This is a genomic window from Nonomuraea zeae, assembly GCF_005889725.1.
GTDB lineage: Bacteria > Actinomycetota > Actinomycetes > Streptosporangiales > Streptosporangiaceae > Nonomuraea > Nonomuraea zeae.
Map to the genome: position 1 here is coordinate 1 of NZ_VCKX01000016.1, position 88,860 is coordinate 88,860.

Consider the following 88,860-nt stretch of genomic DNA (forward strand, 5'->3'; position numbering starts at 1 on the left):
GGGTGGGCGTGGTCGCCGCCTACGTCTTCTGGAACCTGCACGAGGAGCAGCGCGGCACCTTCGACTGGAGCGGCGACCGCGACCTGCGGCGTTTCGTGGCGACCTGTGCCGAGCTGGGGCTCGACGTGGTGGTGCGGATCGGGCCGTGGGGGCACGGGGAGTCGCGCAACGGCGGTTTCCCCGACTGGGTGCTCGCCGCGGACTGCGTGCCGCGTACCGACGATCCGCGCTACATCGAGCTGGTCTGGCCGCTGTTCGAGCAGATCGGCGCCCAGCTCGCGGGCCTGACCCGCGAGCACGGCGGTCCCGTGGTGGCGGTGCAGGTGGAGAACGAGCTGTACGACCAGCCGGAGCATCTCGTCACGCTGAAGCGCATCGCCAAGGCGGCCGGCATCGACGCGCCGTTGTGGACGGCCACCGGGTGGGGGCACGCGCGGTTGCCGGCCGACGAGCTGATCCCGCTGTTCGGCGGCTACTCCGAGGCCGCCTGGGACACCGCCCATGACGGCTGGCCGCAGCAGAGCCGGGCCCACTACTTCTTCGGCCCCGGCCGGGACGACGACTCGATCGGCGCCGACCTGCGGACCACCGAGGTCGCCGCCTCCGACGAGAGCCACTTGGCGCGCTACCCGTTCGCCACCTGTGAGCTGGGCGGCGGGATGTACACCTCCTACCATCGCCGCCCCGTCGTGGCGGCCCCCGACGTCGCCGCGCTGGCGCTGGTCAAGCTCGGCAGCGGGTCGGTGTGGCAGGGCTACTACATGTACCACGGCGCCTCGCAGAAGATCGGCGAGCTGTCCACGTTGCAGGAGTCGCACGCCACCGGCTACCCGAACGACTGCCCGGTGATCAACTACGACTTCCAGGCCCCGCTCGGCGAGTACGGCCAGTTCCGCGACTCCTATCGCCACCTGCGGCTGCAGCACCTCTGGCTGGCCTGCGACGGGCCCGACCTGGCCACCATGACGCTGACCATGCCGCAGGGCGCGCCGGCGGACACGGCCGACCGCGAGACGCTGCGGTGGTGCGTGCGTTCGGACGGGCGCTCGGGATTCCTGTTCGTCAACAACCACCAGCCCGTCGAGACGCTGCCCGCCCATGACGGCGTCCAGTTCGCCGTGGAGCTGGACGGGCGCGAGCTCGTCGTGCCGAGCGAGCCGGTGACGGTGCCGTCGGGGGCGTATTTCGTCTGGCCGCTCGCCCGGAAGGTCGGGGCCGGTGTGCTGCTGACGGCGACCGCCCAGCCGATGGGCGTGGTCGAGGCCGGGGAGCCGGTGCATGTGTTCGCGCAGACCGCCGGCATCGCGGTGGAGCTGGTCTTCGACGGTGCGACGGTGACGGAGGTCGAAGGCCCCGCGACCGTCCGGCGCGTGGGAGACCGCGTCGTGGTCACGGAGCTGACGCCGGGTCCTGGGTGCCTGCTGCGGGTGACGGACGCCGGGGGCGGGCGGGCGGCCGTCCTCGTGCTGGACGGTGACAGCGCCCTGACCGCGACCCGCGGCCGGCTCTGGGACGCCGACCGGCTCGTGCTGAGCGACCGGCCCGCCGTCATCGACGACGGCCGACTGACGGTGTACGGCTCCGGCGACGCCGTCCGGGTCTTCCCGCCCCCGCCTTTCGCGGCCCCGTCCTTCAGGGCCTCGAAGGACGCGGCCCCGTCCTTCGCGGCCCCGCCCTTCGAGGCCCCGCCCTTCGAAACTCTGACTGATGGCGTGTTCGGCCTGATCCCGCTGCCAGCCCACGGGGACGCGGCGCCCCCGGCCGGGGTCGAGGCGCTCAAGCCGGCGGGCCCGGCACGGCAGCCGGTGATCGACGCCGTCTCCGGGCGGGCCTCCGCGCCGACGGACGCGGACTTCGACCAGGCCGCCGTCTACCGGATCACCGTCCCCGCCGAGGCCTTCGCCGGGGACGGCGAGGTGCTGCTGCGGCTGGACTGGACCGGCGACGTGGGCCGGGCCTACATCGGGGACCGGTTGGTGGCCGACCAGTTCTGGTACGGCCCGGCCTGGGAGATCGGGCTGCGCAGGTTCCGCGAGGACGTCCTGGAGCACGGGCTGGAGCTGAGGCTGCTGCCGCTGCGCGCGGACGCCCCCGTGTTCGTCTCCCCCGAGGTACGCCCCGCCTACCGCGACGGCAGCGCGCTGGAACTGCGGTCGGTCACCCTGATCCCGGTGCCCCGCGTCGTGGTCACGGGCGGCGGGTGACGAGACCCCTTCAAGGCCCGCTCTGCTTGCCGTGCATCTTCTTGGCCAGCTCGACGTCCGCGATCGAGCGCTCGATGAGCGCCCGCATCGCGGTCTCGGCCGCCTTCGGCCGCTGCTTGCGCACGGCGAGCAGCACCTCGGCGTGCTTGTCGGTGGACTCGCTGGTGACCGCCGCGTGCACGAACTGATCGCGTAGCCGCAGCCCCGCCTCGATCGCGGTGGCCATCTGCGCCATCAGCTCGTTGTGCGCGGCCCGCAGCAGCGCATGGTGGAAGACCAGATCGGCCTCCACGTGATCGCCGGTCGACCTGCCCACCGCCGCCCGCATCGCCGCCAGCGCATCCTCCAGATCGGCCAGGTCACGATCAGTGCGACGCAACGCCGCCATGCGCGCCACCGCCGGCTCCACCGTCAGCCGGACCTCGCCCAGCTCGTCCAGGAAGCGCTCGTCCACCCGATCGGCGAAACGCCAGCGCAGCACATCAGCGTCGAGCAGCGCCCACTGCTCGCGCGGCGCGACGAACGTGCCCCGCCGGGGCCGGGCCCCCACCAGGCCCTTGGCGGCCAGCACGCGCAGCGCCTCCCGCACGGCCGTCCTGCTCACCGCGAAGCGCTCCTGCAGCGCCACCACATCGAGATCCTCATCAGGCCCGATGTCCCCGCCGACGATGGCCGCGCCCAGGCTGCGGACCACCCGGTCGTGCGCACCGGATTTCCCGATCTCCGTCATGGCGGAATCATGCCATGTCCGCACCCCGGCCACCGTCCCCGTAGACAGCTCACGTTTCCTTGAGAACATACTATTGTAAAAAGTAATCATATTTATTGTTGACATCGGTCGAGCGTAACGGCATTCTGCTCGTCAAGTCCCGTATCCGGGCAGATCACACCCCCAACGAAGGAGTCGACGATGAGCGACGTGACGCGGCGGACCTTCCTGCGCCGGACCGGTCTGATCGGCGGTGGCCTGCTCGCCGCGCCGATCCTCGGCGCCTGCGGCGGCGGGGCGGGCGGCGGCGCGGCGGTCAGGTCGGACGCCGTGACGATCAACTTCTGGACGCACGACCCGGGCTACGTGAAGACCTTCACCGAGTCGGCCAAGCGCCTCACCGACGCCGCGAGATGCGCGGCATCCCGGGCAACATCGACGTCGCCGTCTTCCACCCCTACGTCTACGGCGTGCTGGACGAGCTCATCGGCACCTTCGCGTTGCGCGACACCTCGCTGCCGTTCCCGCAGGAGCGCGCCCGGCGGGAGCTGCTGCGCCCGGAGGCCCCCGACCTGGAGGACTGGTATCCCGAGCAGGCGTGGCGCAGCGCGGCCACGGTGGTCCCGCCCCGCGAGGTCTATCTGCACGACTGGTGCGACCCCGCCCGCTTCAACCGCTGGCTGTACGACCGCTACGCCGTCTACCGGCACGGCATGGCCGAGAAGCTGCGCCTGTGGATCGAGGTGGCCGCCGACTGGGCCGCCGCCCGCGATCTCCCCGTCGTCTTCGGCGAGGGCTGGGTCGGGTACACCCCTTTGCACGGCACGTTCGAGGAGGGCGCGGTGGGTGCCGAGATCTGTCTCCAGGCCGTCGGGCACGCCCGGCGGGTCGGCGCGTGGGGCACCGTCGTGTGCTCCAACGCCGCCCCCCAGCACCCGATGTGGGCCGACGTCGAGCTGCAGCGGCGCGCCAACGCCCTGTTCACCGAGGCCGGCTGATGGGGCGTTTCGACGGCAGGACCGCGCTGGTCACCGGGACCGCGTCCGGCATCGGCGCCGCCACCGCCCGCCGGCTGGCGGCCGAGGGCGCGCACGTGCTGCTCGCCGACATAGCCGACGAGCCCGGCAGGCACCTGGCCGGCTCCGTCAGCGGCACCTACCTGCACCTCGATGTCGCCTCGGCCGCCGGCTGGGCCGCCGCGCACTAGGCTGTGACGAGCCGTTTCGGCCGCCTGGACGTCCTGCACTGCTACGGTCCCGGCCGCGTCGTGCCCGCCCGCCCCGTCCACGAGATGCCCGAGGAAGACTGGGACCTGCAGATCGACGTGGTGCTGAAGGCGGCCTACCTGGCGGCGCGCGCCTTCTGCCCGCTGCTGGCCGAGACGTCGGGGGCCCTGGTGATCACTTCGTCGGTGCACGCCAGGACGGGGATCCCGGGCTGCGGCCCGTACGCCGCCCAGCAAGGGCGGGCTGGAGGCCCTGACCCGGCAACTGGCCGTCGAGTACGCCCCCCGTGTCCGGGTCAACGCGGTCGTCCCCGGCCCGATCATGGGCCCGGCCTGGGACGGCATTGACGAGGAGGGGCGCGCCGCGACCGTGGCCGAGACTCCCGCCGGTCGCTTCGGCACCCCCGATGAGGTGGCCGCCGCCGTGGCCTTCCTCGCCGCGCCGGAAGCCTCGTTCATCACCGGAGCCTGCCTGGCCGTCGACGGCGGCTGGAGCGTCTCCACCACTTCTTCCTAGAACGGAACCTCATGAAGATCGTGTCCATGGACACCTTCCTCGTCCCGCCGCGCTGGCTGTTCCTACGCATCCGCACCGACGAAGGCATCACCGGCTGGGGCGAGCCGGTCGTCGAAGGCCGGGCCGAAACCGTCCGCGCCGCCGTCGCCGAGCTCAGCGACCACCTGATCGGCGAGGACCCGCTGCGCATCGAGGACCACTGGCAGGTCCTCACCAAGGGCGGCTTCTACCGGGGCGGCCCGGTGCTGTCCAGCGCGGTCGCCGGCATCGACCAGGCGTTGTGGGACATCGCCGGCAAGTCCGCCGGGCTGCCGGTGCACCAGCTGCTGGGCGGGCCGGTGCGCGAGAAGGTCCGCATGTACGCCTGGATCGGCGGCGACCGGCCCGCCGAGGTCGCCGAGCTCGCGGCGGCCCAGATCGAAGCCGGGTTCACCGCCATCAAGATGAACGGCTCCGGCGAGCTCACCGCCGTCGACACCCCCGCCCGCACCATGGAGGTCGTCCAGCGCGTCGCCGCCGTCCGCGAAGCCATCGGCCCCGACCATGACCTCGTGGTGGACCTGCACGGCCGGGCCTCCACCGCCATGGCCCGCGGGCTGCTGCCCTTGCTGGAGCCGTACCTCCCGCTCTTCGTGGAGGAGGCGGTGCTGCCCGAGCACTCGCGCAACCTCGCGGCACTCGCCGCGAGCACCTCCATCCCGCTCGCCACCGGCGAGCGCCTCTACTCCCGGTGGGACTTCCGCGACGTCATCGGGCACGGCATCGCCGTAGCGCAACCGGACGTGAGCCACGCCTGCGGGATCTCGGAGGTCCGCCGGATCGCCTCCATGGCCGAGACCTACGACGTCACCATGGCCCCGCACTGTCCCCTCGGCCCCATCTCCCTGGCCGCCAGCCTGCAGCTCGCCTTCGCCATCCCCAACTTCCTCATCCAGGAGCAGAGCGTCGGCATCCACTACAACCAGGGCAACGACCTCCTGGACTACCTCGTCGACCCGGACCCCCTGACCTTCACCGCCGGGTACGCCACCCGCACCACCCGCCCCGGGCTCGGCATCGACGTCGACGAGGCCGAGGTGGAGCGGATGGCGCGGGAAGGCCATCGCTGGCGCAGCCCCCTGTGGCGGCACCCGGACGGCTCCTTCGCCGAATGGTGAGCGCCACCAGGCCCTGACCGGGGGCGCTCTGGTCACATTCCGCCCGGGACCGGCACCGCGGATCCGGTGCTGTCGCCGTTGGCGGCGGAGGCGAGGACGGCCACGATGCCGGCCGCGTCGGACGGGGCCGGGAAGCGCGCCGCGGGGTTGCCTTGACACCGGTGTCAGGGGTGTAGCGTCGCCGCGAACCGTGACCTTGAGGATGACGATGAAATTCGCGATCAGCTACTCGACAGCCGACGGCATCGACCCTGACCACCTCGTAGCCTATGCCCGGCATGCCGAGCACTGCGGTTTCGAGGGGCTGTACCTGCCCGAGCACATCGTGCTGTACCCCGGCGCCAGGGTCGGTCTCTTCGAGTTCCCGCCGGCCCTGCCCTACCCCGATCCGCTCGACTGCCTGGCCTTCGTCGCGGCGGCCACCGAGCGCATCCTGCTCGGCACCGCCGTGCTCTTGCTGCCGTACCACCACCCTGTGGTCCTGGCCAAGCGCCTGGCGACCATCGACGTCCTGTCCAAGGGGCGGATGCGGCTGCTCACCGTGGGATTGGGCACCCTGCCCGGCGAGGCCAGGGCGACGGGGGTCGACTTCGGCACCCGGGGACGCCGTACCGACGAGGCCATCGAGGTGTTGCGGCTGCTGTGGGAAGGCGACGAGAAGGGCGTCAGCTTCGACGGCGAGTTCTTCGGCTTCGACGACCTGACCAGCTATCCGAAGCCCCACGGTGCCACGCACCTGCCCATCCACGTCGGAGGATCGAGCCGGGCGGCCGCGCGCCGCGCCGGGCGGCACGGCGACGGCTACTTCCCCGGCGGCGCGCTCCCCTTGGAGGAACGCGCGAGCCAGTGGGAGCTGGCCAGGACCACCGCGGCGGACGCGGGCCGTGACCCCGGCGCCCTGGAGTACACGCGATGGGGGTCGATCGACATGTCCGCCGAGCAGGTCGAGGACTTCGCCGCGCAGGGCGTGACCCGCATCGTGGTCAGTCCCACCACGACGGAACCAGAGCAGCAACGCGATGAGATGTCCGCCTTCGCCCAGCGGTTCTCCCTCCCCCGCGCCCGCTGACCCGCCGGCCGGCTCAGCGGCCGCCCGATGGGGCCGTTCGCCGGTTACGGCCGAGTAGGCGTCCGCGCAGTGTCGGCGGCGACAGCACGGTGGCCGCGAGGATGAAGGCGGCGACCAGGAGGCCGGCCGGCCGGGTGATGGCCGCTCCGGCTTCAGGAGAGATCGTCTTCGGTGAACGCGGCGACCAGGCTGTGGGGTGCGTGGTCCCCGAAGAGGAATTCGTGGAGCTGGGTGCCTTCGGCCGCGGCTTCGGCGCCGCGGAGGAACATGGTCTGCTCGTACTCGGCGAGGGCGGCTTCGACGGCGTCAGGATGGGCGGCGATGGCCTTGCCGAGCTCGGCGCCGTCGTACATGGCCAGGTTGGCGCCTTCGCCGTTCGGGGCCGAGAGGTGGGCGGCGTCGCCGAGCAGGGTCACCCCCGGCACCCGATCCCACCGGTGCCCGATCGGCAGAGCGTGGAGGGGCCGCAGGACCGGCGCGGTGTCACCAGCGGTGATCAGCGCGGTCAGCTCCGGCGCCCAGCCGTCGAACTCCCGCGCGATCCGCGCGGCGGCTGCGGCGGGGTCGGTGAAATCGATGGCGGCGAACCAGTCCTGCGGCTCGGTGAGCGCCACGTAGGTGTGCAGGGTGCCGCCGCTCTCCCGGTGGGCCTGGATCCCCTTGCCCGGCTCGGGCACGAACAGGGACCCGCCGCCGACCGCCTTCGCGCTGGCCGGGTGCCGGGTGTCGGCGTCGAGCAGGAAGGTCTCGACGAACGACCTGCCGATGTACTGGGGTGTGGCGTCGGACAGCAGCGGCCGTACCCGCGACCACGCGCCGTCCGCGCCGACCAGCAGGCTCGTGACGACAGAGGTGCCGTCGGCGAAGGTCACCTCGTGGCGGCCCTCCCCGAGGGCACGCACGCCGCTGACCTTGTGACCCCACCGGACGGTGCCGGCCGGGAGCGAGTCGAGCAGGATGCGTCGCAGCTCGCCGCGCAGCACCTCGGGGCGGCCGTCCGTGCCGTCGTCGGCCCGTTCGAACAGGACGGCCCCGTCCCGGTCGAGGACCCGGATCGCCTGGCGGCCTTCCAGGATGAGGCTGCGGAACTCCTCGATCAGGCCGGCCGCCCGCAGAGCCGGCTGGCCGTTGTAGTCGTGGATGTCGAGCATCCCGCCCTGGGCGCGCGCCGTCGGCGAGGTCTCCGCCTCGTAGACCGTGGATGGGATGCCGTGGACGTGCAGGACGCGGGCCAGCGTGAGTCCGCCGAGTCCGGCGCCGATGATCGTGACGGGAGTGTGCATGGTGGCTCCTTTTCGGGCATGTTCGAGCGCGCGCCGGCGGACGCCGGCACGGCGAGGATGTTCCGGATGCGCGGCCGGGCCGCGCGCAGTCGTGGTTACGTCCGCGTCGGTTGCGGCAGCTCCGCGGTGATCTTCGCGAGCAGGGCGTGCAGGGTGGCCCGCTCGGCCTGGTCCAGCGGGGCCAGGATCGTCTCGTCGGCGGCGGCCATCGCGGTGTCGAGCCCGGCGATGAGCTCGACGCCGGCCGGCGTCGCGTAGACGCGTTTGCTGCGCTCGTCACCGGCCTCCACCCGGCGCTCGACGAGACCGCGGCGCTCGAGCCCCTGCAGCAAGCTCGAGACGCTCGCCGCGCTCGTACGGGTCACCTGCGCGATGTCGCGCTGGATCGCGCCGGGCTCCCGGACCAGGTAGCCGAGCACGAAACTCTGCTCGAAGCTGAGCTCGCGGGCTCGGACCCAGTCCTCGGCGGCCTTGCGCTGAGCCCACGTGATCCAGCGGACCAGCTCAAGAGGGCTGGTGAGCTTCGGTGCATCCATAGTCAGAACTCTAACTGTTAGACCTCTAACTGTCAAAGTTCTAACTGGTCAGCGTCATGGGCCGAGACCTCTATGACTTGTCCAGCTTGCGAGTGTCGCGTGGTTCGACGTACGGCTCTTCCTCCGGTGGCCGGCCCATCTCGATGGCACGCTCGCGAGCCAGCTCGGCATCGAGCTCGACTCCCAGCAGGACCGCGATGTTGGTGATCCACAGCCAGACGAGGAAGATGATGACCCCGGCCAGGGCGGCGTAGGTCTTGCTGTATGAAGCGAAATTACCCACGTAGAGCCCGAACGCGGCCGAGGCCAGCACCCACAGCACCACGGCGAGGACGCTGCCGGGCGTGACCCAGCGCAGGCCCGGCTGCTTCACGTTGGGGGACGCCCAGTACAGCAGCGCCAGGATCAGCCCGACGATGAACACCAGGGCCGGCCACTTGACGACGCCCCAGACGGCCACCACGGCGCTGCCGATACCCAGCACCCGGCCGGCCTGATCGGCGAGCTGCCCGGTGAACACCACCGCGACCGCGCCGAAGGCCATCAGGATCACCAGCACGGTCGTGATGGCGATGCGCAGCGGCAGGGTCTTCCAGATCGGCCGCCCCTCTTCCATCTCGTAGACGATGTTGCTGGCCCGGATGAAGGCGCCAACATAGCCGGAGGCCGACCAGATGGCGACCGACAGGCCGATGACGGTCGCGACCCCGGCGGCGGGCCGGTTGCCCTGCAGACCCTGCAGCACCTGGCCGAGGATGCTGCGAGCGGGTCCGGGGGCCAGGGCGCTGATGTTGTCCAGGAGCGGCTGGGTGGCGGAGCTGCCCAGCACGCCGAGCAGGGAGATCGCCGCCAGCAGCGCGGGGAACAGGGACAACACGCCGTAGTAGGTCAGCGCCGCGGCCCAGTCGGTCAGCTTGTCGTCCTGGAACTCCTTGGCGGTGCGCTTCAGCACGCGCAGCCAGGAGCGCTTCTCCAGCTCCGCCGGCCCTTCCGGCGCGGGGCCTGAGTCCTGCCGCATCGTTGCGTCGCCGCCGGAACGGTCGCCGGTCATGAATGCCCGCCTGCTTTCGGGCGAGCTGCCTCCTGGCGGATCACGGCCACTTCCATCTCCTGGCGCAACGGCGTGGGCATCTCGAACGCCCCGAGCTACCCGGTGCCAGGCCGGGAAACGTCACTCGGCAGCACACTGACGTGTTCGGTGTCGAGCCGATCCGCCGGCCAGTGCTCATGCTGCGTCAGAAGCGGTGACATCGAACCCCCTTCGGAAGGAAGAGAGAGTGCGGGCCACCGTGTTCCCGCCTCCGGCCGCCGAACTCCCGTATGCGACGTCCCCGCGCATGGGCGGGCGCTGACCGGGTAGATCGCGCATCATGTCCGCTTCGGAGCGATATCACGGTTGGTTGCTGGGTGGCCGCTACCGGCTGCAGGCCGAGCTTGGCCGGGGCGGCATGGGCAGAGTCTGGCGTGGCCACGACGAGCTGCTCGATCGCCCGGTCGCCATCAAGGAGGTCACCCTCGACCAGGGGCCGCAGTGCGAACGCGAAGTGCTGCTGGGCCGCACGATGAGCGAGGCCCGCCTGGCCGCCCGGCTGTCCCATCCGCACATCGCCACCGTCTACGACGTGGTGGAGGCCGACGAGCGGCCGTGGATCGTGCTGCAGCTGGTTCGCGCTCCCACCCTGGCCAACGTGCTGGCCGAGCGGGGCTCGCTGCCGCCCGCCGAGGTGGCCGGGATCGGCCTTCAGGTGCTGGCGGCGTTGCAGGCGGCGCACGCCGCGGGCATCGTGCACCGCGACGTCAAGCCGGCCAACATCCTCCTGGACGACGGCGGCCGGCACGCGGTGCTGACCGACTTCGGCCTGGCCGTCAGCCTGGAGCGGCCGGCCCGGGAACCTCTCACCCAGGCAGGCACCGTGGTGGGCACCCCCGCCTACATCGCCCCCGAACGCGCCCGTGGCGCGGCCCCGACCGCCGAAAGCGATCTGTGGTCGCTGGGCGTCACGCTGTATACGGCGGTCGAGGGCCGCTGCCCGTTCGAGCGGGGCGTCGCCGTGGCCACGATCAGCGCCGTCCTCACCGCGGACCCGGCCCCCTTCGAACGCGCCGGTCCGCTGGCGCCCCTCATCACCGGTCTGCTGGCGAAGGACCCGGACTGCCGCACCGGCATCGACGCCGCCCGGCGGCACCTGCACCGCATCGCCTTCTCGCCCGTCGAGCAGCTGCCGGTCACCGGCGCCGTGGCGTCGCCTGCGGCCAGGCCCGCTCCGGCACCGCCGCCGGCCGATCCCGCCGACTCCCTGCTCCCGGCAGGCTCCGCCTTCCCGACCTCCGAAGCGGCCCGGCCCGCTGCCGCTCCGGCCGGGCGCCGGCTCAATACCAGGTACAGGCGGCCGGCAGCGGCGGTGACCGTGCTGATCGCCGGCGTGCTGGCGGTCACCAGCTGGCCCGGCCGGCCGACCGGCGCGCCCGCCGCCGAGCGGCCCGCCGACACGCCCGCCACGTCGATCCCGGCCTCGTCCCCCGCGATCCTGCAAGGGCAGCCCGTGGTGATCAGGCGCGGCACTCCGGCCGCCCGGCACCAGGCCGATCGGCCCGCCCGCGTCCCCGCGGTGGCGGCGTCCGTGCCGCCGGGCCAGGCGAAGAAGACCATCGGCAAGAACGACAAGGTCAAGCACGGGCACAAGCTCGGCACACCCGGCAAGGGCGGCGGCAAGGGGCACAAGTGATCGCCTTGCCAGGCGTGGGCCTTACCGCCGCCGTCGCACCCTCCTGTCGCAAGACGACCGTTTCGTAACTCTCACCGGGGTATGGGACGACGAGTCGGCCATCGCAGGTATTCGCAAGAGGAGGAGAGAGCATGCCTCGCGGATCGAGCCCGAAGCGGGAACGCCAGTACGAACACATCAAGGACAGCGCCCAGAAGCGGGGGGCGAGCAAGAAGCGCGCGACCGAGATCGCGGCCCGCACGGTCAACAAGGAGCGCGCCAGGGCGGGCGAGTCGAAGACCGCGAGCCGTACGTCGACGCAGGACATATCCTCGGGCCGGCGCGGCGGGCTGCGCTCGCACTCCGGGAGCGGCGGCCGTACGCGCGACCAGCTGTACGCCGAAGCGCAGCGCCGCAACATCAAGGGTCGCTCGCAGATGACCAAGGCCGAGTTGGAGAAGGCCCTCGGCTAGGGCCGATGTGAGACGAACGAGCCGGGCGCAGTTTGTGCGGCGCCCGGCTCTTCCGCACCCACGCTGGGGTGATCAGGAGCGCGCTCCGCGCCGGTTCTGGACGGTTTACGGCGATGACCACGGGTGGTCCACCCCGCCGGGCCTCACATGTTCTCGGCGCCGGCCCTGATGGCTTCGCGGATGCGGAAGTAGGTGCCGCAGCGGCAGATGTTGCGCAGGCCGTCGAGGTCGGCGTCGGTGATCCCGCGGCCCTCGGCGGCGGCGCGGCGGACCAGCGCCACGGCGGCCATGATCTGGCCGGGCTGGCAGTAGCCGCACTGGGCGACGTCGTGGTCGAGCCAGGCCCGCTGCATGGGGTGCAGGTCCTCGCCGACCGTGGCCGCGAGCCCCTCGATGGTCGTGACCTCGTCGGCCGGCCGCAGGTCCTCGACGGGGATCGCGCAGGGGTTGACCGCCTTGCCGTTGAGGTGGCTGGTGCACGCCTTGCAGACGTTGATGCCGCAGCCGTACTTCGGGCCGGTGATGCCGAGGATGTCGCGCAGCACCCACAGCAGGCGCACGTCGCCGGCGACGTCGACGGTGACCTGCTCGCCGTTGACGCGGAAGGTGTACTCGGGCACGCGGCTCTCCTCGGGTCAGCGGGCGTGGTCCAGGCCGTCGGCCGGGGATGGAGGTATGGGAGGGATGGTCGGTTTGGGGGTGAAGGAGAGCGTGCCGTGGTTGATGGGGAAGCTGGTGGGCATCGTTCCGGTCGCGCGGCCGTAGGCGCAGGCCACCGCGGCCATCGATGCGGCGACGCCCAGCTCGCCGGCGCCGCCGGGCGTCTCGGAGGTGCTGGGCATGACGATGATCTGGAGCTCGGGCGGGGTGTTCCACTGCCGGGTGTAGAAGTAGTTGTCCCAGCTCGCCTCGAGGAAATATCCGTCGCGCAGGTGCAGGCTGGAGGTCAGGGCCAGCGCGATGCCGTCCATGATGCCGCCCATCATCTGCGCTTCCAGGCCGCGCGGGTTGACGGCGAGGCCGACGTCCACGGCGAAGACGACCTTGGTGACGCGCGGGCCGCTCACGCCGTCGCGGATGGGGCGGTTGGCGGTTTCCGGCCGGCAGTCGATCTCCACCAGGGCGGCGCTGACCGACTTGTACTCGGCGTGGAACGCGATGCCCTGCGCGGTGCCGGCCGCCATCGGCCGGCCCCAGCCGCCGGCCTCGGCCACCTTCGCCAGCACCGCCCGCGAGCGGCCGTCCCGGAGGAAGTCGGTCCGGATCCGGTACGGGTCCTTGCCCATCCGCGCGCCGAGCTCATCGACGATGAGCTCGCGGGCGCAGGTGACGTCGGGCGAGTAGACGTTGCGCATGCTGCCGGTGTTGAAGCCCTTGTCCGTCTCGCTGAGCAGCTGGCTGGTGGCGCCGAAGTCGTAGGACACCGCCTGGCTGAGGTGGAAGAACGTCTGGGAGAAACCGGCGTCGCCCACCGGGAGCCGGGCGGCCAGGGCGGTGATGATCTCGCCCAGCCCGTGGCCGAGGTCGGTGGCGACGCTGGTGTGCCGCTGCTTGTAGCTGAGCACGGTGTCGCCGAGGTAGGCGACGCGTACCCGGGAGGTGGCCATCGGGTGGGTGCGGCCCTGGCGGGAGTCGTCGGCGCGGTGCCACATGAGCTTGACGGGCTTGCCGATCTTCTGGGACACCTCGGCGGCTTCCAGCGCGGCGTCGAAGAACAGCTTGCGGCCGAAGGAGCCCCCGCCTTCGGCGACATGCACGGTGACCCGGCCCGGCGGTAACCCGAGCTTGGCGGCGATGGCCTGCTGGGCGACGATGGGCGATTTGAGTGCCGACCAGATCTCGGCACGGTCGGTGCGCACGTCGGCGATCGCGCAGTTGGGCTCCAGCGCGCTGTTGCTGCGGAAGGCGAAGGTGAACCTGCCTTCGACGATCGGCGTCGGCGGTCTGAGCCCGATCGGCAGCTCCGCGGCCGCCAGCTCCCGCAGCACGCTCTCGTCGGACTTGCCCTCCGCGGTGCCGGGTTTCCAGGAGACCCGCAGGGCGCGTACGGCGTCGATGCACTGGCCGAAGGTCTCGGCGCGCACCGCCACCCCGGTGGAGATCACCACGGCGTCGGTGACGCCCGGCATGGCACGGACCTCGGCGAGGTTGGCCACCGAGCCGACTTTGCCGTTGATGGTCGGCGGGCGGCACACCATGGCCGGCTTCGCGTCCGGGACGTCGAGGTCCATCGTGAACTTCTTACGCCCGGTCACCGCGTCGAGCGCGTCGATCCGGTTGTGCGGTTTGCCGATGACGGTGAAGCCCGCGCGCGGCGAGAGTGTCACGGACACCTGCTGGGTCCGGGTGCCGGCGGCCTTCTCGGCGAGGGCGCCGATGCCGATGCCGCGGCCGGAGGGATCGGTGATCGTGCCGGCCCGCAGCGTCAGGTCGGTGACCGGCGAGCCGAGCTCGGCCGCCGCCGCGGAGAGCAGCCGGAGCCGGGCGACGGCGGCGGCGACCCGGATCGGGGTGTAGGTCGCGAAGGTCGTGTTCGATCCGCCGGTGAGCTGGTTGAACACCAGCTCCGGCCGGGCGTCGGCCAGGGTGACCCGTACCCGTTCCAGCGGCACGGCCATCTCCTCGGCGATCAGCATGGCCGTGGAGGTGGTGATGCCCTGTCCCACCTCGGCCCGCGGCAACGCGAACGACACCGTGCCGTCCCGGTTCACCTCGACCGAGATCAGGCCCGAGGTCGGCAGCGCCGCCGCGGTCATCAGGTCGTTGAGATCGAGCAGGTCCGTGAGCTCCGGCGACGGCAGCCGGGCGGCGGCGGCCGCCGCCGTCGTTCCCGGCATCGGAGCGAGTTCGGCGGCGGTCACCAAGGTCGGTGCCGCCAGCACGTAACCGAGGAAGCGGCGGCGTCCGATGGCCTCGTCCACATTCGATCCCGTCATCGTGCGGCTCACTCGGGCCGGTTGGCCGTGGGAATCTCTATCTTGGTCTCCTTGCCCTTGGTGAGGAAGAACAGGATGTACTGCCGTGCGGCCTCGTCGATGACCCAGGCGACCTCGGGCACGAGCGGCAGCGGAACGAGACCCTCTCTGAACTTAACCAGTTTCGGCCAGGCGGTGGCGATCAGCGGGTCCCACACCGGCTCGCGCCTGATGCCGTCCCAATCGGCCACCTGGTTGCCGACCAGGTATCGGGCGAGCGCGTTGCACAGGGGCCGGCTGATGCTGCCGGGGCTGGTCTGCTCGGCGAGCTGGCCCAGCAGGACGTCGGTCAGGATCACGCCCTCGGGCGTCGGCCCCATGTTCCTGGGGAGGATCTGGTCCGACTGAGCGTTGGCCGCGTCCCAGGTGGCGGGGATGTATTCGTCCCTGATGCCGAGCAGGTGCGCGGTCACCTGCCACACATGCAGGTACGCCTCGGCGTCGGCGGCGCTGATCGGGACCTTCCATTCGCGCATCTTCCGCATGGCGAAGGTCGGCAAGGTGTGCCAGGTGACCAGCATGTCCTCCTGGCTGATCGGGATCTCGCCGTTCCAGTGCGGAGATTGCTGCAGCAGGTGCCGCACCGCCGCGTGCACCAGCCGGGTCTTCACGGCCTGGACCACGCAGGTGCCGTCGGGCCGGTAGGCGTTGAGTGAGCCGACGGCGAATCCCAGGATGCTCGTCTTGGCGACCCGATCCTCCATGTCCGCGCCACCCTTGGAGTAGTAGACCGCGCGGGCCTCCTTGGGGATGGCGGTGCTCAGCATGCCGCCGCCGACGCCGTTGAGCAGGTTGAGGTAGAGCCCTCTGGACTTGTTGAACTCGGCCGCGGTGCTCAGCTTGGCCGGGTCCGCCCACGTCGGCAGCTCGCGGGCCTTGTCCATGAACGAGCGCAGATCCTCCGGCAGCCCGCCGGGTAACGGCTGGTCGTTGCGGTTCCAGTCCCACAGCAGGCGGTTGACCTCGGGCACGGCACCGCGATCGATCAGCGAGGCGACCAGCGGGTCGGCCTCCTCGTCCCAGACCCACCGAGGATCGGCACCGGCGCCGGACCCGGCGATCGAGCCGGTCGGCGCCCAGGTCCAGGGCGTCGTGGGGCGCGCCTGGGCCGGGGACGCCATCCCCAGCGCCCCGAGGGCGCCCAGAGCCCCGCCCGAGATCAGCATCTTGCGTCTGCTCAGCTCCGCCATGCTCTTGAACTCCTTTCGAGTCCCCCTGGACATGTGGCTCGTCGCCCGTGTCTCAGGACGGGCGGTTCGTCTCCGGAATCTCGATCTTGATCGGCCGCGCTTCGGACAGGAAGAGCAGAGCGGCCTTGCGCAGGAACTCGTCGAAGAGCCAGTAGGCCTCCGGTGCCAGCGGGAAGGGGAGCAGACCTTCGCGGACGGCGATGAAGGGCCCCCAGGCCACCTTGAGCAGCGGGTCCCAGATCGGCTCCCTGGGGATCTTGAGCCAACCGGCGATCTGGTCGCCGAGCATGAAGCGGGTGAACGCGCCGAGTATCGGTTTGGACAGGATGCCGGCATCGACCGGGGAGCCGAGGTTGAGGAGGATGTCGGCCAGCTTGTTGCCTTCGGCCGTCGGTGCCAGCACCGGGTCCAGGACCTGCTTGGCCTGGGCGTTGGCCTCGGCCCACGACGCGGGGATGTACTCGTCCTTGATGCCGAGCATGTGCGCGGCCAGCTGCCACGAGTGCAGGAACGCCTCGGACTCCCCGGCGGGGATGGGCACCTTCCAGGCGGTCAGCTTCTGCATGACGGTCGTGGGCAGGCTGTGCCAGGTGACCATCATGTCTCGCTGGCTGATCGGGATCTCTTCCTCGGCGACCTCCGGCCAGTGCGGGGACTGCGGCAGCAGGTGCCGCACCGCCGCGTGCACCAGCCGGGTCTTGACGCAGGTCACGATCATCTCGCCGTCGGGCTGGTAGGCGTTGCGGGTCCCGACGTCGTATCCGAGTTTGGCGGTCTTGGAGATGCGGTCCTTCATGTCCGCGCCGCCCTGCGAGTAGTAGACCGCGCGCGCCTCCTTCGGGATGACCGTGCTCATCATGCCGCTGGCCAGCCCGTACAGGACGCCGAGGTAGAGGCCGCGCTTCTCGTTGAACCTGAACGCGGTCGCGAGCTTGCCCTGGTCGGCCCACGTGGGCAGCTGCCGGGCCCGCTCCATGAAGTCCCGCAGGTCCGCCGGCAGCCCGGCGGGCAGCGGCTGGCCGTTCTTCGTCCAGGTCCGTAACAGCTGATTGACCATGGGCACGTCACCCCGGTCGAGCAGCGAGGCGACCAGCGGGTCGGCCTCCTCGTCCCACACCCATCGCGGGTCGGTGCCTGCCCCCGTGCCCGCCACCGAGCCTTTGGCCGACCACGTCCACGGCACCTGCGCGTACGCGGGCGCCGCGACGCTCAGCGCGCCGAGCGCGCCCAGGGCCCCGCCCGCCTTCAGGATGTTGCGCCTGCTGGGTCTGTCCATGCCTTCGTTCCTCCTCCTTGCCGGAGCCTCCTGGTCGGAGCGAAGCACTGGTTGATACGATGAAACACGTAGTGCTTCCGTGTATCATCATCATGACAGCACACTGTGAGGGGGATCACAAGACCGCATCGGCGGCTGTTGGGGAATGAGGCACAATCAACTCCAGGAGGTGATCGTGGAATCTGCGCTGTCCGGGCTCATGACGCCGTCGGACTCGGAGTCGTTGCTGGAGCGCGCATACCTTGATGCCGTCGAAAGGGTCGACGACACCGACGAGCTCCGCGCCCGCATACTCGACGCCGCCTACGAGCAGTTCTGCCGGATGGGGATCAGGCGGTCCACCATGGAGGACGTCGCCCGGCGGGCCAAGGTCTCGCGGATCACGGTCTACCGGCGCTTCGCCACGAAGGACGCGCTGGTCGAACACGTCGTACGCCGAGAGTTCCGCCGATACTTCGACCGGTTCCTCATCGACATCGAGCAGGCCGGCACCGCCGCCGACCGCGTGGTGCTGGGCTTCGTCAGCTCGTTACGCGCCATCCGGAACAACCCGCTGATCGGCGGCCTGATCGCCGCGGAGCCGGACCTGCTCGTGCCCTCCATGATCGCCGACGGGGGCCAGACCCTCGCCACGGTCCGCCAGTTCGTCGCCGGCCAGCTCCGCCACGAGCAGCGCGCGGGCCACGTCTCCGGCGACCTGAACACCGAGCTCGTGGCCGAGATGATGGTCCGGGTCTCCGCCTCCTTCCTGGCGACCCCCAGTCAGGTCATCGACCTCGACGACGACGACCAGCTGGCCGCGGTGGCCCGCCAGTTCCTGGTGCCCATGCTGCGACCGCCCAGCTGACCGTTGACCACCTGCGTGGCATTGACGTCAAGCGCGGTTGGGGTTGCAGGCTGGTGTTGTGATCTTTACTGATGCCGAGCTCGGCTACCTGTCGGAGCACCCGCTGGGGCGCCTGGCCACGATCGGGCCCGGCGGAGCACCGCACGTCCAGCCCGTGGTCGTCTGGGTGAACGCCGGCACCGGGACCATCGACGTCGGCGGCCCGGAACTGGCCAGGAGCCAGAAGTTCCGCAACGCCCGAGCCGACCCCCGGGTCTCCCTGGTGGTGGACGATCAGGCCGAAACGCCCAATTCGATCGGCCAGACCGGCCGGGGCATCGAGATCCGCGGCTCGGTCGAGATCGTGTCTCTCGACCCGCCACTCCACCCCGCGTTCGACTCGGAGACCCTGCGCATCCATCCGCACCGGATCGTCGCCTGGAACATCGACGCACCCATCCCGGACGCGTCCGGCCGTCCAGCGCACCTGCACGGCTACAACTCCCGCGACATATCCCGCCAGCCCCTTCTTGACGGGGACCCCGCCTGATCACATGGCAGCGGGCCAGGCACCGTGCCGGTGACTGAGCTCTCGGCGGGTGAGCTCGCAGTCCGGATCAGACGCGTGCTGGCATGAGCGTTTCGGCGATCTCGGTTCCGTCAGCCGTCTTCCCTGCTCGAAGGCTCCGCGTCGGGGGTGATCTCCTCGACGATGGCGACTTCGGCGAGCCCCGAGATCGTCAGGACGGGTTCGAGCAGGGGGTTGGCGACGAGCCGGATGCGCGAGGCGTGGGTGAACAGGACGGTCAGGCCGGCGCTGTCGAGATATTCCACCGCGCTCAGGTCGACGAGCACCGGGCCGGCATTGGTGGACCTGGTCAGCGCCTCCTCCAGAGCATGAGCATTGCTCATGTCGATCTCGCCGGTGACGGCCAGGACCGGGGTGCCGTCAGGCCCCGTCGAGGCGGCCAGGGTCAGAGGGGTGGTCATGACGTGATCCTCGCATGCATGTCGACGGTGGTCCCGGCCGTACCGGGATGGATGGTGACCTCGTGCATCAGTGCGCGCATGAGCGCGACGCCCCGGCCCCGATGCTGGTTCGCGTCGGGCTCCGGGACCTTCCAGCGGCCGCTGTCGGCGACGGTCAGATGCAGGTCGCTGCCGGTGGCGACCGCTCGCAGCCGGATCGTCCGGCCGGGAGCGTTGCGGTGCCCGTGCTCGATCGCGTTGGCGCAGGCCTCTCCCGCCGCGACGAGCACGTTCTGCACCAGCAAAGGGGTGAGCTGGCAGCGGGCCAGCCAGTCCCGCAGGACCGAGCGTACGGGGGCGAGCTGGCGTGACTCGGCGGGGAAGGCCACCTCCAGCGGGGCGGGCTGGCGGTAGAGCAGCAGCGCGACGTCGTCGCTGAAGCCCTCGTCCGGGGCGAGGCGGGTCATGACGTCGCTCGCCAGTTCCTCGATCGGGGTGGCCCGGCCGGCCTGGACGGCGGTGCTGGCCTGGTCGATGCCGGCGGTCAGCGGCCGCCGCCGCCGCTCGACCAGCCCGTCGGTGTACAGCAGCAGGGTGGAGCGGGCCGGCATGGTGCAGTGGGTCTCCGACCGCGGGCGGCCGGACCGTACGGCGAGCGGGGTCGAGCGCCCGCCCTCCAGCAGGACGGTGGTGCCATCGGGGTGGGCGAGGATGCCGGGAGGATGGCCGGCGCTGGAGTAGACGAGGTCGCCGGTGGCGGTGTCCAGGACGCCGCAGAAGGCGGTGGCGCACTTGGCGCCCGGGATGAGGGCGGCGAACCGGTCAAGGGCCGCGAACACCTGGGCGGGCCCGGCATCCTGCAGCAGCAGGGCCCGGCAGGCGCTGCGCAGCTGCCCCATGACGGCCGCGGCCTTCAGCCCCCGCCCGACGCAGTCGCCGACCACGATCCCGATGCGTTCGCCGGACAGCGGCACGATGTCGTACCAGTCGCCGCCGACCTCCAAGGGGCGGCTGGCCGGCCCGTAGCGCACGGCGAAGCCGTCGGGCAGCCGGGACGGGCCCAGGATCGCGCGCTGGAGCGCCACGGCGGCCTCGCGCTGCTGGTCGAGCTGGTGGACCCGGTGCAGGCCCTGGCCGAGGTGCCCGGCCAGCAGCGCCAGCAGGGTCTGGTCCTCCCCGGTGAAGGGCCGGTTCTGGCCCAGGTCGAGCCAGATCGCGAGCAGGCCCTCGGGATGTTCCAGGGTGATGCCGGCTCCGTTGCCCGTGGAGGTGACCGCTCGCAGGGGCGGCTGCGCGCGCAGCGCCGCGAGCTCCGTACGCACCTGTTCCGGCAGGTCCGGCCAGTCGTCGACGCCGGAGGGCGCGCAGACGAGGCTGAGCGGGGTCTCACCGGCCCAGACGACGGCCAGGACCTGCCGGCCGTCCCAGACCTCCTGCAGCGCCTCCAGGCCGCCGGCCAGGGCGTCGGTCAGGTTGTCCGCCTGGGAGACGCGCATGCTGAGGGCGGCCAGGGCGCTCTCGCGCTGCACGAGGTAGTGCTCGGCGGTGACGTCGCGCAGGGTGCCCACGACGCGGCGCCGGCGGGTGTCGGGGTCGATGACCGCGTTGAAGGTGACCGCGATCCAGATCTGGTGCCCGTCCCGGTGGGTGAGGGGGATCACGCTGCTGCCCCGGCCCTGTTCGACGATCTGGCTGAACGCCCGGGCGACCAGGGCATGGGCCTGCGGGTCGGTGTCCTCGTCCGGCCACCAGGGGTGCATGGGGGTGTACGGCAGGCCCTCGGGGCCGTAGCCGAGGATGTCGGTGAACGCGGCGTTGATCTCGATCACGGCGCCGTGCTCGTCCGTGACGAAGAACGCCTCCTGCAAGGAGTTGATCATGGCGGTGCGCCAGCGGGTGTGGTGATTGCGCATCCGCGCCAGCTCCACGTTGGCCCGGGCGCGGGCCAGCAGCTCGGCGGCGGAGAACGGCTTGACCAGGTAGTCGTCCGCTCCCGCCTCCAGTCCCTCGATCGAGGCCTCCTGCCCGGCGCGGGCCGACAACAGCAGCACCGGCACCCCGGCCGTACCCGGATCGGCCCGCAGCGCCGCGACCAGGGCCAGGCCGTCCAGGTGCGGCATCATGACGTCGCTGACCACGAGGTCCGGCGCCTCCGCGCGCACGGCGTCCAGGGCCTGGAGCCCGTCGCTGACCGCGGTGACCTGGTATCCGGCGCCCTTGAGCAGCCGGAGGAGGTAGTCGCGCATGTCCCTGTTGTCGTCGGCGATCAGCACCCGGCCCGGCGCGCCGTCACCCGGCTCGGAGGAGCCGGTGCCGGCGGACGTCTCGGCGGCGGACGTCTCGGCGGCGGACGTCTCGGCGGCGGCCGTCGCCTCGGCAGCGGTTTCACCCCCGGGGAGCCAGCGCAGGGCCTCCTGGACGAAGGGGTCGGCGCTGGCCGAGGCCGTCTGCGACGGCCTGGCCGGGACCAGGCTGTCGGCCGGCAGATGACCGGTGCCGAAGGGCAGCCGGATGGTGAAGGTGGTGCCCTCGCCCTCGACGCTGTCGGCCGTGATGGTGCCGCCGTGCAGGCCGACCAGCTCCTGGACGAGGGCCAGCCCGATGCCGCTGCCCTCGTTGGAGCGCGAGCGGGCGCTCTCGATCCGGTGGAAGCGCTCGAACAGGCGCGGCAGCTCCTGCGCCGGGATGCCGATGCCCGTGTCGGTGACGGTCACCACGGCGTGCCCGTCCTGCTCGCGTACCCTGACACCGACCGAGCCCTCGAAGGTGAACTTCAGCGCGTTGCTCAGCAGGTTGAGCACGACCTTCTCCCACATGGTCCGGTCCAGGTGGACCGGCTCGGCCAGCGAAGGGCAGTCCACCTCGAAGGCCAGACCGGCCTTGTCGATCGCCGAGCGGAAGACGCTGGCCAGATCCGCGGTCACGGCCGCCAGGTCGACCGCCTCGTAACGGGCCTGCATGCGGCCGGCCTCGATGCGGGAGAAGTCGAGCAGCGTGTTGACGAGCTTGCCCAGGCGCAGGCCGTTGCGGTGGACGACCTCCAGGTCCTGGCGTACGTGCGGGTCGGCCTCGGCCAGCGTGTTCCGCAGCTCCTGCACCGGCCCCATGATCAGGGTGAGCGGGGTACGGAACTCGTGGCTGATGTTGGAGAAGAACACGGTCTTCGCGCGGTCCAGCTCCGCCAGCTCCTCGGCCCGCCGTTGCTGGGCCTGGTAGCTGCGGGCGGAGGAGATGCCTGCCGCGACGTGCCCCGCGGCCAGTTCGACGAACCCGCGGTAGCCGTCGTCCAACGGCCGGTACCGGTTGAGCGCGACCACCAGGAACCCGTACGGCGCGCCGCCCTGCTGCAGCAGCGGCACCACCAGCGCCTGCGTGGGCGGCTCCGCCCAGTCACCCGGCGGGAGGCCGGCGAACGCGGCCTCGTCGAGCGCCACGAGCACGGATTCGCCCCGCACCAGCGCCGCGGCCGGCCATACGGCGTCCGGGTCGCCGGGAGAAACCGCGGCGGGGGCGGCCGGATGCCCGGCGGGGATCCCCGTCGCCTCGGCCAGCCGCGCGTGGCCGTCGCCGTCGAACAGGTAGGTCAAGGTGAACGGGAGATCCCGCAGGTTCTGGCCGAGCTGCTGGCAGGCGAAGGCCAGCATCTCCTGCTCGGTGCGGACCACGCTGGGATCGGAGCCGAGATCGCGCAGGGTGGCCATGCGCCGCTCGCCGATGACCCGCTCGGTCTCCTCGCTGACCACGCAGAGCATGCCGACCACCGAGCCGTCGTCGTCGCGCAGGGGGCTGTAGGAGAAGGTGTGATAGGTCTCCTCCGGGTAACCGGCCCGCTCCAGGAACAGCAGCAGCGCCTCGTCCCAGGTCGCCTTCCCCGTGGCCAGCACGGCGTCGATCCGCGGGCCGATGTCCTGCCAGATCTCCGCCCACACCTGGCTGGCGGGCCGGCCCAGCGCCCACGGGTACTTCTGGCCCAGGGTGTCGCGGCGGTAGGCGGCGTTGCAGAAGAACGTGAGCTCCGGCCCCCACGCCATCCACATGGAGAAGCGGGACGACAGCAGGATGCTCACCGCCGTCTGCAAGCTCTGCGGCCAGTGCTCGGGTGGACCGAGCGGGGTCGCCCGCCAGTCCACCGCGGCCAGGTCGCGGCCGATCTCGTCGTCCACGGTGAAGATCTCAGCCCCGGCCGCTGCCGCCGGCCCACGCTCGCCGTCGTCGTCGTGTGCCATCTGAGACCCTTTCGTCCGCTCCGAGCGCGGCCACTGGCGCCAGGCTCACATGGTGCCGTCGCGGCTGTGGCCTGGTAAATCAGGCATCAGCTCGACCGTAGGTAGAATAGGGCAAATCATTCCGGAGGCTGGGTCCTCCCGCTCCTGCGCCGCGTGTGTGCCGGAGGCGTGAGGAGGAAGGAGCCGGACGTCAGCACCGCCGATGACGTGCGCCGCCTGGCGGCCGTGCACCGTTACGAGCCTCTGGATGCGCTCGGCCAGGGCGCGCTGGACCGGGTCGCCTCGCTGGCCGCGCGGATCTTCCACGCGCCTCTCGGCACCGTCACGTTCGCCGACGAGGACGGCGTCCGCTGCTGGGCCGCGCACGGCATCGCGGCGCAGTCGGTCCACGGCAGGTGTGCGCCGAGCCTGTACGCCACGGCCCTCGCGCAGGGCGAGGTCTGTGTGATCCCGGACACGTCGGCCGATCCGCGGGTCACCGGTGATCCGCTGGTCGGCGGCGAGCTCGGCGTGCGTTTCTACGCGGCGGCCCCGATCATCACCACCGACGGCCACTGCGTGGGCAGCGTCAACGTCATGGACCTCCGCCCCCGGCAGGCCGACGCCGAGGAGCTCAGCGCCCTGCGGGATCTGGCCGCCCTGGTGATGGACGAGCTGGAGCTGCGGCTGGCCGCCACGCGCACGGTCGCCACCGAGCGCGCGCTGCGCGCCGACGCCGAGCGCCTGGCGCGGACCTTGCAGCGCACGCTCCTCCCCCCGGCCCTGCCCCAGGTGCCGGGCCTGTGCGCGGCCGCGGCCTACCACCCGGTCTCCGCGGACGAGGTGGGAGGGGACTTCTACGACCTGTTCCCGCTCGACGGCAACCGCTGGGGGTTCTTCCTCGGAGACGTCTGCGGCAAAGGTTCCGACGCCGCCGTCCTGACCTCCCTCGTCCGCTACACCCTGCGCGCCGCCGCCGTCTACGACCCCGACCCGTGCGTGGTGCTGGCCAACCTGGACGCGGTCCTGCAGCAGGAGCACGCCGACCACACCACGCCGCCTCCCTACTGCACCGCCATCTTCGGAGTCCTCGACCCCGGCCCCGGAGGCTTCACCGTCACCCTGGCCGGCGGCGGGCACCCGCCCGCCCTGGTGGTGCGGGCCGGCGGCGGCGTGGAGGCCGTCCGCCCCGAAGGCGGACAGCTCATCGGGATCCTGCGCGACCCCTGCTTCGCGCAGGTCAGCACCCGCCTGGAGCCCGGCGACGCGCTGCTCCTGTACACCGACGGCCTGACCGAGGCGCGCACCGAGACCGCGGCCAGGCTCGATGAGGACGGCCTGGCCGCCTACCTGGCCTCCTCCCCCGCCACCGCCGACGGTCTCGTCGCCACGGTGCACAAACTGATCGCAACCCTCGGCGAGGGCGTGTCCGACGACACCGCGGTACTCGCCCTGTCCGTCCCCGCCCGCTCGACGAGCGTCACCTCTGAGGAGCCTTGGTGCAGCACGACCACGGCCTGACCGTCACTTCCAAGCCGCATTCGGCACGCATCCACGTCCTGGTCCTGACCGGCGACCTCGACCACCACACGTCCCCCCGCCTGCAGGCGGCTCTGGACGGGCTCGCCCTCGCTCCAGGCGACGGGCTGGTGATCGACCTGTCGGCGCTCCTGTTCTGCGACTCCACCGGCATCTCCATCCTGGTGAGCGCGCACCAGCGGGCCCAGAACGCCGGTGCCGAGCTGGTGCTGGCCGGTCTCGACCCCAGCATCGCCCACGCGTTCAAGATCATGGGATTGACCCGGGTGCTCTCCTTCCAGGACACCGCCGACAAGGCCATCACCGCGCTCCAGTGATCCCGTCGCGGATCGCCCCGCACGGAGGGCCAGGGCCTGCCGGCGCTCGGCACGATGCCGGCCTGCCCGCTTCTGACGAGGGAGTTTCGGCCCCGGCCGAAGGTCGTGGACGGCCGGGGCCGCCCAGGTGACGCTTGCGTCAATCAGCAGCCGTCGGACAGGAAGGTGTCCACGAACATGCGCCGGCCCTGGTCAGCAGTCCTGAGCGTGCTCATCGCCGCAACCCCGTTCCTCGTCAGCACGCCGGCACGGGCGGCCGCGCTGGCATGGGAATGCGACCCCGGATACTCGTGCTACTACACCGGTTCCAGCGGAACCGGCTCCAGGTGGGTGGCGCCGTATGCCGGCTGCTACTACCCCCTGGAGTCCTGGCTTCGGGACAACATCAGCTCCGTCACCAACCGCGGCCACAGCAGGGCCACCGTCCACCTGTACAACTGGGTCGGCTACTGGGAAGAGATCGCCACCATCGCACCGGGCACCTCGGTGAGCTACGGGTCCGGCGCGTACGCGAACAACAAGACCGACTTCATCTGCATCGATTCGTAGCCTCGATGCCGGTTGGGCCGGCTGGTCGATGTCGTCACAACCGGGCGATCGCCGCCCGGAGGAAGTGGTCACGCCGGAACGTGGCGTAGGGACTGTATTCCTCGGTGGGTGTGTTGAGAACGGCTACGGCGTCCCAGTAGGCGATGTCGCCGGCCAGCGTGCCGCCGGCTCGTTCCCAGCCCTCCAGCACGTGTCCGGGTGCGTCGTCGTCGTAGCGGATCGCGACCTGTTTGCGCAGCTCACCGAGATCCACACCCGGATTGCCGACGCCGGCGGTCTTCCAGTCGATCAAGCCCCGGACCGCGCCGCCGCCGATCACCGTGTTGCCGGGCCACACATCCCCGTGTACGAAGACGACCGGCAGGTCCGGAGCCTTGATCGCCTGAACGCGTTCGTCGGCCAGCTGGAGCAGCGCGGTGGTCGGCATCTTTCCAGCCCGGCGATCCCGGGCGAAGTCGTCAACCGCGATCGGGCGGGGCCGGAACGGGAGCTGCGGCTGCGGGTCGAGGGTGACGGCGTGGACCCGGGCGATCGCGGCGCCTGCCGCCAGGAGCAGCTCGGTGGAAGGCGCGTCGGGCCAGGTGCTCGTCCCGGGCACGACGGTCTCCAAGCTCGCTGCCGTCCCGGCCTCGCGACCGTCGAGATCGGCCGCGAGCAGGCGGGGAGCCGGCAAGCCGTGCTGCTCGGCGACAGCGAGCGCCGCGGCGTTCGTCGCGATCTGATCGGGCCCGATCCGGCTGCTCGGAGACCGGAGGACCGCTGAGTACGCCGACCCGCCGGGTGCCGTCAGATCGACCCACCACGGGCTCTCCCCGCCATGCAGGGAACGAACGGCGCTGACCGCCGTCCGACCGCCCAGCCGGCCTTCAAGCCAGGCGCGCAGCGGCTCATCAAGACCTGGGCCGCGCTGTCTACCCATCCCGCACTGGACGACTGTCATCCAAATGGGGCTTGCCGTCAAGAGCCATCCCTTCGTCGAGCGCGTGCAAGCCGCCGTCAAGGCGGCCGGCGCACCATGAAGACCTGCCGCCCGCACGCGGCCGTCTCCTCCGCTTCGTGTTTCCCACCTGGCCGGACGAAAGGGCCTCGAATCATGCCGAACTGGATCAAGCGCATCCCTTGGTTGGTCTGGGCACTTGCGGGAGTCGCCTGGACGGGCCTGGCGATCTGGGAGCTGTCCCAGCCCGCGAGCGTGGACGACCACCTCGACGAGGCCATCCGGTTACTCGTAGGCGTCGCGATCACCGCAGCGGCCATCGGCCTCGTCCGCCCATTCCAGAACAAGCACCGCGACAGCGCAACCGGCCCGGCCCAGGAACGCGGACACGGTACAGCTGACCTCGACTAGAGGCTGTCAGATGCGGCCCTGGCGGGTCGGAGACCTACGACGCCTGCGGGAACACGCAGCCGCTCGCCGACGCGGCGGCGTCCAGCGCTCGTGCTCCCGCCGCGCGGTCCGCTGCGGATCCCGGCCGGACGCGGCGCTCATCGAAACAGCGCGTCGTCGAGGGCGAAGCGGATGAACTCGCCCTCCGCCCGCCTGGCCGTACCCGGCCACCACCCGCCCACGACGCGGGCGGGAATGGTGAACCCGTCGAAGGTACCCTCTTCGAGGCACTCGACGCCGAACAGGTGCTCGCGGTAGGCGGTGCCGTCCGGGTTGCCCCAGCGGCTCATGACGACGCGTTCCAGCCGCCCGTCCAGCGCGATGGCCAGCGTCACCTCGTGATCCTCGCCGCCGATCGGTACGGTGGCGACCGCGTGATGCTCGTCGAGCGCCTTCCACCTGACGCGCGGATCGAGCGCGGCGGCGGGTGCCAGGACGAGCTCGCAGGCGAGCCTTCCGGCGGCACTTCTCGTGATGTCCGGCCCGCCACCTGTCATTACCGGGAAGGTGTCGAACACCCGCCAGCGCATCTCTCCGGTTCCGGCGCGATAGCGGTCGAAGCCGTGCACCGGCGCCAGTCCCAGCCAGGTGCTCGCCGACCAGACATAGCCTTCCAGCGGCAGCAGGACCTGATTGGCGTGGAACCGGCGCCACTCGCCGAGCTTGATCGTGCCTCGCATGGTGAGGACTGCCGCCCGCAGCAGGGGCGTGCCCGGTGCGACGGCACGCAGGAGCCAGCGGCGCGCGGGCTCGGGCAGCAGGCCGGCCTGCTCGGGGTCGAACGCGGGCGGCTGCCGCGTCTGACGTTGCAGCAGGTCCCAGTCCTGCCTGGCCTGCTCGGTCAGGTGCGGCGGCGGGAGGACGACGGTCATGACCGCCTCCTGCGCACGCGGAACACGGCTCTGGTCGTCATCGGCGTTCCTCCCTGGTACGGATCGTGGCGGCCGGCGTGCGGCGGGCGGGTGCGAGCAGGCCGACGATCGCGGCCCCGGTCAGCGCCGCCACCGTCGCCGCCATGACCGCCCCGCCGAGGAGACCGATGAGCCGGCCTCCAGATTGCGCCACCATCGCCGTGACGGCCTGCTGACCACGGTCAGGGTGTCCCCGGGTTGCTCGTACCGGACAGGGAGGCGGATGGTCGCCCCGCTGCGACGGCCGGTGAGAACCAGCAGTGCGACGTGCTGCGACAGCAGGTCGTGCAACTGCGTACGGAGCAGCCAGGCGACGACCGGGTTCACCAGGCGCGTCTGGATCCGTTCCAGCGCTCTCCACAGGCGCACCGGCATGGCAGGCACCCTTTCCGCTGATGGGGCCCGGGCCTCGCGTTCACCCTTCAAGCACACCGTCCGCAGCCGTCGCGGGGCAGAGTCGTACGACCTCCCACACCGGGACCTTCGACCCCTGACCGGCCGGGCCCGGCCGGCAGGACTCTGCCGGTCACATGCCTCAGTCCTGGCAGTGATGACCTTCCCGCATCGGCCCGTCACACCCATCGGCACTCCTAGCGGGACCAAAGGAACGGGCAGCAGGGCACATTGCCTCCTGCCATCGCGTCCTTCCGCCCCGATCCTGAACTCATGAAGCCATCTGTGCGTCTGGGGCGCTTGTTCGGAATCCCGATCGCCGCGGACTGGTCAGCGCTGCTCGTCCTGGCCCTGATCACGTTGATCATCGCCGATGGCGTGCTGCCCGCCGCCGCTCCCGGCTATGCCGCGTCGGTCTACTGGGCGACCGGCGTCGCCGCCGCGCTGGTGTTCCTGGCCTGCCTGGTGGCTCACGAACTGGCTCACAGCGTGCTCGCCAAGCGGCACGGCGTGCCCGTCAAGTCGATCACATTGTGGATGCTCGGCGGGTTCTCCGAACTTACGGAGGAGCCGCCGGATCCCAAGGCCGACCTTGTCATCGCCGCCGCCGGGCCCGCCGCCAGCTTGGCCGCCGGCCTGCTGCTGGGCGGCGGGTACCTCATCGGCGAGGCCCTGAACGCCTCCCCCCTGCTGACCCAGGCACTGCTCTGGCTGGCCACGATGAACGGCGTGCTGGCCGTGTTCAACCTGCTGCCCGGCGCCCCTTTGGACGGCGGCCGCGTGCTGCGCGCCCTGTTGTGGCGCCGCTACCACGATCGGAACCGGGCCGAGATGGCCTCCGTCCGCACCGGGCGTACGCTCGGTATGGCGTTCATGGGCGTGGGCTTCATCGAGATCCTCTTCATCAGCCTGAGCAACGGCATCTGGACCCTGCTGATCGGCTGGTTCCTCACCTCGGCCGCCAGGGCCGAAGGAACCGCCCACCTGGTGCGCGGCGCCCTGAGCAGCGCGACGGCCGCCGAAGTCATGCATCCGTCGCCCGCGTGCGCCCAGGCGTGGCAGAGCCTGCAGACCTGTGCCGAGCAAACCGTCGCCGACTCCGATCAGGACGTCTTCCCCGTAGTGGAGCTCGCGGGCGAGCCCGTCGGCGTCATCACCGCCGACCAGATCATCGCCGTGCCCGCGCACCGTCGCGATGAGCTGCAGGTCCGCTCGGTCATGACCCCGCTGCCCGGGGGCAACGTGCTCGCGCCCGATGCCCCCGCCACCGAGCTGACAGGGCTGCGGCCCATCGGCCGGCTCGTGGCGGTCGTCGTCGAGGGCGGTCACGTCACCGGCATGATCACCATCGACGACCTCCAGCACATCCTGCGCCGTGCGATGCTGCTGCGCCGGGATTCGTCCGACCCGCAGCCCTGATGAGCGACGGACCCTACCGGGCAAACCAGCAGGGCGAGCGGGATGTCCTCGGTGTGCGGCAGGTGGCGTCGCGTCTCGTCTTCGACCGCGTTCACCAGTGTGTTGCCGCCGGTGAACACCTTGGGCACGTCAGAGCGCCGAGGAAGTCAGAGACGGCTCGGGCCCAGCCGCCAGCCGGAAACGCCCATCCCCATGCCGACGTCCTCGAATGTCACTAACGCTTGCGTGAACAGGCCGAGGACCGCATCCGGACGATGGACCGCGCGGTCAGCAGGCGACGACGGCCACTGTCTGCCCGCCGACGATGATCTTGTTGAGGTCGATGGCCGGCCGCCAGCGCGCGTCTCCGTTCCTGATCACGAACACGCCCGCGGGCGCGGCGCCGAGGCCGAAGCCTCCGCCGCGGGTGACCGGGTGATCGCCGTGGCCACCCGCGACGCCCCCGGCCAGGACACGCTCACCCCTGCGGACGAGCACGACCTGGCCTTCCGCGGCCTGCTGGTGTTCCTCGACCCGCCCAAGGCCGGCGCCCGCGACGCGCTGGGCCGCCTGGCCGAGCTCGGCATCACCGTCAAAGTCCTCACCGGCGACAATCCGGCCGTGGCCGCCAAACTCTGCGCCGATCTCGGCCTGCCCGCCGCACGGGTGCTCACCGGAGCCGATGTCGAGGCCGCCGATGACGCCCGGCTCGCCGAGCTGATCGACCAGACCACGATCTTCGCCAGGATCAGCCCCCAGCACAAGGCCCGCATCGTGCGCGTGCAGCGGCGGAGCGGTCTGGACGTGGCCTTCCTCGGCGACGGCGTCAACGACGCCATCGCCCTGCACGCCGCCGACGTCGGCATCTCGGTCGACTCCGCCACCGACGTCGCCAAGGACGCCGCCGATGTGCTCCTGCTGGAGCAGAACCTCGCCATCCCCCAGACCCTGGTGATCTTCGCCATCCGCACCCGCCGCGTCCCGTTCTTCCGCAGCCACCCCAGCCTGCCCCTGCTGCCGGCCGCTCTCGGCGTGGTCAGTGTCGGCGCGCTGCTGCCGGCCACCCCCATCCCCGCCGCGCGCCTCGTCACCCTTCGTTCACCGGGGTGAGTGCTGAAGGTCCCGGGTTCTGCGGGCCGGTCGGCGTGCCGGTGAGGCGGCGGCGGAAGACCCAGTAGGTCCAGGCCTGGTAGGCCAGTACGACCGGGGTGAAGATGGCCGCGACCCAGGTCATCACCGTCAGGGTGTACGGGGTGGAGGCGGCGTTGGTCACGGTGAGGCTGTTGGCCGGGTCGAGGGCGGGCAGCACGTTCGGCCACAGACCGGTGAACAGGGCGGCGGTGAACGCGACGACGGCCAGCGCGCTGGAGGCGAACGCCCACCCGTCCCTGCCGCGCAGCGTCGCGGCCAGCGCACCGGCCAGCCCGGCCGCGGCCACCACGACCGCCGCCCACCAGACGGGCTTGCCGCCGTCGGAGGCGATGAGGAAGGCCACCACCACGAGCAGGACGATCGGCGCCAGCGTTCTGGCGATCCGGGTGGCGCCTCGGCGCAGCTCCCCGGTGGTGCGCAGGGCCAGGAAGATCGCGCCGTGCAGGGTGAACAGCAGGAGCGTGGCCACGCCGCCGAGCAGGGCGAAGGGGTTGAGCAGGGTGAGCAGGGTGCCGGTGAACTCGTGCGCCGCGTCCAGCGGGACGCCGCGCACGATGTTGGCGAAGGCCACGCCCCAGAGGAGCGCGGGCCCGAGGGAGCCCCAGAAGAACGCCCGGTCCCAGCCTCGCGTGCTGTCGCTCTTGCTGCGATATTCCAGCGCCACCCCGCGTACGATCAGCGCGAGCAGGATCAGGAACAGCGGCAGGTAGAAGCCGCTGAACAGGGTGGCGTACCACTCGGGGAAGGCGGCGAACGTCGCCCCGCCGGCCACGAGCAGCCACACTTCGTTGCCGTCCCACACCGGGCCGATCGTCCGCACGATGGTGCGCCGATCGGCTTCGGTACGGCCCAGGAAGGGCAGCAGGATGCCGACCCCGAAGTCGAAGCCCTCCAGCACGAAGTAGCCGGTCCACAGCACGGCGATCAGTACGAACCAGACAGTGGTCAGTTCCATGGCGCAGACGTCCTTCAGTAGCTCAGGGCGGGGATGGGAGCTTCCGGCTCGGCCTGCTCGTGCGGCCCGATCCGGATGAACTTGAGCAGCAGCCGCACCTCGATGACCGCGAGCACCGCGTAGACGAGGGTGAACCCGACGAGCGTGATGGCCACCGACGTGACGTCCGCGCTGGGCGAGACGGCCGCGGCGGTGCGCATCAGCCCGAAGACGGTCCACGGCTGGCGTCCCATCTCGGTGAAGATCCAGCCCAGGCTGTTGGCCAGGAAGGGCAGGCCGATCCCGGCGATGGCCAGGCGGTAGGCCCAGCGGCCCGCGGGCAGCCGGCCGCGCCTGGTCAGCCAGAGCCCGGCCGCCGCGAGCAGCGCCGACAGCGCGCCGAAGCCGATCATCAGCCGGAACGACCAGTACGCCAGGCCGACGACCGGCCGGTAGTCGCCGGGGCCGTAGAGCCGCTGGTAGCGGGCCTGGATGTCGTTGATGCCCTCGACCTCGCCGTCCAGCGTGTTCGTGGACAGCAGGCTCAGGCCGTACGGGATCTGCAGGTTGATGTGGTTGCGGCCGTTCTCGACGTCGCCGACGGCGAACAGCGAGAAGCCCGCCGACTTCTCGTCCTCCCACAGCGCCTCGGCCGCGGCCATCTTCATCGGCTGCTGCTCGGTCATGATCTGCGCCTGCCAGTGACCGGAGAACGACACTCCCACCGCGGAGACGAGCCCCACGACCAGGGCCAGCCGCGCCGAGGTCCGGAACAGCGACGTGTCACGCTTTTTCAGCAGATACCAGGCGCTGACGCCGAGCACGAAGGCCGCGGCGGTCAGGAACGCCCCGAAGAGCACGTGGGGGAAGGTCACCAGGGTGGTCGAGTTGGTCAGCACGGCCCAGATGTCGGTCAGCTCCGCCCGGCCGTTGTTGATCCGGTAGCCGACCGGGTGCTGCATCCACGAGTTGGCCGCGAGGATGAAGTAGGCCGAGATGTTCGTGCCGATGGCCGCCAGCCAGATCGTGGCCAGGTGCAGCTTGGGAGACAGCTTGTCCCACCCGAAGATCCACAGACCGAGGAAGGTGGACTCCAGGAAGAACGCGAGCAGCCCTTCCATCGCCAGCGGAGCCCCGAACACGTCCCCGACGAAGCGCGAGTACGCACTCCAGTTCATCCCGAACTGGAACTCCTGCACGATCCCGGTCACCACGCCCATCGCGAAGTTGATGAGGAACAGCCGGCCCCAGAACCGGGTCAGCCGCAGGTACTCCGGCTTCTTCGTCCGGTACCAGGCGGTCTGCAGCCCGGCCACGATGATCGACAGACCGATCGTGAGCGGCACGAACAGAAAGTGGTAAACGGTCGTGATGCCGAATTGCCAGCGGGAAAGGTCCAGGACGTCCATGGTGGACAAGGTTTCCCCGGCACCGGCACCGCGCCAAAGGGTCGTGCGGCCCTACCTCGAAGGACCTTGGTCCCATCGAGGCCCGGCCCCAGGAACGCGGCGCCGGCCTTCATCCAGGTCCTCCGCCGGAGCACGTCCGCAACCCGGCGCTCGATCAGCGCTCCGCCGCTGCCGCCAGTGCGTAGCCCCAGAGCCGATCCGCGGCGGCCGGATCCACCGACCAGGCCGCGACGCCCGCGTCGGCATCCGGGCCGCCCGGCACCACCTCGGCTTCCTGGTTGTCGGAGAAGTACCGGCCGGTCACGCCGTCCAGCAGCGGGGGACGCGGCGAGCAGCACCGAGGTGGCGGCGCCCTGCCCCGGATTCTTGAAGTAGTCCGGAGTCAGGAGGTGCCTCTCGTCGTCCATCGCCCGCATGGTGCCCTGATCGACGTGCCGCTGCAGGTTGGTGTGGATGTAGCCGGGCGAGGCCGACCGCGAGCAGCGCGCCGGCCGTCTTCGACTGCGCGTACGCGACCCAGGGATCGTACGTGCGGCGTTCGAATTGCGGATCGTCGAAGCCGAACGGCGCGAGCCGTTGAGCGCCCGAGCTCACCACGACCACCTGCGCGTCGCCGGCCTGGCACAGGTTGTCGCGCAGGCCGGTGACGAGCGCGCGCACCGAGCCCAGTTCGCTCAGGTCCAAAGCCCGCTGGTCACCGGCAGGGTTGCGGGTGGCGACGGTGACCTCGGCCACCGCCGCCTGGAGAGCCCGGGTGGTCTCCAGGCCGATCCCGGAGGCGCCGCCGGTGACGATGATCCGCCTGCGAAAGCCTCGCGCCCGGCAGGCCGCCTGCGAATGCCTCGCACGCGGTGGCGTGTCAGTGGACGCCTTTGACGGTGCCGCCGTCCACCCGGAGCGTGGTGCCGGTGACGTAGTCGGCGAACGGCCCGGCGAGATACAGGACGGCGGCGGCGATCTCCTCCGCCCGGCCGAACCGGCCGATGTCGTTCGGCGCCAGGGTCTCGATCGCGTGGGGTTCGATCTCCTCCCACGTCTCGCCCCACCCCCGTGCGGGAGCGATATCGCTGACGAACTGCTGGACGGCGTCGACCAGGATCGCGCCGGGGGCGACGGTGTTGGCGGTGACGCCGCTGCCTTGCAGCTCGCGGGCGAGGGAGACCGTGAGGTTGTGGCGGGCGGCCAGGGTCGCCGAATAGTGCGGGATGTCCGCGATCGGCTGCAGGGCGAGCCCGCCGCCGATCTGGATGACCCGGCCCCAGCCGCGTTCGCGCATTCCGGGGACCATCCGCTGGATCATGCGGACCCCGGAGATGACGTTGACCTCGTAGGTCTGGCGCCAGTCCGCGGCGGAGGCGTTCTCCCACGAGAGGTGCGGATAGGCGCCGGCGTTGTTGACCAGGATGTCGATCGGCCCGCCGCTCAGCGCGGCCTCGGCCACGGCGTCAGCGCCCGCATCGGCGGCCAGGTCGCCGATGGCGGCCTCGGCGTCACCACCGCTCGTCCGAATGGCGGCGGCGACGGCCTCGGCGCGGATGCGGTCGCGGCCGTGGACGACGACGCCGGCCCCTTCGGCGGCCAGCGCCTTGGCGATGGCCTCACCGAGACCCGAGCTGGAGCCGGTGACCAGCACTCGTTTTCCCGTCAGTTGCAGATCCATGGATCCCCCCGCATTCAGTTGTCTACAGTCGTAGACTTAGCCGAAAGTATACACTTGTAGAATGAGTGACGATTCTGCACCCGACCGGCGCCGGCGCGACGCCGCCGCCACCCGGCAGGCCATCCTCGACGCCGCGATCGCCGCCTTCACCCGGCATGGTTACGACGGGGTGGGAGTACGCGACATCGCCCGGGGCGCGGGCGTGACCGCGATGCTCATCAACCGCTACTTCGGATCGAAGGAACAGCTGTTCGCCGAAGCGGTCGACGTCGCCTTCGCCCCGCGCACCGTCATCACCGGCACGGGGGCGGAGCTGGCCGGGCGGACCGCGCGGACGCTCGTGGCGCGGACGGCGCCCGAGGCCGAGGAGCTCGGGCCGTTCCTGCTCATGCTCAGATCGGCCGCCAGCCCGAGGGCAGCGGAGATCATGCGCGAAGCGATCACACGGCATGCCGGACGACATCTCAACGAGGAGCTCTCCGGCGCCGGGGCGGGCATGCGGGCCGAGCTGATGCTCGGCGTACAGGCGGGAGTGTGGCTGATGCGCCGCGTCCTGGGCACGACGGCCCTCGTCGAGGCGCCCCCGGAGGATCTTGCCCGATGCGTCACGGCGCTCTTCCAGGTGCTGGACACGCCGGCGGCCGACGCTGCCCCCCACGCCTAGGATCCGCCGGCCACCTCCGCACGAAGCGCTGCCCGCGCTCCGCCGCCGCCGCGGGCTGTCGCCGGCATCCTGGACTCCAGGACCGCCTTCGGCGCCCGATGACCCGGAGAGGCGGGCGCGGTCGGCCGGGCTTGACGTGCGGCGGATGCACGGCCGCTCGGCGGCGACCCTTCCGAGGGCGGGGGTGACCGCACGTAGCGGGAGCTCGCTAGGAGAGGTCGTCCGTCACGTCGGGCACCGCCGTCTCCAGGCGCGGCGGGCGCCGGTAGCCCGTCGGGGCGGGCCGGGGCGGGATCTCCAGCGGCGTGCGCTGCACCTCCCGGTAGGGAACCGTGGACAGCAGGTGGGAGATCATGTTGATCCTGGCCCGCCGCTTGTCCTCGCTCTCCACCTCGTACCACGGCGCCTCCGGGATATGGGTATGGATCATCATCTCGTCCTTGGCGCGGGAGTACTCCTCCCACCGCGTGATCGACTCCAGATCCATCTCCGACAGCTTCCAGCGCCGCATCGGGTCCTCCAGCCGGGCCCGGAACCGCCGCTCCTGCTCGGCGTCACTGACCGAGAACCAGTATTTGCGCAGCAGGATCCCGTCCTCCACCAGCAGCCGCTCGAAGATCGGGCACTGGTGCAGGAACCGGGTGTACTCCTCCTGCGTGCAGAAGCCCATCACCCGCTCGACACCGGCCCGGTTGTACCAGCTGCGGTCGAACAGCACGATCTCCCCCGCGGCGGGCAGATGCTCGACGTACCGCTGGAAATACCACTGCGTCCGCTCCCGCTCGGTGGGCGCGGGCAACGCGGCGATCCTGGCCACGCGCGGGTTGAGGTATTCGGCCACCCGCTTGATCGTGCTGCCCTTCCCGGCGGCGTCCCGTCCCTCGAAGACCACCACCAGGCGGCGGCCCTCCATCTTCACCCACTCCTGCAGTTTCACCAGCTCCGACTGGAACTGGAACAACCGCTTCTCGTACGGCTTGCGCCGCAGCCTGTCAGCGCTCACGCGCACCACCTCCCCTTCGCCCAGTGTGGCGCTGCCGCCCATCAGCCGGAGCGTTCAGAGGCGGAAAGCGGTGTGTCGGATCAGACGGGACGATCCTGGACGATCACCCAGAGAACGGCGCCGGCGGCGCTACGCTGCTGTGCCATGCAGGAGACGCGCCTCGACACCGCTCGGATCCAAGCAGCTCGCCAGATGATCGACCCGATTTTTCGCAACACTCCGCTGTATCGCTGCGAGGCGCTGAAGCCCGATCTCGGGTGCGCGGTGAGCATCAAGCTCGAAACGGCGAACCCGGTACGCAGCTTCAAGGCCCGCGGCACCGAGCTGGTCGCGAGCCTGCTCGACGGCAACGGCTCGCGAGCCGTGGTGTGCGCCAGCGCGGGCAACCTGGGCCAAGCCCTCGCCTGGTCCGGTCGCGGCCGGGGGCTCGACGTCACCGTCGTGGCATCCCGCTTCGCGCCGGCGGCCAAGCTCGATCGCATCCGCGCGCTGGACGCCAAATTGGAGCTGGTGGACGGCGACTTCGACATGGCTCGCGAGCGGGCGGCGGCGATCGCGCGGGCCGACGGCATCCGGCTGGTGGAAGACAGCCTGGACATCGAGACCTGCGAGGGCGCGGCGACCATCGGCCTGGAGCTGGTGGAGACCGCGCCGCCGTTCGACGCCGTCCTGATCGCTCTCGGCGGCGGGGCGCTGGCCACCGGCGTGGGTCACGTGATGAAGGCCCTGGCGCCCGACGTCGAGGTGATCTGCGTCCAGCCGCTGGGCGCACCGGCGATGACACGCTCCTGGCGCCAACGGCGCGTCGTCACCACCGACTCGACCGACACCATCGCCGACGGCGTCGCCGGCCGGTGTCCCATCCCGGCCGTCCTGGACGACCTCCTCCTGGTCGCTGACGACGCCGTCCTGGTCCAGGAGTCGTCGATCATCGCCGGTATGCGAATGCTCCTCGACCACGCCGGCCTCGTCGTCGAACCGTCGGCCGCGCTCGGCATCGCGGCGATCCTCGAAGACCGTGACCGCTTCGCCGGCCGGCACGTGGTCACCATCGTGTGCGGCAGCAACGTGGACGTGGACGCCTACCACCGCTGGGTCGGCGCGGCTCCCACCCGCACGCCGTAGACCCGCGACCCCAGGAGGGTGCTTGATCGTGCCAAGCCGGGCCGCTCCGGTGCCTGCGCCGCCTTCCAGGGAGGCGGCCGGGATCGTGCGTGAGGCCGGCTTCGAGGATAAGCGCTTCGACGCGCCCGAGGCGCCCGGTCTCGGTGTCGCCCTGCGCGGCCTGCCGGTGATCTGCGGCGACGACCGGGTGCCGGCTCTGGCCGGCCCGCCGTACGAGCTCCTCCGCCGCGGGCCGCTGCTCGGCGGGGAGACCGCGTGAGCGCCGCACGGTTGATCTTCGCAGCGCAGGCCTTACGCGGTCTGGCGTACGGCCTGGCCGCCGTCCAGCTCGCCACGCTGCTGCGGGCCGAGGGGCTGCAGGCCGCAGGGGTCGGTCTCGTGCTGGCCGCCGTGATGGCCGGGGGCGCGCTGGCCAGCATCGCCCTGGGCCGCTGGGGTGACCGGTTCGGCCGTCGCCGCTCCTATGCCGTGCTCTACCTGGCTCTGGCCCTGTGCGGGTCGCTGATCGCGGCCGGAGCTCCGGTGTGGCTGCTCAGCCTGGCCGCCCTGTCCGGCGCGCTGTCGGTCGAGGTGGTCGAGTCGGGGCCGTTCACCACCGTGGAGCAGGTCCTGCTGGACGGCAGCGGCGTGGCCGTGCGCGGCTTCGGTCTCTACAACGCCGTCGCCGCCATCGCCGGGACCGCCGGCGCGCTGCTGGGCGCGCTCCCGCCCGCGCGGTCGCTGCTCGGCGGGGTGCTGCTGGCCGTGGGCGTGGCCGGTGCGTTGCTGGCCCTACGGCTGCCCGCCGCGCTCGAGGTGGCCTCGGTCCAGGTCTCCGCACCGGTCCGGCCCCGCCCGGTCGTGGTCCGGCTGGCGGCGCTGTTCGCCGTGGACAGCCTGGCCGGGGGCTTCGTCGTGCAGGCCTACCTGGCCTACTGGCTGGGTGTCCACTACCAGGCCGACACGGCGAGCATCGGGCTGCTGTTCGCGGGCTGTGCCGCCCTGCAGACCGCCTCCTTCCTGCTCGCGCCGGTCATCGCGGCCAGGATCGGGCTGCTGAACACGATGGTCTTCACCCACCTGCCGAGCAACCTGCTGCTCGTCGGCGTCGCCTTCGCCCCGGGGTTCCCGGTGGCCGCGGGGCTGCTGCTGGCCCGCGCCTGCCTGTCCTCGATGGACGTGCCCACCCGCCAGGCCTACGTCATGGCCATGGTCCCGCCCACCGAGCGCACCACCACGGCCGCCGTCACCAACACCGCCCGCTCCCTGACCCGCCCCGCCGGTCCCGTGCTGGCCGGGCTGCTGCAACCCCTGGGCCTGGCCTGGCCGTTCCTCATCGCCGGGACCGCCAAGACCCTCTACGACCTGGCCCTGTGGCGGATCTTCCGCCGCCTCGAACTCCCCACCGAAGACCCATCGTGATCCAGGCCCTGTGATCATTGTCGGTGACCGGTGGGAGTGGGAGCGGCCGACGGCACGTTCTCAGCGGCTTACGGCGGTCTGCTGTTCGATACGCGACAGCTTCTCGGGATTGCGCACGTGGTAGGCGCCGGTGACGTAGCCGTTCTCCACCCGCACCGCCACCACGCCGTCGATCTCGCCGTTGACCCGGACGAGCAGCCCCGGGCCGCCGTTGATCTGCACCAGCTCAGTCGACCTTTCCGCGTCGCGCTTCCACCAGCCGACGGCGAGCAAGCGGGCAACGTGGTCAGCCCCCACGACGGGCCGCAGCAGGGCATGCTTGACACCGCCCCCGTCGCTCAGGGCGACGACGTCCGGCGCGAGCACGTCGAGCAGGCTCTGCAGCTCGCCGGTCTCGACCGCGCGCTGGAAAGCCTGGAGCGCGGCCCGGTGCTCAGCCGGGGAGCCGGTGCCGCGTGGCCGGCGCGCGGCGACGTGCGCCCGGGCCCGATAGGCGATCTGCCGGACCGCGGCCGGGCTCTTGCCGACGGCCTCGGCGATCTCGTCGTAATCCAGCTCGAAGACCTCGCGCAGCACGAACACCGCCCGCTCGACCGGCTGGAGCGTCTCCAGCACCAGCAGCATCGCCATCGAGACGCTGTCGGCCAGCTCCACGTCCTCGGCCACATCAGGGGCGGTCAGCAACGGCTCGGGCAGCGACGGTCCGACGTAGGACTCCTTACGCCGGCCGAGCGCCCGCAGCCGGTCCAGCGCCTGCCGGGTGACGATCCGCACCAGGTAGGCCCGCTCCTCCCGCACAACGTCAAGGTCAACGTCCACCCATCGCAGCCAGGTCTCCTGCAGGATGTCTTCGGCGTCGGCGGCCGAGCCGAGCATCTCGTAGGCGACGGTGAACAGCAGGTTGCGGTGGGCGACGAACGCCTCGGTGGCGGAGTCCACGCGGTCGGCACGGCCGGGCGGCCCCGGTGTGTCCGTCGTTCGCTCGCTCATGCCTGGCCCCTGCCTGTCCGCACTCAGCTCTACCACATGCACAAGACGCCGCTTCCGACCGTTTTGTAACACCCGCGATCGGTGGTCCACGTCACACCACGGCGCTGTTACGGGGGGCGGATGGCCGGCGTCTGGTGTTCGTCAGAACGCCGCACGAACGATCCGTGCGGCCCGCGACACCACGAGCCGAGTGTGAAGAAGGGAAGCCCTCGCCATGTCCGCACCCACCCCGACCGGCCTCCGGTCGCGCATGCCCAACCCCCTCCCGTTCGTCCCAGAGCTGGCGGTGGTCGCCGAAGGACTGCACCAGGTCATGAAGAACGGCTCGATCCCGCAGGCCACCATCCACCTGCTGCAGCTGCGCGCCGGGCAACTGCTCGGCAGCACGTACTTCACCATCAGGGAAACCGGCAACCTCCGCCGGGCAGGCGAATCGGAGGAGCGCATCACCGCCGTGGCGACCTGGCGGGACGCCACCTACTTCACCGACGCCGAACGGGTCGCGCTGGAGCTGGTGGAGGCCGTTTTGTCGCCGAATCCGTCCGGAGAGCGCGTCCCGGACGAGCTGCACGCCAGGGCGTCCGCGCACTACGACGACAAGGCGCTCTGGACGCTCATCATGGCGATCGCCCACATCGGCTTCTTCACCCCCGCCGCTCTCATCGCCAAGCCGATCCCCGGCATGCCCCCCGGCCAGAACTACAGCGAGTAAGAAAGGCATCAAGCATGAACATCAACAAGATCGCAGTGGCCGGAGCGACCGGGCGGCTGGGACGCCACGTCGCCGGCGTCCTCACCGAACGGGGGCACCACGTCGTGCCGATGTCACGAGCCACCGGCGTGGACATCATCACCGGTGAGGGCCTGGCCGAGGCGCTCACCGGGGTGGACGTCATCATCGACGTCGCCTCGTGGCACGCCTCCGAGCAGGAGGCGGCGACGGAGTTCTTCCGCACGTCGGCCCGCAATCTGCACGACCACGGCCAGAGGGCGGGGGTCGCCCGGATCACCGTGGCGTCCATCATCGGCGTCGACAAGGCCACCGCCGGTTTCCTCGCCGCCAAGCAGGCGCACGAGGAGCTCCTCCTGGCCGGCCCGCTCCCTGTCCGCATTCTGCGGGCCGCGCAGTTCCACGAGTTCGTCGGCCGGCTGCTGGACTGGCAGCAGGGTGATGTCGCCTTCGTCCCGGCTCTGCCCACCCAGCTCGTGGCCTGCCGCGCCGTGGCCGAGGAACTGGTCGACCTGGCCCTCGACCCCGGCGCGCCCGCTCCGGGGACGCCGATCCCCGAGGTCGCCGGCCCACGGAAGGAGACCCTGGCGGAGGCGGCCGCACTCCTCGGCGCCCGCCGAGGCATCAAGGTCGTCGGCACGGACGGCTCTGGCATGCCCGATGCCGAGATTGCCGCCGAGGGCGCTTTCCTGCCCAGCCCGCACGCCAAACTCGCCGGACCCGCCTTCCGGGAGTGGCTCGACACGCAGCCCTGAGCCGGCCCGATGACCTCGTTCGTCGTGGACGACCTGGCCTCGGTGGACCCATGGGTGGTGCGCGGCATCGAGATCCGCGGCTCGGCGGTGGCCCTGACCGACCACGAGCCGCCGGTGCCGAGCCGCAAGATGTGACGGCCCGGCGGTGCGGCGGCTTCGATCACCGTCGCGGGCCACCAGGCCGTCACCGCTGCCCCCGTCCCCGGCTCCGCGCTACCGGGTACTCAGGTGCGGGTCCAGCGCTGGTTGGCGCCGCCGTTGCAGGACCAGATGACCAGCTTGGTGCCGTTGGCGGTGGCGTTGTTCGGCACGTCCAGGCACCGGCCCGACTGCACTCCGGCGATCGTGCCGTCGGCGTTGAGGCGCCACTGCTGGTTGGTCTGCCCGTTGCAGTCCCAGATGATCACCTGGGTGCCGTTCGCGGTGCCTTGGTCGTAGGCGTCCAGGCACTTGTTCCCATAGACCCGCAGCTCACCGCTAGCGGTGGGTGTCCACTGCTGGTTGGGCTGGCCGTTGCAGTCCCAGATCTGCCCCTGCGCGCCGTTGGCCTGCGAGGCGCCGGTGACGTCCAGGCACCGGCCCGAGCCCACTCCCTTGATCGCGACCGTGGGAGTGGGGACGATGCCCCCTCCGGTGACGATGTACATGGCCGCCCCGTGCCCGGGCACCGACGCGCTGATCGTCCCGGACGAGGAGGACGTCGTGTGCGCCCAGAGATCACGCACCGAGTAGGCGGACGCCGAGCCCAAGCCCAGGGCCGAAGCGGTGGTGGAGACCGTCGAGGTCGAGGTGCCCCGGTTGAGCAGGACGACCGCGACCGAGCCGTTGGCCATCGGCTTGCGCCAGACCTCCAGGTTCCCGCTGTCGCTGATCTTGTGGCCCTGCCTGCCGCCCCAGTCCTGGTTGACCGCGATGACCTCGGTGTTCGTCAGGATGGAGCGGGTCTCGGCGCTCATCGACCGGATGTCGTTGCCGGCGATGAGCGGAGCGTTCAGCAGCGACCACAGGCTGAAGTGCGCCCGTCCCTCGGTCGCCGTGAGCGCGCCGACGCCCACCTCCAGCATGTCGGGGTCGTTCCAGCCTCCCGGCCCCGAGTACGCCTCGAGCCCGACCTGCTGGTCCAGGATGCCCATGACGGAGTTCCAGTTCGCGGCGATGTCGCCCGTCGTGCGCCAGGAGTTGCCCACCGGCATCCCCCAGGTCCACACGCTCTCCTGGCCCCAGTTGCACAGGCTGTACACGATCGGGCGGCCCGTGGCGGCCAGCGCGTCACGCATGGCGGTGTAGCGCTGCTGCCCGCTCCTGCCCTGATGGTCGCCGCAGTTGTCGTACTTGAGATAGTCGATCCCCCACGACGCCCACAGGGCGGCGTCGCGCCGCTCGTAACCCAGGCTGGCCGGGTACCCCGCGCACGTGGTCGTCCCCGCCGAGGAGTAGATGCCGAGCTTCAGCCCCTTGCCGTGGACGTAGTCCGCCAGGGCCTTCATGCCGCTGGGGAACTTCTGCGGGTCCGCCACCAGGTCGCCGTTGGCGTCGCGGCTCATGGTGGACCAGCAGTCGTCGATGTTGACGTACTTGTAGCCCGCCGCCGCCATGCCGCTGGAGACCATGACATCCGCGGTCTGCCGGATGAGGCTCTCATTGATGTTGCAGAAGAAGGTGTTCCAGTCGTTCCACCCCATCTGCGGCGTACGGGCGAGCCCGTTGTCCAGCGCGACGGCCGGTGACGACGTACCGCCGATCGCGACCAGGGAACCGGCGGCCAGTAAGGCCGCCAGCGTCGATCGGATGATCTTACGCATCTGATTCCTCCTCGTACGACGAGCTGGTGAGGGTGCTCGGGATCATTGGAAGGAGGCGTCGTCGATGAAGAAGCCGTCGGTGCCCGCCGCCGTCTCGACGTAGAAGGTGGCGCCGGTCAGCGTTCCGCTCCACGACGCGGTCGCCGTGCCGGTGAGCTGGGTCCAGCCGCCGGAGCTCACCGTCGCCGCCGGCGTGAGCTGGAGGTAGCTCGTCGTGCCGTTGGCGGTGATCGCCAAGGTCGCCTTCGCGCTGGGCGTGCCGCTCTGCGATCGGACCCAGACGCTCGTGGTGTAGCTCGTGCCGTTGGTGAGCTTGGCGGTCACGTCCTGGGTGGTGCCGTTCCATGACGCCGTGCGTCCGGCGATGGACAGCGCCCGCCCGCCGCCGTGCACCGGGCTGGTGACCGACGACAGGGTTCCGCCGGACGCGGCCCAACCCGTGGTGCCGCTCTCCAGGTCGCCGTTGGTCAGCAGGTTCCCGCCGGTGCCGCCAGTGCCGCCGGTGAACTGCCACCAGTTCACGTTGAACAGGTTGCCGCTGCCGCCGGTGTACTTGAAGTACAGGTCGTGGGTGCCCGTCGCGCCGTTCACCGGGCAGGTGACCGTCGTCCACGTCTGCCAGCCACCGGTTCCCGGCACGGTGCACGTCCCCACCAGCGTGCCGTTGACACCGTCCAGGCGGAGCTCGATCCGGCCGCCGCTGGTCGCCGAGGCCACCCGCGCGCTGAAGGACGTCGCGCCGGAGCCGAAGGCGACGCCCTTGACCTTGATGTGGTCCCCGTTCTCGATCCACCCGACGTTCATGCCGCCCTCGCCGGAGGGCTCGGTCTCCACGCCGGACGCCCAGGCGATCGTCTCGGCCTCCTGGCGGACGTAGGGGTTCAAGGTGCCCGCCTGCGGAGCTCCGGTCGTCGTCATGCTGATCGTGGGGATGGTTCCGTCGGCGTTGTAGGTGAACTTCTCCACCGCCACCGAGCGGGTGAAACCGCCGCCGCCCGGCAGGGCGCCGTTGTGGTAGAAGAAGTAGGACCCGCCGTTGAAGTCGATGACGCCAGGGTGGTTCGTGAAGCTGCTGCCCTGCGTGGGCATGACCGTCCCGCGGTACGTCCACGGCCCGGTGGGGCCCGGGGCCGTCGAATAGCCGATGAACTCCGAGCAGCATTTCGCCGCGAAGACGTTGTAGTAGAGGCCGTTGCGCTTGTAGACCCAGGGCCCCTCTTCGTACAGGGTCGGACGGCTCGTGTTGCCGGTGCGGGTGCCGAACCCCGCGGTGGTGAGCGGGATCTGAGCGGGACTGCCCGAGTACGAGATCATGTCGGCGTTGAGCCTGACGTACCACAGATTGGGGTTGCCCCAGTACAGGTAGGCCTGCCCGTCGTCGTCGATGAGGACCGTGGGGTCGATCTCGCCGTTCCTGACGAGGGGGCGCCCGATGGCGTCGGTGAAAGGCCCGGTGGGGCTGTTCGAGACCCCGACCCCGATGGCCATCTGGCCGCTCGCCCGGTCTTTCACCGGGACGTACCAGTAGAACCTGCCGTTTCGGTAGACGGTCTGGCCCGCCCACGCGTCCGCGCTCGCCCAGCTGAAGGTGGCCACGCTCATCGGCGAGCCGTGGTCGGTCCAGTTCACCATGTCCGCGGAGGACCAGACCCGCCAATCCTTCATGGTGAAGTACGTCGAGCCGTCCTCGTCGTGTCCGGTGTAGAGATACACCCGGCCGTTGTGCACCAGTGGAGCGGGGTCGGCGGTGTAGATCGTCTGGACGATCGGATTGTCCGCCCTGGCCGTGCCCGGGAGCATCGCCACCGCGCAGAGCAGCGCCACGATCACCAGCACAGCGCGTCGCGACGTGAGGCCGAGCCGGCGGGAGGACGCGACGTTCATGAGCGCCGTCGCCGGGAGCGGCGGCCGTGCCGCCGCCTCGTCCGGGACCTTGATGTGCGTCATCTCGTCCAGGTCCACTTCTGGTTGGTGCCGCCGTGGCAGGAATAGAGCTGGAGCGGGGTGCCGTTGGCGGTGCCCTGGCCGGTGGCGTCCAGGCACAGCCCGGATTGCACCCCGGTGATGGTGCCGTCGGAGTTGATGCGCCACTTCTGGTTGTCGCCGCCCCAGCAGGCGTAGATCTGGATTCTGGCGCCGTTGCCGGTCCCGGCCGCGTCGAGGCACTTACTGTCATAGACCCTGATCTCGCCGGCCGAGGTGGCGGCCCACCGCTGGTTGCTCCGCCCGTTGCAGTCCCACAGCTGCACCGGAGTCCCGTCAGCGGTGGCGGCGTTGGGTACGTCCAGGCACCGCCCGGAGCCCACGCCCCTGATCTGCCCGGCGCCGTCGCCGGACGTGGGAGTCGGCGTCGCGGTGGGTGAGCCGCCGTCCAAACCGAAGAAGCGGATGGCGGGAGCGGCCATCCCGGCTCGCGGCAGATCGTGGCCGGCGCCGGTGATGGTGTACGCCTCGACCTGCCCGGAGCCGAAGACTCGCCGGGTCCATCCGGACTGCGGGCTGTCAGTGGACGTGGGGGTCTGGCTCAGTCCGTGCACGTTGGTCCACTGGTCGACCTCTTCCTGCAGCATCGTGTACGGCAGTACGGAGTCGGCGGTGCCGTGCCAGGCCATCACGCGCGGCCGGGGGCCGGTGTAGCCGGGGTAGGCGTTCCTGACCAGGTCACCCCACTGCTGGGGCGTCTTGTCCCCGCACCCGGCGGGCCCGAGGCACCCGTAGGGAACCCCCGCGAACGGCGCGCCGGCCTTGAACACGTCCGGGTACGTGGCGAGCAGGTTGTTGGTCTCCATCGCTCCGGAGGAGAAGCCGGTGGCGAACACCCGCTGCGGGTCACCGTTGTAGCGTTGCAGCACGTGGTTCGTCATGGAGACGATCGACACCGGGTCACTGCCGCCGCCGTGGCGCAGGGCCTCGTTGGACCACACGTCGAAGCAGTTCGACAGGCCGTTGGCGCTCTTGTTCGCCTGCGGATAGATGACGATGAAACCGTAGCGGTCGGCCAGCGAGGCGAACTCGGTCCCTCGGTGGAAGTCCGGAGCCCAGCCGTTGCAGCCGTGCATCGCCACCAGGACGCCCGGCCTGGACGCCACCCCGTCGGGGACGTAGAGGTACATCCGCAGGCCGCCGGGGTTGGCGCCGAAACTGGTCACTTCGGTCAGGGCCGCCGCCGACGCTCGTGGCGTGGCCGTGAGGAACATGGACAGGGCGGTGGCCACGACCGCGACCAGAGCTGTCAGGCCGGCTCCGAGGCCGGCGTACCTGCTAGTACGCGTTCTCATCGGCTGCGCCTCTTCTCATGGTTCCGCCTCTCTCGGGCCGGGGCCGTGGTCGTCAGCGCGGGTCCAGGAAACGCCTGTTGTTAGCGCTAACAAACGGTTGACTGGTCGGGCTCCTCCTCCTCGGGCGGGATGGGAGGTGGTGGCGGGACGGAGCAAATACGAGGCGGAAAGGTACTGTCAAGGAGTCCCGGACCGGCGGCGGATCGGAGCAGGCCGCCGCCGAGCGCGCTCACCTCGGGTTATCGGGTGCGGCGGCAGCCGATGAGCGCGAACGCAGCCATGAAACTTTCATCTGGGACTCCCACCCGACCTGTCAAGCCGAAACTTTCAAGGGCAGTGAGCCGAGCTAAGGCCCAGTACAACCCGGATAGGAACGGGCGAGAGCGGCCGAAAGTTTTTATTGATTCCTTGACAACTTTCGGCGGGCTTCCCACACTGAGTCCCCGAGGCGATCTCCCCCGCCAGATCGGTGGCGCGCGGCGGGGCCGCCGCCACGACGCCCGTGCGCGCGGCGTCGATCCCGCGGGGGGTGTCCCCGCACGCTCCCTTCCCATGATTCGCTGATGGAGGCTCAGGCATGAGCATCAACGCCATGTCCCCACCTACCGCCCGCCGGCCGCTCGGCGGGCATCGCCGGGCGCTGATCGCCGGCATGCTCGGCGCACTCGGCCTGATCACCGCGCTGGCGGCGCCGCTTCCTGCGGATGCCGCGGAGAGCACGCTGGGCGCGGCGGCCGCGCAGAGCGGCCGCTACTTCGGCACCGCCATCGCCGCGGGCAAGCTCGGCGACTCGGCCTACACCACGATCGCCAACCGTGAGTTCAACATGGTGACGGCCGAGAACGAGATGAAGATCGACGCCACCGAGCCGAACCGGGGCCAGTTCAGCTTCACCCAGGGCGACCGGGTCTACAACTGGGCCGTGCAGAACGGCAAGCGGGTACGCGGGCACACCCTGGCCTGGCACTCCCAGCAGCCCGGCTGGATGCAGTCCCTGTCCGGCAGCACGCTGCGCCAGGCGATGAACGACCACATCAACGGCGTCATGGCCCACTACAAGGGCAAGATCTACGCCTGGGACGTGGTCAACGAAGCCTTCGCCGACGGCAACTCCGGCGGCCGGCGCGACTCCAACCTCCAGCGCACGGGCAACGACTGGATCGAGGTGGCCTTCCGCACCGCCCGCACCGCCGACCCGGCCGCCAAGCTCTGCTACAACGACTACAACATCGAGAACTGGACGTGGGCCAAGACGCAGGGCGTCTACAACATGGTCCGCGACTTCAAGTCCCGCGGCGTGCCGATCGACTGCGTCGGCTTCCAGGCCCACTTCAACAGCGGCAGCCCGTACAACAGCAACTTCCGCACCACGCTGCAGAGCTTCGCCGCCCTCGGTGTCGACGTGGCCATCACCGAGCTGGACATCCAGGGCGCCTCGGCCACTACTTACGCCAACGTGACCAACGACTGCCTGGCCGTGCCGCGCTGTGTCGGCATCACGGTGTGGGGCGTGCGCGACAGCGACTCCTGGCGCTCAGGCGACACCCCGCTGCTGTTCGACGGCAACGGCAACAAGAAGGCCGCCTACACCTCGGTGCTCAACGCGCTCAACGGCGGCACCACGACGCCGCCGCCCGGCGGGGGCGGCACGGGGCAGATCAGGAGCGTGGCCGCCGGCCGCTGCGTGGACGTGCCCAGCGCCGGCACCGCCGACGGCACCGCGGTGCAGCTGTGGGACTGCAACGGTCAGACCAACCAGCAGTGGACGCAGACCAGCGCCGGAGAGCTGAAGGTGTACGGCAGCAAGTGCCTGGACGCCGGGGGCACGGGCAACGGCGCCCGGATCCAGATCTACTCCTGCTGGGGCGGCGACAACCAGAAGTGGCGCATCAACTCCGACGGCTCCATCGTGGGCGTGCAGTCGGGGCTGTGCCTCGACGCGGTCGGCGGCGGCACCGGCAACGGCACGGGGCTGCAGCTCTACAGCTGCTGGGGCGGCAGCAACCAGAAGTGGACCTACAACGCGGGCGCCGCATCCGCCACCGCCGGGGGAACAGCAGATCGCCGGTGACGTAGTAGCGGCCCGAGGGCGGCCGGCCAGGCCGCCACACCGCGCCGCCGACGACCGACATCCCCCGGCCACGCGCCGGGGCCTGTCGGCGGCGCGCTGACAACCGCTCACCGGGCAGAAACTTAATCATGATCAAGTACGAGGCCGGCTCCGCCTGAGACGCAGCCGGCCCGACGGACCGCCAGCCCATCGCGTGCAGGGGCTGGTGAGGGATGGTGAGCCACCATCCGACGACGGCAACTTAACCATGAATGCCCCGCAAGTTACTCGACCAGACCTTCGTGAAACTTTCACCTGCGTGAGCCTCACCGCGCGATCCCCTTTCGAGGCGAAACTCCAGGCGGGACGGCGTTCAGAGGACAACACCCAGGCCCGGCACGGGTCTGTCCGCGTTGACGCCGGCCGGACCGTCGGGTGTACTCCGCGACAACGCACTCGACCGAATAGACCACGCAGCTCTGCAAGATCAAATGTTAACGCTAACACGACCACCGCCTACGTGCGCGCCACGACGCGCACAACAACCTCTGGAGGTTCCTGTGCGGCGCGTGCTCGCGGTTCTCTCGTCCCTGCTGCTCGTGGGCGTGTTACTCACGCCCCAGGCGTCGGCCGCGACGGTCGACACCAGCGCGTGGTACGTGCTGGTCAACCGCAACAGCGGCAAGGCCCTGGACGTGTACAACCTGTCCACCGCCGACGGCGGCCGGATCACCCAATGGAGCCGTAACAACGGCAACCAGCAGCAGTGGCAGTTCGTCGACTCCGGCGGCGGCTACTACCGCATCAAGTCCCGCCACTCCGGCAAGGTCCTGGATGTCTACAACTTCTCCACCGCCAACGGCGGCTCCATCGTCCAATGGGCCGACGGCAACGGCACCAACCAGCAGTGGCGCCTGGCCGACTCCGCGGGCGGCTACGTGAGATTCATCAGCCGCCACAGCAACAAGGCCCTCGAAGTGCAGGGAGCCTCCACCGCCGACGGCGCCAACATCGTCCAGTACGACGACTGGGACGGCGCCAACCAGCAATGGCAGCTCGTCCCGGTGGGCGGCGACCCGAATCCGGGCGGCACCTACACCAACCCGGTGGTCTGGCAGGACTTCGCCGACGGCGACATCATCCGCGTCGGCGACGCCTACTACTACTCGGCCTCGACGATGCACTACTCGCCGGGCGCACCGATCCTGCGCTCCTACAACCTGGTCGACTGGGAGTACGCCGGGCATTCGGTCCCGAGGCTCGACTTCGGCTCCGGCGCCTACGATCTCACCGGCGGCCGGGCGTACGTGAAGGGCATCTGGGCCTCGACCCTGAACTACCGGCCCAGCAACAGCACCTACTACTGGATCGGCTGCGTCGAGTTCAACCGGACCTACGTCTACACCGCCTCCGCCGTCGACGGCACGTGGACCAAGCGCTCGCAGATCAACAACTGCTACTACGACGCCGGCCTGCTGATCGACAGCAACGACACCATGTACGTCGCCTACGGCAACAGCACGATCAGCGTGGCCCAGCTCTCGGCGGACGGGCTCAGCCAGGTGCGCGCCCAGCAGGTGTTCCAGACGCCGAGCAGCGTCGGAACCCTGGAGGGCGCCCGCTTCTACAAGCGCAACGGCTACTACTACATCTGGCTGACCCGCCCCGCCAACGGCCAGTACGTGCTGCGCTCCACGTCGCCGTGGGGCCCGTACGAGATGCGCCAGGTCCTGCTCAACATGCCCGGACCCATCTCCGGCGGCGGTGTCCCCCACCAGGGCGGGCTCGTCCAGACGCAGAACGGCGACTGGTACTACATGTCGTTCGTCGACGCCTACCCCGGCGGCCGGGTGCCGGCGCTCGCGCCGATCACCTGGAGCGACGACTGGCCGGCCGTGCAGACCGTGAACGGCGGCTGGGGCGTCAACTACCCGAAGCCGAACATCCAGACCAGCCGGACCGTGGCGTCCATGATCGGCCCCGACACCTTCACCTCGGGCACTCTCGGCCACCGCTGGGAATGGAACCACAACCCCGACACCAGCCGCTTCTCCACCGGCAGCGGCCTGCGCCTGCAGACCGCGACCGTCACCGGCGACCTGTACAACGCCCGCAACACGCTGACCCACCGCATCCAGGGCCCGTCGTCCACGGCGACGATCGAGCTCGACTACTCGCAGATGGCCAACGGCGACCGCGCCGGGCTGGCGATGCTGCGCGACCAGTCGGCCTGGATCGGCGTCAGACGCGACAACGGCGTCAACCGGGTCGTGATGACCAACGGCCTGACCATGAACAGCTCGTGGCAGACCACCGGCACCGGCACGGAGGCGGCGAGCGCGAACATCTCGGGCGGCCGGCTCTGGTTGCGGGTCAACGCCGACATCCGGCCGGGTTCGGGCAGGCAGGCCCGCTTCTCCTACAGCACCGACGGCAGCACCTTCGTGAGCCTCGGCCCGGCCTTCACCTTGAACAACGCCTGGCAGTTCTTCATGGGCTACCGCTTCGGGATCTTCAACTACGCCACCCAGTCCCTCGGCGGCGCGGTGACCGTGCGCCGCTTCGATCTCACCACCCCTTGACCGGCCGGGTCGTGGCAGGACGACCCGACCGCACCACCGGCACGACACGTCGCCCCAGAAAGGCACGCACCCTACCCGAGTCGGATGAATCGGAGCACATCATGAAATTCAGATACCTGTCCGTCCTGGCGGCAGTGGCCGCCTTACTGGCGAGCCTGTTCGTCGCCGGCCAGCCCGCCAGCGCGGCCACCGTGGACACCAACGCCTGGTATGTGCTGGTCAACCGCAACAGCGGCAAGGCGCTGGACGTCTACAACCTGTCCACCGCCGACGGCGGCCGCATCACCCAGTGGAGCAGGAACAACCAGAACCAGCAGCAGTGGCAGTTCGTCGACTCCGGCGGCGGCTACTACCGGATCAAGTCCCGCCACTCCGGCAAGGTGCTGGACGTCTACAACTTCTCCACCGCCAACGGCGGCGCGATCGTGCAGTGGGCCGACGGCAACGGCACCAACCAGCAGTGGCGGCTGGCCGACAGCTCCGACGGCTACGTGCGGTTCATCTCCCGTCACAGCAACAAGGCCCTCGAAGTGCAGGGAGCCTCCACCGCCGACGGCGCCAACATCGTCCAGTACGACGACTGGGGCGGCGCCAACCAGCAGTGGCAGCTGGTCCAGGTCGACGGTGGCACCGGCAACCCGGGTGCGTGCGACCTGCCCTCGACCTACCGCTGGTCCTCGACGGGCTCGCTGGCGACCCCGAAGTCAGGCTGGGTCTCGCTCAAGGACTTCACCGTCGCCCCCTACAACGGCAGGCACCTCGTCTACGCCACCACGCACAACACGGGAACGAGCTGGGGCTCGATGAACTTCGGCCTCTTCACCAACTGGTCCGAGATGGCCTCGGCCAGCCAGAACACGATGTCCTCCTCGACGGTCGCGCCCACGCTGCTCTACTTCGCCCCGAGGAACATCTGGGTGCTCGCCTACCAGTGGGGCGGGACCGCCTTCTCCTACCGGACCTCCAGCGATCCTGCCAACGCCAACGGCTGGTCATCGCAGCAGACGCTCTTCTCCGGCAGCATCTCCGGCTCCGGCACGGGCCCCATCGACCAGACGCTCATCGGTGACAGCACGAACATGTACCTGTTCTTCGCCGGGGACAACGGCAAGATCTACCGGGCCAGCATGCCGATCGGCAACTTCCCGGGCAGTTTCGGCGCCACCTCGACGGTGGTCATGAGCGACACGACGAACAACCTGTTCGAGGCCGTTCAGGTCTACAAGCTCCAGGGCCAGAACAAGTACCTCATGATCGTCGAGGCGATCGGGGCGCAGGGCCGCTACTTCCGCTCGTTCACCGCCACCAGCCTGAACGGCTCGTGGACACCGCAGGCCGCCACCGAGGGCAACCCCTTCGCCGGCAAGGCCAACAGCGGCGCCACCTGGACCAACGACATCAGCCACGGCGAGCTGATCCGCACCAGCGCCGACCAGACCATGACCGTCGACCCCTGCAACCTGCAGCTCCTCTACCAGGGCCGCAGCCCCAGCTCCGGCGGCGACTACGGCCTCCTGCCCTACCGGCCGGGCCTGCTGACGCTGCAGCGCTGACGAAGTGACCCGGATCCTGACGGCCGGGTCGAAGAAGCCCCTGCCGATCACCTTCTGAGCCGGTTCTGGGCACGGCGTCTGGGAGCATTCGCCGTGCCCGGGGCCTCGCGCGGCACCCGTCCCGGTCAGCCATGGACGCAGCCGCAGCTCTCAATGCTCTCTCGGAGAGTCGTGCGCCGGCGTCGCAGCCTCGGCCGTTGGCGGGAGTGCCGCGGCGATGCAGTCGAGGACGCGCCGGAGCCCGTGCCGGAACTGGTCGTCGCGGCTCAGGTGCGGCTGGCGCGCCTCCATCACGATCTTGGTGAAGATCGGGTACTCGCCGCTCTTCACCAGCTGGTCGACGTACGAGTGGCTCCGCGCCATCCACTCCGACTCGCTCAGCCCGCTGCGGCGGAACTCCATGGCCGAGCTGATCTCCTCGCGGACGGTGCCCTCGATGTAGCCGTTCAGCAGGGCTATGAGGCCGAGGTTCTCGTCGATGGAGACGTGGACGTCGAGCACGCCCATCAGCCGCTCGATCAGGAGCAGCTGGTTGGGGCCGAAGCTGGGGAGCGAGCGCTGCACGGATCCGATCCACGGGTGCCTCAGCCACATGGCCCGCAGCCCGTCGGCGTAGCGGGTCAGGTCGGCCCGCCAGTCGCCGGAGGGCAGGCCCGTGACGTCGATCTCGCCCTGCAACCGGTCGGCCATGAGCTCGACCAGGTTGTCGCGGCTCGGGACGTAGCGGTAGAGGGACATCGCGCCGGCGCCGATCTCGGCGGCGATGCGCCGCATGGTGGCGGCCTCCAGCCCCTCGGCGTCGGCGATCCGGATCGCCGCCTCGGTGATCTGCGCGCGACTGTAGATCGGCTTCGGCCCGTAGGCCGGGCGCTCGGGTCGCATCCAGATGTTCACGTACTCGGCGTCGGGCACCGCTCCCCCTCCTGGTTGCGTACATCGTACCCGGTCCCTTAGCCTGGCCGCCAAGACCGCGTACAAGGTACCCAGTGGAGGGATCATGACGGATCCGATCGTGGTCGCCGAGGGGCTGCACAAGTCCTTCGGCGGCACCCATGCGCTACGAGGCCTGGACCTGAGCGTTCCGAGGGGAACGGTCTGCGGCGTGCTCGGGCCGAACGGCGCCGGGAAGACGACCGCGGTGCGCATCCTGGCGACCCTGTCCGATCCCGATGCCGGGCACGCCCGCGTCGCCGGATACGACGTCGTCCGCCAGGCCGGCAAGGTGCGCGAGCGGATCGGGCTCGCGGGCCAGTACGCCGCCGTGGACGAGAAGCTCACCGGCCGTGGCAACCTGCGCATGTTCGGGCGCCTCTACCACCTGCCGCGCCGCGAGGCGCACCGGCGGGCCGACGAGCTGCTGGAGCGCTTCGGCCTGATGGACGCCGCCGACCGCCCGGTGGCCGGCTACTCCGGCGGCATGCGCCGCCGGCTCGACCTGATCACCTGCCTCATCCTGCGCCCCGACGTGCTCTTCCTGGACGAGCCCACCACCGGCCTAGACCCGCGCAGCCGCGGCGAGATCTGGGACAGCATCCGCGAGCTGGTGGCCGACGGCACCACGGTGCTGCTCACCACGCAGTATCTGGACGAAGCCGACCACCTGGCCGACGACATCGCCGTCATCGACCACGGGCAGGTGGTCGCCATGGGCACGCCCGACGAGCTGAAGGCCACGATCGGGGACCGCCTCGACGTCACCCTCGAAGACCCCGCCGCGCTGCCTGAGGCGGCGACCGTCCTGGGCACCCTGGCCGGCACCGAACCCGCGGCGACCGACGCCGACCGGCTCAGCGTCGCCCTGCCCGCCGCCGGCCTCCGCCTCGCCGACATCGTGCGCGAGCTCGACCACGCCGGAGTCGCCGCCGCCGACGTGAGCCTGCGCCGCCCCACCCTCGACGAGGTGTTCCTGCGCCTCACCGACCGCAAGGAGACCGTCCGATGACCGCCCTCACCTCCCCGCTGGGCCGCCTGCGCTGGACGCTCGCCGACGGGCTGACCCTGGTCGGCCGCGAGCTGGGACGGCTGCGGCAGGAGCCCGGGCAGGTCATCGCCGCGCTGATCTTCCCCGCCGTCATGGTCGTGCTGTTCGGGTACGTCTTCGGCAGCGCGATCCGGGTGCCGGACGGCGGCGACTACCGCGAGTACCTCATGCCCGGCCTGTTCGCGATGGTGACCTTCTCCGCGTGGCTGGGGGTCATGACGCGGGTGGCCACCGACGCCTCCCGCGGGGTGATGGACCGGTTCCGCTCCATGCCGATGGCACGCCTGGCGGTGCCGTTCGGGCAGACCGGCGCCGACCTGCTGACCGGCCTGCTGATGCTGGCCATCATGGTGGGCGCGGGCCTGCTGGTGGGCTGGCAGCCGCACCGCGGCCTGCTCCCCACCGCCCAGGCGTTCCTGCTGATGATCGTGCTGCGGTACGCGCTGAGCTGGGTGGGCGTCTACGTGGGCCTGGCGGTGAAGAACGACCAGGTCGCCGACGCGATGGTGCCGCTGGGCCTGCCGTTCACGATGCTGTCGAACGCGTTCGTCCCGACCGGCGGCATGCCGGGCTGGCTGCGCTTCCTGGCCGACTGGAACCCGGTCAGCGCGCTCACCGCCGCCTCACGGGAGCTGTTCGGCAACCCGGGGGCGCCGTCCGGAAGCGTGGCCTGGCCACTCGCGCATCCGGTGACCACTGTCCTGCTCTGGTCGGCGGCGCTGCTGGTGATCTTCGTCCCGCTGTCGCTCCGCGCGTACATGCGCAGAGGACGCTGAACGCTCCGGGCCGCCGCGGCGGCGCGCCTGCCGATGCCGGTGGTTACGTGGACGAGTGAGCCGCGGTCAGAACGTGGCGATCGGGTTGACCGGGCTGCCGGACGTGCCTGCGAAGCGGACCGGCGCGACTGCGAGGTGGAAGTCCCACTGGCCGAGCTCGGCGGCCGTCGTCGCGCACGCCTCCAGGTCGCAGTTGTCGAGCATCCACAGACCCATCGCGACGAGGCTCACGGCGTGAACCGGCATCAGCACGTCTTCGTACCCCGACGGCTGGACGTCCTGGGGGGTGTCGGCGCCGATCAGGGCGACCTCCCGTTCGTGCAGCCACGGCAGGCAGGACGCGTGCCAGCCGGCCTGCGTGAAGCCGCCGGGCTCGCCGGACTCGTGCCGGAAGCGGCCGTAGCCGGTCCGCAGGAGCACCGCGTCGCCGGGTCGCACCCGCACACCCTGGCGGCGCTCGGCCTCTTCGAGGTCGTCGGGGAACACGCCCTGCCCCGGTTCGAGCCATGGCACATCGCGGACCTTCGCGATGTCCAGCAGGACACCGCGCGTGATGATCCCGTTCGCCGCCGCCGTGACGGCCCCCCACGCCGATCCCGTTGCGGCGTCGACCAGCGAGTGCGACCGCCCGTTGTACATCGTGCCGTCCCAGAAGATGTGGCACGGCGAGTCGATGTGGGTGAGGGTGTTGCCGTGGAACGTGATGCCGAGCCGCTCGGACGAGAAGCCCCAGCGCCGGTCGTTGCGGAATCCGGGCGCCGGCATGTTCTCGGCGCCCGGCATGTCGGCGGCGCACGGGCAGGCCGTCGTCGACCGCTCCATGTCCTTCGGTACGGCAACCTCCCACGCGCACGACACGCTCCTGCCGTGGCGCACGGCCCGCGCCGCCGCCAGCCGGACGTCGTCGGTGATGTGGTTGAGCGTGCCGAGCTCGTCGTCGTCGCCCCACCGTCCCCAGTTGGACAGCGTGTTGAAGTATCCGAGCACGTCGTCCTGTGTGGGCATCGATCGCTCTGCCGTCATCCCAGCATCGGCTCCTCCGGTCACGCGGTTCGCGGCACCGAAGGCAGGGTATCCCGCCTTCTTCCTGTGACATGCCAGGGCCCGCTGAGCCGGCAGGATACAAGATCAGCGGGCGGAGTGGCGTCCGGCAAAGACGGCACCGCCCGCCTCCTCCCTCCCTGACTAGACTGCCGCCATGACCGCGGAGTCGTCCCCTTTGACCATCGCCCAGCTCGCCGAGCTGGCCGGAGTCTCCACCGCGACGGTCTCCAAGGTCGTGAACGGCCGTTCCGAAGTGTCCTCCGAAACCCGCGCCGCCGTGGAGGAGCTCATCCGCCGGCACGGCTACCGGCGCCAGCGCCGCCGCTCCATGCCGACGGCCCTGGTGGAGCTGGTCTTCCACGCGCTGGAGGGTGACTATCCCGTCGAGATCACCAAGGGGGTGGCGGCGGTCGCGCGTGAGCACGAGCTCACGGTGGCGATCTCGGACCTGCGCCGCGACCACACCGCCGCGGGCGCCTGGCTGGAAGGTGTGCTGCGGCGCCGTCCGAGCGGCGTGATCGCGGTGTTCTCCGGGCTGACCGAACTCCAGCACGAGCAGCTCGCCCGCCGCGAGATCCCGCTGGTCCTGCTGGATCCGGCCGACGCTCCCGCCAGGAACATCCCTTCGGTCGGCGCCGGCAACTGGAACGGCGGGCTCACGGCGACTCGCCATCTTCTGGAGCTCGGGCATCGTCGCATCGCCGTCATCACCGGGCCGGACTCCGCGCTGTCCAGCCGGGCCCGTCTCGACGGCTACCGAACCGCCCTGGACATGGCCGGCGTGCCCGCCGATCCGGAGCTGATCGGCCGGGGCGACTTCTTCATCGAGGGTGGCCTGGCCGAGGCGTACCGCATGCTGTGCCTTCCCGACCGGCCGACCGCGATCTTCGCCACGAACGACGGTCAGGCCATCGGCGTCTACCATGCGGCCCACCGGCTCGGCCTGCGCATTCCGGCCGATCTCAGCGTGATCGGGTTCGACGACATGCCTTCGGTGCGGTGGGCCATCCCGCCGCTGACCACCATCCGCCAGCCTCTCGCCGAGATGGCCGCGGCGGCCACCTCGATGCTGCTGAAGCTGGCCAACGGCGAGCAGCTGTCGCAGAGCCGGGTCGAGCTGGCCACCGACCTCGTCGTACGCGAGAGCACCGCGCCGCCCAGGCACCTGTCCTCCTGACCGGCGCCCCCGGCAGGCCGAGCGCCTCGGGCCGCGGCGTCACCTCCGTGTCTCCGGCGTAGGCGCGCCGAGCCGGCCGGTCCAGCCGCGACCGCCCGGCGGGTCAGCACGCTTCTCCCCTTGTGCGCGGCTCGGTCGCGGCTCGGTCGCGGCTCGGTCGTGGCTCGGTCGTGGCTCGGTCGCGGCCGTCACACGACCATGACACGGCGCGGACGAGGCGGGGACACGGCTGGCCGACAGTGGGTGGGGGCCTTGAGGCTCCGGCGAAGGTGATCACGAAAAAGGAGAACGTGTTGGTGCATGACGGAGAATGGGACCGGCGTTCGGTGTTGCGGGGCGCGGCGGTGCTGGCCGGTGCGGCTGCGACGGTGCCGCTGTCAGGCGGGGCGGCCACGGCGCTGGCCGGCGGCGGTGACGCGGACGCGCTGTTCAAGGCCGGGAAGTTCGAGCAGGCCGGCCGCGCCTACGAGGAGATCCTGAAGAAGGACCCCACGAACCTGCACGCGGCCCGCCGCCGCGGCCATGTGGCGCTCCTGTCCAACAGGTTCCCCGACGCCGAAAAGTACCTCAAGATGGCCATCGAGCTGGCCCCCGACGACAAGGACGCCAACTACTTCCTGGCCGACTGCTACATCCGGCAGGACAAGTTCTCCCTCTCCGCGCCACACTGGCGGGCGGCCGGCGAGGACAGCTACGCCAAGTGGTTCGCGGCGGTCCGCGGCGCGGCGTACCAGATCCACGGCGACGTCGCGCGGCTGCCATGGCTGCAGATGGACCCGATGCCGCTGGTGGAGGCCTCGGTCAACGGCGGGCCGCCGAAGCGCTTCACGTTCTACACCGGCGCCCCGAATCTGGGCCTGACCGCGTCGGTGGCCAAGGAGGCCGGGCTGAGCCCCGTCGCCAGCCAGAAGATCGACTACGAGAACGGCGTCATCTGGGCGTACTACGGGATACTGGACTCCTTCAAGCTGGGCGGCATCGAGCTGCGCAACGTCCCCGTGGGCTGGTCGTCGACGGAGTCGGGCGAAGACGTCGACACCGAAAGCGACGGCATGATCGGCACGTGGGTCTTCTACCACCTGCTGACCACCTTCGACTACGCGGGCCGGTCGCTGATCCTGCGCCGCCGCACCCCCGAAACGGCCAGGACGGCACGCGCCGCGGCCGTACAGGCGGGTGCCAGGCCCCTGCCGCTGTGGCTGGCCCGCGAGCAATATCTGCACAGCAGGGGCAGCCTCGCCAGATCCGGCTCACGGGTGGTGGGGGTGAACTTCGGCGGAAGGAGCGAGACCGCCGCGGTCGTGTTCGGGGACACGGCGCAGCAATTGGGGATCCGTACCGACTACGACCGCCCGATCGGGACTTTTGCCCATAGCCACCCGGCCGTCACCTACCCCTGCTACCCGAAGGAGATCCGCCTCGGCACCGCCACCGCCAAGGAGATCTACTGCGAGACGCATCCGGGGGCCGCGCTCGCCCCCTTGGGGTTCGACGTGCCGGCCGCCTTCTTCCACTGCTTCTTCAAGCCCTACAACATCACCCTCGACTTCACCGACATGAGCCTCTACATCGCCCCCGGCAAGGCCACCTGACCACCGCGACACTGCCCCGGCGCCCATCCTTGTGGCCGGGAGCCGCTCGTTCCGCTGTATCCGCCGGTACGGCGGTGCCGCGCTAAGATCGCGTCCCGTGCCTTCTGATGGTTTATGGCGAATTATCAGGGTCGGATTAGTCGGCCTGCTTCTCGCGGGGACGGTCGCCGGCCTGGCGCTCGGCGACGCCTGGCTCTGGGTGGCCGTCGAATGGTCGCCGCCGGCCCATGCGGACTACGACGCGAGCGACGGGTTCGCCACCTCGACGGTTGTGGCGCTGTTCGGGGCCGCTCTGGTGAAGGCCGCGCTCCTGTGGCTGATCCTGCGTGCCCCCGCGCCGGGGCCGCTGGACCGCCGGGCGAAGGCGCTGCGCCGGCTGCTGTATCTGGCGGTGGCGTACAGCCTCGTGCTGTGGTACCCGATCGCGCTGCTCCCCGACGCGGTGGACGCGGCGTTCTACCTCGTGCTGTGGACCGCGATCGACGTCCTCTACCTGCTCGTCATCCGCTGGCGGTCCCGCGTGCTGCGCGCGGTGGCCGGAGCGATGTTCGCGGTCGAGCTGGCCGGGATGTCCAACGAGCTGCTCGACGAACTCGACCTCCCCGAGCTTGGCGCGAGCTACATCGTCAGCCTGGGCTTGATGCTGGGCGGAGTGGCGGCGACCGTCATCACGGTCGTCGGGCAGCGGCGCGACGGCCGGTGGAGCCGCGGCACGCAGGCCGCCGGGTGGTTGTCGGTGGGCGTCTACGCGCTGGTGATCCCGCTCAACGTTCTCGCCGGAAGGATCCCCGGCACGAGTACGGCGATGCTGGTCGTGCTGGACGCGGTGGGGCTCGTCAGCACCGTGTGGATCGCGGCGACCGCCCGCGAACTGCCCATCGCGGACCGCCCGGCGGACCTTCCACCCGCGCGGCGGCGCGGGATCCGCGTCGCGGTGGCGGCTGTGGCCGTCCTGCCGATCATCGCGATGATCCACCCGGAGCAGGCCGCGCACCTCACCTACACCCGCGCGTCGATGGACTGCTATGACCGGCCCAGCTTCGGCGACCTGAAACCCGCCGAGCGCGACGCCGCGTTCCTGTGCCGGGCGCGGAGCGCGGAGGGCGGGGTCACGCCCATGTTCCCGGACAGTCTGTCGGACCAGGCGATCCTCGCGTACGGGCGGGCGCTGTGCCGGGCAAAGGACCGCGACGAGCAGAAGGCGATTCTGGCGCAGGCCGGCAGCGAGCAGCCCGCCTCGGGCGCGGACCCGTGGGACCTCGTCTACGTGTGCCCGGAGATCGTCGGCAAGACCCATCCCGAGCTGCTGCGGTCGACCGCGGAGACGGAGGCGGCGAACACCGGCTACATCGCCGAGGAGAACGCGAAGTGCCGCGACCCGTGGCCCCGGACGAAGGGTGTCGTCCAGGCCACGGCCAAATACTTCCTGTTCGTAGACGGCGATCCGGGCTATCTGGTCCACGACCCCAAGGACGAGACGGCCGAACAGGCGGCGGAGCAGGCCATGGACAAGGTCTACGACGACGACGCCCTCATCGGGGTGGCCGGGAGCGCGGCGCTCATCGGGCACATCGAGGACGTCGTCGATCTGTGCCTCACGGTGAAGGCCTTCCGCACCGCGCCACCACGGCGGACGGCCGGGTGGGAGCAGGTCAACGAGGTGCCGATCGTCAGCCGCAGCGGCCGGCTCACCGTGCCGTACATGGGCGAGGGCGGAGAGGTGGGCGCGGGCGCCCCGATGCCGAACCTGGCGATCGCGGGGAAGGGCCGTTACCGGCTCCGTGTCTACGTGCGGGTCGGCAATGAGGAGCAGCACCTGGTCGTGGTGTTCCCGGGTGCGTCGAGGAAGAGGCTTCAGCTGAAGCCGTGAGCGGGTGGTGCGACGACCGCTGCGCGCGACTTCAGACAGCCGCAGCCGGCCGCGGCCTGCGCCCGTGGCGACCAGGCCGCCCTTAAGGTCCACTTGCGTATCTTATCGCGGTGATCTACCGTGGCGCGTTAATTAGATACAGCCGCGTACTTTATGGCGGCGGACCCCTCCCCTCCAGAAACAGGACGTGCCCGATGACCGACAGCAGCGTGACCGAGAAGTCCGCGAGCGTGAGCACCGCGACGATGCGGCGGATCCTGCCCGAGGAGATGGTGGAGCGGGGCCGCAACCCGTTCGATCCGCCGCCGGGCCTGCGGGGACAGGGCGCGGTCCGGCCGCTGGATCTGCTCAATGGCGCTCGGGCGTGGCTGGTGACGGGGTTCGAAGAGGCCCGTACGGTGCTGTCGGACGCACGCTTCAGCGCCGACAAGATGCGCCATCGGGACGCGACGTCGCCGCAGCCGCAAAAGGCGGCGGAGCCGCCGAGGGCGGAGCGGGAGGACGGGATCTTCGTCTTCATGGACCCGCCGGAGCACACCCGGCTGCGGCGGTCGCTGACAGGCCAGTTCACGGTGCGGCGGATGCGGGAGCTGGAGTCGCGGGTGACGGAGATCGCGGTCGAGCACATCGAGGCCATGAAGGCGGCGGGCACGGAGGCCGATCTGGTGCCGGCGTTCGCGTTGCCGCTGCCGTCGCTGGTCATCTGCGAGCTGCTGGGCGTGGACTACGCCGACCGTGCGGAGTTCCAGGAGCGTACGGCCGTCGGGCTGAACGCGAGCTCGACCCCGCGGGAGCAGGCCATGGCGCGCGCCGAGCTGCACGCGTTCATGCGGGGGCTGGTGGCCGCCAAGCGCTCGAACCCCGCCGACGACCTGCTGTCCGGCCTCATCCACGACACCGACCCGCCCCTGACGGACGCGCAGCTGGTCGATGTCGCCCTCCTGCTGCTCACCGCGGGCCATGAGACCACGGCGAACATGCTGGGCCTGGGCACGTTCGCGCTGCTGGAGCACCCGGACCAGCTCGCGGCGCTGCGCGCCGACCCGGGCCTGATCGACAACGCGGTGGAGGAGCTGCTGCGGTTCCTGTCGATCCTCCAGCTCGGGGTCAGCCGGGTCGCCACCGAGCCGGTGACGCTGGGCGGTGTGGACCTCCCCGCCGGCGCGACCGTCGTGATCGCCACTCCCGAGGTCAACCGGGACCCGCGGCACTGGGACGACCCCGACACGCTCGACGTGCGCCGTCCGCGGACTCCGCACCTGGCCTTCGGGCACGGGGTTCACCAGTGCCTGGGGCAGCAGCTGGCCCGGATCGAGCTGCGGATCGGGCTGGGCGAGCTGATCTCCCGCCTGCCGGGTCTGCGCCTGGCGGTGCCGGCCGAGCAGGTCCCGGTACGCAACGAGATGCTCATCTTCGGCGTGCGCTCGCTGCCGGTCACCTGGTCATGAGGCGGCCGGTGCCGCCGATGACCAGGCTCAGCGGTCGCACATCGCGGCGACGAAGGCGTCGATCAGGTGCTGCCGGTTGGCCGGCACCCCGGTGACGTAGACGGTGGCGGCGCGCCCGGCCCGGTTCCGGCCGCTCAACACCGCCGCCCCTGGCATGTCGCCGGCGGCGAAGTAGGCGTGGCCGCAGCTCGACGTCATCCGGACGACGCCGTAGCCGTAACGGGCGCCCGCGGGCCAGCCTTCCTGCTCGACCTTCACCGTCCGGGTCGTCATCGTGCCCAGCGGGGCGTGACTCCAGAACCGGTTGAGGTCTTCGGGAGTGGAGACCAGGCCGCCGCTGGGCCCGAAATCGTAGGTGGGCAGCCGGTCGGTCAGATCCACCTCGCCACCCTGCGGGTGACGGGGGTCCACCCCGTAGGTGTGGGCGTGCGGCCCGCGGATGCCCTCGTCCCCCTTGGCCGGCCAGTACGAGTCCCGCATCCCGTACGGCTTGAGTATCAGGTCCCGGCTCGCCTGCCGGAAGTCCTGGCCGGTCACCTTGGTCACGATCAGCCCGAGGACCAGGTAGTTGGTGTTGGCGTAGGCGAAGGTGCCGCGAGGTGTGGGCTTGAGCGTCAGCGCCACCCGCAGGAAGTCGGGGAGAGGTTGCTTCCAGTCGATCGCGTCAAGATATTCGGGCAGGCCGCTCGTCTGCTGCAGCAGCATCCGAACGGTGATCTTCCGGCCGTCGATCCCGGCGCCGTCGCCGCTGCCGCGCAGCACCCCGGGCAGGTAACGCTCCACCCTGGCCTCCAGGTCGATCTTCTCCTGATCGGCCAGCCGCAGCACGGTGGCGGCAATGACCGGCTTGCTCATGCTGGCGATCCTGAACCGGCCCTGGGGGCCGATCATCGGCTTCCCGGTGCCCCGCTGCGCGGTGCCGGAGCGCCGGGTCACGGTCGCCCCGCCCGGGCTCCGCACCTGGCTCAACGCGCCCGCCATGCCGTCCTCGGTGGTGAGCAGGTCAAGGCTGGACTGGGGCGAGGACGTAGCGGTGGCGGCGAACGCGGGGACGACAGGGGCAAGCACCAGACAACCGGCGACAGCGGCAGCGAGCAGTTTCGTCATGACTCCAATGTCGCGGGAAGATCACCCAAGATCAGTCACGCCTGCCAGCCTGTCGGGGTGGGGCCTGCCCTACCGCCGGACGGCTTTCCTAGGGAAATTCCCAGGTTCGTCCCTGACTCGTCGCGGTGCGCGTTGCTCTACGGTCGTCGTGCCTTTCACGCAGAACGGAGAAGATCGTGGACGACCACACAGAACTCCGCATCCATGGCGTGGCCGGCGGCGCTCCTGAGTCGGTGCTGTTCCCCGCCCCGGTTCCCGTGGTCAGCGATGATCTGGGCGTCAGCGTGTACGAGCCGTTCCCGGAGGTCGTCTCGGGCATCCGCCGCCAGGCCTACATCTGGGGCAACCTCACCTCCGGCGGGCGCTCGCGGGCGTTCTGGTTGCTCCTGCTGCCGTTCGCGCTGTCGAACATCGCGTTCTTCATGACGCCCCGCTGCCAATCGCCTTCCAAGGAGCGGGGGCGCTCGCTTCGCCGCTTGATCGACATGCAGCATCGATGGTTCGCGCTGGCACTCACGGGCACGATGATCACGGCGATCGCCGCAGCGTCGATGGACATCGTCGCGTGGCAGTCCGTGCGCACGACCGAGGTTTCGGCGTTCCCGCCCGTCCGATGGCTGATCACCATCGCCGCAGGCGACGTGTCGCTCAGGCTGGCGATCGCCTCGCTGTGCCCCCTCATCGTGCTGGTCGCGCTCTGGCGGATGGCACATCTGACCTGGACACGGCTGGATCGGTACGGTCCCCCCGCGCGGCCCGACGGCACGCGGAACAGCGCTCACGGCACGGATCGGCGGGGCGCGCCGTCCGATCCGGACGTCCTTCTCGCGCAGCCGGGCCTGTGGAACGGTGGCGATCCGGTCGGCCGGATGCGCTCTCTGCACGTGGCGATCGGCTTCGCGGTCATCTCGCTCATGATGACGGCTCCGTTCACCTCCCACCCGCCCTTCTCCGCGCTGGGGATCCTGGAGTTGTTCGTGCTGGTGACGACGGTCGCACTGGCGGCCCACCCGGAGGTGGCCAAGCGCTACGAACCGGGCGACGAGCCGGTCGGGCTCAAGTTGCTGGACCTCGGGTGCAGGCTCGTACGCGATGTGGCCACGGTCGGTTACGGTGCCGCCTTCGCCTCCCTGGCGACAGCCGGGCCGCCCCCGCCGTCCGAGGATGCTCTGCCGGGATCGCACGCCATCCAGGCCGGCCTGTTCCTCGCGCAGGTAGTTCTGCTCTCCGCCATCGCCGTCATGACGCTGGTGCTGGCCAGGATCACCGCAGGGGCGTCACGCGCGGCCGGTCCCGCGCTCAGCTACGGGCGGGCGATGAGGGGGCTGGCTGCTCCGGTCACCCTGCTGCTGGCGTGGATGCTGGCCAAAGGCTTCGCCATCGGGCTGGCCTTCACCGTCGCCGAAGTCGTGGGCCGGCCCTCGTATTTCGCGGGCACCCGAGCGGACAGCGAGGCCATCGTGTTGCCTGCCGCCCATTGGTGGGCGGCACCGGCAGGCCTGGTGACCCTGATCGTGATCGTCGCCATCACCGGTTCGCTGCTGCTTCTGGGGAACCGTGCCGCCAAGGCACCGCTACCGGGGAAACAGGCGGAAGACCCGGGTGAGAAAGTGCGAAGGGCATGGGCGATCGCGGAGCTGACCGACCGCGGCGGCCTGGTGCTCACGGCTCTCGCCCTGGTCGCCGTACTGGCGATCATCACCGTGGGCGTCACTACGGTCACCGCGGAGAAGCCGTTGGAGGGATGGGTGATCGCCCTGAGCGTCGCCGTGCTCATCGGCTTCACGGCCGGGCTGCTGCTGCTCGGCTGGCAGGCGTACAGCAACACCGCGCTGCGCCGCACGGTGGGGGTGCTCTGGGACGTCAGCACGTTCTGGCCCCGCGCCACCCATCCGCTCGCGCCTCCGTGCTACGCCGAGAGGGTCATCCCCGAACTGGTCGGTCACGTCCGTGCCCTCTTGTCCAACGGCGACGGCCGGGTCGTCATCTCAGGTCACAGTCAAGGCAGCGTCATCGCGGCGGCGCTCATTCTGCAGGTGGATCCGGCTCTCAGGACGCGAACTCGCCTGCTGACCCACGGCTCGCCACTGTGCCGGCTGTACGCGCGTTACTTCCCCGCCTACTTCGGCCCCGACGCGATCGAGGCCATTCGGAAGGGACTGCTCGATCCGGCCCGGCCCGACGAGGCCCCGTGGCGCAACCTCTACCGGCGGACCGACCCCATCGGAGGCGCGATACTGACGGGTGCCAACGGCGTCGACCTCTACTTACGAGACCCCGAGCGTGACGGCGAACCGATACGCGGCCACAGCGACTACTACGTGGACGCCGCATACGCCGGCGTCCTCGCCGGATGGATCGTCAACCCGTCACCGCCGCCTCAACCTCGGGAATGACCCGATGCCGTGGTTGATCGTGGAGACCGGCCACCGCTGCCAGCCGTGCCCCATCCGGCTCGCCAGGACAGCATCGGCCCTCACTCCAGCACGTCCGACAGGGAACGGCGGACCGAGTCCTTGTCGTCGAAGGTGATGCCGAGCCTCATGATCATCTGCGGATACTCGCCCGAGCAGAGCTCATGCTGCAGAAACTCGCGCAGCAGGCCCATCTCCAGCGCCTGCGTGTGGAAGGCGGCGCTCACGCCGAAAGCGGCCGCGTGCAGCAGGAGGTGCTGCAGTGCCTGCCCCGCGGCGATCCAGTCCTCGCGGGTGTCACCCTGCGTGGTGAGCAGCGCCACGACCCCGACAGACGTCGCGGCTCGCTGGTCAGCCTGGTTGCCCCAGTCGTGCCGCCAGGAGTAGTCGCGCTGCGGGAAGTCGGGATTGGTACGTTCCACGCGCTGCGGGTAGCCCTGGGCGGGCACGCCGTCCTTGCGGCGGCTGCCGGGCGGCTGCGACCAGCGGATCAGCTCCAGGCTGAACCGCCGGTCCTGCGCCTGTACGCCCTGCGCGGCCTGGGTGAGCGCGGCGATGATCCGTACGGCTTCCGGCGAGCGGACCGGCGTGAGCCTGGGCCCCTCCTCCATGGCCGCCCGGACCAGCCGCTCGACCAGTCTGTCCGGCACCGGCATGTCGGCGAAGCCCGCCCGGTGGGTGCGGCGGCGCTCGATCTCAGCGCCCAGAGCCCGGATCGACTCGTCGGGCTGGACTTCGCGACCCGGCCGGATGGTGGCGAGCAATGACGGGCGGTCCGGGTCCGGCAGGATACGCACGTCCGGCTCGAAGCCCTCGCACCGCATCGCCGTACGCGCCGTGAACAGGGCGGCCCCGCAGCTGATCAGCAGCTCACGGCCGGAGGCGTCGCCGAAGCGCAGTTTCCTGTCCGGGTCGGCCCGCAGGCTGATCTCCTCCCCGGTGACCGAGAAGCGCCAGGGCTGCGTGTTGTGGATGGACGGCGCCCAGCGCGCGGCCTCAACCGCGACGTCGAGCGCGTGCTTGACCGAAAGAACAGCCATGACTCCACCTCCAGGAAACCATGTACCCAGCGCATCACGTCCGAGGCCGCCGCCGTCAGGGTCGAAGGTCCCACGCGGGCAGGGTCATGAGCCCTCTGTCGTGGAGCGCCCTTGGCGGAACGGCCCAGGAGCGTGGGTCCTGGGTCACAATGCGCCGAGATCATCGAAAGGACCTTGGTCCCAGCCGCGGATGCCCTTCGGCCGATGTCCGCCGTGACCCCGTGGACAAGAGTGAAGGCGAACGTCCGATATGACGAGGGGGAACGATGACCGCCACGGAAGTCGAACTCGAAGCCTGGCGCGGATTCAGCGGGACGGACTGGCGGGACAAGGTGGATGTCCGTGCCTTCATCCAGGGCAACTACACGCCGTACGAAGGCGACGACCGCTTCCTGGCGGGCCCGACGGAGCGTACCCGTGCGGTGTGGGGGAAGGTCTCGGCGCTGTTCCCCGAGGAGCGGCGGCGCGGGATCCTCGACGCCGACACCGCCGTCCCCTCGTCGATCACCTCGCACGCGCCCGGCTACATCGACCGCGACCGTGAGCTGATCGTGGGCCTGCAGACCGACGCGCCGCTCAAGCGGGCGATCATGCCCGCGGGCGGGCTGCGGATGGTGGAGAAGGGCCTGGCCGCCTACGGCTACCGGCTCGACCCCGCGGTGAGGGAGATCTTCACCAAGTACCGCAAGACCCACAACGACGGCGTGTTCGATGCCTACACCCCCGAGATCCTGGCCGCCCGCCGCTCCGGCCTCATCACCGGCCTGCCGGACGCCTACGGTCGCGGCCGCATCATCGGCGACTACCGCCGCGTCGCGCTGTACGGCGTGGACCGGCTCATCGCGGCCAAGCGGGCCGAGCTGCGTTCGCTGGACGACGCGGACGCCGCGGACGCGGTGATCCGCGATCGTGAGGAGCTGTCGGAGCAGATCAGAGCGCTGGACGAGCTGAAGCGGATGGCCGCCCGCCACGGCCACGACGTCGGCCGCCCGGCCGCCACGGCGCACGAGGCGATCCAGTGGCTGTACTTCGCCTACCTGGCCGCGATCAAGGAGCAGAACGGCGCCGCCATGTCGCTGGGCCGCACCTCCACGTTCATCGACGTCTACCTCGAACGCGATCTCGCCGAAGGACGCATCGCCGAGGAGCGGGCACAGGAGCTCATCGACGACTTCGTCATCAAGCTGCGCATCGTCCGCTTCCTGCGCACCCCCGAATACGACCAGCTCTTCTCCGGCGACCCGACCTGGGTGACCGAGTCGATCGGCGGCATCGGCACGGACGGCCGCACGCTGGTGACCCGTACCAGCTACCGCTTCCTCCAGACGCTGCGCAACCTCGGCCCGGCCCCGGAGCCGAACCTGACCGTCTTCTGGTCCCCGCGCCTGCCCGAGCCGTTCAAACGGTTCTGCGGCGCCCTGTCCGTCGAGACCAGCGCCATCCAATACGAAAGCGACGAGCTGATGCGCCCCCGCACCGGCGACGACACCGCCATCGCCTGCTGCGTCTCGGCCGCCCCCGTGGGCCGGCAGATGCAGTTCTTCGGCGCCCGCGTCAACCTGGCCAAAACCCTGCTGTACGCGATCAACGGCGGCCGCGACGAGCTCACCGGCGCCCAGGTCGGCCCGGCGTACCCGCCCCTGACCGGCGACTTCCTCGACTACGGGCAGGTCACCCGGGCGCTGGACCGGATGATGGACTGGCTCGCCAGGACCTACGTCAACGCGCTCAACATCATCCACTACATGCACGACAAGTACGCCTACGAGCGCCTGGAGATGGCCCTGCACGACTATCCGGTCAAACGCACCCTGGCCTGCGGCATCGCCGGCCTGGCCGTCACCGCCGACAGCCTCTCGGCCATCAGGCACGCCCGCGTCAGGGTGATCCGCGACGCCACCGGCCTGGCGATCGACTACCAGATCGACGGCGACTACCCCGCCTACGGCAACAACGACGACCGCGCCGACGCCATCGCCGCCGAACTCGTCCGCTCCTTCATGCAGAAGATCCGCCGCCACCCCGCCTACCGCGACGCCGAGCACACCCAGTCCGTCCTGACCATCACCTCCAACGTCGTCTACGGCAAGCACACCGGCAACACCCCCGACGGCCGCCGCGCCGGCCGGCCGTTCGCGCCGGGCGCCAACCCGATGAACGGCCGCGACCGCCACGGCATGGTCGCCTCCGCCCTGTCGGTCGCCAAACTCCCCTACGACCAGGCCCTCGACGGCATCTCCCTGACCAGCACGGCCACCCCCGACGGCCTCGGCCGCACCTCAGACGAGCGCATCACGAACCTGGTCGGCGTGCTCGACGGCTACTTCGACGCCGGCGGCTTCCACATGAACGTCAACGTCCTCACCCGCGCCGTCCTGCTGGACGCCATGGAGCACCCCGACCGCTACCCGCAGCTGACCATCCGCGTCTCCGGTTATGCCGTCAATTTCGTCCGCCTCACGCCCGACCAGCAACGCGACGTCATCAACCGCACCTTCCACGGCTCGCTGTGAACGGCGTCATCAGCTCCTGGGACCTGTCGGTCGGCGTGGACGGCCCCGGCACCAGGTTCGTCCTGTTCACCGCCGGCTGCCCGCTGCGCTGCCAGTACTGCCAGAACCCGGAGACCTGGCGGATGCGCGACGGCCGCCGGGTCACCACCGACGAGGTCATGGACGAGATCAGCAAATATCAGCGGTTCGTCTCCGTGGCCGGCGGCGGGGTGACGATCAGCGGCGGCGAGCCGCTCCTCCAGCCCAGCTTCACCGCCGAGCTGCTGAGCCGCTGTCACGACAGCGGCCTGCACACCGCCCTGGACACCTCCGGCCTGCTCGGCGTCCGCGCCACCGACGCCATGCTCGCCGACACCGACCTGGTGCTGCTCGACATCAAGTCCTTCGACCCGGCCACCTACCTGCGGGTCACCGGCGGGCCGGTGGAGCCCACGCTGCGCTTCGCCCGGCGGCTCGCGCGGCTGGGCCGGCCCGCGTGGGTACGGTTCGTGCTGGTCCCCGGGCTCACCGACGCGCCCGGGAACGTGGACGGCCTGGCCCGCTTCGTGGCCGGCCTCGGCAACGTCGAACGGGTCGACGTGCTGCCCTTTCACCGCATGGCCGCCGGCAAGTACGCGCGGCTCGGCCTGTGCTTCCCCCTCGCAGACGTCCCGCCGCCCGATCAAGGCCTGCTCAGCCGGGTCCACGCCCAGTTCCAGGCCCACGGCGTGCCCAGCACCTGACCGCCGACCCATCGCGAAACCCCACGGAAATAGGCTTGCGGACATGGCCGATCGCATTCTCGTCCTGAACACGGGATCCTCCTCGATCAAGTACGAGCTCGTGGACCCGCACACCCGCCGGCGCTCGGCCAAAGGTCTGGTCGAGCGCATCGGGGAGGAGCAGGGGCGGCTCACGCACCGGCGTGCGGACGAGCCGCCGTACATCCGTGACCGTCCTTTTCCCGACCACGGCGAGGGGCTGAACGCGGTGCTGGAGGCGTTCGCCACCGCGGGGCCCGAGCTGGCCCCCGTGGCGATCGGGCATCGGGTGGTGCACGGCGGCACGAGGTTCACCGAGGCCGTGCTCATCGACGACGAGGTCGTCACCGCCATCGAGGAGCTGGCCCCGCTCGCTCCCCTGCACAATCCGGTCAACCTGACCGGCATCCGGCTCGCGCGCAAGGTCTTTCCCGAGGTGCCGCAGGTGGCCGTGTTCGACACCGCGTTCCACTGCGTGCTGCCGCCCGAGGCCTACACGTACGCGGTGCCGCGCGAGTGGCGCGAGCGGCTCGGGGTGCGGCGTTACGGCTTCCACGGCACCTCCTGCGCGTACGTCTCCCGCCGCGCCGCGGCCGTCCTGGGCCGCGACCTCGCCGGGCTCAACCTGATCGTGCTGCATCTCGGGAACGGCGCCAGCGCCACCGCGATCTCCGGCGGGCGCAGCGTCGACACCTCGATGGGCATGACGCCGCTGGAGGGGCTCGTCATGGGCACCCGCTCCGGCGACGTCGACCCCGCACTCACCGGCTACCTCACCCGGGCCGGCGACCTGGACGCCCAGCAGGTGGAGCACGCGCTCACTCATGGTGGCGGCCTGCTCGCGCTGAGTGGGTCCAGCGACATGCGCGAGGTGCGTGCCCGCGGCGACGCCGAGGCCGGGCTGGCGCTGGAGATCTACACCCGGCGCATCCGCAAGTACGTCGGCGCCTACTACGCGCTGCTCGGCCGGGTGGACGCGATCGTGTTCACCGGCGGGGTGGGCGAGCACGACGCCGCCACCCGCGCCGCCTCGCTGGCAGGGCTCGACCGGCTGGGCATCACCGTGGACCCCGCGCTCAACGAGACGGGATCGGCCGGTGAACGCGCGGTGTCCCCTCCCGGCGCCGAGGTGCCGGTCCTGGTCATCCCCACCGACGAGGAGCAGGAGATCGCCCGCCAGACCCTCGCGCGGTTGACGCCCGCCCCATCGCCGGCTCCCAAGTCCACCCCTTGAGCTGGGATATCAACCCGGTCCGGGGGTAGCCGTCCAGCGGGAAACCCGCAGTCTCCGGCGACGGATCCGAGGTGAAAAGCCATGGCTGAGGCCCACAGAGTGGTCGTGGGTTACGACGGCTCGGACTTCTCGATGCAGGCCTTGGACTGGGCGCTCGACGAATGCGAGCTGCGGAGGTTGCCGCTGACGGTCACGCACGCGTGGCGCTGGCCTTACGGTCAGGCGGCCGAGGAGGCCAAGCTGCATCTGCGCAAGGCCGCCGAGCATGTGCTTTACCACGGCGCGGAGTGCGCTCGCTCCTCCAGCACGCTGGCCGACGTACAGACAGATCTGTACGAGGGATCCCCTGCCGAGCGCATCGTCGAGCTGTCGGCCGGCGCGGACCTCGTCGTCATCGGTTCCCGGGGCCTGGGCGCCCTGGCCAGGTCGCTGGTCGGCTCGGTCACCGCCTACGTCGCGGCACACTCGCAGGCTCCGCTGATCATCGTGCGTGGCCCAGGACCGCTCCCCGCGCCGGCCCATCCGGGCCCCGTCGTCCTGGGCCTGAGCCCGGCCACACCGGATGCGGCGCTGCGCTTCGCCTTCGACGAGGCCGCCCTGCGCCGGCTCCCGGTGGTGATCGTGCACGCCGTGCACCTGCAGACCATGGCGTGGGGAGTGGCGATGGCGCCCGTACCCGACGTCGAGGCGCTCACCCGGGCCGGGCAGAACCGGATGGAGGAACGCCTGGCCCCCTGGCGCGAGCGGCATGCGGAGGTCCGCGTGGAGGTCCGCGCCGTCATCGCCTCGGCGAAAGAGGCTCTGCGAGCCGCGGCAGCCCAGGCGAGCCTCCTCGTCGTGGGCGCGGAGCGAACCCGGCACCATGGCCATCTGGGCACGGTGGTCAGAGCGGTGGCCGAGCACGCCGCCTGCCCGATCGCCGTCGTTCCCGGCCTTTCCGACGACCCTCCGAGTGGTTGAAGCGCCGTCGCCGGCATCGGCGGCGGCCACCGTTGAAGGGAGAACAACGCGATGAAGGCAGCGATAGGAGACCGGCTGATCGTCGAGAGCGCTCACGATCATGAGCCCAGGCGCGTCGGCGTGATCACGCAGCTGCGCCACGATGACGGTTCTCCACCGTATGTCGTGCACTGGATGGACTCCGAGCATGAAACGCTCGTGTACCCGGGGCCGGACGCCCACGTGGTGAGCAAGCAGGAGCGGGAAGCCGCGCTTCCGCCCATGTGAGCGACGCCGTCCAGGCTCGGATGCGGTCAGCGGCCCGGGCTCATGATGTCCGCCCGGCCCGTGGCCGGACCACCGCGACCGGGCAGGTGACGTGGTGCAGCACGCCGCGGCTGACCGAGCCGAGCACGGCCGAGGCGAAGCCGCCCAGCCCACGCGAGCCCACCACGACCAGATCGGCCGAGACCGAGGCGTTCATCAGGGCGTCGACGGGATGCTCGCACACCTGCTCGTCCGTGAGATCGACATCCGGGTACTCGTCCCGCCACGGGGCCACCGCCTCGCGGGCCGTACGCTGCTGCTGCGCGAAAACGCTCTCCAGCACGTTGCTGTAGGCGGCGGCGTACGGCGCGGACATCGGCGCCTGCCAGGCGTAGACCACATGGACGTGGGCCAGGCGGGCACGCGCCTGCTCGATGGCGTACCGCATCGCCACCTGCGAGCACTCCGAGCCGTCGTAGCCCACGACGATCCGCCCGTGCACGATCTCGGAGGGGCCGCGCACGATGACGACGGGCCCGGCGGCATGCCCCGCCACGGCCGCGCTGACCGAGCCGAGTATCATCCCGGCGAACCCGCCCCGCCCCCTGCTGCCCAGGACCACGCTGTCGGCCGAGGCCGATCCGGCGATCAACTGCTCGACGACGTGGCCGCTGCGTGACTCCGTGGTCACCTCCACCTCAGGCGCCACCTCGCGCGCCCGGCTGGAGGCGGCCTCCAGCACTTCGGTGGAGTACTGCGACTGGGCCTCGTCCAGGCTGGGCGGCCACTGCTCGCACACGTGCACGAGGCGCAGCGAGTGCCCGCGGCGGCCCCCGTCAGCGGCCGCCCACTCGACCGCTGCGGTCGCCGCTGCGGACCCGTCCACACCTACCACTATCTGTTCTGCCATCACACGCACTTCCCTTCCCGGCCCGGCTCCCACGCCAAGCTCCTGAGCACGGCCCCGGCCACCCAGGACCCGCAATCCCGCACCACCGGATGCCTCAGCCGGGTTCCAGCTGAGGGCGCCGGAACCGCCAGGGCACCGCCGGCCACCGAGCGTGGAGCGCCGCCAGGGCACGCTCGAGCGCGTGCTCCGGGGACACGCCGGTGTCGATCTCGACGGCGTCGCCCCAGGGCGCCGCCGTCGCCGCGATGGCGGCGCCGATCGCCCGGTCGGCGTCGGACATCCCGCCTTCGCGACGGGCCAGCCGCTCCGCGATCAGCTGCGGCGGAGCGGTGCAGTGCAGGGCCACGAGGTCGCTGGAGGTGCGCCTGCCCACCTCTTTGGCGGCCTCCCGCTGCCCGGCAGCACGCCAGGATGCGTCGAGGACGACCGGCTCGCCGTGCTGCAGCATGGTCTCCGCCCGGGACAGCAGCTCGCGGTACGTGCGCTCGGTCCACTCCTGGCTGTAGATGCCTTCGCCGAAGGGGGCCGGAGCGGGCTGTTCCGGCGCGATCCCGGCGAGCTCCTTGCGTACGCGGTCGCTGCTCAGCAGAACGTAGCCGAGCCGGTCGGCGATCGCCGCGGCGACGGTGGTCTTGCCGGTGCCCGGAGCTCCACCGACGAGGACCAGGGTCACCGCGCCGGCCCGCAGATGGCGCAGCGCCTGCTCCGTCAGCTCGCGAGCCTCCCACGCCGCGCCGGGATCCCCCTGCCGGTGCCGCAGACCGGCGACCTTGGCACGGACGAAGGCCCGGTAGGCGACATAGTGATGCCACAGCGAGGGCGGTGCGGGATCACCGGAGAACTCGGTGTACCAGTGCAGGAACAGCTCGGCCAGCCGGGGAGCCCCCAGCCGCTCCAGGTCCATGGACAGGAAGGCGGCGTCGTCCAGACCGTCGACGAAGCGCAGCCGTTCGTCGAACTCCAGGCAGTCCAGGATCCGTGGCCCGTCGTCCAGGCAGAAGATGTCGTCCGCCAGCAGATCTCCGTGACCGTCCACGATGCGCCCCTCGCCGACCCGGGTGGCGAACAGGCGCTCACGACCGTCAAGGAAGCGCAGAACGAGCCGCTCGATCTCCTGGATGGCCTGCGGGTCGAAAACCGGGTCAGCCAGCTCCCGGGCCTGCTCGAAGCTCTCCGTCCAACGGCCCCGCAACGACTGCGCCTCCCCCTGCCGGTCGATCCGCGGGCTGCGGCGGGCCCGGCCGTGCAGACTCGCGATCATCCGGGCGACCTGGCGCAGCTCCGCCTCCACGGGCACGCCGGAGCTGATCATCGTGGCGAGACGGCGCTCCTCGGGCATCCGCCGCATCACCACGAGGTGCTCGCACGGCTGCCCGTCGGGGCCGAGCACGTCGGCCACACCCTCGTAGACATCGGGTGCCAGCCTCCGGTTGAGCCTGACCTCCTCATGGCAGACGGCCCGCCGAGCCTCACGAGTGGTGAAGTCCAGGAAGCCGAGATCCACCGGCTTCCTCAGCTTGACCGCCCGGTCGCCGAGAAGGATCACCACCGCGGAATGCGTCTCCTTGATCTGTGCCCATGGTCCCATCGATGACGCCCCCCGCCCTCTGCCGCCCACCTGTCCATGGCTTGATTCGACGGACGAGCCTGGTCTTGCGCTCTGCTCTCCCAAACGCCCCATACCTGCATTTCCCCAGGTTGATGCGGTTGACTCCCTCAAGGGCACAGCGAGGTCAGGGCTCCGGGCTCAGCTCGTCCAGCGCCTCGCGCAGGAAGCCGGGGAAGGCCCACACGTCGGCGACCAGCCTCCTGCAGGCGGTGATCCCGATGTCGAGGCGGCCGTGGTAGGAGAAGGCCGTGATGTTCAGGGCGCCGCTCACGTCGGTGACCACGGACACCGGGTGGTACGCCAGCAGCTTGACTCCCGCGATCGTCAGCGGGTACTGCGGGCCAGGAACGTTCGAGATGATCACATTGATGGGCGGCGCCGTCCTGCCCACCAGCTCGAATGCGGCGCGGTCGGCCAGGCCGTTCAGCGCGGCGGGCAGGCTCTGGCTCAGCTCCTGCAGCCAGGACGCCGGTGTCAGGGCGAAGCGTTGCTTGATCTGCCGCATGGCCTCGCTCACGAGCAGCAGGCGCCGGCGGGCATCCGGTACGTGCGTGGGCAGCTGAGTGATCATGATGGTGACCTGGTTGCCCTCGCCCGTGCCCGAACGCCCGCGCACGGAGAACGGCACGCCCGCGACCAGCGGAACGTCCGGCAACCCCGCGTGCTCGACCAGCCAGCGGCGCAGCGCGGAGGCCGCCAGCGCCATCACGACGTCGTTCACCGTGACGCCGAAGGCGTTCTTGACCCGCTTGATCTTCTCCAGCGGCAGCTCGGCGAAGGCGTAGCGGCGATGGGACGAGACCGGGCCGCTCAACGGGGTGCGCGGAGCCGCGAGATCCGGCAGGTCGGGCAGAGGGCCGCGCCGTACCATCCGCGACAGGCGGCCCGCGCCCGGCAGCCGCGAGACAACGGGCAGCTGGTCCAACATCGGCAGCGCCTCGTCCACGAACCTCAGCAGGTGCGCCGGATTCGCCGCGAGGTGCCAGGCGCTCCTGGTCAGCATGCGCCACAGCTCCGGAGGCGCCTCCGGCTCGCGCGCGATCACCTCAGGGGCAGGGTCCATGAGCGCGGCGAGCACCTCGGCGCCGGTCAGCCCGTCGACAGCGGCGTGATGCACCTTGGTGTAGACACCGCAGCGGCCTGCGGCCAGACCGTGGATCAGATACATCTCCCACAGCGGCCGGGTCAGGTCCAGCCGCCGCTCGTGCAGGCGGGCCACCTGCTCGGCCAGCTGCACGTCGTTCCCTGGCGACGGCAGGGCCAGCTCCTGGAGGTGATAGTCCAGGTCGATCTCGTCGTCGTCGGCCCAGTACGGGTGGTCCAGGCCGAAGGGCACGCGGACCAGTCGCTGCCGCAGCTGCGGCACTCCGGGCATGCGGGCCGCCAGCCTGTCCAGGATCTTCTTCCTGGACAGGCCCGCCTCAAGGACGGCGAGCCCTCCGACGTTCGCGATGTTGGTGGCGGTCTCGAAGTTGAGGAACTGCGCGTCCAACGCACTGAGCTGCCGCATGTTCCCAGGATCGCTGCCACGCGGCCACGGTGGTCAGAGCGGATCTGCCCTTACAAAGAGGACTTTGGACGGATTTTCCGGTTTCATCGCGAGCGCCGCTTCGGCGGCGGACCCGGGAAGAGCGGCAGCATGATCGCCTCGATCGTCACGACGCCTCATTGACGTGACCTTGCCCAAAGATGACCAGCGCCTCCGTGCGACGGTCACGGGGACGGGGTCATGATGGGGACCATGGGTTCAGGCAGCCGGTTCGATGCTTTTCGTGCCCTGGCCGAGCGTCGCGGGCGTCCTGGCGCCCGGTTGCTGGATTCCCTGTCCGAGGCGGCGAGAGCCGGCCGGGGGGCCGCGGCAGCGTGGGCTCCCGAGGTCGCCCAGCGGTTCGGCCTGCCGGCGGCGGCTGGGCTCGGGCCGGCCACCTTCTACGCCGATCTGGCCGCTCCCCGCGGCCGCCGTCACGTGCGGGTCTGTACCGCGGCGGCCTGCTTCGCCGCCGAGGCGGGACGGCACGTACGCGAGGTGGAGGCGGCGCTCGGCGTCGCGGCGGATCACGTCGGCGCGGATGGGGCGGTCTCGCTGCAGAGCGTCCGGTGTCTTGGCTACTGCTATGCCGGTCCGGCCTGCCTCGACGGCGACACGCCGTGTACGGGGCCTGCGCTGGCCGGCCAGCTCACCGGCCGGGCCGAGCCGCATGCTCCCCCGATACCGGCCGCCGACGCGACCGGCGCTCCCGTGGTGCTGGCCGGTGTCGCCGGCGGAGAGGACGCCTGGGAGGCGTGGCCGGGCATCCTGCGGACCCGCACGCCCGAGCAGGTCCTGGCCGAGGTGGCGGCCTCCGGGCTGCGCGGGCGCGGCGGAGCCGGGTTTCCGGTGGCCGCGAAGTGGGCGGCCGCGGGAGGCTCCCCCGACACGGTGGTGGTGGCCAACGGCGATGAGGGCGATCCGGGCTCGTACGCCGACCGGCTGCTGATGGAGGCTGATCCGGATCGGGTGCTGGAGGGTCTGGCGCTGGCCTGTTACGCCAGCGGGGGCCACCGTGGCGTGGTCCTGGTCCGGTCGGAATATCCGCAGGCGCTGGCCAGGATGCGGGTCGCGGTCGAGCAGGCCCGCGCCGCCGGGCATCTGGGGCGGCGGATCCACGGCACCGGCGTCGATCTCGACGTCGAGGTGGTGGCGGGCTCGGGTTCCTATGTCGCGGGTGAGGAGACCGCCCTGGTCGCCGGGCTCGAAGGCGGCCGCGGCTGTGCCCGGCCGCGTCCGCCGTTCCCGACGCGGCAGGGCCTGTGGGATGCCCCGACCGTGGTGAACAACGTCGAGACGTTGGCCGCGGTCCCGTGGATCGTCGAGCGGGGCGGGGACGCCTACGCCGCGCGCGGCACGTCCTCGGAGACCGGCACGAAGCTGGTCTGCCTGTCCGAGCGGTTCGCCCGGCCCGGCTGCTACGAGGTCGAGCTCGGCACGCCCGTGCGCAGGATCGTCGACGAGCTGGGCGGTGGCCTGCGCGAGGGCTCGGATCTGTCCGTCGTGCAGGTCGGCGGGCCTCTGGGCGGCTTCCTGCCGGCCGGCGAGCTCGACGTGCCCCTGTCGGAGGCGGACCTGGCCGCTCGCGGCGCGGCGCTCGGACATGCCGGCCTCGTCGCCTTCGACCAGCGGATCGAGCCGGAAGAGGTGCTGCGGCACGTGTGGGAGTTCGCCGCCGCGGAGAGCTGCGGGGCCTGCTCCCCCTGCCGGGTCGGGTCCCGCCGGGGCCTGGAGATCATCCAGGACGGTACGCAGGCCCGCGAGGAGTACGCGCGGCTGCTCCGGGTCATGAGCGAGGCCAGCCTGTGCGCTTTCGGGCGGCGCGTACCGGCGGCGGTACGCAGCCTCGCGCGTGCCTACGGCGACCGGCTCGCGGGGTGGGACAGATGAGGGTCCGGGTGGACGGGGTGACCGTCCACGTGGCGGAGAACGCATCGGTGCTCGACGCGGTGCGCGCGGCCGGCGGCGAGTTGCCCACCCTGTGCGACGACGACCGTCTGACTCCGGCCGGCTCGTGCCGTACCTGCCTGGTGAGATCCGGCGGAAAGGTGGTGGCCGCGTGCGTGACTCCGGCCACCGGCGACGCCCTGATCGAGGTCGCGGCCGAGGACCTGCGGACGTTGCGCCGCGAGTCGGTCGAGCTGATCGTCTCCGCGCTGCCGTCCTACGCTCTTGAGGGTGGCGCCGGCGACAGCGAGCTGGCCCAGGTCTGCCGCTCGCTGGAGATAGCCCCGCAGGCGGCCCGGGGGCCCGGCGGCCGGGGACGTGACGACAGTCATCCTTACGTCCACCTCGACCGCGACCTGTGCATCGCGTGCGGCCGGTGCGTGCGGATGTGCGCCGAGGTGCAGGGCACCTTCGCCCTCACCCTGGCCGGGCGGGGGTCCGGCACGGTGGTCGCGCCCGGCACGGGAGGGACATGGGCGGAGTCCGACTGCGTCTCCTGCGGCGGCTGCGTCGACTCCTGTCCCACCGGCGCGCTCACCGAGCCCGGCCTGCCCCGCGGTGACACGGCGCCGCAAGCGAAACGTACCCGCACCACGTGCGGCTACTGCGGGGTGGGCTGCTCGCTGGACGTGCTCACGGCCGACGGCGACGTGATCGCGGTGCTGCCCGGCCACGACGGCCCGGTCAACCGCGGGCACGCGTGCGTCAAGGGCCGGTTCGCCCACGGCTTCCTCCGCTCGCCCGAGCGTCTCACCCAGCCGCTGGTGCGCCGCGCCGGCCGGCTGGAGCCGGTGAGCTGGCGCGAGGCTCTCGATCACGCCGCCAGAGGGCTGCGGGCCGCGGTCGCCGCGGGCGGCCCCGACGCGGTGGCCGCGATCTCCTCGGCCCGGGCGACCAACGAGGAGAACTACCTGCTCCAGAAGTTCATGCGGGTGGTGATCGGCACCAACAGCGTCGACAACTGCTCCAGGCTGTGCCATGCTCCGTCGGCCGCCGGGCTGACCCAGACGTTCGGCCTGTCCGGCGGCACCGACAGCTTCGACGACGTGGAGCGCGCGGATTGCCTGCTGCTGGTGGGCGCCAACCCGGCCGAGGCGCACCCGGTGGTCGGCGCCCGCCTGCTCCAGCGGGTCCTGCGCGGGGCCCGGCTCGTCGTGGCGGACCCTCGCTCGGTCGGCCTGGCCCGCTACGCCGACGTTCACCTGCGGCCCCGGCCCGGCACCAACGTCGCGCTCTTCCACGGGCTGGCCCACGTGCTGCTCGCCGAGGGGCTGATCGATGAGGAGTTCCTGCGCCGCCGGGCGGCGGGCCTGCCCGAGCTCACCGCCCTGCTGGCGGACTACTCCCCTGAGCGGGCCGCCGCGATCACCGGTGTCCCCGCAGGCGACCTGGTCGCGGCCGCCCGCCTCTTCGGCCGGGCGGAGAAGCCGGCGATCGTGTACGGGCTGGGCGTGACCGAGCACCTGCACGGCACCGACGGGGTGCGCACGCTGTCCAACCTCGCGATCCTGCGCGGAGCGGTCGGAACCGGCCGCGGCTTCGGCGTGAACCCGCTGCGCGGCCAGAACAACGTCCAAGGCGCTTCCGACATGGGGGCGCTGCCGGACCTCCTGCCCGGCTACGGGAAGGTGACCGACCCCGCCGCCCGGTCCCGGGCGGAGCAGGTGTGGGGTACGCCGGTCCCGCCGCGGCCCGGGCTCCGCATCCCGGAGATGTTCGCCGCCGCGCGCTCGGGAGAGCTGCGCGCGCTGTGGATCGTCGGAGAGGACGTGTGCGCCACCGATCCGGACAGTACGCACGTCATCGAGGCACTCGACGCCTGTCCGCTCGTCGTCTGCAACGAGCTGTTCCTGTCCGAGACCGCCCGCAGGGCCGACGTCGTGTTCCCGGTCGCGTCCTGGCTGGAGAAGGAGGGCACTTTCGTCAACTTCGACCGCCGCTTCCAAAGGGTGCGAGCCGCCCTCGGACCGGCGGGAGCGGCCCGCACCGATTTCGAGGTCATCCACGCGCTCGCCGCGGCGCTCGGCTCCGGCCTGGGGTGTCCCACGCCGGCAGAGGCTCTGGCCGAGTGCGCTCGGCTGGTTCCCGCCTTCGCGGGGCTGTCCCATGAACGACTCGACCGCGAAGGCGCCGTCCCCTGGCCGTGCCCGGACCCCGCCCGGCCAGGTGAGGCCGCGCTCTACCGGGACCGGTTCGCGACTCCCGACGGGCTGGCCCAGCTCAGCGCCGCGCCCTATCTGCCGCCGGGCGAGCAGCCTGACGACCGGTACCCTCTGGTGCTGGTCACCGGACGGCGCTGGGCGCATTACAACTCGGGCGGAATGACCCGGCGCACGGACAATCTCCGGCTCGACTCCGTGGACCGGCTCGACCTCCATCCCGCCGACGCCGCGCGGTACGGCCTGCGCGATGGCGACCGGGTCGAGGTGGAGAGCCGCCACGGCCGGGCCTGCCTGGTCGCCCGCGTCAGCGACGACATGTCACCGGGTCAGGTCTTCTGCGCCTTCCACTTCCCGGCCAGCGGCGTCAACACCCTGACCTCCGACCGGGCCGACACCGTGACATCGTGCCCCGAATACAAGGTCACCGCTGTACGGCTGGCCACGCCGAGCGAGCCTGCCGGTCCGGACGGCCGGATCCGGCCCCCGCCCGAGGCGCGGGATCATTCGCCGGCTGGATCGGCCGGCTCCACGGCCGGTGCGATCTGCAGTGGTGCCGCGGCCCCGCCGCCGATCTCGCGCCCCTGACTCAGTGTGTAGTCGAGCTGCCTGGCCAGGAGCGGGAGGGTCGCCGGGGGCAGGTACGCGTCGGCGCCGGCGTCGAGCAGCCGCCGGACCGGGCCGTGGTACCGGACTCCGAGTTCGGGGTCCTCGATCTCGGTGATGACGACGCGAGCTTTCGGGAACATCGACCGGAGCGCCGTGATCAGCTGCGGGCTGCCTGGAGGTACCAGCAGCACATCGGTCGTCTCGGGAGCCGCATGCATGTCGAGCACCACGTAGTCCTCCCCGAGCTGGGTGGACAGCGCGACCCGGGCCGCGGTCGACAGCTCCATCGCGGTGGCCACGACTGTCACACTGTCGTAGTCGATCGGGGCTTGCTCATCGGCCTCGTCCGGCGCGTCTCGATCGACGACGGCGCCCTGGACCACGGCAACGGTGCTGGAGATCGTCGCGATCGACGCGCCGTCGCGGGTGAGGACCAGGCTCTCACCGGGTTCGAGGGCGTCGATGAGCGCCACGACGTCGTCGGGAAGGCGCGTCACGTCGATCGGCTGCGTGGAGCGTGCGGCGCGTTTGCGGATCACCATGCTGGGGACGCGCTCGCGGCTGCGAGGACACCCTGCGTCACGCGCAGCCCCGGTCGCACGGCCGACCGGCCGTCCACGGCGGCATGGCCGCCTGCCTCGAAGGTACCGCTCAACAAGATGATCACATGAGTCCCTTCCGATGCTGTGATCTTGTTGGACGCCATCGCGCGAGCATCGGTTCTCCACGTCCGTGAAATTCACCGGGGCCAGAGCAGGCGAGAACGAGGCCAAGAGTTTCATCGCTCGTGGGTCTCTCCTGCGCGGCGGGGGGAAGGCTCAGGCGGGCAGGACCATGGAATTCTTCTGCCCGGGGGGCGGCATGAGCGATGCATATGCTGGTCGGCCCATCCTGGTCGGCTACGACGACTCGCCGGGAAGCCAGCAGGCGCTGAGCTGGGCGCTCGACGAGGCGCGGCTGCGGGGGCTCCCCGTGCTGGTCTGCCACGCCCTGCACTGGCCCTACGCCCTCAGACCCGTCGCACAGGATGTGCTGGAACAGATCGAGCAAGTCGCTCTCGGCGTCGTGGAGGACGGCGTCCGCCGCGCCCGGGGGCTGGCTCCTGACGTCGATGTCCGGCCGCTGCTGGGCAGAGGGACACCCTCGGCGGTGCTCCTGGAGGCCGCCCGCGACGCGGAGATGACCGTGCTCGGGTCTCGCGGGCAAGGCGGGTTCGACGGCCTGCACGTGGGGTCGGCCGCCGTGCAGGTGCCCGCGCACAGCGTCAGGCCGGTCGTCGTCGTACGCCCTCTCGTGCCGCCGAGCGGCCAGGAGCCCCGGATCGTGGTCGGCGTCGACGGCTCACCCCCGAGCCTGGCGGCCCTCGGCTTCGCCCTGGACGAGGCCACGCTGCGCGGCGCCACCCTGACCGCCCTGTGCTGCTGGACGCCTTGCGGATCGTCGTCCTGGCAGGACCCGCTGCCTTTCGTCGATTCGCAGGCGCTGCGCCGGGGCGCGGAAGACCGCTTCAACGAGGTCGTGTCCCAGCTGGCGAGCAAGCACCCCGGCGTGCCGGTCACGACGGCATTCGTGACCGAGCGACCTCAGCGCGCGCTCATCGACTCGGCCAAGTACGCGACGCTCCTCGTGCTCGGCAACAGGGGGAACGAGTCACCGACCTGCCTCGTGCTGGGACCCGTCACCCAGACCGCGCTGCTCGAGGCCTGGTGCCCGGTCGCGGTGACATCGTCGTCCAGCTGAGCCGCCCATTTCCGGCGGCAGGCCATGACGCGCGGGACGTGCCACCGGTCGGACGTTCCTCCTGCTCACGCGATGCAGGATTCTCCTTCCCCGGCGCTCACATCGTGCGAGCGTGAAGGCGTGGGACTTCTCCGACTCACCGTGCTCATGTGGCTCACGATGCGGCAGCTGCGCAAGGGCGCCCGCGGCCCGTCATCCGGGACGCGGGAGCCCTCCCCCGCCGCGCCCGAACCCGCCCGCACGCCGGCGGTGGGACGCCGCCGCAGCCTCCGGCTCATCACCGGGATGTCCGCGCTCACCGCCCTGCTCGGCGTCGCCGCCTGGAGCCAGTACCAGACGGCCGCGCCGGTGCCGCTGTTCACCCGATTCAACGGAAATATCAGCGTGTCGGTGACCGTGCCGGAAGGTGCGGGCACGCTCGAGCACCTGATGCTGGGCGTCAAGGCGTTCCGCTGCGCCGAGCTCCAAGCGGAAGGGATGGTGCTCGACGATAAGGAGCTCGCCACGTGCGGGCCGGACACGTACGACGTCATGATGACCGGCCTGGCGAAAAAGGGAGCTCCTCTGTGCTTCGACTACCACATCGAATTCGACGGCGATGCCCGGTTGTCCGAGGTGGAGCTCAACGACAAGCCTTATCCGGAGCCCGCGTCGCAAAAGACGATGTCCAGGCTCGACGGCAGGCTCTGCCGCCGACCGCCGAGCCTCCGCACGGAGACCGTCCACATCAGAGGGCGGGCGCGGGAGCCGCTGGTGATATCCCGGGGTTACACGACCGTGCTCGCCGCTCCCGGAGTGATGTACGGATACCAGGGCAACACGCGTCACATCGAGACCGACATATCGTGGGAGCTCGGCCGGACCCCGCCGGACAGCGTCGTGGAGTCCAGCACCGAGTACGGCCGCGACAAGTCCGACCCGCTGCTGCTGGCCTGGAACCACCCCAGCCCGGAGACCATCCCCGAACCCGAGCCGCGGCTGGAGTGGCGAGCCGATCCCAAGGAGCCGGAACGAGAGCCCGACCCGGGTGGCTACGTCGCCGGACCGCACGCCCGGCTCATGTCCATCCCCCGCAGGCAGGCCGCGGAACGGGCGCTGTTCTGGGCCGGGCTTCTGGCCGGGGCCGCCGTGTCGACGCTGGCGTGGACGGGAGAGCTGCTGCTGGAGAACCGGCGGTCCCGACGATGAGCGGTGCTTGCCGAACGCCCGCCTCCGGCGTTGCGGAGGCGGGCGTCTGATCGTTCGCACTACTTCAGCCAGGGGGTGCGCCGGACGACGGGCAGGTTGCCCAGTCCCAGCGTGGTGCCGGCCCGGTTGGCCGGAGTGGCGAAACCCCAGCCGAACGTCTTGTCCAGGAACGCCCACAGGAAGATCCAGCCGATCGCGATCCGCGCGGCCGCCCAGACGTAATCGACGGGCCGGCGAGCGGCGATCGCGGCCCCGGCAGCAGAGCCGTACGGCCCGTGGCACCGGGACCTTCGTCCCGGCTCGGTGGTGGCGCGCGGCTCAGGCGCAGACCACCGCCACCGGGCAGGAGGCGTGGTGCAGCACGCCTCTGCTGACCGAGCCGAGCAGCGCCGAGCCCAGAGCGCCACGCCCGTGCGAGCCCACGACGAGCAGGTCGGCCCGTTCGGCCGCCGCGGTGAGGGCCTCCGCGGGAAGCGCGCACTGGACGTCCTCGATGACGATCACCTGCGGGTAGTCGTGGCTGAGGGCCTTCACCCGGTCGCTGACGAGCCGGTGCTGTGAGGCACGGACCTCGGCCAGGTCGTAGGCGGCCTCCGGGGCGAACGCGTGCACCGGCAGCCGCCAGGCGTGCAGGACCCTGAGTGCCGCGCCGCGCAGCTCCGCCTGCTCGAAGGCGTAGGCCAGCGCGGGCTCGCACTCCGGCGAGTCGTCCACCCCGGCCACCACCTCACCGTGCGCCGGCCGGCGCTCCGCGCGCACCACCACGACCGGGCAGCGAAAATGCCCGGCCACGTGGACGCTCACCGAGCCCAGCAGCGCGCCGGAGAAGCCGCCGAGCCCGCGGCTGCCGACCACCAGTTCGACGGCGTCCTCGGCCTGCTCGCGCAGCACCACGGCAGGTTCGCCCTCCACCTCCAGGGTGGTGACCTCGACGGACGGCTGACGCTCACGGACGAGAGCCTCCGCCTCGCGCAGCGCCCGCCGTCCCTCGCGGAGCAGCGTGCCGGGCGGGGCGGCGTCGGGCCGCCTGCCCACCTGGTACCACGACGTGTCCACCGCGTGCACGATCCGCAGCGGCACCCGCTTGCGAACGGCGTCGCCGGCCGCCCATTCCACTGCGGCCCGCGATGCCACCGAGCCGTCCACGCCAACGATGATCATGGTGTCCTCCTCTGTCACCTCCATCGGACCTCGCCCATGTCCGCCCTGTGCAGGGCTGGAGGTCGTCAGTGCAAGGGACGAAGGGCCTTGTTCCCGGCCCGGCCCTGGCCGCTTCCTGCCGATCCGTACAGCGGGGTCGCCGTCGTGGTCACGGCGCGCTGGCCGCGCGAAAGCCGAAGGGACGAAGGTCCCGCCACTCCGAGTCGGACGGCCCTGCCCGTCGGCGCGGCCACCCCGCACCTTGGAAGCGGAGGTGTTCCGATGAAGACGTCCGTCAACCCGGTGATGTTGTGTCTGCGCCTGTACCGCCCGGACGGCAACCCCCTGCGCCGGCCTTCCGACCGGCGGGAGTCCGTCCTCGTGCTGGCCGCCCTGTTCCTGACACTGCTCAGCGTCTGGCCGGCGATGCTGATCGGCCAGTCGGCCTATGACGCCGCGCTGCAGGACGAGCGCGCCGGCCCCGGTGCCCGCCACCAGGTCACGGCGACGCTCCTGGAGGACGCCCCCACCACCCGCGTCAGCTTCACCGAGATCCCGGCTGAACGGCCGACGGCGGCGGCGCGATGGACCACTCCCGCAGGTGAGGAACGGGTCGCTCAGGTGCCCGCACCGGCGCGGGCCAAGGCGGGCGCGGTGGTGACCGTGTGGCTCGACACCTACGGCGAGCCCGCATCGCCGCCCACGGACGCGGCGGTCCTCCAGATGAGAGGGATAGCGACGGGCCTGCTGATCGTGTTCGCGGCCGCGCTGCTGACGCTGAGCTTCTTCGCGGGCTGGCGATGGCGGGCGGATCAGGCCAGGTACCGGGAGTGGGAGCTCGCCTGGGAGCGGGCCGACGAGAAGTGGCGCCACCCACGGCAGCCGTAGCCCTCTGCCGCCTTGTCCGGATTCCGGGAGACCACGGCAACTGCCCCGTAGAGGAGATCACCACAATGGAGACCAAGAAGTGGACCGTCCGGATCTATCTCGCCGAGGACGGTGACGACACTTCCGCGCAGGCGGTCCTGATCACCAGAGGTGGCGGGCGGCTGGACGGCCTCGGACGTAGTCACCGCGATCCAGCAGATGAGGCCGTACCTGAGATCGGCGACAAACTGGCCACCTCACGCGCGCTGACCGCGCTGGCCGCCTCACTGACCGCGATCACTCGCCACGCGATCTCGTGAGGCTCGCCGGCCGGTCATCGAGGCATCCTGCCGCAGGAGCGTCTCCTGCCCCACACTAGGTAGGCGATCGGGCCGATCGGCTGGACGAAGATCCCCAGCCACCAGAGTCCCTTGCGACCACGCACCGCGTCCCTGGGGACGAACGCGAGATCCACGGCCGCCGCCGTGGTCAGCGCGACCTCGGCCGACACCAGTGCCAGCAGGAGACCTCGCTGTCGCTTCGACATCGCTTCCCACCTCATGTGCCCGCTCCTTCCTCGACGTGCCCGCAACACGAGCGACGTGCCCGCAACACGAGCTTGGCAACGCCACGGCACCGTCTCAGGGGCCGAAGGTCCTCAAGTCCGTCGCCGTTGGACACCAGGGCCGGAACGCGCCATGTCGCCCGTCCACGCCACCCCACGGCGACCTGGCCGCTCAACCCGTGGAGCGGCCCGTCCTCACCGGGCAGATCGATCCAGATCACGACGCCCGCAGGACCGGCGATCCGGCCGAGCTCGCGGTGGCAGGGCAGTCGAGAGGCAGCTGCCGGGTAAGACGCGTGCGGGCGGTCAAGGCAGGGCGTGATCGCTGAGCCGTCCGTCGTCCGTCTCAGGGCTCTCGGTGGCCAGGATCGCGGCGACGGCCGTGCCGTCCACGGTTTCCTGCTCGATCAGCAGCTCCGCGAGCCGGTCCAGCGCGCCCCGGTGGGCCCGCAGCAGGCCGGTGGCGCGTACTTCGGCCGTGCGCAGCAGCAGCGCCACCTCGCGGTCGATGACCTGCTGGGTGTGTTCGGAGTACGCCCTGCGCACCGGCTCGTCCTCGCCGAGGACGTCCAGGCTGTCCGAGCCGTACCCGAGCGGGCCGAGGCGCTCCGACAATCCGAAGTCGCGCACCATCCGGGTCGCGACCTGGGTGGCGCCCGCCAGGTCGTTGGCCGCGCCGGTCGAGCCTTCGCCGAGGGCGACGAGCTCGGCGGCCCGTCCACCCAGCCGGACGGCCAGCAGGTCCCGCAGATGGCTCTCGCTGTAGAGATGCCGCTCGGCCTCCGGCGGCTGCTCGGTGACGCCGAGGGTGAGCCCGGCGGGCAGGATGGTCACCTTCGCGACCGGGTCGGCGTGCTCGCACAACGCCGCGACCAGGGCATGCCCGGCCTCGTGCACGGCGACGGCGTGCCGCTCCTGCGGGAGCAGCGCGTTGGAGGTCTCCCGGCGGCCCAGCAGCACCCGGTCGCGGGCCGTGTCCAGGTCGGCCGGGGTGATCGTGGTGCGCCCGTCGCGGACGGCGTTGATGGCGCCCTCGTTGACGAGGTTCGCCAGGTCCGCGCCGGAGAAGCCGGGCGTGGCCCTGGCCAGCACCGCCAGATCCACTTCCGGGGCCAGGTGCTTGCCGCCGGCGTGGACGGCCAGGATCTCGGCCCGTTCGCTCTGCCTCGGCAGCGGCACGGTGACCTGGCGGTCGAACCGGCCGGGCCTCAGCAGGGCCGCGTCCAGCGTCTGCGGCCGGTTGGTCGCGGCCAGCACCACGATGCCGCTGGACTGATCGAAGCCATCCATCTCGGCCAGGAGCTGGTTCAGGGTCTGCTCGCGCTCGTCGTTGCCGCCACCGGTGACGACCGCTCCCCTGCGCCCGCCGATGGCGTCGATCTCGTCGATGAAGACGATCGAAGGGGCGCGCTTGCGCGCCTCGTCGAACAGGTCCCGCACGCGCGAGGCGCCCACTCCCACGAACCGGTCTCTTATACACATCTCCGAGCCCACGAGACCCTAAGACACCTCGGATGCCGTCTTCTGCTTGAAAAAAAAAAAAGAGCAGGGGAGT

77 protein-coding genes and 1 pseudogene are annotated in these 88,860 nt (G+C 70.9%); 44 read left to right on the forward strand and 34 right to left on the reverse strand.

Annotated features, from left to right (window positions below; genetic code table 11):
* Positions 1-2,204, forward strand: a 2,204-nt coding sequence (locus ETD85_RS07600) for a beta-galactosidase (protein ID WP_138688896.1), incomplete at its 5' end; no start/stop codon positions are given.
* Positions 2,205-2,214: 10 nt separating this feature from the next.
* Here the strand turns inward: ETD85_RS07600 and ETD85_RS07605 are convergent.
* The gene (locus ETD85_RS07605) at positions 2,215-2,934 is read right to left on the reverse strand and encodes a FadR/GntR family transcriptional regulator (RefSeq protein ID WP_138688897.1); all 720 of its coding nucleotides are present in this window, start codon (positions 2,932-2,934) and stop codon (positions 2,215-2,217) included.
* 392 nt (positions 2,935-3,326) lie between these two features.
* On the opposite strand from ETD85_RS07605, the gene ETD85_RS07610 reads away from it, so the two are divergent.
* The 5 genes and pseudogenes from ETD85_RS07610 to ETD85_RS07625 all read left to right on the forward strand — a co-directional run bounded on the left by ETD85_RS07610 (position 3,327) and on the right by ETD85_RS07625 (position 6,881).
* Complete coding sequence (locus ETD85_RS07610; protein ID WP_138688898.1) at positions 3,327-3,911, forward strand: hypothetical protein; 585 nt, start codon at positions 3,327-3,329, stop codon at positions 3,909-3,911.
* Positions 3,911-4,486: pseudogene (locus ETD85_RS07615) on the forward strand (SDR family NAD(P)-dependent oxidoreductase). The gene ETD85_RS07610 and the pseudogene ETD85_RS07615 overlap by 1 nt, the downstream one beginning before the upstream one ends.
* On the forward strand, positions 4,404-4,655 hold the full coding sequence (locus ETD85_RS66710; RefSeq protein WP_276617193.1) for an SDR family oxidoreductase: 252 nt from the start codon (positions 4,404-4,406) through the stop codon (positions 4,653-4,655). Before ETD85_RS07615 ends, ETD85_RS66710 begins: the two are co-directional and overlap by 83 nt.
* 11 nt (positions 4,656-4,666) lie before the next feature.
* Positions 4,667-5,812: a galactonate dehydratase gene (gene dgoD, locus ETD85_RS07620; protein WP_138688899.1), complete on the forward strand. Its 1,146-nt coding sequence runs from the start codon at positions 4,667-4,669 to the stop codon at positions 5,810-5,812.
* A gap of 208 nt (positions 5,813-6,020) precedes the next feature.
* Positions 6,021-6,881, forward strand: a complete 861-nt coding sequence (locus ETD85_RS07625; RefSeq protein ID WP_138688900.1) for a TIGR03619 family F420-dependent LLM class oxidoreductase — start codon at positions 6,021-6,023, stop codon at positions 6,879-6,881.
* A gap of 152 nt (positions 6,882-7,033) precedes the next feature.
* On the opposite strand, the gene ETD85_RS07630 is transcribed toward ETD85_RS07625, so the two are convergent.
* The 3 genes from ETD85_RS07630 to ETD85_RS07640 all read right to left on the reverse strand — a co-directional run bounded on the left by ETD85_RS07630 (position 7,034) and on the right by ETD85_RS07640 (position 9,751).
* Complete coding sequence (locus tag ETD85_RS07630; protein WP_138688901.1) at positions 7,034-8,164, reverse strand: FAD-dependent oxidoreductase; 1,131 nt, start codon at positions 8,162-8,164, stop codon at positions 7,034-7,036.
* A 95-nt stretch (positions 8,165-8,259) separates the two neighbouring features.
* Positions 8,260-8,700 (reverse strand): MarR family winged helix-turn-helix transcriptional regulator, encoded by a 441-nt coding sequence (locus tag ETD85_RS07635; protein ID WP_138688902.1) that lies wholly within the window; start codon positions 8,698-8,700, stop codon positions 8,260-8,262.
* Positions 8,701-8,770: 70 nt separating this feature from the next.
* On the reverse strand, positions 8,771-9,751 hold the full coding sequence (locus tag ETD85_RS07640; protein WP_138688903.1) for a YihY/virulence factor BrkB family protein: 981 nt from the start codon (positions 9,749-9,751) through the stop codon (positions 8,771-8,773).
* Positions 9,752-10,100: 349 nt separating this feature from the next.
* Between ETD85_RS07640 and ETD85_RS07645 the strand changes: the two genes are divergently transcribed.
* Both ETD85_RS07645 and ETD85_RS07650 read left to right on the forward strand, forming a co-directional pair.
* Positions 10,101-11,426 carry a serine/threonine-protein kinase gene (locus ETD85_RS07645; RefSeq protein ID WP_170246554.1) on the forward strand — a complete coding sequence of 442 codons (1,326 nt, stop codon included), beginning with the start codon at positions 10,101-10,103 and terminating at the stop codon, positions 11,424-11,426.
* Positions 11,427-11,557: 131 nt separating this feature from the next.
* Positions 11,558-11,878, forward strand: a complete 321-nt coding sequence (locus ETD85_RS07650) for a plasmid stabilization protein (RefSeq protein WP_138688905.1) — start codon at positions 11,558-11,560, stop codon at positions 11,876-11,878.
* A 143-nt stretch (positions 11,879-12,021) separates the two neighbouring features.
* Here ETD85_RS07650 and ETD85_RS07655 read toward each other — a convergent pair whose 3' ends face one another.
* From ETD85_RS07655 to ETD85_RS07670, 4 genes are read right to left on the reverse strand one after another with little or no spacing between them, the layout of a single operon-like run.
* Positions 12,022-12,498 (reverse strand): (2Fe-2S)-binding protein, encoded by a 477-nt coding sequence (locus ETD85_RS07655; RefSeq protein WP_138688906.1) that lies wholly within the window; start codon positions 12,496-12,498, stop codon positions 12,022-12,024.
* A gap of 15 nt (positions 12,499-12,513) precedes the next feature.
* Positions 12,514-14,814, reverse strand: coding sequence for a molybdopterin cofactor-binding domain-containing protein (locus ETD85_RS07660; RefSeq protein WP_138688907.1), 2,301 nt, complete (start codon positions 14,812-14,814; stop codon positions 12,514-12,516).
* An 8-nt stretch (positions 14,815-14,822) separates the two neighbouring features.
* Positions 14,823-16,043, reverse strand: a complete 1,221-nt coding sequence (locus ETD85_RS07665) for an oxygenase MpaB family protein (protein WP_138688908.1) — start codon at positions 16,041-16,043, stop codon at positions 14,823-14,825.
* A 52-nt stretch (positions 16,044-16,095) separates the two neighbouring features.
* Positions 16,096-17,319, reverse strand: a complete 1,224-nt coding sequence (locus ETD85_RS07670; RefSeq protein WP_138688909.1) for an oxygenase MpaB family protein — start codon at positions 17,317-17,319, stop codon at positions 16,096-16,098.
* Between the two features lie 199 nt (positions 17,320-17,518).
* On the opposite strand from ETD85_RS07670, the gene ETD85_RS07675 reads away from it, so the two are divergent.
* Positions 17,519-18,166 (forward strand): TetR/AcrR family transcriptional regulator, encoded by a 648-nt coding sequence (locus ETD85_RS07675; RefSeq protein ID WP_206058165.1) that lies wholly within the window; start codon positions 17,519-17,521, stop codon positions 18,164-18,166.
* A 58-nt stretch (positions 18,167-18,224) separates the two neighbouring features.
* Complete coding sequence (locus ETD85_RS07680) at positions 18,225-18,695, forward strand: PPOX class F420-dependent oxidoreductase (RefSeq protein ID WP_138688911.1); 471 nt, start codon at positions 18,225-18,227, stop codon at positions 18,693-18,695.
* 110 nt (positions 18,696-18,805) lie between these two features.
* Here the strand turns inward: ETD85_RS07680 and ETD85_RS07685 are convergent, their stop codons facing one another.
* Both ETD85_RS07685 and ETD85_RS07690 read right to left on the reverse strand, forming a co-directional pair.
* Entirely contained in the window at positions 18,806-19,135 is a 330-nt protein-coding gene (locus tag ETD85_RS07685; RefSeq protein WP_138688912.1) for an STAS domain-containing protein, read from the reverse strand.
* Positions 19,132-23,340: a SpoIIE family protein phosphatase gene (locus ETD85_RS07690; RefSeq protein WP_138688913.1), complete on the reverse strand. Its 4,209-nt coding sequence runs from the start codon at positions 23,338-23,340 to the stop codon at positions 19,132-19,134. Before ETD85_RS07690 ends, ETD85_RS07685 begins: the two co-directional genes overlap by 4 nt.
* A 168-nt stretch (positions 23,341-23,508) precedes the next feature.
* Here ETD85_RS07690 and ETD85_RS07695 point away from each other — a divergent pair, with 168 nt between their 5' ends.
* The 3 genes from ETD85_RS07695 (at position 23,509) to ETD85_RS07705 (ending at position 25,724) form a co-directional block, all read left to right on the forward strand.
* Entirely contained in the window at positions 23,509-24,840 is a 1,332-nt protein-coding gene (locus ETD85_RS07695; protein WP_138688914.1) for a PP2C family protein-serine/threonine phosphatase, read from the forward strand.
* On the forward strand, positions 24,819-25,175 hold the full coding sequence (locus ETD85_RS07700; RefSeq protein ID WP_240779012.1) for an STAS domain-containing protein: 357 nt from the start codon (positions 24,819-24,821) through the stop codon (positions 25,173-25,175). Before ETD85_RS07695 ends, ETD85_RS07700 begins: the two co-directional genes overlap by 22 nt.
* Before the next feature lie 177 nt (positions 25,176-25,352).
* A complete protein-coding gene (locus ETD85_RS07705) occupies positions 25,353-25,724 on the forward strand; it encodes a peptidase inhibitor family I36 protein (RefSeq protein ID WP_170246556.1) in 372 nt (123 codons plus the stop codon).
* Between the two features lie 34 nt (positions 25,725-25,758).
* On the opposite strand, the gene ETD85_RS07710 is transcribed toward ETD85_RS07705, so the two are convergent.
* Entirely contained in the window at positions 25,759-26,664 is a 906-nt protein-coding gene (locus ETD85_RS07710) for a phosphotransferase family protein (RefSeq protein WP_338087127.1), read from the reverse strand.
* Between the two features lie 153 nt (positions 26,665-26,817).
* Here ETD85_RS07710 and ETD85_RS07715 point away from each other — a divergent pair, with 153 nt between their 5' ends.
* Positions 26,818-27,072, forward strand: a complete 255-nt coding sequence (locus tag ETD85_RS07715; RefSeq protein WP_138688917.1) for a hypothetical protein — start codon at positions 26,818-26,820, stop codon at positions 27,070-27,072.
* A 137-nt stretch (positions 27,073-27,209) separates the two neighbouring features.
* Here ETD85_RS07715 and ETD85_RS07720 read toward each other — a convergent pair whose 3' ends face one another.
* Positions 27,210-27,983, reverse strand: coding sequence for a DUF6544 family protein (locus ETD85_RS07720; protein ID WP_138688918.1), 774 nt, complete (start codon positions 27,981-27,983; stop codon positions 27,210-27,212).
* A 120-nt stretch (positions 27,984-28,103) separates the two neighbouring features.
* Positions 28,104-28,397, reverse strand: coding sequence for a nitroreductase/quinone reductase family protein (locus ETD85_RS07725; RefSeq protein WP_138688919.1), 294 nt, complete (start codon positions 28,395-28,397; stop codon positions 28,104-28,106).
* Between the two features lie 291 nt (positions 28,398-28,688).
* Between ETD85_RS07725 and ETD85_RS07730 the strand changes: the two genes are divergently transcribed.
* Both ETD85_RS07730 and ETD85_RS65565 read left to right on the forward strand, forming a co-directional pair.
* Positions 28,689-29,834: a site-2 protease family protein gene (locus ETD85_RS07730; protein ID WP_138688920.1), complete on the forward strand. Its 1,146-nt coding sequence runs from the start codon at positions 28,689-28,691 to the stop codon at positions 29,832-29,834.
* A 414-nt stretch (positions 29,835-30,248) separates the two neighbouring features.
* Positions 30,249-30,923, forward strand: coding sequence for an HAD-IC family P-type ATPase (locus ETD85_RS65565; protein WP_240779013.1), 675 nt, complete (start codon positions 30,249-30,251; stop codon positions 30,921-30,923).
* Here ETD85_RS65565 and cydB read toward each other — a convergent pair.
* The 5 genes from cydB to ETD85_RS07755 all read right to left on the reverse strand — a co-directional run bounded on the left by cydB (position 30,901) and on the right by ETD85_RS07755 (position 34,968).
* Positions 30,901-31,920 (reverse strand): cytochrome d ubiquinol oxidase subunit II, encoded by a 1,020-nt coding sequence (gene cydB, locus ETD85_RS07740; protein ID WP_138688922.1) that lies wholly within the window; start codon positions 31,918-31,920, stop codon positions 30,901-30,903. The genes ETD85_RS65565 and cydB overlap by 23 nt on opposite strands.
* Before the next feature lie 14 nt (positions 31,921-31,934).
* On the reverse strand, positions 31,935-33,308 hold the full coding sequence (locus ETD85_RS07745) for a cytochrome ubiquinol oxidase subunit I (protein WP_138688923.1): 1,374 nt from the start codon (positions 33,306-33,308) through the stop codon (positions 31,935-31,937).
* A 154-nt stretch (positions 33,309-33,462) separates the two neighbouring features.
* Positions 33,463-33,612 carry a hypothetical protein gene (locus ETD85_RS64530; RefSeq protein WP_206058160.1) on the reverse strand — a complete coding sequence of 50 codons (150 nt, stop codon included), beginning with the start codon at positions 33,610-33,612 and terminating at the stop codon, positions 33,463-33,465.
* On the reverse strand, positions 33,609-34,043 hold the full coding sequence (locus ETD85_RS64535; protein ID WP_206058161.1) for an SDR family NAD(P)-dependent oxidoreductase: 435 nt from the start codon (positions 34,041-34,043) through the stop codon (positions 33,609-33,611). Before ETD85_RS64535 ends, ETD85_RS64530 begins: the two co-directional genes overlap by 4 nt.
* Positions 34,044-34,167: 124 nt before the next feature.
* The gene (locus ETD85_RS07755; protein WP_138688924.1) at positions 34,168-34,968 is read right to left on the reverse strand and encodes an SDR family NAD(P)-dependent oxidoreductase; all 801 of its coding nucleotides are present in this window, start codon (positions 34,966-34,968) and stop codon (positions 34,168-34,170) included.
* A gap of 61 nt (positions 34,969-35,029) precedes the next feature.
* On the opposite strand from ETD85_RS07755, the gene ETD85_RS07760 reads away from it, so the two are divergent.
* Positions 35,030-35,632, forward strand: coding sequence for a TetR/AcrR family transcriptional regulator (locus tag ETD85_RS07760; protein WP_206058162.1), 603 nt, complete (start codon positions 35,030-35,032; stop codon positions 35,630-35,632).
* A 208-nt stretch (positions 35,633-35,840) separates the two neighbouring features.
* On the opposite strand, the gene ppk2 is transcribed toward ETD85_RS07760, so the two are convergent.
* Positions 35,841-36,635 carry a polyphosphate kinase 2 gene (ppk2, locus tag ETD85_RS07765; RefSeq protein ID WP_240779014.1) on the reverse strand — a complete coding sequence of 265 codons (795 nt, stop codon included), beginning with the start codon at positions 36,633-36,635 and terminating at the stop codon, positions 35,841-35,843.
* Between the two features lie 144 nt (positions 36,636-36,779).
* On the opposite strand from ppk2, the gene ETD85_RS07770 reads away from it, so the two are divergent.
* Genes ETD85_RS07770 through ETD85_RS07780 form a run of 3 tightly spaced genes read left to right on the forward strand, consistent with a single transcriptional unit; the run spans position 36,780 to position 39,161 of the window.
* The gene (locus ETD85_RS07770; RefSeq protein ID WP_138688926.1) at positions 36,780-37,760 is read left to right on the forward strand and encodes a threonine ammonia-lyase; all 981 of its coding nucleotides are present in this window, start codon (positions 36,780-36,782) and stop codon (positions 37,758-37,760) included.
* Between the two features lie 22 nt (positions 37,761-37,782).
* A complete protein-coding gene (locus ETD85_RS07775; protein ID WP_138688927.1) occupies positions 37,783-38,019 on the forward strand; it encodes a chromate resistance protein in 237 nt (78 codons plus the stop codon).
* Complete coding sequence (locus ETD85_RS07780; RefSeq protein ID WP_138688928.1) at positions 38,016-39,161, forward strand: MFS transporter; 1,146 nt, start codon at positions 38,016-38,018, stop codon at positions 39,159-39,161. The genes ETD85_RS07775 and ETD85_RS07780 overlap by 4 nt, the downstream gene beginning before the upstream one ends.
* Positions 39,162-39,221: 60 nt before the next feature.
* On the opposite strand, the gene ETD85_RS07785 is transcribed toward ETD85_RS07780, so the two are convergent.
* A complete protein-coding gene (locus tag ETD85_RS07785) occupies positions 39,222-40,151 on the reverse strand; it encodes an RNA polymerase sigma-70 factor (RefSeq protein WP_138688929.1) in 930 nt (309 codons plus the stop codon).
* A 214-nt stretch (positions 40,152-40,365) separates the two neighbouring features.
* Here ETD85_RS07785 and ETD85_RS07790 point away from each other — a divergent pair, with 214 nt between their 5' ends.
* From ETD85_RS07790 to ETD85_RS66715, 3 genes are read left to right on the forward strand one after another with little or no spacing between them, the layout of a single operon-like run.
* Positions 40,366-40,863 carry a carboxymuconolactone decarboxylase family protein gene (locus ETD85_RS07790; protein ID WP_138688930.1) on the forward strand — a complete coding sequence of 166 codons (498 nt, stop codon included), beginning with the start codon at positions 40,366-40,368 and terminating at the stop codon, positions 40,861-40,863.
* 14 nt (positions 40,864-40,877) lie between these two features.
* Entirely contained in the window at positions 40,878-41,636 is a 759-nt protein-coding gene (locus ETD85_RS07795; RefSeq protein WP_138688931.1) for an SDR family oxidoreductase, read from the forward strand.
* A 9-nt stretch (positions 41,637-41,645) separates the two neighbouring features.
* Positions 41,646-41,771, forward strand: coding sequence for a PNPOx family protein (locus ETD85_RS66715; RefSeq protein ID WP_276617190.1), 126 nt, complete (start codon positions 41,646-41,648; stop codon positions 41,769-41,771).
* An 89-nt stretch (positions 41,772-41,860) separates the two neighbouring features.
* On the opposite strand, the gene ETD85_RS07800 is transcribed toward ETD85_RS66715, so the two are convergent.
* The 3 genes from ETD85_RS07800 to ETD85_RS07810 are packed head-to-tail and all read right to left on the reverse strand — an operon-like array spanning position 41,861 to position 46,716.
* Positions 41,861-43,438, reverse strand: coding sequence for a ricin-type beta-trefoil lectin domain protein (locus ETD85_RS07800; protein WP_138688932.1), 1,578 nt, complete (start codon positions 43,436-43,438; stop codon positions 41,861-41,863).
* Between the two features lie 42 nt (positions 43,439-43,480).
* Positions 43,481-45,400 carry a family 43 glycosylhydrolase gene (locus tag ETD85_RS07805; RefSeq protein WP_240779015.1) on the reverse strand — a complete coding sequence of 640 codons (1,920 nt, stop codon included), beginning with the start codon at positions 45,398-45,400 and terminating at the stop codon, positions 43,481-43,483.
* Entirely contained in the window at positions 45,382-46,716 is a 1,335-nt protein-coding gene (locus tag ETD85_RS07810) for an extracellular catalytic domain type 1 short-chain-length polyhydroxyalkanoate depolymerase (protein ID WP_138688933.1), read from the reverse strand. Before ETD85_RS07810 ends, ETD85_RS07805 begins: the two co-directional genes overlap by 19 nt.
* A gap of 577 nt (positions 46,717-47,293) precedes the next feature.
* On the opposite strand from ETD85_RS07810, the gene ETD85_RS07815 reads away from it, so the two are divergent.
* The 3 genes from ETD85_RS07815 (at position 47,294) to ETD85_RS07825 (ending at position 52,901) form a co-directional block, all read left to right on the forward strand.
* Positions 47,294-48,787 (forward strand): endo-1,4-beta-xylanase, encoded by a 1,494-nt coding sequence (locus tag ETD85_RS07815; RefSeq protein ID WP_206058163.1) that lies wholly within the window; start codon positions 47,294-47,296, stop codon positions 48,785-48,787.
* 548 nt (positions 48,788-49,335) lie between these two features.
* The gene (locus ETD85_RS07820; RefSeq protein WP_240779016.1) at positions 49,336-51,348 is read left to right on the forward strand and encodes a family 43 glycosylhydrolase; all 2,013 of its coding nucleotides are present in this window, start codon (positions 49,336-49,338) and stop codon (positions 51,346-51,348) included.
* Between the two features lie 101 nt (positions 51,349-51,449).
* Positions 51,450-52,901 (forward strand): non-reducing end alpha-L-arabinofuranosidase family hydrolase, encoded by a 1,452-nt coding sequence (locus ETD85_RS07825; RefSeq protein ID WP_138688935.1) that lies wholly within the window; start codon positions 51,450-51,452, stop codon positions 52,899-52,901.
* 150 nt (positions 52,902-53,051) lie between these two features.
* Here the strand turns inward: ETD85_RS07825 and ETD85_RS07830 are convergent, their stop codons facing one another.
* Positions 53,052-53,813, reverse strand: coding sequence for a TetR/AcrR family transcriptional regulator (locus ETD85_RS07830; protein WP_138688936.1), 762 nt, complete (start codon positions 53,811-53,813; stop codon positions 53,052-53,054).
* A gap of 85 nt (positions 53,814-53,898) precedes the next feature.
* On the opposite strand from ETD85_RS07830, the gene ETD85_RS07835 reads away from it, so the two are divergent.
* Both ETD85_RS07835 and ETD85_RS07840 read left to right on the forward strand, forming a co-directional pair.
* Positions 53,899-54,843, forward strand: coding sequence for an ATP-binding cassette domain-containing protein (locus ETD85_RS07835; RefSeq protein ID WP_138688937.1), 945 nt, complete (start codon positions 53,899-53,901; stop codon positions 54,841-54,843).
* Positions 54,840-55,658 (forward strand): ABC transporter permease, encoded by an 819-nt coding sequence (locus ETD85_RS07840; RefSeq protein WP_138688938.1) that lies wholly within the window; start codon positions 54,840-54,842, stop codon positions 55,656-55,658. Before ETD85_RS07835 ends, ETD85_RS07840 begins: the two co-directional genes overlap by 4 nt.
* 66 nt (positions 55,659-55,724) lie before the next feature.
* On the opposite strand, the gene ETD85_RS07845 is transcribed toward ETD85_RS07840, so the two are convergent.
* Positions 55,725-56,681, reverse strand: a complete 957-nt coding sequence (locus ETD85_RS07845) for a cyclase family protein (RefSeq protein WP_240779017.1) — start codon at positions 56,679-56,681, stop codon at positions 55,725-55,727.
* Positions 56,682-56,856: 175 nt separating this feature from the next.
* On the opposite strand from ETD85_RS07845, the gene ETD85_RS07850 reads away from it, so the two are divergent.
* From ETD85_RS07850 to ETD85_RS07865, 4 genes are all read left to right on the forward strand, one after another.
* Positions 56,857-57,879: a LacI family DNA-binding transcriptional regulator gene (locus tag ETD85_RS07850; RefSeq protein ID WP_138688939.1), complete on the forward strand. Its 1,023-nt coding sequence runs from the start codon at positions 56,857-56,859 to the stop codon at positions 57,877-57,879.
* A 296-nt stretch (positions 57,880-58,175) separates the two neighbouring features.
* Positions 58,176-59,471 carry a tetratricopeptide repeat protein gene (locus tag ETD85_RS07855; RefSeq protein ID WP_170246557.1) on the forward strand — a complete coding sequence of 432 codons (1,296 nt, stop codon included), beginning with the start codon at positions 58,176-58,178 and terminating at the stop codon, positions 59,469-59,471.
* 97 nt (positions 59,472-59,568) lie between these two features.
* Positions 59,569-61,341, forward strand: coding sequence for a hypothetical protein (locus tag ETD85_RS07860; protein ID WP_138688941.1), 1,773 nt, complete (start codon positions 59,569-59,571; stop codon positions 61,339-61,341).
* 194 nt (positions 61,342-61,535) lie between these two features.
* Positions 61,536-62,789, forward strand: a complete 1,254-nt coding sequence (locus tag ETD85_RS07865; protein ID WP_170246558.1) for a cytochrome P450 — start codon at positions 61,536-61,538, stop codon at positions 62,787-62,789.
* A gap of 27 nt (positions 62,790-62,816) precedes the next feature.
* On the opposite strand, the gene ETD85_RS07870 is transcribed toward ETD85_RS07865, so the two are convergent.
* Positions 62,817-63,896 (reverse strand): serine hydrolase domain-containing protein, encoded by a 1,080-nt coding sequence (locus tag ETD85_RS07870; RefSeq protein ID WP_138688942.1) that lies wholly within the window; start codon positions 63,894-63,896, stop codon positions 62,817-62,819.
* 176 nt (positions 63,897-64,072) lie between these two features.
* Here ETD85_RS07870 and ETD85_RS07875 point away from each other — a divergent pair, with 176 nt between their 5' ends.
* Entirely contained in the window at positions 64,073-66,292 is a 2,220-nt protein-coding gene (locus tag ETD85_RS07875) for an alpha/beta hydrolase family protein (protein WP_138688943.1), read from the forward strand.
* Positions 66,293-66,372: 80 nt separating this feature from the next.
* Here the strand turns inward: ETD85_RS07875 and ETD85_RS07880 are convergent, their stop codons facing one another.
* Positions 66,373-67,350 carry an Acg family FMN-binding oxidoreductase gene (locus ETD85_RS07880; RefSeq protein ID WP_138688944.1) on the reverse strand — a complete coding sequence of 326 codons (978 nt, stop codon included), beginning with the start codon at positions 67,348-67,350 and terminating at the stop codon, positions 66,373-66,375.
* Between the two features lie 266 nt (positions 67,351-67,616).
* Here ETD85_RS07880 and pflB point away from each other — a divergent pair, with 266 nt between their 5' ends.
* From pflB to ETD85_RS07905, 5 genes are all read left to right on the forward strand, one after another.
* On the forward strand, positions 67,617-69,863 hold the full coding sequence (gene pflB, locus ETD85_RS07885) for a formate C-acetyltransferase (protein WP_138688945.1): 2,247 nt from the start codon (positions 67,617-67,619) through the stop codon (positions 69,861-69,863).
* Positions 69,860-70,585 carry a pyruvate formate-lyase-activating protein gene (gene pflA / locus ETD85_RS07890; RefSeq protein ID WP_138688946.1) on the forward strand — a complete coding sequence of 242 codons (726 nt, stop codon included), beginning with the start codon at positions 69,860-69,862 and terminating at the stop codon, positions 70,583-70,585. Before pflB ends, pflA begins: the two co-directional genes overlap by 4 nt.
* Positions 70,586-70,628: 43 nt before the next feature.
* Entirely contained in the window at positions 70,629-71,837 is a 1,209-nt protein-coding gene (locus ETD85_RS07895; RefSeq protein ID WP_138688947.1) for an acetate/propionate family kinase, read from the forward strand.
* Between the two features lie 81 nt (positions 71,838-71,918).
* Positions 71,919-72,797: a universal stress protein gene (locus ETD85_RS07900; RefSeq protein WP_138688948.1), complete on the forward strand. Its 879-nt coding sequence runs from the start codon at positions 71,919-71,921 to the stop codon at positions 72,795-72,797.
* Between the two features lie 51 nt (positions 72,798-72,848).
* A complete protein-coding gene (locus tag ETD85_RS07905) occupies positions 72,849-73,064 on the forward strand; it encodes a DUF1918 domain-containing protein (protein ID WP_138688949.1) in 216 nt (71 codons plus the stop codon).
* A 40-nt stretch (positions 73,065-73,104) separates the two neighbouring features.
* Here the strand turns inward: ETD85_RS07905 and ETD85_RS07910 are convergent, their stop codons facing one another.
* The 3 genes from ETD85_RS07910 to ETD85_RS07920 form a co-directional block, all read right to left on the reverse strand.
* Entirely contained in the window at positions 73,105-73,953 is an 849-nt protein-coding gene (locus tag ETD85_RS07910; protein ID WP_138688950.1) for a universal stress protein, read from the reverse strand.
* Positions 73,954-74,047: 94 nt separating this feature from the next.
* A complete protein-coding gene (locus tag ETD85_RS07915; RefSeq protein ID WP_240779018.1) occupies positions 74,048-75,502 on the reverse strand; it encodes a bifunctional aminoglycoside phosphotransferase/ATP-binding protein in 1,455 nt (484 codons plus the stop codon).
* Between the two features lie 184 nt (positions 75,503-75,686).
* The gene (locus ETD85_RS07920) at positions 75,687-77,072 is read right to left on the reverse strand and encodes a WS/DGAT/MGAT family O-acyltransferase (RefSeq protein WP_138688952.1); all 1,386 of its coding nucleotides are present in this window, start codon (positions 77,070-77,072) and stop codon (positions 75,687-75,689) included.
* Between the two features lie 231 nt (positions 77,073-77,303).
* Here ETD85_RS07920 and ETD85_RS07925 point away from each other — a divergent pair, with 231 nt between their 5' ends.
* On the forward strand, positions 77,304-78,980 hold the full coding sequence (locus tag ETD85_RS07925) for an NAD(P)H-dependent oxidoreductase subunit E (RefSeq protein ID WP_138688953.1): 1,677 nt from the start codon (positions 77,304-77,306) through the stop codon (positions 78,978-78,980).
* Positions 78,977-81,784: a formate dehydrogenase subunit alpha gene (fdhF, locus tag ETD85_RS07930; RefSeq protein WP_138688954.1), complete on the forward strand. Its 2,808-nt coding sequence runs from the start codon at positions 78,977-78,979 to the stop codon at positions 81,782-81,784. The genes ETD85_RS07925 and fdhF overlap by 4 nt, the downstream gene beginning before the upstream one ends.
* Here fdhF and ETD85_RS07935 read toward each other — a convergent pair.
* Positions 81,700-82,347 carry a hypothetical protein gene (locus tag ETD85_RS07935; protein WP_170246560.1) on the reverse strand — a complete coding sequence of 216 codons (648 nt, stop codon included), beginning with the start codon at positions 82,345-82,347 and terminating at the stop codon, positions 81,700-81,702. The two genes, fdhF and ETD85_RS07935, sit on opposite strands and share 85 nt — an antisense overlap.
* Before the next feature lie 319 nt (positions 82,348-82,666).
* Here ETD85_RS07935 and ETD85_RS07940 point away from each other — a divergent pair, with 319 nt between their 5' ends.
* Both ETD85_RS07940 and ETD85_RS07945 read left to right on the forward strand, forming a co-directional pair.
* The gene (locus ETD85_RS07940; RefSeq protein ID WP_138688955.1) at positions 82,667-83,545 is read left to right on the forward strand and encodes a universal stress protein; all 879 of its coding nucleotides are present in this window, start codon (positions 82,667-82,669) and stop codon (positions 83,543-83,545) included.
* Between the two features lie 120 nt (positions 83,546-83,665).
* A complete protein-coding gene (locus ETD85_RS07945) occupies positions 83,666-84,733 on the forward strand; it encodes a hypothetical protein (RefSeq protein WP_138688956.1) in 1,068 nt (355 codons plus the stop codon).
* Between the two features lie 318 nt (positions 84,734-85,051).
* On the opposite strand, the gene ETD85_RS07955 is transcribed toward ETD85_RS07945, so the two are convergent.
* Positions 85,052-85,894, reverse strand: coding sequence for a universal stress protein (locus tag ETD85_RS07955; RefSeq protein WP_138688957.1), 843 nt, complete (start codon positions 85,892-85,894; stop codon positions 85,052-85,054).
* Positions 85,895-86,155: 261 nt separating this feature from the next.
* Between ETD85_RS07955 and ETD85_RS07960 the strand changes: the two genes are divergently transcribed.
* Positions 86,156-86,761, forward strand: a complete 606-nt coding sequence (locus ETD85_RS07960) for an Rv1733c family protein (RefSeq protein ID WP_138688958.1) — start codon at positions 86,156-86,158, stop codon at positions 86,759-86,761.
* A gap of 65 nt (positions 86,762-86,826) precedes the next feature.
* A complete protein-coding gene (locus tag ETD85_RS07965; protein ID WP_138688959.1) occupies positions 86,827-87,060 on the forward strand; it encodes a dsRBD fold-containing protein in 234 nt (77 codons plus the stop codon).
* 14 nt (positions 87,061-87,074) lie between these two features.
* On the opposite strand, the gene ETD85_RS07970 is transcribed toward ETD85_RS07965, so the two are convergent.
* Both ETD85_RS07970 and ETD85_RS07975 read right to left on the reverse strand, forming a co-directional pair.
* Positions 87,075-87,287 (reverse strand): PLD nuclease N-terminal domain-containing protein, encoded by a 213-nt coding sequence (locus ETD85_RS07970; RefSeq protein WP_240779019.1) that lies wholly within the window; start codon positions 87,285-87,287, stop codon positions 87,075-87,077.
* 324 nt (positions 87,288-87,611) lie between these two features.
* On the reverse strand, positions 87,612-88,799 hold the full coding sequence (locus tag ETD85_RS07975; RefSeq protein ID WP_240779020.1) for an ATP-dependent metallopeptidase FtsH/Yme1/Tma family protein: 1,188 nt from the start codon (positions 88,797-88,799) through the stop codon (positions 87,612-87,614).
* Between the last annotated feature and the right edge of the window lie 61 nt (positions 88,800-88,860).

Excerpts from the sequence above, each read along its gene's own strand:
- ETD85_RS07605 (WP_138688897.1), bottom strand. The coding sequence starts at position 2,934 with ATGACGGAGATCGGGAAATCCGGTGCGCACGACCGGGTGGTCCGCAGC.
- ETD85_RS07610 (WP_138688898.1), top strand. The coding sequence starts at position 3,327 with ATGCGCGGCATCCCGGGCAACATCGACGTCGCCGTCTTCCACCCCTAC.
- dgoD (WP_138688899.1), top strand. The coding sequence starts at position 4,667 with ATGAAGATCGTGTCCATGGACACCTTCCTCGTCCCGCCGCGCTGGCTG.
- ETD85_RS07625 (WP_138688900.1), top strand. The coding sequence starts at position 6,021 with ATGAAATTCGCGATCAGCTACTCGACAGCCGACGGCATCGACCCTGAC.
- ETD85_RS07630 (WP_138688901.1), bottom strand. The coding sequence starts at position 8,164 with ATGCACACTCCCGTCACGATCATCGGCGCCGGACTCGGCGGACTCACG.
- ETD85_RS07635 (WP_138688902.1), bottom strand. The coding sequence starts at position 8,700 with ATGGATGCACCGAAGCTCACCAGCCCTCTTGAGCTGGTCCGCTGGATC.
- ETD85_RS07640 (WP_138688903.1), bottom strand. The coding sequence starts at position 9,751 with ATGACCGGCGACCGTTCCGGCGGCGACGCAACGATGCGGCAGGACTCA.
- ETD85_RS07650 (WP_138688905.1), top strand. The coding sequence starts at position 11,558 with ATGCCTCGCGGATCGAGCCCGAAGCGGGAACGCCAGTACGAACACATC.
- ETD85_RS07660 (WP_138688907.1), bottom strand. The coding sequence starts at position 14,814 with ATGACGGGATCGAATGTGGACGAGGCCATCGGACGCCGCCGCTTCCTC.
- ETD85_RS07665 (WP_138688908.1), bottom strand. The coding sequence starts at position 16,043 with ATGGCGGAGCTGAGCAGACGCAAGATGCTGATCTCGGGCGGGGCTCTG.
- ETD85_RS07670 (WP_138688909.1), bottom strand. The coding sequence starts at position 17,319 with ATGGACAGACCCAGCAGGCGCAACATCCTGAAGGCGGGCGGGGCCCTG.
- ETD85_RS07675 (WP_206058165.1), top strand. The coding sequence starts at position 17,519 with ATGACGCCGTCGGACTCGGAGTCGTTGCTGGAGCGCGCATACCTTGAT.
- ETD85_RS07685 (WP_138688912.1), bottom strand. The coding sequence starts at position 19,135 with ATGACCACCCCTCTGACCCTGGCCGCCTCGACGGGGCCTGACGGCACC.
- ETD85_RS07690 (WP_138688913.1), bottom strand. The coding sequence starts at position 23,340 with ATGGCACACGACGACGACGGCGAGCGTGGGCCGGCGGCAGCGGCCGGG.
- ETD85_RS07705 (WP_170246556.1), top strand. The coding sequence starts at position 25,353 with ATGCGCCGGCCCTGGTCAGCAGTCCTGAGCGTGCTCATCGCCGCAACC.
- ETD85_RS07710 (WP_338087127.1), bottom strand. The coding sequence starts at position 26,664 with ATGACAGTCGTCCAGTGCGGGATGGGTAGACAGCGCGGCCCAGGTCTT.
- ETD85_RS07715 (WP_138688917.1), top strand. The coding sequence starts at position 26,818 with ATGCCGAACTGGATCAAGCGCATCCCTTGGTTGGTCTGGGCACTTGCG.
- ETD85_RS07720 (WP_138688918.1), bottom strand. The coding sequence starts at position 27,983 with ATGACCGTCGTCCTCCCGCCGCCGCACCTGACCGAGCAGGCCAGGCAG.
- ETD85_RS07725 (WP_138688919.1), bottom strand. The coding sequence starts at position 28,397 with ATGCCGGTGCGCCTGTGGAGAGCGCTGGAACGGATCCAGACGCGCCTG.
- ETD85_RS07730 (WP_138688920.1), top strand. The coding sequence starts at position 28,689 with ATGAAGCCATCTGTGCGTCTGGGGCGCTTGTTCGGAATCCCGATCGCC.
- cydB (WP_138688922.1), bottom strand. The coding sequence starts at position 31,920 with ATGGAACTGACCACTGTCTGGTTCGTACTGATCGCCGTGCTGTGGACC.
- ETD85_RS07745 (WP_138688923.1), bottom strand. The coding sequence starts at position 33,308 with ATGGACGTCCTGGACCTTTCCCGCTGGCAATTCGGCATCACGACCGTT.
- ETD85_RS07755 (WP_138688924.1), bottom strand. The coding sequence starts at position 34,968 with ATGGATCTGCAACTGACGGGAAAACGAGTGCTGGTCACCGGCTCCAGC.
- ETD85_RS07760 (WP_206058162.1), top strand. The coding sequence starts at position 35,030 with ATGAGTGACGATTCTGCACCCGACCGGCGCCGGCGCGACGCCGCCGCC.
- ETD85_RS07770 (WP_138688926.1), top strand. The coding sequence starts at position 36,780 with ATGCAGGAGACGCGCCTCGACACCGCTCGGATCCAAGCAGCTCGCCAG.
- ETD85_RS07785 (WP_138688929.1), bottom strand. The coding sequence starts at position 40,151 with ATGAGCGAGCGAACGACGGACACACCGGGGCCGCCCGGCCGTGCCGAC.
- ETD85_RS07790 (WP_138688930.1), top strand. The coding sequence starts at position 40,366 with ATGTCCGCACCCACCCCGACCGGCCTCCGGTCGCGCATGCCCAACCCC.
- ETD85_RS07795 (WP_138688931.1), top strand. The coding sequence starts at position 40,878 with ATGAACATCAACAAGATCGCAGTGGCCGGAGCGACCGGGCGGCTGGGA.
- ETD85_RS66715 (WP_276617190.1), top strand. The coding sequence starts at position 41,646 with ATGACCTCGTTCGTCGTGGACGACCTGGCCTCGGTGGACCCATGGGTG.
- ETD85_RS07800 (WP_138688932.1), bottom strand. The coding sequence starts at position 43,438 with ATGCGTAAGATCATCCGATCGACGCTGGCGGCCTTACTGGCCGCCGGT.
- ETD85_RS07810 (WP_138688933.1), bottom strand. The coding sequence starts at position 46,716 with ATGAGAACGCGTACTAGCAGGTACGCCGGCCTCGGAGCCGGCCTGACA.
- ETD85_RS07815 (WP_206058163.1), top strand. The coding sequence starts at position 47,294 with ATGAGCATCAACGCCATGTCCCCACCTACCGCCCGCCGGCCGCTCGGC.
- ETD85_RS07825 (WP_138688935.1), top strand. The coding sequence starts at position 51,450 with ATGAAATTCAGATACCTGTCCGTCCTGGCGGCAGTGGCCGCCTTACTG.
- ETD85_RS07835 (WP_138688937.1), top strand. The coding sequence starts at position 53,899 with ATGACGGATCCGATCGTGGTCGCCGAGGGGCTGCACAAGTCCTTCGGC.
- ETD85_RS07840 (WP_138688938.1), top strand. The coding sequence starts at position 54,840 with ATGACCGCCCTCACCTCCCCGCTGGGCCGCCTGCGCTGGACGCTCGCC.
- ETD85_RS07845 (WP_240779017.1), bottom strand. The coding sequence starts at position 56,681 with ATGACGGCAGAGCGATCGATGCCCACACAGGACGACGTGCTCGGATAC.
- ETD85_RS07850 (WP_138688939.1), top strand. The coding sequence starts at position 56,857 with ATGACCGCGGAGTCGTCCCCTTTGACCATCGCCCAGCTCGCCGAGCTG.
- ETD85_RS07865 (WP_170246558.1), top strand. The coding sequence starts at position 61,536 with ATGACCGACAGCAGCGTGACCGAGAAGTCCGCGAGCGTGAGCACCGCG.
- ETD85_RS07870 (WP_138688942.1), bottom strand. The coding sequence starts at position 63,896 with ATGACGAAACTGCTCGCTGCCGCTGTCGCCGGTTGTCTGGTGCTTGCC.
- ETD85_RS07880 (WP_138688944.1), bottom strand. The coding sequence starts at position 67,350 with ATGGCTGTTCTTTCGGTCAAGCACGCGCTCGACGTCGCGGTTGAGGCC.
- pflB (WP_138688945.1), top strand. The coding sequence starts at position 67,617 with ATGACCGCCACGGAAGTCGAACTCGAAGCCTGGCGCGGATTCAGCGGG.
- ETD85_RS07895 (WP_138688947.1), top strand. The coding sequence starts at position 70,629 with ATGGCCGATCGCATTCTCGTCCTGAACACGGGATCCTCCTCGATCAAG.
- ETD85_RS07900 (WP_138688948.1), top strand. The coding sequence starts at position 71,919 with ATGGCTGAGGCCCACAGAGTGGTCGTGGGTTACGACGGCTCGGACTTC.
- ETD85_RS07905 (WP_138688949.1), top strand. The coding sequence starts at position 72,849 with ATGAAGGCAGCGATAGGAGACCGGCTGATCGTCGAGAGCGCTCACGAT.
- ETD85_RS07910 (WP_138688950.1), bottom strand. The coding sequence starts at position 73,953 with ATGGCAGAACAGATAGTGGTAGGTGTGGACGGGTCCGCAGCGGCGACC.
- ETD85_RS07920 (WP_138688952.1), bottom strand. The coding sequence starts at position 77,072 with ATGCGGCAGCTCAGTGCGTTGGACGCGCAGTTCCTCAACTTCGAGACC.
- ETD85_RS07925 (WP_138688953.1), top strand. The coding sequence starts at position 77,304 with ATGGGTTCAGGCAGCCGGTTCGATGCTTTTCGTGCCCTGGCCGAGCGT.
- fdhF (WP_138688954.1), top strand. The coding sequence starts at position 78,977 with ATGAGGGTCCGGGTGGACGGGGTGACCGTCCACGTGGCGGAGAACGCA.
- ETD85_RS07935 (WP_170246560.1), bottom strand. The coding sequence starts at position 82,347 with ATGGTGATCCGCAAACGCGCCGCACGCTCCACGCAGCCGATCGACGTG.
- ETD85_RS07940 (WP_138688955.1), top strand. The coding sequence starts at position 82,667 with ATGAGCGATGCATATGCTGGTCGGCCCATCCTGGTCGGCTACGACGAC.
- ETD85_RS07955 (WP_138688957.1), bottom strand. The coding sequence starts at position 85,894 with ATGATCATCGTTGGCGTGGACGGCTCGGTGGCATCGCGGGCCGCAGTG.
- ETD85_RS07960 (WP_138688958.1), top strand. The coding sequence starts at position 86,156 with ATGAAGACGTCCGTCAACCCGGTGATGTTGTGTCTGCGCCTGTACCGC.
- ETD85_RS07965 (WP_138688959.1), top strand. The coding sequence starts at position 86,827 with ATGGAGACCAAGAAGTGGACCGTCCGGATCTATCTCGCCGAGGACGGT.
- ETD85_RS07970 (WP_240779019.1), bottom strand. The coding sequence starts at position 87,287 with ATGTCGAAGCGACAGCGAGGTCTCCTGCTGGCACTGGTGTCGGCCGAG.